Origin of the sequence: Qipengyuania sp. MTN3-11 (assembly GCF_042851825.1) — a bacterium.
Classification (GTDB): domain Bacteria; phylum Pseudomonadota; class Alphaproteobacteria; order Sphingomonadales; family Sphingomonadaceae; genus Qipengyuania.
In genome coordinates this window covers 506330-618430 of sequence record NZ_BTGM01000001.1, presented here as the reverse complement: position 1 = coordinate 618430, position 112101 = coordinate 506330, and the positions used below count along the sequence as shown (strand labels likewise).

The following is a 112101-nucleotide window of genomic DNA, read 5'->3' as shown; positions in this document are numbered from 1 at the left end:
TCGGGAGCAAGGATCCGGTCCATCCCAACGACCATGTCAACAAGAGCCAGTCGTCCAACGACACGATACCCACCGCGGTGCATGTCGCGGCAGTCGCGGCGCTGAAAACGTCGCTCGCGCCCTCCCTCGAGGCGATGCTTGCGGAACTGGAGGCGAAGGCGAGCGAATGGAGCGATATCGTCAAGATCGGGCGGACGCATACGCAGGACGCGGTGCCGCTTACACTTGGGCAGGAATTTTCCGGTTACGCCCGCCAGTTGCGCTCCGGAATCGAGCGGATCGAGCAGGTGCTACCCGGTCTCCTCGAACTTGCCCAGGGCGGCACGGCGGTGGGTACCGGTCTTAACGCGCCGGCGGAATTCGGGCGCATGGTGGCCGAGGAACTGGCGGAGGCAACCGGCTGGCCCTTCAGCTGCGCGCCCAACAGGTTCGAGGCGCTGGCGGGTCAGGACGCGCTGGTCTTCGCGCATGGCGCGCTGAACACGCTCGCGGTAAGCCTCTACAAGATCGCCAACGATATCCGCCTGCTCGGTTCGGGGCCGCTCGCCGGGCTGGGAGAACTCTCGCTGCCCGCGAACGAACCCGGCAGTTCGATCATGCCGGGCAAGGTCAACCCTACCCAGGTCGAGGCCCTGACTCAGGTCTGCGCGCAGGTTTTCGGCAACCATGCGACTATCGCTTTCGCGGGTAGCCAAGGGCAGTTCGAGCTGAACGCCTACCGTCCCGTGGTCGCCTACAATTTCCTCCAATCGGTGCGTCTGCTGGCCGATGCCTGCCTCAGTTTCACCGACAATCTCCTCAAGGGACTGGAGCCGCGCCGCGGGAATATCGTCAAGGGTGTCGAGAACTCGCTGATGCTGGTAACCGCGCTCGCGCCCGAAATCGGCTACGACAAGGCAGCCGAGATAGCCAAACGCGCCCACAATGAGGGCACGACGCTACGCGAAGCGGCGCTGGCAAGCGGCTGGGTGAGCGACGCGGATTACGACCGCATGGTGCGGCAGAAGGACATGGTCGGACCCGATCACTGATCGCGATCGGACGCGACCGGCCGTTCCCCCGACACCGAGCGATAGGCCACGCGCCAGACCGTATTCGCGACATCGTCCGCGACATAGAGGACGCTACGTTCGCTGTCCCAGGTCACGCCGACCGGGCGCCCGCGCGCATGGCCGTCGGCGATAAATCCGCTTAGGACGTCCATCGGATCGCCTGCCGGACGACCATTGCGGAACGGCACGAACACGACCTTGTACCCGGCTAGGTCGGAGCGGTTCCAGCTGCCATGCTGGCCGACGAAGGCGCCTTCAGTGAACGGCCCGACTCCGCCCCCGGACGCGAAGTCGAGCCCGAGCGGGGCTGTGTGCGAGCCGAGCGCGTAATCGGGCACGATCGCGCTGCGCACCAGGTCGGGGCGCTGCGGGCGGATGCGCGGATCGACCGTCTGACCCCAATAGCTGTAGGGCCAGCCGTAGAAACCGCCTTCGCGCACGGAAGTAAGGTAGTCCGGCACCAGTTCGGGGCCGAGCTCGTCGCGCTCGTTCACGACTGCCCATAGCTGGTCGGTCCAGGGGTTGAAGGCGAGATCGGTCGGATTGCGGATGCCGGATGCGAAAATGCGGCTTGCGCCCGTTTCCGGATCGATTTCCCAAACCACCGCGCGGTCCTCTTCGACATCCATGCCGCGCTCGCCGACATTGCTGTTCGATCCGATGCCGACATAGAGCCGCGACCCGTCCGGGCTGGCGGTCATCGCCTTGGTCCAGTGGTGGTTGATCTTAGCAGGGAGCTTGGTGACTTCCTCCCCTGATCCGGCGATCGACGTAGCACCCTCCGCATAGGCAAAGCGCACGAGATTGCCCTGGTTGGCGACGTAGAGATCGTTGCCGATCAGCGCGAGGCCGTAAGGTGCATCGAGATTATCGATGAATACGGTCTGCAAATCCGTCCGCCCGTCGCCATCGCTGTCGCGCAGCAGGGTGATGCGATCGCCACCTTCGACCGGGCTCTTGCCGCGCGACTTGATCAGGCCAGCGATCACGTCCTTGGGGCGAAGCTTGGGCGCATTGCCGCCCGATCCTTCCGCCACCAGCAGGTCGCCATTCGGCAAAACAAGCATCTGCCGCGGGATTTTCAGGTTCTCGGCGATGGCGGTGACAGCGAATCCCTCGGGCACGGTGGGAAGGTCGCCTTTCCAGCCCGCCGGCGTGGCGATATTCATCGCCGGGAACATGGCGTCCGCCTGTTCGGGGAGAACGGGGTCCTTGCCATACTGGTCCAGTCCCTCGCTCGACGGACTGCAGGCGGCGACGGCCGCCAGCAAGGCAGGGGCATAATATCGAAGCGTGGTCATACGTTTTTCTCCCGCAGGAAGAAGCGGGAGTGGGCGAGCAGGGCGATGACCAGCGCCAGCACCGTGCATAGCGTCGACAGGACCAGTCCGGGCGTTCCGACCGAATGCCAGCCATCCTTGGCGTGCTGGAATGCATTGACAAGTCCGAGCACGAACATGGTCCCGACGAGGGCGAGGTATAGCAGTCCGCGCCCGCGATGCGCACCGACGCGTCCGAAGGAGAAGCTGAACACCGCCCAGGAGAGCAGGATGCCGGCGAAGAAATCCGCCCCGGCGATCAGCCAGGACGAGAAATTCGACCACTGGATTTCGGCGGTGTTGAAATAGGTAATGTCGCTGAGCAGAGCCGAGGAATAGAGTGCCACGGGGAAGGCGAGAATAACGGCGTGGAGAGGACTGAGAGACGATCCGGCTACCGCGTTTCGATCTCTCATCGTCTATATCTCCTGCCCGATATCGCCGATTTGAAACGCCGCCGGGTGCTCAACGCACATGAGAGGCAACGTTTCCGCCCACGGTCAAGAAACTTAGTGAAGCGATATATGTTGGTTGGTCGAGGCGACCGAGGGGAGCAGGCTTGCCCGGACCGAATACCGACAGGAAACCGCTGGTTCTGGTCACCGGGGCGACGGGCAATATCGGCGGTTCGCTATGCGATGCGCTTGAGCGGGATTACCGCGTAGTCGGGCTAGACAAGAACGAGGAAGAGGGTGAGCGGGACGTCGTTACCTTCGATATCACCGACGAGTTTTCGGCGCGTGACGCGATCGGGCGGATCGCGGAAGACCATGGCCGCGAAGTGGCGGCCGTCGTCCGTCGGGTGGCATTTTTCGACTTTAGTGGTCAGCCGAACGCGCTCTACGAAAAGGTCAATGAACAAGGCACCCGCCACCTGTTGAAGGCGCTCGGGCAGATGAAGGTGGAGCGCTTCGTCTATGCCAGCACCATGCTGGTGCATGAGCCGACCGAACCGGGCGGGCGGATCAACGAAGAAACCCCGTTCGATCCGCGTTGGGAATATCCGGAATCGAAGAAGAAGGTCGAGGACACTATCCGCGCAGAAGCGGCGCGCAGGTGGTGACCGTGCTGGCGATTGCCGCCGCCGAAGTGCCACGCGCGGCGCGATTCCTGATGGTCCCGCTGGGCCTCGCCATAGCGGCGGTGTCATTCCTGTTCGGAGGAGATTCGCTCCATATCGCCGTCAGTCTTGTCGGGGACATCACCATCGCAGTCTTGGCCTTTCCGCGTGGACGCGTCACGCAGAACTACGGCTCGCTCGATGGCGTAGTACGCTGACGGCATGGGAGGATCCAGCCTTCTCCCGGTTCTCGGCCTTGCGCTGCTTCCTTCGCTGGGCAATCTTCTCGGCGTAGCGCTGGCCGAGTGGCGCAAGCCGCCCGAATGGCTGGTCGGCGGCGCGCTCCATGCCGCAGCGGGCATTGCCACCGCGGTTGCCGCGATCGAGCTCATCCCGCGCTCTCAGGAGCGGATCGAGACCTGGCTGCTGGTGGCGGCGCTGTTCGTCGGCGCGATCTGTTCGGCCGGCATCGCCAAGGCCACGCGCGCGATCCGCGACCGGATAGGCAGTGCTACGGGGCGGGCGACGACCTGGGGCGCCTATGCCGCGATTGGAGTCGACCTGTTCACCGACGGGCTGATGACCGGCGGGGGCGGTGCGGTCGCGCGCGAACTGGGCCTGCTGCTGGCACTGTCGCAGGTGGCAGGCAATCTGCCGGGCGGTTTCGCCATCGCCGCCGATTTCTGCTCAGCGAAGATACCACGCGGCAAGCGGTTGCGCGCGCTGGCGATCTATCCCCTCCTCCCCGTGATCGGCGCGCTGGTCGGTTATGTCGTGCTGGCAGGCGCGGGGCCATTGCTGACCGGTTTCGTGCTCGCCCTGTTTGCCGGCCTGCTGCTAATCGCGACGATCGAGGATATCGTGCCCGAAGCCGATCAGCCCAAGGCCAAGCGCCGCATTTCGAGTCCGTCCTTCGCGCTGGGCTTCGGCGCGCTTTTGCTGACCTCGGCCTATCTTGGAGAATGACATGACCGACACGCCGCAAGACGAAGCAGTCCACTCAGTCTGCAACATTCTCGGAAAACTGCGCGAGCTGGCGGATGCGCAGAACAAGGTTTCCATCGGCGACGTGCTCGATGCGATCGGCGACCGGTCTTATGGCCCTGCGCTCATGCTGCCGGCGCTGATCGAGATCAGCCCGATCGGGGGGATACCCGGCTTGCCGACCTTCCTTGCCGCCATCGTCGCGCTGGTCGCGGCGCAATTGCTGTTCGGCAAGAAGCATCTCTGGCTGCCGCGGGTCATCCAGAAGCGCGCCCTCTCGGGGGAAAAGCTGCACAAGGCCGCCGATAAGCTCGATGGCATCGCGGCACGGCTCGACCAATGGTTCCACGGGCGCATGCCGCATTTCATCCAAGGCGTCTGGCCGCGAATTGCCGCGGGCATTGTCATCCTGCTGTGCCTTACCGTACCGCCGCTCGAATTCGTGCCTTTCGCCAGCACTGCCCCGATGGCCGCGATCATCGCCTTTGGTCTCGCCCTGCTGGTGCGCGACGGATTGCTGATGCTGATCGCCATCGGTGCCGGAGTCCTTTCGATAGCGGTCGGTGCGGGCCTGATCGGGTCGAGCGGGCTCATGTCAAGGCAATGACGCTGCCATGAACTTGGCCGGGCTTTCCCTGGTTGCGCTCTTCCCGCTGTTCGTAGCCGGAGCCGCGCTGGTCTGGTTCGCGGGTGCGCGGCTGGCCGGCTATGCCGACACGATATCGCGGCGGAGCGGCATCGGGCAGGCGACCATCGGCGTCATCCTGTTGGGGGCAGTCACATCCCTGCCCGAGATAACCACCACCAGCGTCGCGGTGGTGTCCGACAATCCGCGCATGGCGGTCAACAATCTTATCGGCGGCGTCGCCTTCCAGGTGGTCGTGATCGCGCTGGCGGACCTGTTCGTGGGCGAGGACGCGCTGACCAGCATGGTGCCGGGGCCGCGCGTCATGCTGAATGCTGCGGTTAGCATCGTTCTGCTGGTGCTCGTGGCGCTGGGCGTCATGGTGGGCGACTGGGAATTGTGGGGCAGCGGGGTCGGCTTCTTTCCGGTACTCATTGCCGCGACCTACCTTCTGTGCCTGTGGCGGCTGGGGAGGAGCGTTTCTTCGAGCGGCTGGACCCCCGAAGTCTTGCCGGACGTGGATCGGCAGGAAGAGACGCCGTCCGAGCTATCCAGTGCGCGCCTTGCCGGAGTCACGCTGAGCGCCGCCGTGCTGATCTGTGTCGGCGGCACACTCGTGACATTGGCGGTAGAGGGGATGGCAGAGCAGACGGGCACCGATACCGGCGTGATGGGCCTAACCCTGCTCGCCTTCGCCACGTCCCTGCCCGAACTCAGCACGGCGATCGCGGCTGTTCGCATGCGCCGCGTGGAACTGGCCATCGGCGATATCCTGGGCGGCAACATGTTCGACGTCACGTTGATCCTGCTGATCGATGTGATGGCGGCAGGCCCGCTAGTGCTCGACCAGGTCGATCGCAGCGCGATGGTGGCGGCGCTTCTCGGCATATTGTTGACCGTGCTCGTCCTGGTCGGACTGCTCGAACGGCGCGACAAGGCCAAGTTTCGCATGGGTTACGATTCCATCGCCGTGCTCGTGGCCTATGGCGCGGGAATGGCGGCAATCCTTGCCAGCGTCTTCGATTAGCCGATAATTGCGGGGAGCAAGCTGAACACGATGCCGGTGGCCGAGATGACGATGCCGAGCCCGGGTATCGAGACCGGCGAGGACACGCTCCCTCGCCGCCATAACCACGACATCGCACCCAGAGCGGGCAGGGTCAGGATTGCGGCGATCCAGCGCGCCGCGGGCCGGTCAGGGAAAGCACTGCTCGCCGCCCAAAGGAGCGAGAAATGCGCGGCCCATACGCACAGTGCCAGAGTCGGGGTCAGCCAGTCCATATCGTTGCGATAGTCGCGCATCGCCTCACCCTCCGGGGAACAGCCGAACCACGAGTGCGGCGGCGAGGCCCTGCAGCGCTGTATAGCCGATGAACCGCACCACCACGTCGAGCGTGACATTGCTCGGACCGACGAGCAGGCCCCGACCGCTGCGATAGCCGAGGTAGAGTGCCATGATGCCCGCGATAACGACGGTGCAAGCCTGGAAGGCGAGCAGTGCGAAGACCGTTGCTCCCTGTCCGCTGGCGGTCGGATCGAGCCCCGCGCTGCGCCAGCCTGTCCAGTCCCACCATATCGCCGCGCCCAGCAGGCAGGTGCCGATTGCGGCCATCAGCCAGGGTCCCTGACCCGGGAATGCCCCCTTGGGCTTGGAGGCGAGAATGCGGCGCGACACCCATGCCGATCCCAGCGCCAGCACCAGCAGCGCGGCGATCCCGGCGGTCTGGGCGAGAGCGGGCGGGGCGCTCCACACCTCCGGATTGACGCCGTAGAGGTAGAGATAGCTGAAGATCGCCATGAAGACGATCATCCCCATCACCACCATCAGCGTATTGAGCGCCCACCATCCGTGGCTGGAAGGTCCGGTGATCGCAATCGGCACCATGATGCCTGCGCCGATATCCGCCGTTTCCTGCTGGATCGGGCGGTCGGTTTCCCATAGCCAGCGCAGGACGCAGGCAAGCGCGACCACTCCGCTGAAGATCGAGAAGGCATAAGCCTGCACGGTCAGCGCGAGAAAGAAACCCGCGGTGAAGACTGCGGCGCTGACCGGCCATGGCGAGGGGCCGGGCATCAGTTGCAGGTACTGCGGCTCCGCATTGATGGGGCTGGTTATGATCGTCTCGCGGAGGCCGGTGACGGTGTTGGGGAGGAAATAGCGGCCCTCGGCCACGTCGTTGCAGATGACCGGATCGTCCCATAGCGGCTCTCGGCTCTTCACCAGCGGGATCGAGCGCGTCGAATACATACCCGTGGGCAGCCATTCCAGCGTGCCCCCGCCATACACATTGCCGGCATCCTCGTTAGTGGTGAAACGGAACCGGCGCGCAAGGTCGAAAAGGAACAGCAGTACGCCCGCTGTGATCACGAAGGCGCCTATCGTCGAAACGAGGTTGAGCAGGTCGAGCCCGCGATCGGGCAGATAGGTATAAACCCGTCGGGGCATGCCCATGAAGCCGGTCAGATGCATCGGCAGGAAAGTGATGTGCAGCCCAGTGAACATCAGCCAGAATACCCATTTGCCCAGCCGTTCGGACAGCGCATTCTTCGATGTCATGCCGTTCCAGTAATAGAAGGCGGCGAACATCGGGAACACCATCCCACCCAGCAGTACGTAATGCAGGTGCGCGACGATGAAATAGGTGTCGTGGACCTGCCAGTCGAACGGCACCATGCCGACCATTACCCCGGTCAGCCCGCCTATGACGAAGATGCCGATACTGCCCACGACGAACATGGCAGGCGTCGACCATTTGATCTTGCCCGCAGCCAGCGTGGCGATCCAGCAGAAAACCTGGATGCCCGCAGGCAGGCTCACCGCCATGCTCGCCGCACTGAAATATCCGGTGGAGACGCGCGGCATGCCGGTGGCGAACATGTGGTGCGCCCAGACGCCGAAGCTGATGAAGCCGGTCGCCACCAGTGCCAGCACGTTGAGGCGATAGCCAACCAGCTCGGTGCGCGCCACGGTCGCCACCATCATGCTCATCAGGCCGGCGGCGGGCAGGAAGATGATGTAGACCTCCGGATGGCCGAAGAACCAGAACAGGTGCTGCCACAGCAGCGGATCGCCCCCCCGCGTCGGATCGAAGAACGGCCAGTTGAGCGCGCGCTCCAGCTCCAGCAGCAGAGTGCCGAGGATCACGCTGGGGAAAGCGATCACGATCATCACCGCGAAGACCAGCATGGCCCAGGCGAACATCGGCATCCGATCGAGCGTCATGCCGGGTGCGCGCGTGCGGAGCACGCCGACGATGATTTCGATCGCCCCGGCAATCGCGCTGATCTCGATGAAGCCTATGCCGAGCAGCCAGAAATCGGTGTTGATCCCCGGTGAATGGGCCATCGAAGTGAGCGGGGGGTACATGAACCAACCTCCGTCGGGCGCGAGGCCCACGAAAATGCTGGCAAAGAAGCACAGTCCCCCAACGCAATAGGCCCAGAAGGCGTAGGCGGAAAGGCGCGGAAAGGGCAGGTCGCGCGCGGCCAGCATCTGCGGCAGCAGCATGATCCCGATCGCTTCCACCATCGGCACTGCGAACAGGAACATCATCACCGTGCCATGCATGGTGAAGAATTGGTTGTAGGTGTCCGGTGGCAGAAAATCCTGCAGCGGCGCGGCAAGCTGCACGCGCATCCCCAGCGCAAGAATGCCCGCCAGCAGAAAGAACAGGAACGCCGTCGCGACGTAGAAGAAGCCGATGTAATTGTTGTTGACGACCGTCAGCAGCCCCCAGCCTTTGGGTGCTGCCCAGATCTTCTCGAGCTCCTCGACCTCGCCTTCGGATCGGGGGCGGCGAGTGGGAAAAAGCCGGTAGAGTTCGTGATCGAACCCCGTTTCGGACGCGCGCCCTTCCATCGCCTCGTGCGTCCTGTCCAGCGGACCTGCGCTCATCGCTGGCGCTCGAGCCAGATCGCGATCGCTTCCAGTTCCTCGGCGGAGAGCATGTCGTAACTCGGCATACGGTTGCCCGGCTTGATCGACTGGCTGTCGCCGATCCACCCGATCATCGTGCCTCGATTGTTGGGCAGAATGCCCGCGCCCAGCGTCAATCGACTGCCGACATGGGTGAGATCGGGACCCACCAGGCCGTTCGCCTGGGTTCCGGCGACACGGTGGCAGGCGCCGCATCCGCTATCGATGAACAGCGCGCGACCATCGAGGCTGTTGGCCGCGGTCCGCGTGATAGAGGAGGAGATCGCCGGAACTTCGCCCGGCACGTCCTGATCGGCAATCTCGGGGCGCGCCGTTACCCGCCCTGCGACCCAGGCATCCCATTGCGCGCGACTATGCGCCACGGCGACGAAGCCCATCAGCGCATGAGGACCACCGCAATATTCGGCGCAGACCCCGCCGTAACGGCCCGGCCGATCCGCCTGGATCACCAGCTCATTCGTCCGACCCGGGATCATGTCCTCTTTGCCCGAGAGGTTGGGCACCCAGAAACTGTGGATCACATCCTCGCTGGCGAGTTCGACCACCACGGGCTCGCCGACCGGCAGGTGCAGTTCGTTGGCATCGCGCAGGATCACATTGCCGTCGCGATCGAGATATTCGACGTCGAACCACCACATATATCCGGTGACGTGGACCCGCATCGCGTCTTCGGGGACCGGTTCGGTCAGCGATGCGGTCAGGGTCAGCCCCCAGATCAGCAAGCCGGTCAGCACCACCCCGGGAAACGCGATCCCGCCGAACCACACGGCCTTTTCACCGCCGAGCCTGGCCTTCCATCTCTCCGGACCCTTGATCGCCACATAGAGTGCGGCGACCACGATTGCGGTCACGGCGACTGCCATCCCGATCAGTGCCCAGGCCAGCACCACCACGCTGTCCGCATAGGGACCGGCCGGATCGAGCACGGGGGGCGGCCAGCCCCACCAGGCATCGAAAATGTCGATGGGTGCGCTACTCATCGTCTAGACCATAGAGATACGCCGCGACATCGCGAGCCTCTTCTTCGCTGAGCGGCATGGCGGGCATCGCGGATCCGGGCCTGGCCACGGGTGCGTTGCGGACGAAGGCGGCGAGGTTTTTGGGCGTGTTCGGCAAGGCACCGGCGATCGGGCCGATATCGTCGAAGCCCACCAGCGAAGGTCCGGTGCGGCCTTTCGGCCAAGCGATGCCCGGGATTTCGTGACAGGCCGCACAGCCCACGCGCTCGATCGCCTCGCGTCCGTTCCGGGCTGTTTCGGGATCGGCCACATAGCGCGATTGGGGAGGCTGCTTGCAAGCAGCCAGGCTCCCGCACAACGCGACGGACAGACCGATCGTCAGAGATTTGCCCAAGATGCTCCCCCCGTCCCACGGGGAACCGGCCCATCGTGCCGGAGGTTCCCCACGCGATGCGCAAATTGCCCCCGGTCTTCCTGAATCTTCTTTTGCCGGCGGTATTGGCTGCATGCAGCGAGGCCAAGCCGACCACCGGTCGATACGAGATTTCCGGAGAAGTCATCGCGCTGAGCGGCGGGGATGCTGGGGCCCGCGGGGCCTGCGTTACCTGCCATGGGCTGGAAGGACAGGGGGACGGCAATCTCGTCCCACGTCTCTCCGGGCTGGACCCGGGATACCAGCTCCGCCAGCTCGAATATTTCGCCGAAGGCCAGCGGCGGCATCCGCAGATGGTCTGGATCGCGGATCACCTCGATTGGCCGGCGCGAGAGAAGGTCTCGAATTATTATGCCCGCCTCCCCGTACCGGCGACAGCATACAGCGCGCCCGATGCTGGCGATTGCGCAGCGGCGGAAGTCTATCTGCGCGGCGATCCCGCCCGCGGCCTTGCCTCCTGCGCGAGTTGCCACGGCACGGACGGCGCGGGCGTCGGTGCAGGCAATCCGCCGCTCGCCGCGCAGCCCGCGCCCTATCTCGAGGCGCAGCTGAAAGCCTGGGCAAACGGCGAGCGCTATGGCGGCGACAACACCATGACCCGCATCAGCCAGCTTCTGACGGAGAGGGAGATGGCTCGTCTGGCCGACTATAGTTCGGCCCTCCCGGGTGCCGGTGGGTATCCGGGACCTCCGGAAACATGCCCTCGAACACGTCGTCCCGATCCCAATAATGGTGCTTGATCGCCGCAATGGCATGGGCCGGGATCAGCACGGCAAGCACCACGACGCAAATGACATGGACGTCTTCGGCGGCATCGAGGATCCAGAACTGCCATTCGGGCGACATATCCTGGAACGGCATGGCCGGAACCGGGACGAGACCCGCTAGGCGAAGCTCGCGCGCCGGCTGGATTGCCGACCACATCGCCCAGCCAGATAGCGGCAACAGCGTGAACAGTGCGTAAAATACGGCGTGTATCGTGTGGGCAACGGTCGTCCGCCAGCCCTGCCTATCAGCATCATTAATGGGTCCAGGTACGATCAGCCGCCAGAGCAGCCGCAGCGCGCCGAGTACCAGCAGCGTCAGCCCCACCTCCGAATGCACGGCATAGGCTTCCAGCTTGTCCGGCCCGACGAGATAGCGCTGCATCAGCCACCCGGTGACGAGTTGCCACATCACCACGGCCGCCATGATCCAGTGAAACGCGACGCCGACCGGCGTGTATTTCCCCCGGTCGCGATAGCCGACCGACCATTCGCGCCATTGCTGTACCCATGGCTTCATCGCGCGTAGGCCGGTTGCATCGATCGATAGAGAATGGCGAGCGCGATGAGCAGATAGACCGCCGATGCGGGCGCCCACATGATCAGCCCGGCGACTTGCTGGTCCTCCATCGGGGTCCAGCCCCAGGCCTGCGTGGTGGCGAAATGCGGGGCGTAGACGGGGCGCCCGGAAAAGGTGAGGAGCGCGCCGAGCGCCCCCATTTGCACCATGGTCGCAAGGGTCGCCGCCACTGCAGCCGGTGCCTGCGCTTTGCGCATCGACGCCCACCAGAGTGAAGCGGTCCCAGTTAGGCTCAACTGCATGATCCAGAAAACGGCACTGCTAGACAGCGCAACGGAATAAACTGCCGGCGCATGCCAGAACCAGAAAACGATTGCCTGGACGCCGGTCAGCAATCCCAGGGAAGACGGTCCGATGCGCTTCCCAAGATCGAGCGAACTAGCCAGAAGCGGAGCAAGGGCCAGCGTCAGCGCCACATGATGGATTGCGCGTATCGTAAAGAGGGCCGAACCCAGCGCACAAAGCGGGGTTATGAACAGGATGAGGGTGACTGCGGTTGCGGCGAGATGACTGCGCGTCGCTTGCGGTGCATATTTCAAACCGAATCCGAGACCTGCGGCAATAACCACGAGCAGAATCGGATCCCCATTCCAGCTGGCGAGCCAGTTCGAAGGGTTGGGAGCAACACCGCAATAAGGCGTCCAGGAATGGGAAGCTCCATGCATGATCGAATCTCTACCTCATTTGCGTTCTTCCTGTCACGAAGCGGAAGGTCGCACTTCTTGCTCTGTATTCATCACAGTTTTCGATAGACCGAATGAAAGAAGGACTCATCCCTCTTTCGACGGAATTGCGGTTTACCAATTCCAGCCTAATATGAGGGATTCAGCCCGGATGAGTACGATCAGTAGCATCGGCACTGCCGATCAAATGGCAGCTTCCCAATTGCTACGCGCCAAACCGGACAGTCGGCTACCGGCCCAATAGCGGCTAGACAGCATCGCGCCTTCACATCGGTCATCGAACATCGGTTAAGTTAGTCCCGAAAGCTGCCGTTCGGTCAGGATCAGTTGATGAGAGCATTGCGTCCTAAAAAGGATCATTCCGACGTCGATCAGTAATTCCACGATGACAAACGGATCACGGGCGGATGATTATACCATATCGTTCACGCTCGCTCACGAGCATGGTTCGCATGCAGGTCCAGAGGTGTCCGGACTTGTCAAACCAATTAAAGTGCGTCGCGCGATGATGACGGTGATGAGCTTTGAACCAGTTTGAGCAGTTCTGCGGCGTTCGTGCGTTTCGCAATGTGATAACCTTGCGCAAAATCACTGCGGATCCAGCGCAGGAATGTCAGGAAGTGCGCATCTTCGATTCCCTCCGCAACGATTGGAATTGAAAGTCCCGATCGGCATGTCGCACACGATGCCGGTCGGATCGGGTTGCACGGAGGCCGATCCTAGCAACACGTGTTCGCGCAGCTGCGAGATCGGAAGCGCGTCGAGCTGGCGCTGGTCCGCGGCGCTGGCCTGCTGGCCGAACGCCGGAAGCACGATATTTGCCGAAGCTTTCTCCAGCGACCGGCGAAGCGCGCGTCGTCCGTGGGGCTCGAGCGCGCGGAGAAATCGACATCGAATGCGATAGTGCGGGCGCCGGCGCGATCGAGACGATCCACCACCCTGGTATAATGGGTCCGATCCCTAGGCCACTGGCGGATCGGCCAAGCTCGCGGCATTCATTTAGACCACCGCAACCTGTCTAATCGCTTGGGTGGAGCGCATAGCGAAACTCAGGTCGTACAACTCGTGCTTGATCGGGCGCAGCGCTCCGACCGCGGCCGGAAAGCTGGCAGCGATGACGATTGCGGCGGCAACCATCACACGCAGGACCGAAGGCGCCGGATTGGTCGCGAAATCGAACCGGAAAGGTAAACGCGCGCTCACGATTTCACGCCTGCGCGACGCCGGCCTCAATCGTCATCGTCGTCATCTTCGTCATCGTCATCGTCATCGTCATCGTCATCGTCATCGTCGTCATCATCATCGTCGTCGTCGTCATCATCGTCGTCGTCGTCATCGTCATCGTCATCATCCCAATCGTCATCGGGATCAGGCTCAGGCTCTGGTTCTGGCTCCGGCTCAGGCTCTGGCTCTGGCTCCGGCTCCGGCTCTGGTTCGGGCTCCGGTTCGGGCTCGGGTTCGGGCTCGGGTTCGGGCTCGGGTTCGGGCTCGGGCTCCGGCTCGGACTCGGGCTCTGGCTCTGGCTCTGGCTCCGGTTCGGGCTCGGGCTCGGGCTCGGGCTCGGGCTCGGGCTCGGACTCTGGCTCGGACTCTGGCTCGGACTCTGGCTCGGGCTCGGGCTCGGGCTCGGGTTCAGGCTGTGGTTCTGGCTCGGGAGTCGGTTCGGGCTCCGGTTGGGGCTCGGGCTCTGGTTCCGGCTCCGGCTCGGGATCAGGCATCGGAACAGGATCCTCAGGTTCTCCAGGCTGCTCCGGCTCGTCCACGGGATCAGGGATGGTCTCGACAGGCTCCTGACCGCCGCGCCCGGCCAGCGCGGCAGCGTCGGCAACAATCTGCGCTGCGAAATCGAATGTTTCACCTTCGATCAAACCGTCGGACAGATCGGACAAATCCGCCGCGCCGCTTCCGAATGCTGCATCGATGAATTGTGCGGGCTGGGGCTCTGCACTGAGCGAACTCGAAACTGCCGCAGCCTGCGGCACTGATACCGGGGCGCCGGTTGGAGCAGGCGCCGCCGTCGGCGCCGAACCCTCTGCCGGACGGGCCGGAGAATCGAGCACCCGGCGCTCCGCACCTTCCACGACAAGCCGATAGCGATCGTCCGCCGCCACCATGGCCACCGCGCCCGGCATCACCAGGTCGCGCGCGCCGCCATCGTCGGTGGAAACCTCGACCGCGCCTTCCAGCACCTGCATCGAGGCACCCTCGGGCGCCACGGTCACGGTGAACACCGTCCCCTTCACCACGGCGGCGAGGTATTCGGTCTTCACGCCGAAATGCGGATCGGGCTGCTTGCCGATGTTGAACAGCGCGCTGCCGAAGTCCTGGACGATCTGTATGACTGAACGCTCGCGGGTGGGGGCGGGGATGCGAATCTCCGAATTGCGCCGGACGGTCACGAACTCGCGCCCGCGGACCAGCACTGCATTGCCGTCGTTGCCGGTCCGGACCACGGCACCGCTTGGAACGCGCGCACCCGGCCGCGCTGCCACGGTTCCCGCCTCGCCGCGGATGGTGACCTGCCCCTGCATCTCGCTGACCTGCCACGGTCCGGTCTGCGCCAGCGCGCTGGTGCTTCCCAGCAGCGCTGCGAGGGTCGAAAGCTTGACGATTGTGCGGTGCACGGCACTCTCCTTCGAGCGTGCCATAGGGGAAAATACCCACCCAAGTGGTTGAAGCGCAGGGTAAACACTTCCTGAAATTGACGGAAAATAAAGGACTTGCCGCCGATAAGGCCCGCGAACAGCGGGAAATTGTCTGTGCGGTCGATTTTGTTGAATGGAGTTGTGCTGGGGGCACTCGTCACCTCCGCGCCGGTTCTGGCGCAGGATACGCTCGACCGCACCGACCCGACCCAGGCCGAGGTTCCGGAGGACCTGCCGCGCGACATCGACGAAGAGGTGCGGGTCGAGACGGTTCGCATCGATGTCGACCCGACCATCTTCGATGATACTCGATACGATGTCGGCGCGATCGTCGTCGACAACCTCGTCGCACTCGATCCCGGCGATTTCACCGACATCGTCCAGGAATATTCGGCCCGCTCGCTCTCCGCGGGCGAACTCGGCGCGCTCAGCGGACGGATCGCGCAGCGCGCGCGCGATCGGGGCTATATCTTCGCCAGCGCCGCGATAGCACCGCAATCGCTGGCCTCCGGGGTCCTGAGGGTTCGCCTCGAGGAAGGCGTGATCGACGAGATCCGGGTGACCGGGGATGGCGACAGCGCCATCCGTTCGCAACTCGCGCCCCTCGTCGACGGTCGGCCGGTCACGCTGGCGAGGCTCGAGCGACATCTGCTCCTCGCCGACGACATCGCCGGCGTTCGCCTGCGCTCGCCGCGCTACGAACGCGAAGGCAATCGCGGCATCTTGATCGTCGACGCTTCGCGCAGCCGGTTCAGCGGCCGGGTCGGGCTCGAGAACGACGGGTCCAGGCCGATCGGTCCCTTGCGCGCGCGGATCGATTTCGATGCCAACGGTCTTATCTCGCCGTTCGACGAGGTCGACTTCACCTATTCGACCGTGCCAGACAGCCCCAGCGAATTGCAATACGTGCGCGGGCGTTATGGCGTGGTGTTCTCTCAGCAAGGATCGCAGTTCGCGGTCTCGGCCTCGTATTCCGCGACAAATCCGGGGGCCTATCTCGAAGATCGGGACATCTTCGGGGAGTCGATGAGCCTGGCCGCCCATCTTCGACACCCATTGCAGCGGTCACGGGCCTTCTCGCTATGGCTCGACGGCGAATTCGAGTTCCGCGATCTGCGCCAGGAACGCTTCGGAATTCTGGCGCGGCACGATCGCATCCCGGTGGTGCGTGTCGGGCTCTACGCGCGCTCGCTGATGTTCGACGGTTCCTTCCGCGGCCGCCTGACCCTGTCGCAAGGGCTCGATTTGCTGGATGCGACGCAGACCGGCGATCCGCTTGCCTCGCGCGACGATGCCTCGCCCGATTTCACGACCCTTTCCGCCTGGTTCGCCTGGGACCGCGCCCTTTCGCACTCCTTCAGCATGGCGCTTGCGGGGCGAGGTCAGGTGTCGACGACCCCATTGCTGATCACCGAGGATATCGGCCTCGGGGGCAACAGCTTCCTGCGCGGCTACAATTTCAGCGAGCGCTCCGGCGACAACGGCGTGGCCGGCTCGGCCGAGCTGCGATACGACTGGCCGAGCCCCTTCGGGCTGGTGCGCCGAATGCAGATCTACGCGTTCGCCGATGGCGGCGTGGTGGGCAATCTCGATGACGGTCGCGGCAGCGGTTCGCTCGCCTCTGGCGGCGGCGGGCTGCGTACCAACATCACTCGCGATCTCGATCTCGGGCTCGAACTCGCCCTGCCGCTCACCGGCCCGCGCTACGATACCGACGACAAGTCCCCGCGCTTCAATATGTCGATCAGCCAGTCGTTCTGATCTGACTTCGGAGGATCGAACCGTTAGCCGGCTGTAAAGCTATAGGCGAGTGGGTCGCCCAGTTTGCGCAATCTCCTCAGCCAGCGCCGCCAATCGTTCAGGCGATTGACGACTTAGCCTCACCTGATTTCGAGCTCGTCGATCGCTTGTTTGCTTTGCATCGGAAATGAGCGTGCAGATATGGTCAAAAACTGGTCCATAAATCGGCGCATGAAATTCCAGTCCTGTGTGATATTGATCGACCCAGCAAACCGTTGATTCGATCGGGCCAATCTCTCCTATCCTCACACTTACAATTGCGGCTCTTTTAAGCCAAGGCGAGCGTATCGTGCAGGCGCATCCGGTTTCCGATAGGTCCGTCACCTCTGCAAGGAGCGGTTTTCCAGATCCGGTTCGTATTTCCCCCATCACTGCTAGTTCGTAGCGAGGCTTTCGTCGCCGCCCAATCCTGTCTTCCACGACTCTCTCCAAACCGGCCCCCTCCCGGGATGCCCTAGGGCAAGGAAGTTAACATATTGGAGTGGCGGAGAAGAGGCGTAAACTAAACGCTGCCGGTACGCTCTAGAACAGCTAGTGAACGTCGATATCACAAGGTAATCGTGCGCCCCGACAGCAGCTGGGATGTAGCCAGATAATCGAGGAGCGCCGAGTTCGGGTCGGTACCGCTTTTATCGCTCCTTGACACTTGAACGTAACCCAGTTGCCGGGTGTGTCCGGTTTGGGCGGCAAAGCTTTCAGAAGCAGTCGTTCCGTCAACGGCCCCTTTTTTGTCGGTCTGAAACGCGCCCCACATGTCGTCGTTCACGGGTTGTGCGCTATTGCCCGAAAGCGGTCGCGCGCCAATCGGACTAGAACCAGGCACGCAGTCCAATAACGGCCTTTAGCCCATCGGGGTCTTCTCCATTCGCGCGGACAATATCGGCGGTCTCGCCGACCTTGGCCTCGTATTCGATGCCTATGTAAGGTGCGAACTCCGGCACGATCTCATAACGCAGGCGGAGACCTGGCTCGACCTTGCTGACACCTGCGCCGATTTCTCGCTCTGTAATGTCTTGGGCGGAGAATTCGGCCTCGATGCGGGGCTGGAGGATCAGGCGTTGGGTGATCTTCTGATCGTATTCGGCCTCGACTCGTGCCGTCAGGTCGCCCCGGTCGGACAGGAACAGCGCGCCGTCCACATGGAACATATACGGCGCGAGCCCTTGGACCCCGACGACGAGATGCGTTCGGCTATCGGGCTCGGGATCGAAACGCACCCCGGCCTGCAAATCGAAGAACGGTCCGATGGCGCGGCTGTAGAGTGCCTGTATTTCGGCGTCTTCTAGCGCACCGCCGAATGCGCCCTCGCCCTCGGTCTTGAGGACGAACCGGTTGATATCCCCGCCATACCAACCTTGTGCGTCCCACAGGTAGCCATCTTCGCCACCAACGGTTGCAATGCGCGCTTCGAGGCGCTCCACAAGGATCATGCCGGTGGTCATGCCGCCGTTCTCGCGGGCGAGCTGCTGGCGCGACGGCTCAATCGCACCACTCCCCCAGATGGCATCCGCGGCGTGGCGAGGCCCGTCAAACGCTCGCGCAGGGATGGCCTCTTCAGGTGCTGCACCGGGCACGGACTTGTCGGCCATCCCTCCGTACGAGCCATGATCCATGCCCGCCATGCCGCCGGCCGTGGGTTTGTCTTCCTCTTGGCGATCCTTCGGGCATTGCTCCGGCGGAAGGTGGCCCATCGCACAATGGTCCATTTCCGGTTCAGGCGCGGGTTGCGGCTCGTCCTTCGGCGGACATTTCTCGGGCGGCATATGGCCCATGGCGCAATGATCCATCTCCGGCTGCGCGGCAGACTTTTCGCCATGTGCCGAATGATCCTGCGCGGCGAGTGGACTGGCAGCCAGCATCGATCCGGCAAGCAAGGCGACGCGGATCATGCTGCGCCTCCCTCGGGGAAGGGGCGCACCGTCACCACCTGCATCATGCCTGCGTGCATGTGGTAAAGCAGGTGACAGTGGAAGGCCCAGTCGCCGGGCTCGTTCGCGTTGAGATCGAAGGTCGCAGTCCCGCCCGGCTGCACGATCACCGTATGTTTTAGCGGCTGGTGCATATGGTCCGCGCCATTGACCAGCTCGAAGAAATGGCCGTGCAAGTGGATCGGGTGCGCCATCATGGTCTGGTTGACCAGCTTGACGCGCACCCGCTCGTCATAACCGAAGCGGATTGGATCGTCGGTGACGGCATTGAATTTCTTGCCGTCGAAGCTCCACATATACCGTTCCATGTTGCCGGTGAGGTGGATTTCCATCTCGCGGTCGACCATCCGATGCGGGTTCACCCGCTTGGCCTTGAGGTCGGTGTAACGCAGCACGCGGTGGCCGACCTTGTCGAGGCCGAGACCCGGGAAGTCCATGCGGTCCATCGGCATCGGCGCGATCATGTCCACGCCGGGGCCGACCTCGACATCATCCGGCACGAGCGACTTGTCCCGCATCGAGTGGCCCATACCACCCATGCCTTCCATCCCCTCCATGCCCGAATGGTCCATCATGCCCATATCGACCATGCTCAGCGTCGGGAATTCGCGCAGCGGCGGAGGAGTGGCGATATGGCTTTGGTGGCTTGTCAGGCTCGCAACACCCATGCCGCTACGATCCATCGCTTCGGCCACGATGGCGTGGCTGCCATCGGGTGGGGTGACGATCACGTCGTAGGTCTCTGCGACGCCGATCTGGAATTCGTCGACCTGCACTTCCTCAACGTCCTGCCCGTCGGCCTGGATGACCGTCATCGGAACGCCGGGAATGCGCACGTTGAAGAAGGTCATCGCCGAACCGTTGATGACACGAAGACGCACACGCTCGCCCGCCGCAAATGCCAGTTGCAGGTCGTCCTGCGGTCCATGGCCATTGATGAGGAAAGTGTAGGTGCTGCCCGTCACATCGGAGATGTCGCGCGGGTTCATCCGCACCTTGCCCCACATGCGCCGCATCTCGCCCGACATTTCGCCCTCGGTCGCGGTCAGCATCTGGCGCTGGAAATAGTGCTCGCCGACTTTCAATTTCCGCATGATGTCGTGCGGATGCATCGGCGTGAACTCGCTCAGCAGCACCACGTAGTCGCGGTCGTAGCGCGGGTCCGGCTCGTCGCTCTCGATGATGATGGGGCCATAGTGCCCCGCCTGCTCCTGCAAGCCGGAGTGCGAATGCCACCAGTAGGTGCCGCTCTGGCGGATCGGGAACTCGTAGGTAAACCGCTCGCGCGGGCGGATGCCGGGGAAGCTGACGCCCGGCACGCCGTCGAACTGGAAAGGCACCAGCAGGCCATGCCAGTGGATCGAGCTGTCCTCGTCGAGATTGTTCGTGACGTGCAGGCGCGCGGTGTGGCCCTGGCGCAAGCGGACGAGCGGACCCGGCACGGTGCCGTTGACCGCCACCGCGTGCCCCGAGCGACCGCCGGTGGTGAAATGATGGTTGCCGATCGCAAGCTCGATGTCCTCCCCCGACACCTCGCCGAAGCCGTTCTTCGCATGCGTCAGCGACTGTCCCCTTGCCCATGCGGGCATCGGAAGTGCGCTGGCTGCTGCCAGTGCGGCAGTGCTGCGGATCAGGTTGCGACGAGAGATGGGGGCCATGGGGGCAAGCTTCCGATTGAACTTCTGCGCTAAGCCATATATACCCCTATAGGGTATTTCAATTCGGACTTTGGACCATGGCAGACGCGAAGACCGCGAAAATCAACCGGCTCAACCGGATCGAAGGGCAGGTGCGTGGTGTGGCGCAGATGATCGAGAATGATCGCTACTGCATCGACATCCTTCACCAGATCCAGGCGATCCGGTCGGCGCTCGGCAAGGTTGAGACGCAGGTATTGAAGGACCACGCAGCCTGTTGCGTCGCCGAAGCGATCGCCAGCGGCGATGAAGCCGAGCAGCGCGAAAAGTTCGAGGAGTTGGTCACGCTGTTCGAGAAGGCCAAGCGGTGATTGCTGCGATACGCGGCGCGGCGCTGCTCTTGTTGCTGGTGCTTGCCCAACCGGTCTGGGCTCACGGCGAAGAGCGGCATAGCGAGGCTCCCGCTGATACCACCCCGGTATCCGCTTCGAGCACCGAATCGACCGCCGTAGCGGAGGCGCGTGCGGCAGAAGAGGCACCTGTGCGGCTTGCCGCCGAACATGATGCCGGCCCCGGTTCGATCTGGACCAGCCTTCATCCAGCCACGGTGCATTTCCCGATTGCGCTTCTGCTTGCCGCTGCCCTGGTGGAGTTCGTTTCCATCTTCCGCCCATCGACGAGACTGACGAATGCGGTCTCCGTCATGGCTTCGGGTGGTGCCGCCGGCGCAGTCGTCGCGGCGCTGTTCGGGTGGATACATACCGGATTGTGGTTTGCAGGTGACACGACCATGCAATGGCATCGCTGGACGGGTACTAGCCTCGCCGTGGTCGCTCCGGTCGTGGCCATCCTTTCGATACGCGCTAATCGCTGGCCCTTCCGCATGCTCTTGCTCGCCACGACGCTTGCGCTGCTGGCTCAGGGTTACTGGGGCGGAGAACTCGCGCACGGACCCAATCATCTTGGTTTATGAAGGAGAATGCTCGTGATTTCCCATCTTCGCACGGCGATCGCTCGCCGCACTATGGCCGGAACGCTCGTTCTCGGCACGGCCCTGACGGCCTGCGCGGCGCAGGCCGCCAGCTTCACGATGTATCGCGATGCGAATTGCGGCTGCTGCCTGGCATGGGCACAGCATGTAGAAGGGAGCGACCAGCACGATGTGCAATCGGTCGATCATCCTGACATGGCGTCGGTGAAGGCTGAGAACGGTGTGCCCGGCGATCTGCAATCGTGCCACACCGCGATCGTCGAAGGCTACGTAATCGAAGGCCACGTGCCTGTCGCCGATGTCGAGCGCCTGCTCGCCGAGCGGCCTGCGGGCGTGAAGGGTCTCGCGGTTGCGGGGATGCCGATGGGCTCGCCGGGAATGGAGCACGGCAACCACCGGCAGGCGTTCCAGGTCATCGCCTTTGGGCCCGAAGGCCGCAGCGTCTGGGCCAGCTATCCCGCGAGCCACTGATGAGCACCAAGCAAGCTACCGTCTATCGGATGGTCATGCCCGACCATCTGTGTCCCTATGGTCTGAAGACTGTCGACCTGCTGAAGCGCGAAGGCTTCGCGATCGAGGATCATCATCTGACCACGCGCGAGGAGACCGACGCTTTCAAGGAAAAGCACGGCGTCGAAACCACGCCGCAGACCTTCATCGATGGCAAGCGCATCGGCGGCTACGACGATCTTCGCGAGCACTTCGGGAAATCGCGCAGCCAACCGAAGGAAGGCGAGACGAGCTACCAGCCGGTCATCGCCATTTTCGGAGTGGCCTTCCTGCTCGGTCTGGCGATCAGCTGGTATGTCTTCGATACGATCTTCACCGTTCAGGCTATCGAGTGGTTCGTCAGCCTCTCGATGGCCATGCTGGCGATCCAGAAATTGCAGGACGTGCGCAGTTTCTCGACTATGTTCCTGAACTACGACCTGCTGGCGCGTCGATGGGTCCCCTACGGTTTCGTCTATCCCTTCGGGGAGGCGCTCGCCGGGGTCCTGATGGTCGCGCACGCGCTGCCGATTATCTCGGTTCCTGTATCGCTGTTTATCGGCACCGTGGGCGCGGTCAGCGTGTTCAAGGCCGTCTACATCGACAAGCGCGAACTGAAATGCGCCTGCGTTGGCGGCAACAGCAACGTGCCGCTGGGTTTTGTCTCGCTGACCGAGAACCTGTTCATGATCGGCATGGGCCTGTGGATGGGAGCCAAGGCGCTCGGCTGGATCGCGATGTGATCAGCGCGAGGAGTCAAGCTCCTCACGCATCTCTGGCGTCACGACGCGGCCGATAGCGGCCTCTGCTTCGGCTTGGAGCCTGGGGTAAGAGCGGCCGTGCGTGGCGGCAGGGGCGTCCCGTCGCCCATCTCCCCGTTCGCTTCGATGTCTTCGAGCAACAGCTCCATTTGCGCGATTTCCTTTACCTGTGCCTCGATGATCGCATCGGCCAGCTCGCGCACACGCGGGTCGGTGATCTGCGCGCGTCGGCTAGTCAGCACCGCGATGGAGTGGTGCGGGATCATGGCCTTCATGTAGGCTTGGTCGTCCACCGTCGCCTGGCTGCGAGCGAGAAACAGGAACAACGCAAAGCCGATCACCGCGCCCACCATTACCACCACCTTGGTCATGAATGTGCGATACATGCCCCACATGAAGCCTAGCATGATGACGATCATCGCCATGCCCATCATCAGCGCCATCCACATGCGGGTCTGACTGAACCAGATGTGCCCGGTCTCGTAGACGTTCGAATATTTGAGCACGAACATCGTGACGATCGACGTCGCGATCATCGCCGCGAAGGTCGGCCATCTGCTTTGGTGAGCCTGTTCGGTTGAGGTCGAGTTTTGATTTGCCATTTGCGCCTCCTCTATTGGAACCTACACCCCCCGGGGGTATGCGGTTCCGATAAAGGCCGTCGCGCCACATCTAGGTCGTGTGCGCAATGTCCGGTTGTAAAGGATCCCCCGCACCAAACCGGACTGGCTGCTAACGGCCCCGTTTCCGCCCGGTAGGTAGGTGATAAATCGATTCCCCGCGCCGGCTGCGATTCGGCTGCTGCATATCGATGCTCCGGAAGCAGGACAGAGCTGCAGCCGGGGAGGCAAGCCGTGGGCATGCGGGACGGACGCGACCGCTGCACTCCCTCCGCTTCTGAATGGCCAGACTGCCACCCGGGTGTCGACCTCTGCCTCGCTATGATTGCGAAGAGCAACACCAACGGATTGATGGTTATCACAGTCCGGGTTTCCACACCCACCGGACGTATTGTCCTACAGATAATTCGAGTGCAAGCTTTCCCTACCGGGGGACGCTCCTCGTGATGCATTTGGGGTCGTCATGCTGGAACCCATGGAGAAGCCGAAGAGGCGCAACTGGCTCAAGGTGGGTGGTCTCGGCATCATCGCCATCGTTGCGTTGGCGAGCGGGGTGAACCTCTTATGGCAGACCGTTGACCGCGAGGGCTTCGAAGCCGCGCAGGACAAGATGGAAGCGAAACGGGAAGCCAAGCGCGTCGCCGAGAGTGCGTCTAGACATGCGAATGCGAAAGCCGCTGCAGAGGACCGCAAGGCAGGCTTTCATTGCCTTTCCGGATGGGACGGCTCCAACCGCGACTTCGTTCGGCAGGTTATAATTTCAATCCGCAACCCCGACAGCTTCGAGCACGTCGAAACCAGCATATATCCAAATGACGATGGCGAGCACGGGGCCTGGATGACATTCCGGGCGGAGAACGGGTTCGGCGGCATGAACGTCGAAAGGCTGTATGCACGAATTGATCATCAAACCTGTGAGGCACGCGTCATTCCGGGAGGTCCCGGTTCTGATCAATAAGTGATGTCGCACCGTTGTCGGAGAGCTATGCGTCAGCAGATGGGATAGAGGGGCGAGCAAGGCGATACGGTCCTGCATTCGTCCGGCGCAAAAGGGGATGGCTCGTTGGAAAACTCAATCGAGGCAAGAGACGCTGCCCTATATGAGGGCCCAGCAACCGCTAGGCTCGAAAACTTCGGCGCGGTAAGTCCCGACGACAAGCGAAGTCTTGCAGAGCTGGCTGGTCCGCCGACAGAGTTCAAACGCGGTGATATTATCCGCTCCGACCGCGATGCATCGACCTGCCTGCACCTGCTCCTCGATGGATGGGCCGCCAGCGCGATTACGATGGAGGATGGCTCCCGCCAGCTGACCTCAGTTAGTCTACCCGGCGACATCCTCGGGATGCCGACCTTGGCCGTGTCATATCCCTTGGACACGATCGTAGCCCTCGATTCGGTCCGGGCATGCGTGATACCGGCGAAACCATTCATGGAGCTCCTGATGGACCGCCCTCGATTGGCCGCAGTCCTGTTCTTGATCTCCCAAGAGGAGCGAATGTTCGCGATGGAACGTCTGGCTCTAATGGGTCGCGCTCCCGCCAGAGATCGTCTCGCCGCCCTATTCGTTCGCCTGAGGGAAAGGTGCTCGCAATTGAGTAACGTTTCGGCTGATCGGTTTCCCATGCCCTTAAGGCAGTCGGATATCGGCGATCTGATCGGTACAAGCACCGTTCACACAAATAGGATCCTCAAGAACTTTAGAGAGCTAAATCTGGCAGTCATCAAAAAGCGGGAACTCGAAATTCTCGATAACGATCGACTCTTGGCGAGAGCGGGAGTGTCCGCGTGGCATCGAGCGGAACCAAGTTGGCTGTGACGAGGCGAAGGTTCCCGGCCTTATAATGCGGTTGGATCATAGGTCGACGCAGTTGACTAGAATGTGGCTCCCGTCGCTATGCTTATGGCTTCGGTGCCACGATATGAAGTCGCAAACCAATGTCAGACAACCGATGTTTATGCGGGAACCCGGCCGTAGAATAGCGCGCTTCAAGCAAATGCCTCATTACTATTTCAACATCCACAATGGCGAAGTGACAATGGACCACGAGGGTCTTGAGCTTCCTGACGATGCATCCGCGATTGCCCGTGCTACCGAGGAAGTAAGATCGCTTGCGGCCGGCAATGTTTTGGACGGCCACTTCGTTGGATGGCACAGGGTAGAAATTCGGGACGCTGATGGTCGTCGAACGGGTACGGTTCGGTTCGACGAGGCGGTAAAGGTTCAATTGGAGAACGCTTAGTTCGTTGGAAAACTCCGGCCACCTTCGGGCAGGTCTGCAGTACTACCTGACCGGCTACCCATTTCTTGTGCGAAAAGAAAGCCCCGCCCGAACGGGAGTAAGGGCGGGGCTAGGTCAGGCACGATCGGAAGTGCCTTGGTCGCGCAGCAGTGAGGGTTGTCGAAACTTGGACCCACCCCCGGTGGTTAATGGGGGCTCAAATCCGACGGGATGGAAACTGCGCTACTGTATGAAGGCTAGCGCGAGAATCCTAATTCAAGGTTAGCGTTTCGGAGAAACTCTCGAAGGAGCGCCATGAAGGCGTGCCCGGAGTCCCACCCTCATTGCCTTCCGGGTGCGCCTTCGCTCTTCGGCTACTCGCTGACTGCGCCTCTTTGACCCGCACGCGCCCGCGACCCGTTCAACCGCACCGCCAGAAACGCGAGCTCGCGCAACCAAGCCGGGGTCCGTTCCACCTGCATGGCGATGAAGAAAACGCGTGGCCTTCGAGCTTTGAGTCCCGTCGCTTCACATCGAGGCGGCGGGGTTTTGCTATCGACGCCGGAGGTCGTGGCTGGCTCGTATGTGGTCGAGGACCGAGGGGTATAGGGGATTGACGAACTGGACGCCGACATGCGGATGCTTCCGCCATCGGACATTCGCTTGGATCGGACCAATCGGCCCAATCTTCACCGCGATATGGTCACCGAGGGCGAGACGGTTGGCGTCGTCGCGGAAGCAGCACCCCTTCTCCGAAAGATCGAAGATCGTCACTTCGCGACTGCCGCCCACCCCATAAACCTTGCCGAGCGTGGTCAAGCTGTGGCGTTCCTCGGAGCGAGTGAGCTGATCTCGAGGTTCCGGTCCCGGGAGCGAGCTTGGCCGTTCGGCAGCCTTTGACGCCGGTGGCTCGTCCTGCGCTCTGGTCTCGTCAGTGAATTGGCGGATCGCGGAATGAAACCCGTCCTCGGTTCCGAGCTTCACGGCTGGCTTCCCATTCAGCCAGCAGGCCCACACCTCGCCTTTGCGGCATAGAAAGTAGAGGTCATCATCCTCCATGGCAACTCATCTGGCGAGATAACCAAAAAGGGAAAGACCCGAGGCGAACTGTCTTTATCTGCCCTAGTCCATTCTTTTTGTCGCACTTAACCTACGTTAGAGTTTGGCAGATAGTCTTTGTCCCAAGGCATGTGGCCGCATTTCAGGGAAACCTTGCCATCGTCGGAAATTGTTCAGTTGGCCTCGCAACAGAGGCTCCCCCAAGAGAGGGCCCGAAAGATGGACAATCGGAACAACCAGAACCCTAATAATCAAGACCGGCAGCGCCAGGATAATCAGGGCGGGAAGACCGGTCAGCAGGATCAGCAAGGCGGTGCGCAGCGTCAACAGAACGACACCGATCGGAAGAACGATCGCGACAACGACCGCAACTGACCCCCCCCGCCCATTATGGGCGTCACGCAGGTATGCCGTCCATCTCTACTTTGGGCGGCATACTTGCTTCTGACTCATGGCTTTTCACGAGCCATCAAGTTGTTCCGCATTTCATCATTTGCGCGAAGGAGAGCATTTCAATGGCTAGCACGACCATCAAGACACTTACCGACACGACCTTCGATTCTGTAGAGGGTTATCGCAAGGCGATCGACAAGGCCGATAGTCCGCAGCTCAAGCAGGCGTTGCAACATCGGTTGCAGGCGCGCGAGAAGACGCTCCAGGCGCTCAATGCGGAAATCCAGCACCAGGGCGGCGAACTGGTGACGAAAGGCACGACCGCGGGCCAGCTCCACCGCATCTGGACCGACATCACCGAATTGTTCGAAAACGGCGACGAGGCTGCTGCCGAGCGCGTCGAGGAAGGCGAGGACTATCTCAAGGAGAAGTTCGAAAGCGCGCTGGAAGAGAACGACATGGACCCGCAGCAGCGGACCATTATCCAGCAATGCTATGCTGAAATCAGCGAAGGCGAACGTTTCGGCGACATGATTTCAAAACAATACGATTGAGCGGAGACGCTCCGCAACGATAAGGGCGCGGGGGCAGTCCCCGCGCTCCTTTTCTTCAACTCAGACAAAAGCCAAGTGGCGCGCCAAGATACCCGACGCCGCCGCGTTGCTGGCACTGCAGCGCACGCCGGAGCTACTTCTCGCTCTTTTGATCTTTCAATCTTTGGATGAGCCGCAACGCATTATCGTCCGCAGGCGCTGCGAGATGCTGAAGGGGACGGGTCTGTCCGCTCGGAGCGCAGCCGTTGCCATTCAGGTCCGCACGATTGGCGATAGCGTTAATCTGGACACTGCCTGCAATCTGATCCGGGAACACGACGACGATCTAATTTCCTGATCGCACCAACCAAACCTTGACCCCGTCGCTTCACAAGCGGGGGGCTCTTTCTCGTAATCGATAGTGGAAAACGAGGCCTAAGCTTCTAGCGAATATCGTTTAGCCCCAGCGAGTGGAACCATTCGATTTTGCTCGAATTAACAGATTTCCCGTATGACAGTCGGAAACGGGTTCGATGCCTTCAAGTTGATGGAAAAGATCGGCGCGGCCTCCGATGAAAGAAACTTCGTGACCCAAACTGTCTCAAGCTACTGAAATGTCATTAGCTCTCATCATCGAAGACGAACCGTTGCTCGCTTTCGCGTTGGAAGACGACCTGCGTGAATTGGGCTACACGTCGTTCAGGACGGCGACGAGTGAGAAACAAGCTATCGAGGCTGCGCGCGATAAATGCCCGGACCTGATCTTGGCAGATCATCGGATCATCGGCGGCACTGGCACCCACGCCGTTCTGGCAATTTGCGCGGATCGTGCAATCTCTGTCGTATTCGTAAGCGCCAGCGGTTGTGAGATCAGAGAGCGTATCCCAGAGGCGTTGGTGGTAAACAAGCCGTTCACTTTCTCTGAACTGCAGACGGCGGTGCAGGCCGCACAAAATCAGCCATTCCGTTATCGAGATGGACAAATCTAAACTTCATTCAGTCGATCGATCAGGTCGGCGATCCGCTCCATCGCTTCTCGCGTTTGCTTATCGTATCTCAAGGCATCGGCTCGAACGAAATCCGCAATCGAGGGCTGGGTAAGATAGAACACCGCTGCACCCCGATAGGCGATCATCGCCTCGTTAAGCGCTCGCATTTCATCTCTGCCCTCCGACGAAGCCAGAGCATCCCTAGCACATTGCGCCACGCGATCCGCGCACGTCGCGAGTTTAGCGAGGTGCTGCTCCATTTCGCTCCCCAAGCATCCAACGCGCTTTTACATTTACCGAGGATTTGGGGGAGTCAACTTGCGGGGGGATGAAGGCGCGCCCGACGGTGGGTCAGTGGGGTTTCTCCGAACGCGCCTTCGGAATGCTCGTAACAGAAACACGGCATACGCGCTAACCTCGTACTAGAAATTTTGCTATAGAAGCAACTCAATAGCGAAGTCGTCACCTGGTTGGACTTGAACCCCGTGGATCGCCAAGGGAGGGTTCGGACGACCACCCTCGCTATCGCGTATCCGGGCACGTTCTTGGTGTTCATCCTGAGCCCCGCCCCTCCATGTGTTCGGGTGGGGCTTTCTTTTCCTGCAAGCGATGAATTGCCCACAAGTTCGCCTAGGATAGGCGTTGCTTGATGTAATGGCCGAAGGTCAGCTTCGGCAAAGTTTGATGCTAAAACCCGACAGTCCGCGAGCGGCCCATTTCCAGCCATTCCGGGACCTTTCCACAGCTGATACCTATCCGAGTGTAGGCATATCCAACCTGTTGATGATCGGACCTCCGGGAGCGGGCAAGAGCCTGCTGGCGAGTTGCCTGCCCGGCATCCTCCCCGACCTCACCGCCGCCGAAGCGCTGGAGGTGAGCATGGTGCAGTCGGTCGCCGGCCTTCTCGAAGGCGGTCGGATCAGCCGCACCCGGCCGTTCCGCGCGCCGCACCATTCGGCGAGCATGGCCGCGCTCACCGGCGGGGGGCTGAAGGTGAAACCGGGCGAAGTCAGCCTCGCGCATCTCGGCGTTCTGTTCCTCGACGAACTGCCGGAGTTCCACGGTATGGCGGAGTTATTGCACCAAATCTGATTTAAGAGCTTGATTCTAATCGGAAGCTCCCTTCCGAATCATTCCGATCTGGAGCGGTTGGCGCGGAGATTCAATTCCCATCTCGAGGCTTCCTGGCCAACGCCTGTGCACCATGCTTACCGATCGCGAACGCACCGGGACCATCCGGTGCGCCCGGCAACTGAATCCAGTCCACACCGATCGCCGTCATGCACTGTAGAAAGAATACGGCGCTGAACCTGCCGCGGCTCATCTTGCTCTTGATGGCACCCTCGGTGTCCTCGACGCCGATCCCGGCCAGAGCGTCCCTGAGCGCGGCATAGGACATCCCGCGCGTCATCAACTGGCCACGAACCAGATTACGCGCCAGCTGCTCCCATTTGTCATCACATGCCTGTGTCATGAACCGATTATAGAATCTGGACGCGAATTCGGCAACTCAGGTGTCGCATACAGCACTTTGCGATTGAATAACCGTGTTAGGTGTCGTATATGGCACCTCAATGGCCACTCGTGCAACCAAACCATTCAACCGAAAGAAGCAGGGCCTCCATTGGTTGAAAAATCCTGCGAGCCGCACGCTGAGCATCCACGACGTCTTCAAGATGGGCGAAGATGGTTGCCGGGAGTTCTTTCTTCGCGCGCGATGGCCTGATGGAAACCCAACCTGCCCAGAATGCGGTTCCCAGCGGATCTACAACATCAAGTCGCAGAAGCGATACAAATGCGCCAACCCGGAGTGTCACAAGTTCTTCTCGATCACGAGCGGGACGATGTTCGCCCACAAGCGCATCACCTACCTCGAGTTGATGCTCATCGTTCGTGCCATGGCAGTTCACGCCAAGGGCGCTGCGTCAATCTGGCTCTCCCACGACTACGATCACGACTATAAGACTGTCTGGGTGCTGACCGACAAGCTGCGCGAGGTGATGTTCCTCGATCAGGAGGACGTCCATCTGGTCGGAGATGTCGAGATCGACGGGGCCTATTTCGGCGGCTACCTCAAGCAGGCCAACAAGAAGGACGAGCGGATCGACCGTCGCCGCATTCCGGTCAACGGGCGCAAGCGCCAATGCGTGGTGCTACTGCGCGAACGCGGTGGTCAGGGGCGCTTGCTGACGCGTACGTTCAAGAGCGAGAGGCAAGCCGTGTCCTGGATCACCGAGAGCGTAGATCGTAGCGCTCTAATCTTCGCCGACGAGGGTTCGGGCTGGGAGCCGCTCTACGCCAGCCACAGCCTGCAGCGAGTCAACCACAGGGAAGAATACTGCACGGACGAGGGCGTCCACACCAACGGCGCCGAGAGCGCGTTCTCGCGGATGCGTAGGGCCGAGATCGGCGTCCATCATCACATCGCTGGAGACTACCTCGATTTCTACGCCGCTGATGGTGCCTGGCGGGAAGAAAATAGGCGGCTGGACGACCGCTCCAAGGTACAGAAGCTGATCCGCGCCGCGATGGGCCTGCCGCCCTCGCGAACCTTCGCAGGCTATTGGCAGGCATCGGGGCCACGTCGCGAGAACGATCGCAATCACGATGTGCTGAGAGCTCTCGGCATCAACGACAACGACGACTGAAAGCCCACAAGGGCCAAATTTCTGGATCCTCACGGTGGGCAACCACCGAAAGGAGAAAGAGATATGGAAAAGTTACTTGTCGCTCTGCTGCTTACATTGACGCCCGCTATCCCGGCAAACGCATCAATCGATCTGGACCCATTTTCCGGAAGATTGCCGAAAGCGCTCTCGGCGCTCGATGGCTTCGCCGGACCCGTCATTGTATCGCAGAACGACCTGCAGTTCCCCGTTCGTGGCGGCTATCGCCGAGTGAGTAATCTGGAATTCCTCACCAGCCTGCAGGACGCGGCGACGCAAGGGCAGTTCCGCATTCCCAACCTTGACGAAAGCTCCGGTTGCAACTCCCGTGCCGGCGTTGATCAGCTTCATCTTACCGACACCGGAAATACCACCAGGACGCACAGTAAGGAATGGAACCATTCCCTCCTTCATCAACTTAACGGCCTTGCTCGCATCTCGGGCGGCCAGAGCCGCGATAGCCACGGCCAGCACGGTAGCGATGAGCGCCAAGCCGCTGACGATCGCGGCGAAGGAGGATACACGGTAGTTCTCGGCTCCGATCCTATTTCCATATCGAGTGGCGGAGACACTAGCCCACTGCGCGCAGAGATCGGAATATTCCGCATCCAGTGGAGCGTCCTGACAAGTGCGGCCTTCATATTCGGACTGACGATAGGCCCATTCCTGTTCGGATGGGCTACTCTCGGTCGCGAGGCGCTCTTCACGCGACGGTGGCAGTACGACGCGATCCTGGGAGGCATCATAACGAACGTAGGCCTCGCGGCGTTCTTTGATCTGGCGTTCGGCGTCGTCAGCTTCCAGAACCCGTGACGGCTCATCCAAGGCGGTATGCCTGGAAGCCGCCATCCTATTGTATGCTTGATCGGTCGCAGAAGTCGCACCCCAGAAAAGCCATGCGGATAGGATGAGGAACAAGATGATGAGTCCCGTGACCAGGGGGTGATCACGCATCCATTTCATATCTTCGCTGAGCATCTTCGGCATTCGTCATGCCTTGAGCCAACATAGCTAACATCGTGTTAACCGCTCATGTCGAATACAAATGGTCAGACACGGCTCGGGCTCCAGATCGTCCACTGGGCTTCATCGGGTGAGAACGACGCACCTGCGATAACCTAAACCTGCACCCTTGGAAGCAGGCACGATCGGCTCTGACGATAGCAGCCGTCAACATGTTAATCATAATCGGAGAATCTAATGTCGGAGAAAGCCTCCGGACGCCGCCAGCGCGGCGCCGAAAGCCACGCTTGGCTGTCACGCACAACGCATCCTATAAGCTCCCCAAATCAGGGAAAGACTTCGATGCACAACAACAAGGTCCGCGAACTCGCGAACTTCATCTGGGGCACCGCGGACACGCTCAGGGGCAAGTTCAAAGCGCATGATTATGGCAAGGTCATCCTGCCGTTTCTGGTGCTCCGTCGGCTCGATTGCCTACTCGCCAAGACGCAGAGCGCGACGATCGCCATGGCGGAAACGCTGCCCGAGGGGATCGACGAAGACACGCGCGATTTACTCCTGTTCGACGTTGCCAAGGCTGGCAAGGTCTACAATCTGTCACCCCTCACCTTCACCTCGATCAAGGGGCAGAACCCCGCGCAGCTGCACGATAATCTCGTCGCATATATCACCGGGTTCTCGGTCAACATGCGCGACATCTTCATCGACAAGTTCAAGTTCCTCGAGCAGCTGAAGGAACTGAAGGACCACGATATCTTGTGGGATGTTTTCGAACAGTTCACCACTGTCGATCTGTCACCAGCCACGGTATCCAACCTTGAGATGGGTTACGCATTCGAGGAGTTGATCCGTCGCTTCTCAGAGCAATCGAACGAGACGGCAGGCGAACACTTCACTCCGCGCGAGGTCGTCCATCTCATCGTCGACCTGCTCATCGCCAACGACAAGGCCCTGACCGGAAGAGGGCTCATCCGCACCGTCTACGATCCCGCGTGCGGAACGGGCGGCATCCTCTCGATCGCGGAAGCCGAAATCAAGGCAATCAACGAGGGCGTGCGCGTCGAGCTCTACGGTCAGGAGCTGAACAAGGAATCCTACGCGATCTGTCGGTCCGACATGCTGATCACCGGCCATGACCCTGAGCAGATCGCCTTCGGAGATACGCTGGCAGCCGACCAGCACCGCGGCCAGCGCTTCCACTGGATGATGTCGAACCCGCCCTATGGGGTCGACTGGAAGGCGTCCGCCAATGCCGTGAAAGCCGAAGCGAAGGAGCTGGGCGAAGACGGTCGCTTCGGTGCCGGCTTGCCGCGCATCTCGGACGGGCAACTCCTGTTTCTCCAGCACATGGTCGCCAAGATGCGCGACGATGTGCAGGGTTCGCAAATCGGTATCGTCATGAACGGCTCACCCATGTTCACCGGCGCGGCCGGCTCGGGCGAAAGCGATATCCGGCGCTGGCTGCTCGAGAATGACCTCGTCACCGCAATCGTCGCGCTGCCGACCGACCTATTCTACAACACCGGTATCCAGACCTTCGTCTGGATCCTCACCAACCGGAAGGAGGAGAAGCGGCGCGGCCACGTTCAGTTGATCGATGGCTCATCCTTTTGGCGGAAGATGCGCAAGTCACTCGGCATGAAGCGGCGCGAAATGTCGGAGGCGGACCGCGAGACTCTCGTCGGCTTGTTCTACGACGGCCGCCCCATGGACGTCGTGAGGTTCTCGGACGAGAGGGGCGACGGCTTGGGATACGGTCTCTTCCCGCCCGAGGAGACCGATGTGCCGATGCCGGAAGGGGCAAAGGTTCGTCGCGCGCCAGTGTCGCTCGTCGTGCCGAACAAGGCGTTTGGCTATCGCACCATTACCGTCGAACGCCCGCAGCGCGACGAGGAAGGCAAGCCGATGCGTGTCGCGCGCGGCAAGAACAAGGGTGCGCTGCTGCCCGATCCGGCCCTCCGCGACACCGAGACCGTGCCGCTTCTCGAAGACGTGCAGGAATTTTTCGAGCGAAAGGTCCTACCGCACGCGCCCGATGCCTGGATCGACGAGAGCAAGACGCGGATCGGCTACGAGATCCCGTTCAACCGCTTCTTCTACGTGTTCGAGGAACCTCGGCCGCTCGAAGAGATCGACGCCGATCTCGCGGCGGTTACGGCTGAGATCCAGGCAATGCTTACGGAGATGGCGGCGTGAGCATCGTTTCGTATCCAGACTATCGTGAAAGCGCCCTCGAATTCCTTCCATCAATCCCATCCGGATGGACTGTCGGCCGCTTGAAGGACTGGTTCGAACTACGTTCCAGCAACGTGGACAAGCATTCGATCGAGGACGAGCAAGAAGTCCGCCTCTGCAACTACACCGACGTCTACTACAACGACGTCATCATGTCTTCGGCCGATATGATGATCGCGACCGCGCGAGCGGACCAGATCGACCGGTTCCAACTACGCGCCGGGGACGTGCTGATCACAAAGGATTCGGAAACCGCCGACGACATCGCCGTCCCCGCCTTAGTTACGGTCAACCTTCCCGGAGTCTTGTGTGGCTATCACCTCGCCATCCTCCGGTCACGCGGTCCCGCCAGCGGGCCGTTCCTTCGGTATTGGTTTCTCTCCGACTATGCGAAGAGCCTATTCGAAGTCCGTGCTAACGGCCTTACGCGGGTTGGACTTCCCCAATCCGCCATCAACGATGCGCCCATAGCCATACCAAGCGTCGGTGAGCAGCGCGCTATCGCAGTCTTCCTCGACCGCGAAACCAAAAAGATCGACGCGACCATTACAACGCAAGAGCGCCTGATCGAATTTCTTACCGAGAAGCAGGCCACCGCAATTTGCAGTGCGATTACCGGTCGTTCGGTCGTGACGAAGCCTACGAAACACAGCGGCGTGCAATGGCTTGGAGCAATACCAACTCATTGGCAGGTCCATCGATTAGCGAACCTTTTTCAAGAAGTGAACCTGCCGTCCGACGAGACACGCCCAATCCTCAGCATCTCGATTCATCACGGTGCTTCCAACGATGAGCTGTCCGAGGGTGAAAGCGGCCGAAAGGTCACTCGTAGCGAGGACCGGTCAACCTATAAGGCCGTCGAACCCGGTGACCTCGTCTACAACATGATGCGTGCCTGGCAGGGCGGGTTTGGCGCGGTGAAGGTCATGGGCGCCGTCTCGCCGGCCTACGTCGTAGCCCGGCCATCCTCGCCCCACTTATCCGAATACGTCGAACTCGTTCTCAGGACGCCAAACGCGATTGCCGAGATGAAGCGATACTCACGCGGAATCACCGATTTCCGCATGCGGCTCTACTGGGATCGCTTCAAGGATATCGAGATAGCGCTCCCGCCGGAAGACGAGATGATCGAAATCCTGGAGCACGTAAGACAGCTGAAGGCCGAGACGTCTCGCGTCGTCGACGCCGCCAACCGCATGAACGCCATGCTGCGCGAACGCCGTGCTGCCCTGATAACCGCCGCCGTCACAGGGAAGATTGACGTGCGCGATCAAAACCACGTGAGTAAGGAAGAGGCCGCATGAGCAAGCCACGCAAGGCCTCCAGCATCCACCTGGAGGAAGTGATCGAACAGCACATGGTCGACGAGCTCGTCGAGCACCAGGGCTACCGCCTGCGCAGCGATTCAGACTACGATCGCGATCTGGCGCTGGATACGCGCCTGACCATCGAATTCGTGAAGACAACGCAGCCCGAAGAATGGGAAAAGCTGGAAAGCCATTACGGCAGTTCGGCCGAGAAGGAATTCCTGAACCAGGTCGCCGCCAATCTCAAGCGTTCTGGCACCCTGCCGGTACTGCGGCAGGGCATTAAGATCGTGCCGGGAATCAAGTTCGTCCTGTGCGCCTTCCAGCCGGCCTCGAACGTCAATCCGGCTCTCCGGGCTCGCTACGAGGCCAACGTCCTCTCCGTCATCCGTCAGGTCCATTACAGTCGGCGCAACGAGAACGCGATCGACGTCGTGATCTTCGTCAACGGCATCCCGGTCGCGACCTTCGAGCTCAAGAACGAGCTGACCGGTTCGACTTTCCGGCACGCCGAGAAGCAGTATCGCAAGGACCGCTCGCCTGCCAACGAACCGTTACTGACCTTCAAGCGCGGTTCGCTCGTCCACTTCGCCATGGACACATCCAACGTCTCGATGACGACAAGGCTCATGAACGGGAAGACTCGCTTCCTCCCGTTCAACCGCGGCCGCCACAAGGGCGCCGGCAACCCCGACATCACGGGGGAACACCGAACCGCATACATGTGGGCCGACCAGCCCGAAGGGCGTGCCGTCCTCTCGCGCGAGGTCCTCCTCGACGTCATCGGCAATCTTCTGCATCTCGAGACCGAGGAGGTGTTTCTGCCGGACGGATCGCTGGACAAACGCGAGACTATGATCTTCCCGCGCTTCCAGCAGCTCGATGCCGTCCGGCGCATGATCGCCGACGCCCGTCAGCACGGCACGGGCCGCAACTATCTAGTTCAGCACTCAGCTGGCTCGGGCAAGACGAACACGATCGCCTGGACGGCACATCGCGTCATCACACTTCACGACGAGAACGACGCGCCCTTGTTCGACACGGCCATCATCGTGAGCGACCGTCTCGTCCTCGATCGCCAACTCCAGAACACCGTCCAGAAGCTCGCCCAGACACCGGGTGTGGTGAAGATCATCGACGGCACCTCCAAGCAGCTCAAGGCCGCTCTCGACAGTGGCGCGCGCATCATTGTAACGACCATTCAGAAGTTCTCGACCGAGCACCTCAGCACCATCTCGGGCCAAGCCGGTCGCAAATTCGCCGTCATCATCGACGAGGCGCACGGCAGCCAGTCGGGCAAGAGCGCCCAGGCGATGTCGGAGGCGCTATCGCGAGACCACGAGGGCACCGCGGAGACGTTCGAGGACGTCGTCGCGGCCTATCAGGAAGCGCGCGGCCCCCAGCCCAACATCAGCTACTTCGCCTTCACCGCGACTCCACGCACGGCCACGCTAGAGCGCTTCGGCCGCAAGGGCGAGAACGGCACGCCCGAACCCTTCCACCTCTACTCCATGCGGCAGGCGATCGAGGAGGGCTTCATCCTCGACGTGCTGCAGAATTACATGACTTACAAGGCCTACTACCAGCTCGAGAAGGCGATCGAGGATGACCCTGACCTCGACACCAAGCGCAGTCGTCGGCGCATCGCCAGGTTCGCATCGTTGCACCCCGCGGCCATCGACCAGAAGGTCGAGGTCATCGTCGAGCATTTCCGTCGTCACGTCGCCCATGAATTGGACGGCCAGGGAAAGGCCATGATCGTCACGCAGAGTCGCGAACACGCCTTCAACTACTATCGGCGCCTGCAAGGGTACATCGAAGCCAACGGTTACGACGGCCTCAAAGCTCTCGTCGCCTTCTCGGGGCCTTTGCGCGTCGATGGCGAGACCTACACCGAGGCGGAACTTAATGGATTCGCCGAGACAGAGCTGCCCAAACGCTTCGACGGTGATCAGTATCAAGTACTCATCGTCGCCGAGAAATATCAGACCGGATTCGACCAGCCCAAGCTCGTGGCGATGTATGTCGACCGCAAGCTCGCCGGACTACAGGCGGTGCAGACCCTCTCGCGCCTCAATCGCATCTATCCGGACAAGCGGCACACTTACGTGCTCGACTTCCAGAACACGATCGAGGACATCCAGGCCGCGTTCGAACCCTTCTATGGCGAAACCAGCCTGGAGGCGAACTCCGATCCCAACCAGATCTACACGCTCGAGCGCAGATTGCACGAGTTCGGCATCATTCATGGTGCAGAAGTCGAACGCTTCGCCGAGACCTACTACAGGTCCGAACTCGGTGGCCACGACCGGGCGAAACTCGAAGGCATCGTTCGCGAGGCCGTCATGCGGTTCGAAAACGAGGATGAGGAGGAACAGGAGGAGTTCCGGCAGGTGGTGAAGAGCTACCTGCGCTTCTACAGCTTTCTCAGCCAAATCATGGCCCTCGGCGACACCGATCTGGAGAAGCTCTACTCTTACGGCACATGGCTGAATCGGTTGCTGCCGGATCGAGAAATCCCAGGGGACATCGAGATCACCGACGACATGGTGCGACTACAGGCCGTGACCCTGAAGGAGAAGGAAAAGGGCTCCGCTTCGCTCGCTCCAGACGCAGGGACGAAACTCAGCCCGATCAGCGAGTTCGGGGCCAAGCCCTACACCGAGGAGGAGCAGCGCTCTCTGTCAGAGATCGTATCCTCATTCAACGATCGGCATGGGACCGAGTTCACCGACGCCGACTTCGTGCGATACGAGGCTGTCAATGAGGAGATAATGACCGACGAGCTCGTCGAGATGCTCCGCAACAATCCCGATGATGTCGTCTATAAGGCCTTCGCCGAGATGTTTTTCCGCGGCTCCGTCCGCTCGTTCCAGCGAGACAACGAGATGAAAAGCGCGATGCTTACCGATCCCAAGGTGCGCGAGCAGATCACCCGTCATTTCTTCCGCCGTGCGCGTCGGCTGGCGAACGAGGAAAGGGACGCCGCCTAGACTTCCACAGCAGAACATTAATGGAACGATTGCTTGAGCGAGAGCTGGCGGGTAAGATCAGAGCATGAACGATAAGCCCAGCAATCGCGATTATTTCGACATCGGCCTTGTGGTGCCACTCGAGGACGAGTTGCTCCAACTGATCAATCGCTTCCCGCCCACCGAGAACAGGGGAACCGATACCGTCTGGTGCCATGTCGTCGACAGTGGCCATGCGGACGTGCGCATGATCGTTATTCAGCAGTCTTCGATGGGCAACCGTCATGCCACGAACGCCACGCAATATCTGCACGAGCACTTCGATATCGGACTTACGGTATGCCTCGGGATCGCTGGCGGGATCAGCAATGATCTCGATCTCGCCGACGTTTGCTACAGCGGACACATTGCCGACGTACTCGACAACAACAAGGTGGTGGACATCGACGACGGCAAAGCTCTCGATATCGAATTCTCGCCCACCCACTATTCGACGCCGACGCGCTTCACGCGGGCGTTTAATTTCATGCGAACGCAACCGCAGCTCATTCCCGTGTATGACGCATGGCAGCAGGAGCGCGAGGCGATCGCAACGAAGGACATACCCGATGAGGTGCCTAGCCGCGGCGAGACCCTTGAACGAATTGGGAGGACGACCACCAAGGACGGCACGATCGTTTGTGGAATGGTCGACAAGAGCGCGCTCTACAACAAGAAGCTGAAGGGTGTCGAACGTGCGCTTCTTGCGATCGAGACCGAGTCAGGCGGTGTGTTCTCACAAGCGAAATTCCGTGACGACAAACCCGCGATGACGATCCGTGGTATCTCCGACTACGCGGACGGCAATAAGACCAAGCTGGAAGATGCAACCAAGGGCACAGTAAGGAAATTGGCGGCAGCCAATGCAGCGAGCTTCCTGCACCTCAACATCACGGCCAACCCTTACTTCCAACGCGCCCTTCTCGAGCTGCGCGGATCCGGAGACGACCTTCTCGATCTGGGGGTCGAGGATGAAACGGACGTTCCTCTGAAGCAGGTCATGCAGACGATCGAGGCGGAGATCGATGAGACTCTCAGACGTCTGTCTCCCGAATACAAGCTGCAGGAGAAGGGGTATCGCCTACCTGTCCCGCGTATTCGGAAGACGCCTCAATCGGGCGATCCAGTCGACGCCCAGCAGGAGGCGATCGATGTGCGCGAGGTGCTCAAGACGCGCGAACGCACACTGATCAACATTCCACGTTCCTATCCCGACCAGAGCCTGCCCTGGGTGATCGCGGCCGACCTCCTCACCTGCGAGATCGACGGTCTCCAGGCCGTCCCGATCGTCATCGATGGCGATGCCATTCGCGGCAAACAGGATACATTCGTGAGCGCGGCGGCGGTCGACCTCGACAAGCTGAAGCAGACGGATGGCGTCAAGATGGTTTTCGTCGTCGAGAACATGCCCTTTTCGTCAAAGCACAGGATCGACACAATTCTCGAGCAGTGCGACGCGTATCCCGATGCCCGGTTCCTATTTGTAAGCCGCGGCGATGACGCTCTGATCGGTGAGACGTCGTTCATGAACCGATCCGCTGCGGCCCCATACGACGCCGGGAAGGTCTCTTTCCTGGAGATAGCGTTCTTCCTCGAGAAGAACTTCCAGATGGGTTGCCAGGAATCCGAAGTGATCGCGAACAGGCTCTACAAGACCTTCGACAACTTCCGTCTGGACGCCCATCCCACCTACTTCGCCGGGATACCGAAGGAGACCCTAACGGCATTGCTCAACGCCAATCGTCGGTCCGAACTGATCCAGCTGGCCGTGGTGGGTTTCCTGACCTTCCTCGTCGCTGGTGATCAAGCTGACATAAATCTCGGCCGCACCACGCGCGAGAGGTTTCTGCGCAAGCTCGTCGTGGAAATGCGCTTGGAGAAGCGTAATTTCGATGAAGCCGAACTGGTCGCGTTCGCCAAGGAATTTGCCGACAGGCACGACTTTCAGATCAAGCCATTGCAGTTCGTCAACGATTTCGTCGACAATGGTATCATGCACTTCGAACAGGGGCGCGCGCAGATATCGCTGCCTTTCATCGAATCATACCTTCTCGCTCAAGAACTGCATGATCATCCCAGATTGGCATCGCGCTACTTCCAGATGGTCGAACCATTCGACTATCCGGCCTTCGAACTCTACGCGGAGATCGGAGCATCCGACGAGATAGTGCAGGCCGTCATCGAAACGCTGAAGGCCGCCACGGACGACCTGAAGAAGCTAAATCCCGGCGACAACATCATGCTGTCCGAAGAGATCTCGCCCATCGCGATCCGGCGCACCGAGGCCACCGACAGGATGCGGGAACGGCTCAAGAACGCCGCGAAGGCGGTACGCGAAGGGTCGCGCAACGCCGAACAGAAACAGCAAATGCTGGACGTTTCCGAACAGGTCCGCGAAGAGGCCGGCAAACAGTTCGCCGACGATGACGACGAGGCCGTCAGTAAGCGCTTCGAGCATCTGGACCGACTCGGTGCTGCGTGGACCAGAGCTGTTGTCCTTCTGGGGCAGGGAGCCGAGCATCTCGAGGCGAAGGAGAAGCGCGACCTCAGCGCCAAGGTGGTCGATGGCGCGGCGGTTGCGCTGGACGAGTGGAGCCGCATCAACCTCGAAATCGATTTCGGCAAGATGAAAGAGGATCTGACCACCGACGAGGCCTTGAACGCTACGGACTTCCCGGATGAAATCGAAGATCGGCGTAGATTCGTCGGAAGCATCATCGACGTGATGGAATACGCGATCCTGGCGCAGCCAATTCGGCAGATATTCGGATATCTTGCGGAACAGGCCCGGCACCCGGCCCTCTACATGAGCGTCGACAAGTCGGAGGTCGAAGGCAAGCTGGAGACGCTGATAAAGGCATCTTGGATGGTCGACCTGATGCCCAAGAGCGGCAGGAAGTACCTCAAGGAAAGCATGAAGGCTCTACCGCGCGCGAGCTTCCTGCGCTACACGATCGCAAGTCACTATCTCTCGCGACTGTTCTGGGCACACTGGGACAAGGAAAACCGCACCGTCATGCTCGAGGCGGCACAGGATGTGGTAAAGCCACTCGGCGTGAACATCGACAAGCCGAAGCTGGAAAAGCTGATCAAGACAAAGGATTGATCGTTCAGGATCGGGTCGTGGAGAAGAGCCTCCCCCGTAGAAGCGCTATACTGGACCCAGACATTCTACGAGCTCCAGCGCCTTGGTGCGAACAATGCTCCTCATCTTCATAAGTCTGACCGCCGCAGAGTGTTCGTTGCGATCCGCCAGTGCGAGGACGGCCTCAGTCACCGCGTCCGAGTGACGCATGAGGACGACGAGCGCCGTGCCACTGGGGCCATTGCGAGCCAACAGCCAGTTATGGACCGTCCGTTCATTGGTTCCTGTCAGACGCGCCAGATGCTTCACATGAGACGGTATGGTGCCGAAGTCCGCCTTCAGGGCCTCTGCCACCACCTCCGCCAGCAATGCGCCCGTTTCCGCAGCGGGATCGATCGGAAACCGATTTCCGTTTCCACCGCGAAGTTTTCGGTCATCCGTAGAAAAAGACATTCCACCATACTCCCCTTATGCCGAACGGGTTCATCGGGAGAGATGCCCGACTCGCTAGACCCGGTGCCAGGCATGATGGAAGCGGAAGGGAAAAATACGAAGACAAAGGCGGCGCAATACGTACGCATGTCTACCGATCATCAGCGCTATTCGACCGAGAACCAAGCCGAGATCATCGAAGCCTACGCCGCACGACGGAACTTCGAGATCGTCAGGACCTATGCCGACGAAGGGCGCAGCGGCCTCAGCATCGCAGGACGGGATTCGCTTAAGCGCCTCATCGATGATGTCCAACAAGGGCATGCCGACTACGAGGCTATCCTCGTCTACGACATCAGCCGGTGGGGCCGTTTCCAGGATGCCGACGAGAGCGCCTACTACGAATTCATCTGCCGCGAGCGCGGGATAAACATCCATTACTGCGCAGAGCAGTTCGACAACGACGGCAGCCTGCCGTCAACCGTCATGAAGAACATAAAGCGGGCGATGGCCGGGGAATACAGCCGCGAACTCTCGGCCAAGGTTTTCACGGGACAATGCCGCTTGATCCGACTCGGTTATCGTCAGGGAGGCCCTGCAGGTTATGGGCTGCGTCGCCACCTCGTGAACGAGCGGGACGAACCGAAAGCGCCTCTGGCGCGCGGCGAGCACAAGAGTCTTCAAACGGACCGGGTAATCCTCGTGCCGGGACCAGAGGAAGAGGTGCGGACGGTCGAAAGGATCTACCGCCTGTTCGTCCTGCAACGCCGCTCCGAACGCGAAATCGCCGAGATACTCAACTTGGACGGCATCACAACCGACCTCGAACGTCCATGGACCAGAGGAACTGTCAGGCAGATCCTCAACAACGAGAAATACATCGGCAACAATGTGTACAACCGCATCTCCAATAAGCTGAAGCGCAAACGCGTCGTCAACGAGCCGGAGATGTGGGTGCGAGGGGACGGTGCGTTCGCGGCAATCATCGATCGTGAACTGTTCAACGCGGCACAGGCGATCCTCGCTGCACGGACACGGCGCTTCAGCGACGACGAACTGCTCGGTATGCTGTCGAACCTCCTGTTATCGAGGGGTGCGCTATCGGGACTGCTGATCGACGAAGACGACGAGATGCCTTCGACTGCCGCGTATCGGCATAGGTTCGGCAGTCTCGTGCGCGCATACCAGCTGATCGGCTATACCCCCGATCGCGATTATCGCTATCTCGAGACCAACCGCGTGCTGCGGCTTCTCCAGCGTGACGCGTTCGAGCATACGGTCGAGCGCATCCGCGAAATGGCCTTAGGCATTGAGGTCGATCCCCAGACCGATATCATCGTGGCCAACGGTGAGGTATCGATCTCGCTCGCCATGATCCGGTGCACCGAAACCGGTGCCGGCTCGCTTCGATGGAAGCTGCGCTTCGATAGCAGGCACCGTCCCGACATCACCCTCGCGGTCAGGATGAACCCGGACAACCAAAGCGTCCGCGACTATTACCTACTGCCATGGCTTGACCTTGGGCGACTGGTAACGATGCAAATGGGCGAGGAGAACGGTATCGCCCTGGACGCCTATCGCACCGACGATCTCGAACCTTTGTATCACATGCTCAGGCGCTATCCGATCGGAAGGGCGGCATGAACGGCGAGATCATCAGCATTCCTATCGAAGCGATCGAAGTCCTCAATCCCAGGGCACGCAACAAGCGCATCTTCGAAGAGCTCGTCGAAAGCATAGCGAAGGTCGGACTTAAACGTCCGATCACGGTTCGCAGAGCGGAAGCCGGCGACGGCTACGAGCTCGTCTGTGGGCAGGGGCGGAAAGAAGCCTTCCAGAAGCTCGGTCAATCCACGATCCCGGCAATGGTCGTCGATGCGACTCGCGAAGAATGCTTCGTCATGAGCCTGGTCGAGAACCTCGCCCGCCGCAATCTTTCACCGCTCGAACTCATCCGGGAAGTCGGGCGTCTGCGAGAGCAGGGCTACACGCATTCCGCGATCGGAGAGAAGATCGGGTTCAGCGCAGAATATGTGTATTCGATTGCTGGTCTGCTCGAACGGGGTGAGGAGCGCCTGCTCGATGCTGTCGAGCGCGGCATCATTCCGCATACGATCGCCGCCGAGATATCCAAGGCCAACGACGAGGACGTGCAGCGAGCGCTGACCGAGGCCTACGAGAACGGAAGCCTTCCGGGTGATCAGATCCTGGCCATCCGCCGTATCGTCGATGATCGCAACCTGATTGGGAAGGGCATCAAGAGCATCCGGACCGGCAAGCCACGGACGGCCGCCCCTACCTCTGCGGCGCTGGTGCGCGCCTATCAGAAGGAAGTCGATCGGCAGCGCCAGTTGCTCAAGAAAGCAGGACTGGCACAAGGGCGCCTTGCGTTCATCACTTCGGCGATGGGACGCCTGTTGGCCGAGGACCATTTCGTCGCGCTCCTGCGGGCCGAAGGAATGACCACTCTGCCCCAGCCGATCGCTGAACGGCTTGGCCTCGCGGAAGCGTGATATGAGCGAAGCAATACGAATATCGTTCGAACAGAAGGTGCTCGATCTTCCTCTGGACAGGCTGCTGCCGTTGCGGCCCATGACGGCGCGTATCACCGGCTCGAGGAAATATGCGAGAATCGCGACCTCCATAAAAGAGATCGGCGTGATCGAGCCTCTCGCTGTGACAAAAGCGGATTCCTCGGGTCGCCATATGCTGCTGGACGGTCACCTCCGGCTCCATGCCATCAGGGAAGAGGGAAAAGCGAACGCTCCCTGCATCGTCGCCGATGACGACGAGGCTTTCACCTATAACAAGCGGGTAAACCGACTCGCTACCGTCCAAGAACACTACATGATCCAGCGGGCGCTCGATCGCGGCGTTCCGGCCAGCATGATCGCCGCCGCGCTCGGGATCGATGCTAAGCTGGTCCAACGCCGGAGCAAGCTGCTGGACGGCATCGCTCCGGAAGCGGTCGATATCCTGAAGGATCGTCCAGTCAATCCGCAGGTCTTCGATACCTTGCGCAGGATGAAGCCGGAGCGGCAGTTCGCCACCGCTGAGCTGATGGCATCTATGAACAATTTCACCGCCACCTATGCGAAGGCCATCCTCGCAGCGACCAGGCAGGAAGAGCTCGCCAGGCCTGAACGGCCGAAGAAGGTAAAGGGCGTGACGCCCGAACAAATGGCGCGGATGGAACGGGAGCTCGAATCCCTAAACAAGGATTTCCGGGCAGTCGAAGCCACGTTCGGCGACGATGTCCTCCATCTCGTCCTGGCATCGCGCTATATTGAACGCCTTATCGCGAACGATGCAATTTTCGCCTATGTCGAGGACAAGCATCCTGAGATCCTTGCCGAGTTCCATAACATCATCGCCGCCGGCACGCTGGACGCTGTAACGTAGATCAATCAGCATTCGTTGCTTTCAAAGACCACAGCAGCAGACCCTTCTCGCCTTGACGTGAAACCAGCAGTTCTCGATCACGCAAATTCCTCAGGGCCGCGCCTACCCTCTTCTGTATCGTCTTCAGCAATCTGGCATCGGCCGCATTGAGCTCGCGCTCGGCCATCAGGCGAAGTGTTATGGCCTTGCTATCCAGCGCGTCGCCCGTTGTCCGAAGCATATGCAGGATGGAGCGCGTAACCTGCCCCTTGAAAGCAACATGGCGCGGAGGCAATGGCTTGGCCTTCACTTCCGTAAGATCAGCCTCGGGATCGAAAAGCAAGATCGTCTGGTCGATGTGATCGAGGTTGATCAGCGCTTCTCGCAACCGGTCCTGCAGACCCTCGACGAGGCCTGCTATCTCGCTTCGCTTCGTCAGCAGGCCTGATAGGACATTCGGGCGGTCAGTAGAAGGAAGTTCCGGTATCTGATCAGCGGTCGTCATGGACTCGATTGTTAACGGAAAATATGTTATTCTTCAGCAGGATATTTTGGTGCAATAACTCCACCATACCGGAGTTCCAGCGCGCGGTGCTCGATTCGCTGCGCCAGCCGCTCGAGACCGGCAAGGTCGACGTCGCCCGCGCCAACGCGCATGTCACCTTCCCGGCTCAGGTCCAGCTGATCGCGGCGATGAACCCGTGCCGTTGCGGCCATCTCGGCGATCCCGCGCTCGCCTGCAGCCGCGCGCCGCGCTGCGCGGCCGATTACCAGAGCAAGGTTTCGGGCCCGCTGCTCGACCGCATCGATCTCCACGTCGAGGTCGATCCGGTCAGCGCCGCCGATCTCGCGCTGCCGCCGCCGGCGGAAGGCAGCGCGGAGGTCGCGGCACGGGTCGCGACGGCAAGGCAGGTTCAGACCGCCCGGCGCGAGGAGACCGGAGTGCGGACCAATGCCCAACTCGACGGCGATGCGCTCGAACGATACGCGACGCCCGACGAGGCGGGTCGCAAGCTCCTGTTGCAGGCGGCCGAAGCGATGCGTCTCACCGCAAGGGGATACACGCGGATCCTGCGCGTTGCCCGCACGATCGCAGACCTCGCGGGGGCCGTACAGACCGGCCGCATTCATGTTGCCGAGGCGTTGAGCTACCGGCGGCAGCCGCCCCGAGCCTGAGACGCAGCGTCAGGCGGTCGGACCGGCCAGTTCGACCCGGTTGCGGCCCTCTCCCTTGGCCCGGTACAGCGCCTCGTCCGCGGCGCGCAGCGCGGCGCGCTGGTCCGGATAGGCGAAGACATCGGCGAGACCGCCCGAAAAGGTGATCGCCCCGATGGGCTTGTCGGTGGCGCGATTGACGAAGGACCGGTCCGCCAGCCGTTCGCGCACCCGTTCGAGCTTGGCATGCGCTTCGGCGAGGGTCAGTCCGCGGAACAAGAGGACGAATTCGTCGCCCCCCTGCCGCGCCACGTGGCAATTGTCGTTGGAAGCCTGGGCCAGCGTCTGGGCGATCATCTGGATGACCCGGTCGCCGGTCTCGTGACCGTGGGTGTCGTTGACCGGCTTGAAATGGTCGATGTCGCAAAAGGCGACGCAGAGCGGTTCGACCTGGCTGCGGGCCTCGCGGTAGTGGTGTTCGAGCAGCCCTTCGAAAGCGCGCCGGTTCGGCAGGCCGGTCAGGTGGTCGAGATCGGCGGCGCGCTGTGCTTTCTCGAGATTGGCGCGAAGGGTCGCGGCCTCGCGCTCGCTGCGCTTCATCTCGCTTTCCGCCTGCCGTGTCCGTTCGAGCAGCGCCTTTGTCAGATCGGCGAGGCTGGCGAGCAATTGCCCCGTGGTATCGGTCGAATCGATGGTGCGGGCATGTTCGCTGAGCGCGATCTTGTAATCGGTTGCGGCGCTGCGCGCGGTGCGGGCGGTGCGCGAAAAGGATTCGATCGAGTGGTCGAGGTTCGAGCGCAGGAGATCGAACTCCGAAGTGTCGGCCGGCGCTTCCTCGTCACGGCCGACGAGCGAATCGAGCCACAACTGGGTGATCCCCAGCCCTTCCCGCTCCCGTTCGTCGATCTTGCGGGCGAGATGGAGGTCTTCGCCCGACAGCGCGGCGTGGGCGCGGACGAGATTGGCGCGGGTCGTCTCCAGTTCGTGAAACCGCAGGAAGCCGGCGATGCGATCGAGCAGATCGCCCTGTTCGGTGCCCTCGTCGCGGACATTCCTGCTGCCTACCAGGTTGAGGAGGCGCTTCACCGTCCCCGACAAATTTTGGCTGGCAATGCCTGCCTCGTTCATTGCAATAGCCCCATTCTGCAAATGCGGCATCGCGACCTGATGCGGCTGATCGGACAACCGATAGCGCAAGGTGGTTAACGCTCGCCTTACTTGGCCGCTCGCAGCCCTACCAGCTCGCGCAGGGCGGATTTGACGAGCGTCTCAGACCGTTTCGCTGCGCGGATCGAGGTCGAGGTTGATCTCGGTCGGCCGATGATCTTCATTGCCTTCGAACTTGCGGAGGAAATCCTCGATGGGGACCGCCTGGCTGCGGTTAACCAGCGGATTGGCCGTGTCGCTGTCGAGCGCGCGCATCTCGTCCGGCGTCAGGCGGACATGAAGATAGGGGACCCAGACGTCCCCGTATTCCGCCTTCTGGTACCACACGTCGATGACGTCGTAGCTGGCCCAGTCGCCATCGGGCTCCATCAGGCGGATGCCCTCGCCGATGCGGGGAACGCAGACCAGCTTGAGGGTGAAGGTGGTCTGGTGCGTTTCGTTCTGGACTTCGGCTTCGATCACGCGCGGCCACTTCTGCTGACGATCCGGGACGGTGGCCGTCCTGCCGACAAAGCGTTGAGATGGCTTTAACGATGACGTCATGCCCGCGGTGACGTCAGTCGGGCTCCGCGTCCTCGGCATAGGGCGTGTTGTCGATCATATGCCGGTTGTAGTCCGGGGCCCCGTCGGTCCACCATACGGGCCCGCGTTCGCCCAGAGCCAGCTTGGCGGCATGGACGCGGGCGCGGGCAGCCTTTTCCGCCTTCCGGTCCTTCGCTTTCAATGCAGACCCGACGTCGCGACGGGCATCCATCAGCCGGTCGATCAACGCCCGACGCTCGGCATCGGGAAGATCGGGATTTGCGGTGCGCCAGAGCCTTCCCCTGACGATGATGTAGCGCCCGTCGGGCGTGGTATCGGGCCCCTCGCTCAGGCCGATGCCTGCAGTTTGGCCCCGTCGCGATCGCCGCGTGTCTCACCGGCGACCGCCTGGCTGCCATCGGCGCGGCGGCCGAGCCCCGCGCGATCGACGAAGCGCAGATCCTGGTGCTGGAGGATCCGCCCGTCATGGCTGAGGATCGAGACCGGCCCGATCGGAAGCCGGTCGATCGCATCGACCAGAATCGGGTTCTCGACCACCTCGGCTCCGTATTTCTGCCCCCACTGGCGCAGTGCGATCATCGCCGGGAGCAGGTCGAAGCCCTTCTCGGTCAGGCGGTATTCGATTTTCCGGCGATCCTCGGCCATGGGCTGGCGCGCGAGGATGCCGTGTTCGACCAGCTTGGCAAGGCGGTTGGAAAGGATGTTGCGGGCGATGCCAAGCTCGCTCAGGAACTCCTCGAAATGGTGGAGCCCGTTGAAGCAGGCGCGCAGGATCATGAAGCTCCAGCGCTCTCCCATAACCTCCAGCGCCTGCGGCAAGCCGCATTCGGTCAGTTCGCGCAGCGGCTCTCTGATATCACCCATGGCATTCCTTTCCCGCCGTGCTTCTAGACCCAAAACCCGGCCCTGCACAAATCGTTCGATTTTTGAGTTGCAATCTGCAACCTAATCACTTAGGTAGCGATTCGCAACCAGTTGCAAATCGAAACTTGGTTGCATCGACGGCAAGCGGTGTTGCGTTTGCCGCACATTCGAAAAGGACGATACCGATGACCCTCTCCCTTCCCCGCAAAGCCAATATCGGTGCGATCAGCCTGGCCCTCTCCTGGACAGCGCTGAGCTTCGGTGCCGCGATCACTCCGGCGCCCGCGCAAGCCGCCGATGGCCCTCACTATCTGGTCGAACTGACCGCACCCGCCAAGGATACCCGCGCCATCGCCGGCGGTGTCGCCTGGAAATGCGAAGGCAGGACATGTGTCGCCGGCAAGAGCACCAGCCGCCCGCTGCGGGTTTGCCGCGAATTGCAGCGCGAGGTCGGCACCATCGCCACCTTCACTGCCAAGGGCGAAGCGCTGGCGGCAGAAGACCTTGCGCGCTGCAACGGCTGACCGAACGGCCATCTTCCCCCTCCGCCCGTCTTCTCTCCATCCGGGCGGAAGTCCCTGAAGCCCCGGCGCAACCCGCCGGGGCTTTCTTTGTAGCTTGCTTGCTGCTGCGATGAACCACCAACGCAAACGGCCCGGCTCCCCATGAGGGGCCGGGCCGTCTCGCTGGCGAGGCGAAGCCCTTGGGCCCCGCTCTCGAACGTCGATGGATCAGCCCTGGCGGGCCTTGAACCGGCGATTGGTCTTGTTGATCACATAGGTGCGCCCACGACGGCGAATGACGCGGCAGTCGCGGTGGCGGTTCTTCAGCGACTTGAGGCTGTTGCGGACTTTCATTGCGATCTCGTCTGTCTGGGCCGTTTGTTATTGGGCCTGAAAACCAAGGGGCGTGGAAAACAAATGCGCGCCGGAGATGGTCCTCCGACGCGACGAATTCAAGGCGCGCCGTTAGCCGCGCCCGGTCCGCCGGTCAAGCGTTTCGACGTATCCCCGCAAGCTTCTCCTCCCACGCGAGGGCATGGGCCACGATGGTATCGAGATCGTCGTAGCGCGGAGTCCACGGCAGGGTCGCCCGTATGCGCGACGGGTCGGACACCAGGGACGGGGGGTCGCCGGGGCGGCGCGGCTCGTAACGGCGTTCGATTGTGGCTTGCGCCACCCGGTCGACCGCATCGAGCACTTCCTTGACCGAGAAACCCCGTCCGTAACCGCAATTCATCGTCAGAGAACGGGTCGGTTCGTCGATCAGCGCGTCGAGCGCCAGAACGTGGGCCGCGGCAAGATCGCTGACGTGGATGTAGTCGCGCACGCCGGTGCCGTCGGGAGTCGGGTAATCCGTGCCGAACACGCCGACGTGGCCTCGCTCGCCCGTCGCCGCCTCGCAGGCGACCTTGATCAGATGGGTTGCCCCGGCGGTCGACTGCCCGCTGCGCCCGTGCGGGTCGGCACCGGCGACGTTGAAATATCGAAGCGCGCAGAAATTGAAGCCATGTGCCGTGGCGGCATCCGCCAGCATCCGCTCGGTCATCAGCTTAGACCAGCCATAGGGGTTGATCGGCGCCTTGGGATCGTCCTCGCGCACCGGCGAGTTTTCGGGGATGCCATAGGTCGCCGCTGTCGAGCTGAAGATGATATGCGGCACGCCGGCGCGCACGGCCGCTCCGATCAGCGCGCGACTGCGGCCGGTGTTGTTGTCGTAGTATTTGAGCGGGTTCTCGACCGATTCGGGGACCACCACCGATCCCGCGAAATGCATGATCGCGCCGCGGCCATTCCCCATCCCCTGTTCGGCGAACACCTTTTCGGCCAGAGCCGCATCGGCGATGTCGCCGCGGTAGAGCGGCACGCCGTCGGGCACCGCGAAGGCGAAGCCGGTCGACAGATCGTCCAGAACCGCCACCGGTCGGCCCGCATCGCGCAAGGCGAGAACTGCATGGCTGCCGATGTAGCCGGCCCCGCCGGTCACCAGCACCGGCATCGTTTGCGAAGTGTCCATGGCGCGCGCCGCTAGCATGTACGGGCCGGCACGGTCACCGGTTTTCCGTTCTTTCGGCACCGGGCGGGCCTCTCGTTCGTTGCCCTGTCGCAAGCCAGCTTCATGGAGCCGACAATGAACCTCCGCATCGCCACCGCCGTTCTCTGCGCCCTGCCCCTCGCCGCGTGTGCCACCACCGCGCCGCCCAGCCCGGTCGAAGTCACGCGATTCGTCGCCCCCGAAAGTGCCGCACGGCTGGCGACGGGGGCCGTCTTCGTTAGCGCCGAGGGCGGGCTGGAAAGCGCGCCATACGCCGCCGCCGTTGCGCGCGAACTCGAACGGCTGGGCTATCGCGAGGCGGCGCGGGCCGATGCCCACCAGGTCGCCGACGTCCGGGTCGAGCGTTTCGTCATCGGCTCCGGGGGACGGCGCTCGCCGGTGAGCGTCGGCGTGGGCGGTTCGACCGGGAGTTACGGCAGCGGAGCGGGTGTCGGCATCGGCATCAATCTGGGCGGCGGATCGCGCGAACGGATCGGCACCGAACTCGCCGTGACGATCCGTGACAAGGCCAGTGGACAGGCGGTGTGGGAAGGCCGCGCCGAGTTCGACGTCGATCGGGAATCCCCCCTTGCGGATCGCGATGCGAACGCCCAGAGGCTGGCCGCCGCGCTGTTCGACGGGTTCCCCGGAAACAACGGCGAGACCGTGGAAGTGAGGATTACCGAGTGAACGACATCCGCATCGATTCAGCCTTCGACAGCGGCAATATCGAGGTCCTTTCCGCCGACGGTGCCAGCGCCCGGCTGGCGATCCCCAGGGACCACATGAGCGAATTCAAGCAGTGGTTCCATTTTCGCGTATCCGGCGCGGCGGGGCGCGAACTCGAACTCGCCATCACCGGCCTCAACGACAGCGCCTATCCCGGCGGATGGCCCGGATACGACGCCTGCGTGTCCGAAGACCGCGAATATTGGGGCCGCGCCCGCAGCAGTTTCGACAAGGATGCCGACGGCGGGACGCTGACCATCCGCTACACCCCGGCGAGCGATATCGCCTGGTTCGCCTATTTCGCGCCCTATTCGATGGAGCGCCACCACGATCTCGTCGCCGAGGCGGCGGCTGCCGAAGGCGTCGACTACCTCCGCCTGGGCGAAACGCTCGACGGCCAACCAATCGACTGCCTCGAATTGGGCCAGGGCGAGAAGCAGGTGTGGCTCTATGCCCGCCAGCATCCGGGCGAAACGATGGCCGAATGGTGGATGGAAGGCGCACTGGAAGTGCTGACCGATCCCGCCGACCCGGTCGCCATGGTGCTGCGCCACAAGTGCCGGTTCCACATCGTTCCCAATTGCAACCCCGACGGTTCGCGTCGGGGGCATTTGCGGACCAATGCGGTCGGGACCAATCTCAACCGCGAATGGGCCGAACCCAGCGCCGAGAAATCGCCCGAGGTGCTCGCCATCCGCAACCGGATGGATGAGACCGGAATCGACTTCGCGATGGACGTCCACGGAGACGAGGCGATTCCCGCGGTGTTCCTCGCCGGGTTCGAAGGCATTCCGTCCTGGACCGACGAGCAGGGCGAAGGCTTTTACCGCTTTCAGCGCATCCTCGACCGCCGGACGCCCGATTTCCAGACGAAGCTGGGCTATCCGAAATCGCGGCCGGGCGAGGCGAATTTGAAGATCTCGACCAACCAGGTCGCCGAACGCTTCGGCTGCACCGCGATGACGCTGGAGATGCCGTACAAGGACCTCGCGGACCTGCCCGACCCGGCGCAGGGCTGGAGCCCGGAACGCTGCAAGCTGCTGGCGCGCGACTGCCTTGCCGCGCTGGTCGAATGGCTGGAGCCCGACGCGGGCTGAATCAGCCCTCGAGGATTTTCTGCGCGACTTCCTCGATCGTGCCGGTGACGAGCAGCGGCTGTCCGCCGACCATTCCGACGCTGGTCTGGCCGTTCTCGGCATTGCGCAGCCACGCGATGTTGGAGGCGACCACGAGATAATTGCCCCCGCGCGAATCGAGTTTGACGAATTTCACCGCTTGTTGCTCCGCTTTCGTGATTGCCCGGCGCGACGACTAGCGAGGAATGGTTAAGGCCGCCTCTTCAATCGAGGCTGGCGGGGCCGAAGGCATCGGGCAGCAAGGTGCTCAGCCGCGTGCGGCGCACCTCGCCGGGGCCGACGCAGAGGATCTCGGGATCGGTCCCGCCCAATTGGGCAAGTTCGTTGAGTACCTGGCGGCAGCGACCGCAGGGCGTGATCGGCTGGTCCCCTCCCTTGCCTCGGGGTCCCGTCACCGCCACCGCCTCCAGACCGCCGCGCCGCCCCTCTGCCATCGCCTTGGCCACGGCCACCGTCTCGGCGCACAGCGCCAGGCCGTAACTGGCATTCTCGATATTGGTGCCGGTCACCACCGTTCCGTCGGCAAAACGCAAGGCCGCGCCGACGGGAAACCGCGAATAGGGTGAATAGGACTGGCTGGCGGCCTGGCGCGCGGCGGCGATCAGGTCTTCGTCATTTGTCGCGTCGGTCATGGCGCTCGCCTAGGGCCTCACCACGACCCAGCGCAACGGTTCGGGTGCGGCTTCGGTGCCGAGCGCGGTGTTGGCGGTCCACATGATCCACGGCCGGCCGCCATAGACCGGCTCCACGCGGTTGCGCGTCAGCCACAGGTTGCGGTCGATCCGCGCGGCGACGCCATAGGCTTCCTCGAATTCCTCCGACGGGGCGAGGATCGCGGGCTTGCCGGCATGCGCCTCGATCTGGTTGACCAGCGTCAGCAACTCGCTCTGAATCGCCGCGCGGGTGACGCGCTCGGGGCATTCCTCCGCCGTGCGGTCGAGCATGATGGCAGGGGGCAGCAGGTCGGTATCGCGCGGAACCACGGTAACGAAATTGGCCGATTGCCCGTCCGCCGGCACGCAGGGGTCGAAGGCATGGACCATGCCAACCTGCAGCCCCGCCTCGCGCGCCGCGGCGAGATTGTCGGCCAGCGCCGTGTCCTGCGCCCGCGCGCCCTTGCTCGCTTCGAGATAGACGAATTTCGCGCCGAGCCCCGCGAGCGTGTCGAAGCGAACCGGCCCGTCCTCGGCCCCGACCAGCGCCCCCTGGTCGGGCCAGACCGTCTCGTCGGGCCGGAAGCTGCGCTGCTGCCACCACAGCCAGGCACCGCCGAGGATGGCGGCGAGGAGGATGGCACCGAGCAGGCGCGCGACCCAGCCGCCTCGCGTGCTCCTGCTGCCCTTCCGCCGGCTTGTGCTGCGTGCCATCGCCTGCGTCAGACCTTGATGTGGAGCACGCAGATCAGAGTGAACAGCCGCCGGGCGGTGGCGAAATCGGTTTCCACCTTGCCTTCCAGGCGTTCGAGCAGCAGCTCGGTCGCGCGGTTGTGAATGCCCCGGCGGGCCATGTCGATGGTCTCGATCTCGGAGGGGGTCGCCTTGCGGATGGCCTGATAATAGCTGTCGCAGATGGCGAAATATTCGCGGATCGGGCGGCGGAAGCGCGCCAGACCCAGGATAAGTTCCTCCAGCATCGCCTCGTCCGTGTCGGCGATCGACATCTTGAGCCGCCCGTCGATCACCGCCAGCGTCAGCCGGTAGGGCCCCTTCGCGCCCTTCTCCGCCGCGCGCAGCGGCTTGAAGCTGTTCTCCTCGATCAGGTCGAAGATCGCCACCCGCCGTTCCTGCTCGACATCGGCGCTGCGCCACAGGATGGTCGCCTCGTCGAGCTCGATATGGGCGATGCGGTGATCGCCCGCGGAAGATGCGGATTCGCTCATCGGGGTCCCCGCCTTCGCAGATGCGGCAGGGGGGCGGCAAGTGCGCGATGCGGTTTCCCGATAAGATCGCGCCATCCACAGACCTGTCCGCGAAGCTGATCGCGCAGGCGGGTGACAGCCAACCCGGCTTGCCGCATGGTGGGGGAATGGCCGCCACCGAACTGCTCGACCGCCCCGACACCGCCGCCGCACAGGACACCGACAGGACGCGCGCCCTGCCCGCCAATGTCGAGGCCGAGGCGGCTTTCCTCGGCGCGGTGCTGATCGACAACAAGGTGATCGAGGAGCTTTCGACCCAGCTGCGTCCCGAGCATTTCCACGAGCCCGTGCACCAGCGCATCTACGAGCGGATCGGCAAGCTCCTCGAACGCAACGCCGTCGCCTCCCCGGTGACGCTCAAGCCCTATTTCGAGGGCGACGAGGCGCTGAGGCAGCTCGGCGGGACGACCTATCTCGCGCAATTGACGCAGGACGGGCAGGGCCTCCTGGCGACCCGCGAGCTGGCCGAGCAGATCTACGATCTGGCGCTGCTGCGCGAACTCGTGAGCGTCGGGCGCAACCTCGTCGAGGGCGCGCTCGATACCTCCGAGGACGTCGCGCCGATGCAGCAGATCGCTCAGGCTGAGGCGAACCTGTTCCGCGTTGCCGAGGGGGCGACCGCAACCTCGCAGGCGAGCGATTTCCGTTCCGCCGCGCTCGCTGCGCTGAAGATGGCCGAGGCGGCGATGAATTCGGGGGGCGGGCTGTCGGGCAAGACCACCGGGCTCGAGGTCATCGACGAGAAGACTGCGGGCCTCCACAATTCCGATCTCATCATCCTCGCCGGCCGGCCGGGCATGGGCAAGAGCTCGCTGGCGATGAACATCGCCTACAATTGCGCCGAGGAGCATCTGAACTACCAGCGCGACGGTGGGCAATTCAATTACGGCGCCCCCGCCGCCTTCTTCAGTCTTGAAATGAGCGCCGACCAGCTCGCCACCCGTATCCTTGCCGAACAGGCGGAAATCTCCAGCGAAAACCTGCGCTCGGGCAAGATCACCCGCGACGAGTTCCAGAAGCTGTCCTTCGCCAGCCAGCGGCTCGCCGACCTGCCGCTCTACATCGACGACACCCCCGCGCTGACCATTTCCGCGCTGCGCACCCGCGCCCGGCGGCTGAAACGGCGGCACGACATCGGGCTGATCGTGGTCGACTATCTCCAGTTGCTGCAGGGATCGGGACGCGCCAACGACAACCGGGTCAACGAGATCTCCGAGATCAGCCGGGGTCTGAAGACGCTGGCCAAGGAGCTCGACGTGCCGGTGATCGCGCTGTCGCAGCTCTCCCGCGCGGTCGAACAGCGCGAAGACAAGCGCCCGATGCTTTCGGACCTGCGCGAATCGGGCTCGATCGAGCAGGACGCGGACATGGTCTGGTTCATTTACCGAGCCGACTATTACCACGAAGCGGTACGGCCCGATTTTCCGACCGCGGAAAGTTCGCCCGAGGTGCAGGAGAAATATCGGATCTGGGAAGAGCGCTATCTCGAGCTCAAGAACAAGGCGACGCTGATGGTCGCCAAGCAGCGCCACGGTTCGACCGGCAACGTGCCGCTGCACTTCCAGCCCGAAATCACCAAGTTCACCAGTCCCAACAAGCGCGATTATTCGAGCTGGGGCGAGGGGTGAGCTAGAGCCCGAGGTTCAGCTTGCGGCTGATCGTGTAGTCGATCACCGAGACCAGCATCCAGCCGAGGTTCCAGCGGATGCGGTTCCATAGCGTCGCGCGTCGGCGGTGCTTCTCGGGCGTGATGTGTTCGCTGGCGGCAATCTGGCGCGATATGAATTCCCGCATCCGGTCCGCCAAAGCGGCATCCTCGATGCGCAGCACGATCTCCAGGTTGAGATAAAGGCTGCGCATGTCGAAATTGGCGCTGCCCATGTAGACCGCATCGTCGAGCACGATCAGCTTGGTGTGCAGCTTGCACGGGCTGAATTCGTAGATCTCGGCCTTCTGCCCCAGCAGGTAGTGATAGAGAGAACGGGTCGCGCCGATCGTCGCCCCATTGTCGGACTTGGCGGCCATCAGCAGCCGCGTCCCGCCCTTGCTCGCGATCCTCCCGATCGCTCGCAACAGTTTCTTGGGTGGCGAGAAATAGGCCATGAACATGTCGAGCCGCCGGCCCTGCTCGAGATCCTTGCCGACGCAGCGTGCCCAGCTCGAAAGGCCCCTGGTCGGCCCTCCGACCAGCCAGCGGCACCCTTCGCCCTGTGACCATTCCCATTGGCGCACCGTGCGGCGGATGGCCTTGAAATGCGCGCGATCGTCGTCGGTCCAGTCCTTGAGCCGTGCGAACCAGTCGACCGGCCCCGCGACCGCCGGTCCCTCGATGACGATGCCGAGATCGTTCCAGCCGTTCCGTGCCGGCGGCGCGAAGTAATCGTCCTCGATGTTGAACCCGCCGAACATCGCCTTGGCATCGTCGGCGACGACCATCTTCTGATGGTTGCGGATCAGATAGCGCTGGGTCCAGCGGGGGCTGAAGCAACAGAAATCGATTCCGGCGTTCCGCATCGGCGCAATGAAATCGTCCGACAGATCCGCACCGAAACTGTCGACTATCAGATCGACATCGACCCCGCGCTGCGCCGCCGCCACCAGCGCATCGCGGAACTGGGTGCCGACATGGTCCTCGACGAAAATGTAGAAGCAAACCTTGAGTGAAATTCGGGCTTCCGCGACCAGAGCCATCAGCGCCTCGCGGCGGTCGGCGCCGGCGGGCAGGAAGGTCAGCTGCTGCCCCTGCGAGCAAATCCCAAAGGGCTCGGGATCGGTATAGGCGCTCCCGTCCGCGCAAAGGCCGTGCTGCTGGGTTTCCGCCATCGCAGGAAGCCTTAGGGGCCCGCGGTCCCCCGTGCAAATCCTTGACTCGCGCGCCCCGCGCTCCTAACTGGCGCGCTTCCCCGGATTGCCCGAATTCAAGCATCGGAGTGCCCCATGGCGCGCGTTACCGTCGAAGATTGCGTAGACAAGATCCCCAACCGTTTCGATCTCGTGCTGCTGGCCGCCCAGCGCGCGCGCGAGATTTCCGGCGGGGCGGAACTGACCGTCGACCGCGACCGCGACAAGAACCCGGTGGTGGCGCTGCGCGAAATCGCCGAGACGACGATCAAGCCCAAGGAACTGCAGGAAGCCGCCGTGCTCAACCTGCAGAAGATCCTGCCCGACGACGACGACGATATCGACGAGATCGCATCGCTCAGCCAGTCGGCCGAAGCGCTGCGGATCACCGCGGCGGCCCCTGCCCGTTCGACATCGATCGGCGCCGACTACGAGGGCTGACATACAGCCCGTCGAGAAGAAGAAGGCCGCCCCGACCGGGCGGCCTTTTTCGTTGGTGTTGCCGACGCTCTACTGCCCGCGTCCGGTCTCTTCCTGCAATTCGTCGATCATCCTGGACGCGTCGGCCTTGCTGAGGCCCGTATCGTAGCGTTCGGGGCATCCCGCTTCCTCGCACAGGGTTTTGAGATAGCTGGCCTGCGCGCCGGTCATGCGCTCGTCTCCGGTGGTCCAGTCGTCCGGGTCCTTTTCGGCATTGGAGACCGGTTCGGATTTGGGATGTTCGTGGGGCTGGGTAGCGGACATCGCATTTCTCCTTTTGCCTTACGAACCTACCTTCGCGGAATTCGTTCCGCAAATGTTCCGGTCGACGGATGGTTCTGCCAGGGCCTATGACGGAATTGAAGCGGAGGGCGCATGAGCGATTTCGGCGAAGGGCTTGGCACCGCGGTGGAGGGCGGATTGTTCGCGCGAGCGATCGACCGGCATGGCGGCGATCGAAACCAACCGAGCGCCGCCCCGCTGTCCGAGGGTCACTTCGCCGAAGACATCTGTCTCAACTGCCAGACGGCGCTGATCGGCTCACATTGCCATCAATGCGGGCAGAAGGCGCATTTCCATCGCACAATGGGTGCTTTCCTTCACGACCTGCTTCATGGCGCACTGCATTTCGAGGGCAAGACGTGGAAGACACTGCCTCTGCTGGCCACCAAACCCGGCGCCCTGACGCGCCGTTACATTGAGGGCGAACGCGCCAGGTTCGTCTCGCCGATGGCGATGTTCCTGTTCTCCATCTTCCTGATGTTCGCGATCTTCCAGGCGGTCGGGCTGACCATGCCGACGGATATCGATGTGCCGGGCAACACGCGCGAGGGTCTGGCGATCGCAGAACGCGGCGCTGTGGCCGAGCTTGCCGCAACCGAGAGGGCGCTCGAGGCAGCGCCCGCGGACGATCCGTCCCGCGGCGAGTTGGAGGGACGGGTCACCGAAGCCGAGGCGGACCTGCGCGAATTGCGAAGGGGCGAACAGTTCCTGTTGGAGGACGAGAACTCGCCGATGCAATTCGATGTCGGCACCACCGGAATCGGCTTTATCGATTCGGGGCTGAAGAAGTGGCAGACCAATCCCGGGCTGATGCTCTACAAGCTTCAGGCGAACGGCTACAAGTTCAGCTGGCTGCTGATCCCGATCTCGATCCCCTTCCTGTGGCTGCTGTTTGTCTGGAAACGGCGGTTCCGGGCCTACGATCATGCGATCTTCGTGACCTACTCGATCGCTTTCATGTCGCTATTTTTCATCGTCCTTTCGATCATGGTGAAGATCGGGGCGCCGGCCTGGCTGTGGGGACTGATGCTTGCCCTCGTTCCGCCGATCCACATCTACAAACAGCTGCGCGGTGCCTATGGCCTGTCGCGCTTCTCGGCCACATGGCGGCTCGCCGTGCTGCTGGTCTTCATCAATGTTGTGGTGCTGCTGTTCGTGCAGTTGCTCTTGCTGCTCGGGGCCTTCTAGACCGGGTTCTCAGTCCCGCGGCGGCTCCTCGCCGGTGACGGGGGCGGGGCCCGGCTCTTCCGTGTCGCCGCGCTCCAACTCTTCCTGCAAGCGGGCGGCACCCTCGCTGACTTCACCCGCAGCCTCGATCGCGCCTTCCTCGATCACCTCTCCGGCAACCTCGAGATTGGCTGCAGCGTCGTCCTCCGCCAGATCGATCGTGCGCGCGGCATCTTCCTGGGTCTGCTGCGAACAGGCCGCCAGGCAAAGCGACAGGGGAACGAACAGGCTGACGGCGTAACGCATGGCGGACCTTTCCGAATGGCGCGGCGCTTGCAAGGACCGCGCCAGTTCAACCCGCCAGGGGCGATGTGGTTTCCGCGGGCCTAAGCCCCCTGCGGCCGCGCATCGCCCGTGCCGCCGAAGCGCTTGCCGGCCTTGGGTATCGCCGACCCGCCGCCCTTCGCAATCTGAACCGGACCGCGCGGCTCGTCCGGCCGGTCGAGCTTGCCGTTCTTGAGCAGCTGGTCGATCTCCTCGCCGGTCAGCGTCTCGTATTCGAGCATGGCCTGCGCGAGCAGGTGAAGCTTGTCCTCCTGCGTGCTTAGCACCTCCTTGGCGCGCGTGAGCCCTTCCTCGACCAAGCGCTTGATCTCGGCGTCGATCAGCTTGTTGGTCTCCTCGCCCGACATCGTCCGCGCGGTCTGGCCCATGCCGAGATAGCCTTCCTGGCTCTGCTCGTACTGCAACGGGCCAAGCGCATCGGACATGCCCCATTTGGTGACCATGTTGCGGGCGAGATCGGTGGCGTACTGGATGTCGCCGCTGGCACCGGACGAGACCTTGTCGTGTCCGAAGATGATTTCCTCGGCCACGCGCCCGCCCATCGCGACCGCGAGGTTCGCGTGCATCTTGTCGCGGTGGTAGGAGTAATTGTCCCGTTCCGGCAGGCGCATGACCATGCCCAGTGCGCGGCCGCGGGGGATGATCGTCGCCTTGTGGATGGGATCGGAGGCCGGCTCGTTCAGCGAGACGAGCGCATGGCCCGCCTCGTGATAGGCGGTCATCTTTTTCTCGTCCTCGGTCATGACCATGGAGCGGCGTTCCGCGCCCATCATGACCTTGTCCTTGGCATCCTCGAATTCCTGCATCGCGACGAGGCGCTTGTTGCGGCGTGCCGCCAAGAGAGCAGCTTCGTTGACGAGGTTGGCGAGGTCCGCGCCGGAAAAGCCGGGCGTCCCGCGCGCGATGGTGCGCGGGTTCACGTCGGGAGCCAGCGGTACCTTCTTCATGTGGACGGCGAGGATCTTCTCGCGCCCGTCGATATCGGGGACGGGCACCACGACCTGACGGTCGAAGCGGCCCGGGCGCAGCAGCGCGGGATCGAGCACGTCGGGCCGGTTGGTGGCGGCGATGATGATGATGCCCTCGTTCGCCTCGAACCCGTCCATCTCGACGAGGAGCTGGTTGAGCGTCTGCTCGCGCTCGTCGTTCGAGTTGCCGAGGCCGTGGCCGCGGTGACGGCCGACCGCGTCGATCTCGTCGATGAAGACGATGCAGGGCGCGTTCTTCTTGGCCTGTTCGAACATGTCGCGCACGCGGCTGGCGCCGACGCCGACGAACATCTCGACGAAGTCCGAGCCCGAGATGGTGAAGAAGGGCACGCCCGCCTCGCCGGCGATGGCGCGGGCGAGCAGGGTCTTGCCGGTGCCGGGGCTGCCGACCAGCAGAGCGCCCTTGGGAATCTGACCGCCGAGCTTGGAGAAGCGCTGGGGATCGCGCAGGAACTCGACGATTTCCTCGAGCTCCTCGCGCGCCTCGTCGATGCCGGCGACATCCTCGAAAGTCACCTTGCCCTGGCGTTCGGTCAGCAGCTTGGCCTTGGACTTGCCGAAGCCCATCGCGCCGCCGGCACCGCCGCCCTTCTGTACCTGCCTGAGGGCGAAGAAGGCGATGCCGAGGATGAGGATGAAGGGCAGCGACTGGATCAGCACATAGGTGAGGACACCCATCTCCTCCTTCGCCGCGCCGGCGTAGGAGACGTCGTTCGCCTCGAGCAGTTCGGTCAGGCCGGTGTCGTTGGCGACCGGCGTGGTCTGGAACGCCTCGCCATTGGTCAGCGTGCCGGTGATCCGGTCTTCCGAAATCTGCACGTCGCGGACCGAACCTTCGGCGACGCGGTCGCGGAAATCGGAATAGCGGATCGATTCGCCGCTGGCCGAACCGTTGTTGCCGAAGACCGACACGACGATCAGCAGGGCGAGGAACACCCCACCCCAGATCATCAGGCTCTTGACCCACGGATTGGGGCCGCCGCCTTCGGGGCCCTGGGGGCCGCCTTGGGGGTCGTGCTGCTGGTTCCGGTCGCTCATGCGCGCAAATCCCTATCCATCTGGTCCGCCAATGTAAGCGCAACAGGGTGAATGACAAGTTGCCGAGAAAGCGGGAACGCGCTCAATTGCGATCAGGGTGGTCGACCCCATAGGCGCGGCAGAAGACCTCGACCGCGCCTTCGATGCGCTGGCGGTTGCGGGCGGGATCGTCGGGCGCGCCGAAGCGGCGTTCGAGATCGCCCATCCCCTTGCACATGCTGGCGAATTGTTCGGCCGCCAGCTCGGGGTCGGCGATCCGCACCTCGCCAGCGGCATTCATGGCGGTGAGGAAGGCGGTGAAGGCACCCTTCATCCGGTGCGGTCCGGCGGCGAGGAATGCCGCCCCGATCGCCGGCTCGTGCTCGGTCTCGGCCGCGATCCGCCGCTCGAACTGGACCATTTCGGGCCGCGAAAGGAAGGCAACCATCGCCTCGCCGATCACCGCCAGCCGCTCGCGGAGCGTCCCGGCGGGAACGGCCGGCACCGCGAAATTCGCGCGCATCCTTTCGCATTCGGACTCGATCGCCGCCGTAAAGAGACTCCGCTTGTCGCCGAAATGGCTGTAGACGGTGACCTTCGACACGCCGGCCTGCGCCGCCACCTGCTCGATCGATGTGGCGGCGAACCCCTGATCGAGAAAGCTCGCGATTGCCGCCTCGATGATGGCCGCCCGCTTGGTTTCGTCCGCGGGTCGCCCGGGGCGTCCATCGGCCGGCGTGTTAGGTTTCGATTTGCTACTTGACAAAATGAACGGCTCCGTTCACCTGAACGCTGTCGTTCAGCAATGGCCCTTCGGGGCGGGCTTGGCAAGGAGGCGGTGCGGCAGGGGGATGAACTGGATCGCCATCCGCATGCTGACCGGCGATGCCCAGAAATTCTACGGGCTGCTGTTCGGCATTGCCTTTTCCACCCTGCTGATCACCCAGCAGCTGACGATCTTCGTCAACCTGCTCGAGCGCGGGTCGAGCGGGGTCTACAACGTCTCCAGTGCCGATGTCTGGGTGATGGACCCGGTCAGCCGGACCACCGACGTCGCCTATCCCATGCCCTCGACCGCGCTCGACAAGGTCCGCGGCGTGCCCGGCGTCGCCTGGGCGGTGCCCCACATCCGCGCCAACGCCAACGTCCGCACCAGCGACGGCGATCTGGAAGGCGTCGCCGTGATCGGGGTCGACGATGCGACGCTGATCGGCCTGCCCCGGGGCATGGCCGAGGGGAGCGCCGAGGTCCTCTCGCAGCCCGATTCGGTGATCATCGACGATGTCGGCGTCACCCGCATGTTCCCGGATGGCGGCGCATTGGGCCAGCGGCTCGAATTGAACGATCAGCGCGCGGTGATCCGCGGCGTCGCCGATGCCATTCCCAGCTTCACCAGCACGGTGGTGCTCTACACGAAGTACAGCCAGGCGCTGAACTACGTGCCGGGCACCCGCAACCGCCTGTCGTTCGTGCTCGTCGGCAAGGCGGACGACATAACCGCGCAGCAGCTGGTCGACCGGATCGAGGCGCAGACCGGCCTCAAGGCCCGCACCCGCGACCAGTTCGCCAGCGACGGGGTGCAGTTCATCGTCGAGAACACCGGCATCCCGCTCAATTTCGGGATCACCGTGGCCTTGGGCTTCATCGTCGGCGTGGCCATCGTCGGGCTGACCTTCAGCCTGTTCATCCGCGACAACATCAAGCAGTTCGGCGCCCTGAAGGCGATCGGGGTGACCAACGGCAAGATCCGCCGGATGGTCGCGGTCCAGGCCGGGATGGTCGGCTTCATCGGTTACGGGCTCGGCGTGCTGGGCACGGTGCTGTTCATTCTCGCCTTCTCGGGCAATCCGACCTTCAAGGGCTTCTACATCCCCTGGCAGATCCCGCTGATCAGCCTCGTGGCGATCATCCTCATCATCGCGCTGACGGGTTGGCTGGCGCTGCGCAGCGTGATGAAGACCGAACCGGCGGCGGTGTTCCGCTGATGGCCGCGCCCGATCAGCAGGCGGCGATATCGGTGCGCGGCGTCAGCCGCGACTTCACCGCCGGCCAGCAGACCATCCGCGTGCTCCACGGAATCGATCTCGACGTCGCCCCGGGCGAGCTCACCTATCTCGTCGGCGAGAGCGGCTCGGGCAAGACGACGCTGATCTCGATCATGTGCGGCATCCTGTGGCCGACCGAGGGCAGCGTCGAGGTGTTCGGCACCGACATCTACGACCTCAAGGACGACGATCTCGTCCGCTTCCGCCTGCAGAACATCGGCTTCATCTTCCAGCAGTACAATCTGATCCCGGCGATCGATTCCGCGAGCAATGCCGCCGTCCCCCTGATCGCCGCTGGCATGGACCGCGAGGAAGCGCGGGGCCGCGCGGTGGCGATGATGCAGAAGCTCAATATCGGCGATCAGGTCGACAAGCTGCCCAACCAGCTTTCGGGCGGGCAGCAGCAGCGCGTCGCGATCGCCCGCGCGCTGGTCCACGAACCGCGCCTGGTGGTCTGCGACGAGCCGACCGCCGCGCTCGACGCCGGCTCGGGCCGCAGGGTGATGGACCTGCTGCGCGAAGTTGCGCTGGCGGAGGACCGCGCCTGCGTGATCGTCACCCACGACAACCGCGTCTTCGATCTCGCGGACCGCATCCTCGTGCTCGAAGACGGGCGCATCACCCATGACGGCGACAGCATGCCGCCGTCCGAACCTGGGGATCATTAGATGGCGATATTACCCCGCAACATCAGTTTTTCGCGGCAGGTGCTGCCGGTCGTCGTCGTGGTCGGCCTCGTCCTGGCGGTAATCTACATCGCCTTCGGCCTGCCCGATCGCGAACTCACCGAACCGACCGGAGACCCGCCGACCGCCCCCGCCACGCTGGCGAACGAGGCGCGCGTCGCGGGCGCGGGGGTCGTCGAGCCGTCCAGCGAAACGGTCCAGATCGGCACCGCGCTTCCCGGCCTCGTCACCGATCTGCGCGTCCAGCCGGGCGACTTCGTCGACAAGGGCCAGCCGCTCTTCTCGGTCGATACGCGGGCGATCGCGGCGCAGGCGCGCGAGGCCGAGGCCGCGGTCGCCGAAGCCCGCGCCGCCATCGCCGAAGCCAGCAGCGCCCGCGGCACCGCGGCGCGGCAATTGCAGCTCTACCGCAACGTCTCCGATCCCGCCGCGGTCAGCCGCGCCGAAGTCATTCGCGCCGAGGGCGAGGCTTCGGCCGCGCAGGAACGGCTCGATCTCGCCCGCGCCCGGCTCCAGGCGGCCGAGGCCCGCGCCGGGTCTGCGCGCACCGAACTCGGCCGCGCCACCGTCCGCGCGCCGATTTCCGGCGAGATCCTGGCGGTCAACATCCGCCCCGGCGAATACCTCTCGACCATGGGCGGCGGCGGCCAGCCCTTCATCGAGATGGGCGAGACCCGCCCGCTGCACGTGCGCATCGACATCGACGAAGAGCAGGCGGCGCGCGCCGAACTGGGCGCGCCGGCAACGATCAACCCGCGCGGCGCCTCCGGCACGCGGGTCCGCGCCAGCTTCGTGCGCGCCGAACCGCTGGTCGTCCCGAAGCGATCGCTGACAAACTCCGCCGCCGAGCGCGTCGACGTGCGGGTGCTGCAGGTGATCTACGCCCTCCCCGAAAGCGCGCGCGGCACCTTCCGCGTCGGCCAGCAGGTCGATGCGTGGATCCCGGCGAAGAGCGGATCGGGCCAATGAGACGGGCCGCACCGCTGCTGGCGGCGCTGTTGCTCGGTGCCTGCGTGGCAGGGCCGCCGCCCGAGATCGCCACCCCCGCGCCGGTGCTGCCGGAGAGCTATCTCTACGCGCCGCCGCCGTCCGAGGGCGCGTCGCTCGCAGCGCTCCTGCCGCGCGAGGACCCGGCCTTCGATGCGCTCTCGGCGCAGGCGCTCGCCGGCTCGCCCAGGCTCGGCGAGGCGCTGGCGCGGATCGATCAGGCCCGCGCCGGGGCCGACCGAGCAGGCGCCGAGCGCCTGCCGAACATCGGTGCGAACACCTCGATCACCGGACAGCGCACCAACCCGGCGCAGTTCGGCGGGAGCCTGGCGCCCGGCGTCCAGTTCGACACCGAACGGGTGAGCTATGCCGCCAATCTCACCGCGCGCTGGGATCCGGACATCTTCGGCGCCTTGCGCGCGCAGGAGCGGACGGCGCTGCTGCGGGTGGACGCGGCGGAGGCGGGTGCCGCTGCGGTGCGCTTGGCGTTGCTCTCGGAAATCGCCGCGAGCGTGATCGACTGGCGCACGCTCGCCGCCCGGCAGGCCGAGCTCGAAAGCGATCTCGCCGCGGCGCAGGATCTGGCGCGCCTGGCCGGGGTGCGCGAGGAGGCGGGGATCGCCCCCGGCTTCGACCGCGTGCGCGCCGAAACGCAGGCCGCCGCATCGCGCAGCCGGCTGGAGGCGCTGGCTTCGGAACGCGCGCGGCTGCTCGGGCGGCTGGCGACGCTGACCGCACAGGGCGGTGCCCAGGTGCGCGCGGCACTGGCGCGTCCCGGCGCGGCCGCCACGCTGGCGTCGCCGCCGGTGGCACTCCCCTCGGAACTGCTCGCCAATCGCCCCGACGTGCTGCGCGCCGCGGCCGAACTCGCGGCCACCGACGCCGATCTTTCCGCGACCGCGCGCCGCCGCTTTCCGCGCTTCGATCTCTCCGCCGCGATCGGCCTGCTCGCCTTCGGTATCGGCGATGTCTTCGACGAGGACAGCGTGGTCGGCTCGCTCGCCGCCTCTGTCGCCGCGCCTTTGCTCGACTTCGGACGGATCGCGGCCGAGATCGACGGTGCGGCGGCCGCGAAGCGCGCCGCCTTCGAGACCTATCGCGGGGCGGTCTTCACCGCGCTGGGCGATGCGGAAGCGGGATACGGGCTGGTCGCAGCCGCCGATGCCGAGGCAAGTGCCGCCATCGTAGAGCGCGAAAGCGCCCAGCGCGCGGCGCGGCTGGCCAACACCCGCTTCGAGGCGGGGCTGACCGATTTCCTCACGGTGATCGAGGCACGGCGGGCGGCGGATGCCAGCGGCGAACGCGCCGCCGCTGCGCTCGGCCGGGCGCGACGCGCGCGGGTACTGCTATGGCAGGCGCTCGGCGGCGATCCTCAGCCCACGATCCAGGGCGAGAGCACGCGCTCGACCAGCCAGTAGCTGCCGGTGATACCGATCCCGTAGGCGGCCACGCGGATCGCGCGCGGCTCGACTTGCGGAGCGCTGCGGGACAGCAGCCAGCGGATCGCCAGCACCGCGGCGATCACCACGAGTTGGCCCGCCTCGACGCCGAGATTGAAGCTGACCAGCGCCGCCGGCACCTCGCCTTCGGGAAGCCCGATCTCGCGCAGCGCTCCAGCGAAGCCGAAACCGTGCAGCAGGCCGAAGGAAAAGGCGACCAGCCACGGCAGCCGCCGGGTCAGCGTCTCGCGCCCGCCGCGGGCGAGTTCGACCGCGAGGAAGACGATGCTGAGCGCGATCAGCGCCTCCACCGGCCGCTGCGGCAGGCCGGCGAAGCCCAGCGTCACCGCCGCCAGCGTCAGCGAATGCGCGACGGTAAAAGCCGTCGCCGCGCCGACCACTGCCCAGCCGCGCGTCACCAGCAGCACCAGCGCGATCACGAACAGCAGATGGTCCCAGCCCATCAGGATATGCTCGACGCCGATCGCGAAATAGCTGCGCCAGACCTGCCAGGCATCGGGCTTGGCGGCGATCGTGGCGAAGGGTTCGGAGGCAGTCAGCCGGTAGGCCTGGACCGGACGGCCAAGCGGCGCGATCCGGACCAGCGCATCGCCGGTGACAACGAGATCCGGCGCACCGATCCGCTTGCCTGCGGGCGATCCGGCACAGCGCACCGCGGCAACCGCGACCATTGCCGCGACGGCGGCGCGCCCGCGCACCGGCTCCGCCCAGGTGCAACCATCGGGCAGCACCGGATAGGCGAGCGCCGCATCGCGGCTGGCGATCGGCTGCTTCCAGCCGAGCTGCCAGTCGTCTTCGCCAACCTGTTCGAAGGAAATGGAGGCGGGGCGCAGCTCGTCGGCAGCCGCCGGGGTCGCGCACAGCAGCAGGACCAGCGCAATCAGCCGCGCGATCATTCGGTGTCGACCCTATAGGCCTCGCGAAGAGTGGCATAGGCCTCGGCCCGGCGTGCGGCGATGGTGTCGCTGCGCCAGTCGGCCTCGACCCTCGCGCGAATTTCCTCGAACGGCGGCAGGGCGCCGACATCGACTGAACGCAACCGGACGAGGTGCCAGCCGAAGCCCGAGGGGACCGGACCGCGCCACTCGTCCCCGGCGTCCATCTCTTCCAGCGCGGCCGCGAAGGTGCGACCGTAGCGGCTTGCGACCTGTCCGGCGGGCTCGTCCTCGACGCTTGCCGGAAGCGAGATCGCGCCGCCGAGCGCCTGCCACTGCGCGCCCGCCTCGAGCCGCCGCAGCGCGTCCTGGGCCGCCCCCTCGCTCTCGAACCAGAGCTGGTCGAAACTGTAGGCGGGTTCGTCGACGAAGCGCTGGGGGTTCTCGCGCAGCCACGCGCGCAGCACCGCATCGCTCGGCTCTTCCACTTCTGCCTGAGCACCCGCGAGCGCGTCCATCTTGACCGCCAGCCGCCGCCGCACGACGGCATCGTCGCGATCGAGCCCGAGCCGCAGCGCCTCGCGATAGAGCACCTCGTCGCGCACCCAGCGCTCGACCAGCCCATCGAGCTCGGCATCGGTCGGCGGGCGCTGCATGGTGTTCGCGAAGTTGAGCGCGAGGCTCGCCTTGACCTCCTCGGTCACTTCGATCCGCCGGCTTTCGGGATCGACCTCACCATCGGCGGTGGCGAGGAGGGCGAACAGCGCCGCGCCGGCAAGGAGGAAATGAACGAGCGGTTCGCGCGCCCAGCCCGCGATCACGAGCGTGCCGCGATGCGGCGTCGCGCCTCGCGGTCGCGCGCGGGGCGCAGCCAGATCGGCGAGCTGTAGGCGCGCTCCTGCGCCACCCCCGCATCGATCACCGCCTGCGGCAGATCGAGCCCGAAGCGGACCATGTCGAACAGCACCCAGCGCGGCGTCGGGATTTCCAGGACACGGACGTAATAGAACGCGTTTTGGCCTGCCCGGTAATCGGGATCGGTCCAGGTCGTGCGCAGCTCGGCAGCGCCGATGGTGTTGGTGTAGGTCGCGCGCTTCCGGTCGACGGTGTCGCCGACGGCCGGAACCTTGGTGCCGCTCCGCGCACGCTCGTCCATGTCCGACCAGACGACGTCGTAAACCTGCTCCTCGGCCTCGCCATCCCCATTGGTCCAGCCCTTGACCACCTGCACCCGGTCGAGATTGGCTCCGTCGGGGTCCTTGAGCGCGGAAATGAGGAAGGTGGGCGCCCTGCCCCGGTCCGGCAGTTCCCCGCCCATCGGCACGCCGCGTGTATAGCCCGCGCGCACCCAGTCGCCCGCCCAGTCGTCATCGGTGAAGTCGAAGCCGCCGAAGAGGCGCACGGTCATGCGCGGGCCGGTGGTGGCATAGACCTCGCGCCGGGCGAAGGCGTCGAAGATTTCCGCGCGGGTGTTGCCGCGTGCCCAGGCAGCGGCATAACCGCCGGCGAGATAGTGCCAGCCGTACCGACCCTCGCTGGTCCCCAGGTTCTGCGGTTCCATCGCACGGTCGCGATCGGTGAATTCGTTGCCCGTGTGCTTGCCCCAGAAATTGTCCTCGTCGCCGCTCGCGAGCGCGGTGTGGCTGTCGGTCGAACCGATCAGGCCGAAGGCATAGGGATTGGCCCCGACCCGATCCTCGATCGTCAACCCGCGCTTCAGCGCCTCGCGGAAGTAATTGCCGGCCAGCATGTCGGGCGTCGTGCGGCGGGTGAGCGGCAGATTGCCGAGCTCCCAACCCGCCGTGCCGAAGCCTGCGAATTCGTCGTTGGGCGAGAGGAAGGAATGGGTTTCGCTGTCGCCCTTGATCTGCGTAGCCTCCACCACCGGCTCCCATTTCGCCCGCCGCCGCGCGTATTCCGCCGTCATCGGCCCGCCGCCCGGCATGGTCAGTTCGAACATCAGCCCGTTGGAGAGGTTGGAATTGTGCGGAATGGCGAGCGTGCGTCCGCCGGTCTCGCGCTCGTAGGCCTCCATATAGTCCCACAGGCCGGTGACTTCCCCGTCGAGCCCGGGATAGGGGACGACCCGCCCGGTGCGGTCGCTGCCGTCGCGAAACATCACCACGCGGTGGAGATTGTTGCCGTCGGGCATCAGCGTGTATTCGAAGCCGGCGAGCGCGGTGAACGTGCCGGGCCGGTTGTAGCGGTCGAGCATCTCCAGATGGTCCGACCAGATCGTCTCGGTCGCCTCGCGCTGGGTCTCGGGATCGCGCAGGCCCGCCGGCAATGCGTCGTTCGCTGCGGCGGTAATCAGTTCGGCCACCGCGCGCTGCGACTGCTCCGGGCTCTCGTGCATCATGTCGTGCCAGCGGCGCAGCGCCGGATCGCGGATCAGCAGGCGTGGCGCATCGTAGAGCCGCCGCGTCGCGCCGAGCCCGTCGGAATGATCGGCGATGACGAGGAAGTCGAGCGGGCGCTCGAGCTGCGCCTTGCCTCCCGTGGTCGCGGTCACCTCGTCTCCGCGGGCGAACTTCAGCGCCTCTTCCGGCCCCAGCCGGACGCCGAAGCCGAAGGCATCGATCGAATTGTCGGTGTGAAGATGCGTGTCGCCCCAATAGGGCCGATCGGGGAATTCGGCGAGTTCGATCGTCCCCTCGCCGGTGCCCCGCGCGGCTTCGTCCGGCTCGTCCGCCATGTTGCAGGCTGTGGTGTTGAAGGCTGCCACAGCCAGGACGGCAAGACCCGTAATCCCCTTGCGCATCGCCCCCTCCCAGATCGCGTTTCGCAGTGAAACCGAATTCCTGCGCCGCACCGCGAGGAAGGTCAAGTGCCGCGCGGATACGGCGGCATTCCGGGGTGGCTATCGGGCCTTCTTCAGCAGCGCCGATCTCTCGCAGCGGCAAACGACCTCGCCGCGCTGGTTGATCGCCTCGTGCCGGAAGGTCACGATCCCGGTGTCGGGGCGCGACTTGCTTTCCCTGAGGGAAACCACCTCGCTGGTGGCGTGGAGCGTATCGCCGATGAACACCGGCTTGGGCATCACCAGCTTGTCGTAACCGAGATTGGCCACGAGTGTGCCGAGCGTGGTGTCGCCGACGCTGAGGCCGACCATCAGCGCGAAGGTGAAGGTGCCGTTGACCAGGATCCGGCCAAACTCGCTTTCCTTCGCCGCCTCGACATCGAGATGCAGCGGCTGCGGGTTGTGGGTCATGGTGGTGAAGAGCAGATTGTCCGTCTCCGTCACCGTGCGGCGAATCTCGTGGGTCAGCCGGTCGCCGACCTGCCATTCGTCGAAATGCCGGCCCGCCATCAGCCGTGCCCCATCACCGCCTTGACCTCGAGGAAATCCTCGAAGCCGAAGCGGCCCCATTCGCGGCCGTTTCCGCTCTTCTTGTAGCCCCCGAAGGCGGCGTGCATGTCGTAGCCGCCGTTGATGGCCACCCGGCCGGCCCGAATGCGCTTCGCGAGACTGCGGGCGAGTTCGATATCCTCGCCGGTGATGGCGCTGGCGAGCCCGTATTCGGTGTCGTTGGCGATGCGGATGGCATCGTCGTAATCCTCGTAGCCGATGATGGTGAGGACCGGGCCGAAGATTTCCTCGCGGGCGATGGTCATGTCGTTGGTCACGTCGGCGAAGACGGTCGGCCTGACGTAGTGGCCGGTTTCCAGCCCCTCCGGCTTGCCGGGGCCGCCAGCGACCAGTGTCGCGCCTTCCTCCACGCCCTTCTCGATCAGCGCCTGGATCTTGTCCCACTGCGCCTTGCTGACGACCGGGCCGATGGTGGCATTGCCCTTGGGATCGCCGGGGATGACGCCCTCGGCCGCTTCCTTCGCGGCGGCCTTGGCCTCTTCCATGCGTCTGTGCGGCACCAGCATCCGGCTGGGCGCGGTGCAGGTCTGGCCCGAATTGCCCATCATGCCGGTGGTCCCCCGGGCGACGCTCTTGGCGAAGGCGCCGTCGTCGAGCACGATGTTCGGGCTCTTGCCGCCCAGCTCCTGCGCCACGCGCTTGACCGTGGGCGCGGCGTTCTGCGCGATGGCGATGCCCGCGCGGGTCGACCCGGTGAAGCTGACCATGTCGATGTCTGGATGCCCGCTGATCGCCTCGCCCACGCCCGGCCCGTCGCCGTTGACGAGATTGAAGACGCCGGGCGGGGTACCGGCCGCGTCCATGATCTCGGCGAAGATGCAGGCGTTGAACGGCGCGATCTCGCTCGGCTTGAGCACCATGGTGCAGCCGGTCGCAAGGGCGGGGAAGACCTTGCAGGCGATCTGGTTGAGCGGCCAGTTCCACGGCGTGATCATGCCGACCACGCCGATCGGCTCCCAGACATGGAGCGTCTGGCCATCGAGCCGCTCGAATGCGAAGTCCTCGAGGATCTCGATCGCGGTGGCGCAATGGCCTGCCAGCAGACCGACATGCGGGCCGTTGGCGAGGCTCATCGGCGCGCCCATCTCGTCGCTGACGGCCTGGGCGAGGTCCTCGCGGCGCTTCTCGATCTCCGCCTGGATGGCGCGCAGCAGCGTCAGCCGTTCCTCGCGGGTCGAGAATTGCCAGGTTTCGAACGCTTCGCGCGCGGCGGCCACCGCACGGTCGACATCTGCCCTGCCGCCAAAGCTGATGTGTCCGAGCGTCTCCTCGGTGGCGGGGTTTTCGACCGCCTGGCGGTTCGGATCGACCGGATCGACCCATTCGCCGCCGATGTAGAACTTGGTGCAATCGCGCATCTTCGTCTCCTTGCGCCAGCGGCCTAGCGAGCTTGCGTCCAGCGCGCCACCACCTCGGCACCGTCTTCCGCGCTGTCGCGAATGGTAGCCGGCGTCCGGTCGAAACGCGGAGCGGGCGCAGTGTGCCAGCGGCCGTCCTTTTCGACATAGGCCTGCCGTGCCTTCATGTGCGGATGCTCGCGCGCCTCGTCGAGCGGGATCACGGGGGCGAAGCAGGCGTCGGTGCCCTCGAGCAAGTCGCACCATTCGGCCTGCGTCTTGGTGGCGAACAGCGCCGCGAGCTTGCCCGCGTAATCGTCCCAATTCGCCGGATCGAGCTGACCGTCGCGCAATACCTCGGGCGCTTCGGCGCGAGTGAGCAGCTCGGCATAGAATTGCGGCTCGATCGCGCCGACGCTGATCTCCTTGCCGTCCTTGCAGGCATAGCAGCGGTAGAAATGCGCCGCCCCGCCAAGCAGCCCCTCGCCCCGCTTCGTGGTCCGCATCGCCGAGGGCGGCTGGCCGAAGAAGAAGCTCATCAAGCTGGTGACCCCGTCGACCATCGCGGCATCGACCACCTGCCCCCTGCCCGATCGGTCGCGCTCGTAGAGTGCGGCAAGGATCCCCATGGCGCAATACATCGACCCGCCCCCGAAATCGCCGACCAGGTTCTGCGGCGGGATCGGCAGTTCGCCCCTGTTGCCGATCGCATCGAGCGCGCCGGTGATGGCGATGTAGTTGAGATCGTGCCCGGCGGCCTCGGCCAGCGGCCCCTCTTGCCCCCAGCCGGTGATCCGGGCGTAGACCAAGCGGGGATTGGCGCGCAGCATCTCGTCTGGCCCGAGGCCCAGCCGCTCCATCACACCGGGGCGGAAGCCTTCCAGCAGAACGTCGGCATTGGCCAGCGCCTCCTTCACCGCGGCGATACCCTCCGCGCTCTTGAGATCGGCCGCCATCCGGTGCCGCGCGCGCTCCACCACCGGGTTCATCGGCCGGTGCCCCTCGCGCTCCACCCGCACAACCTCGGCGCCCATGTCGGCGAGCATCATGCCGACATGCGGGCCCGGCCCGATCCCCTGGAACTCCACCACTCGCAGCCCGGTCAGCGGGCCCTTGCTCTCGTCGGCCATAGGTTCTCCTCTTGCGCCCCCATGACCCGCCCGGACGGTGGCTGGCAAGAGGTGGACGCGAAAACCGCTTGCGCTATGCTCGCCCGGCCCCAACCGGAGATTACCTTCCATGAGCCAATTGGTCCGCCGCCCAAAAGCCGACAGCGAAACGCGCTGCACCGCGGAGCAGTACGAGGAGATGTATCGCCGTTCGGTCGAGGAACCGGACGCGTTCTGGCGCGAACAGGCGGAGCGGATCGACTGGACCATAGCGCCGCGGCAGGGTGGGCGCTGGTCCTTCGATCCGGTCGACATCGCCTGGTTCGGCGACGGCGAGCTCAACATCTGCCACAACGCCGTCGACCGCCATGTCGAGGCCGGGCGGGGCGAGGACATCGCGATCATTTTCGAGCCGGACGATCCGGAAGGCGAAGTGAGGCGGATCACCTACGCCGAGCTTCGGCGCGATGTCGCGCGAATGGCCAACGCGCTGAAGAAACTCGGCGTGACCAAGGGCGACCGCGTCACGATCTACATGCCGATGGTCCCCGAGGGCGCGATGGCGATGCTCGCCTGCGCGCGCATCGGTGCGGTGCATTCGGTGATCTTCGGCGGCTTCAGTCCGGAGGCGATCGCGGGGCGGATCGAGGATTGCGCCAGCGACTGGGTGATCACCGCGGACGAGGGGCTGCGCGGCGGCAAGCCGATCCCGCTCAAGGACAATGTCGATGCGGCGCTGAAAAAGGTGTCGGTGAAGGGCGTGCTCGTCTTCCGCCACACCGGCGGCGAGGTCGCGATGCGCGAGGGCCGCGATCACTGGTATCACGAATTCGCCGCCGACCTTTCCGGCGAGTGCCCCTGCGAGCCGATGAGCGCGGAAGACCCGCTGTTCATCCTCTACACCTCGGGTTCGACCGGAAAGCCCAAGGGCGTGCTCCACACCACCGGCGGCTATGCCGTGTGGACCGAGACGACCTTTCGCTACGTCTTCGACTACCGGCCGGGCGAGGTCTACTGGTGCACCGCCGATATCGGCTGGGTCACCGGGCACAGCTACATCGTCTACGGTCCGCTGCTGAACGGAGCGACCGCGCTGATGTTCGAGGGCGTACCCAACTGGCCCGACGTCTCTCGCTTCTGGCAGGTGTGCGAGAAGCACCGGGTCAACATCTTCTACACCGCCCCCACCGCGATCCGCGCGCTGATGCGCGAGGGCAAGGGGCCGGTCGACAAGCACGATCTGTCCTCGCTCCGCCTGCTCGGCAGCGTCGGCGAGCCGATCAATCCGGAGGCCTGGCGCTGGTATCACGAGACCGTGGGCGGCGGGCGTATCCCCATCGTCGACACCTGGTGGCAGACCGAGACCGGCGGGGTGATGATCACCACCCTGCCCCACGCGCACGACATGAAGCCGGGCAGCGCCGGCAAACCCTTCTTCGGCATCCGGCCGGAGCTGGTCGACAACGAAGGCGCGGTTCTGGAAGGCGCGGCGGAGGGAAACCTGTGCATCACCCACAGCTGGCCCGGCCAGGCGCGGACCGTCCACGGCGACCACGACCGTTTCGTGCAGACCTATTTCAGCACCTATCCCGGCAAATACTTCACCGGCGACGGCTGCCGCCGCGACGACGACGGATATTACTGGATCACCGGCCGTGTGGACGACGTCATAAACGTCTCCGGCCACCGCATGGGCACCGCCGAGGTCGAGAGCGCGCTGGTGCTCCACGGCAAGGTCTCGGAGGCCGCGGTGGTCGGCTACCCGCACGACATCAAGGGCCAGGGCATCTATTGCTACGTCACCCTCAATTCGGGCGAGGAGCCGTCGGAGGAACTGGAGGCTGAACTGCGCCAATGGGTGCGCAAGGAGATCGGCCCGATCGCCACGCCCGACCATCTGCATTTCACCCCCGCCCTGCCCAAGACGCGGTCGGGAAAGATCATGCGGCGTATCCTGCGCAAGATCGCGGAGAACGATTTCGGCGCGCTCGGCGATACCTCGACTCTTGCCGATCCCGGCGTGGTCGAGGCGCTGATCGAAGGGCGGCGCAACCGCTGAAACCGCAAATGCCGTTGGCCGACGCCCCCTGCACCGAAGCGTTCGCGACGAGTTCGGACCGGACATCGCCCGGAGCCGACCTGCTGCGCTTCATCACTTGCGGCAGCGTCGACGATGGCAAGTCGACGCTGATCGGCAGGCTGCTGTGGGAAGCCGGGTCGGTGCCGCAGGATCAGATGGCTGCGGTGATCAGGGATGGCGAACCGGATTATTCCCTGCTGTTCGACGGGCTCGCCGCCGAGCGCGAACAAGGCATAACCATCGACGTCGCCTATCGCTATTTCGCGACCGCGAAGCGCACCTTCATCGTCGCCGATTGCCCGGGGCACGAGCAATACACCCGCAACATGGTCACCGGCGCGTCCATTGCCGATTGCGCGCTGATCCTCGTCGATGTGCGCAAGGGCCTGTCCCCGCAGACCCACCGTCATGCGTTCATCTGCCACCTGCTGGGCATTCGCCGCATCGTGCTTGCGGTGACCAAAATGGACCTGGTCGGCTACGAGAAAGCGGCGTTCGACCGCATCGCGGCGGATTTCGCTGCCTTCGCGGAGACGATCGGGCTCGCCGGCATCGTCGCGGTTCCGGTCTCCGGCAAGAGGGGCGACAATGTCGTGCACCCTTCGGACCGGATGGGCTGGCACGCCGGGCCGAGCCTGCTCGCCTGTCTCGAGACCGTCGAAATCGCATCCGAGGTGACCATCGACCGGCCGTTTCGCATGCCGGTCCAATGGGTCGCGCGGCGCGGAGACGATTTCCGCGGCTACGGCGGGCTGATCGCGAGCGGGACGATCGCGCCGGGCGAGCGGGTCTGCATCCTTCCCTCCGGGCGCACCACCACCGTCGAGCGTATCGTCGCTCCGGAGGGAGATCGGGACAGCGCTGCCGCCGGCGAGTCGACGCTGCTGACCTTTGCGGAGGAGCTGGACTGCGCGCGCGGCGACGTCGTCGCCTGTGCCGCGGATGCACCGCAGATCGCGGATCAGTTCAAGGCGACGCTGGTCTGGCTAGCTGAGGAACCGCTGAAGGTGGGGCGCCAGTATGCGCTCAAGCTGGCGACCCAGACCGTGACGGCCCGGGTGCAGCATCCCGACCACGTCATCGACACGGAAACAGGCGATCGCCTCGCCGCCAAGACCCTCGACCTGAATGCGATCGGCGTGGCCGAAGTCCTCACGGACAAGCCGCTGGTCTTCGAGCCCTACGAGACCAATCGGACGCTCGGCGGCTTCGTCCTGATCGACCGGCTGACCCAGGCCACGGTCGCCGCCGGCATGATCCGCTTCAGTCTGCGGCGCAGCCAGAACCTGCGCTGGCAGCCCATCGACGTGACGCGCGAACACCACGCGGCGATCAAGCACCAGACCCCGCGAGTGCTGTGGTTCACGGGCCTCAGCGGATCGGGCAAGTCGACCATCGCCAATGCGGTCGAGAAGCGACTGGCGGCGATGGAGCGGCACACCTTCCTGCTCGACGGTGACAATGTGCGCCACGGCCTCAACCGCGATCTCGGCTTCACCGAGGCCGACCGGATCGAGAACATCCGCCGCATCGGCGAGGTCGCCAAGCTGATGACCGATGCCGGCCTGATCGTGCTGACCGCCTTCATCAGCCCCTTCGCAGCGGAACGGCGGATGGTCCGCGCCATGTTCTCGGCAGAGGAATTCGTCGAGATTTTCGTCGACACGCCGCTGGAGGTGGCCGAGGCGCGCGACGTCAAGGGGCTCTACCGCAAGGCGCGGGCCGGCGAGATCAGGAACTTCACCGGCATCGGCAGCCCTTACGAAAGGCCCGAGCGAGCCGATATCGTCGTCGATACGGTCGGCATGAGCGCCGAGGAAGCCGCCGATCACATCGTCGCGCGGATATTCCCCAGCCTATGACCGATGCCGAGCTCGCCGCCCATGTCGCCGCCGAAGCCGGACGGCTGGCGCTCGACCTGCGGGCCTCGGGCGGGCTCGAGGGCCGCGCGCTCGGCGACGAGGGCGACCGCGCCGCCAACGTCCTGATCGTCGAGGCGCTGCGCCGGGCGCGCCCCGACGACGGCCTGCTGTCGGAGGAGAGCCGCGACGACGGCACGCGGCTCGGCCACGACCGGGTGTGGATCGTCGATCCGATCGACGGGACGCGGGAGTTCGGCGAGGGGCGCAGCGACTGGGCGGTGCATGTCGGGCTGGCGATCGGCGGAGAGGCTCGCGTGGGCGCGGTCGCCCTGCCCGACCTCGACCAGGTCCTGCGCACCGACAACCCGCTGATTCTCGGCCCGCTGCCGGCCCACCCGCGCATCGTCGTCAGCCGTTCGCGGGCACCGCGGATCGCCCGCCCCCTTGCGGACGCCATGGGCGGCGCAGTCGTGCCGATGGGAAGCGCGGGAGCCAAGGCGATGGCCGTGGTGCGCGGCGAGGCGGAGATCTATCTCCACGACGGCGGCCAGCACGAATGGGATAGCTGCGCTCCGGTGGCGGTCGCCCTGGCGCATGGCCTGCACTGCTCGCGGCTCGACGGGTCGCCGCTGGTCTACAACCGCCGCGATCCTTATTTGCCCGACCTGCTCGTCTGCCGTGCCGAACTCGCGGACGAGGTCCTCGAACGGATCGCCGGACTCGGGCGATAGGACCCGGCCGCGCCCGCCTCGTGGCGAACGGGCTTGAAGACCGCCGCGATCGGTGACAGCGATCCCTCGATACAAATTGCGCACAGGCATAGGGACAGACGATGAGCGACTACGAGACCATACGGATCGACACCGACGGAGGCGTCGCCACCCTCACGCTGAACCGACCCGAGCGGCTCAACGCCTGTCCGCCGCAGATGGCCGAGGAAATTTTCGCCGCCGTGCGCGACCTGGGCGATGCACGGGCGCTGGTGCTCCGCGGCGAAGGTCGCGCCTTCTGTTCCGGCGCCGATCTCGCGGGGAACGCCGAGGCTTCGATCAGCGGCGGCGACCGCGCCTTTACCTCGCTCAGCCGCAGCTACAATCCGATGATCCAGGCTATCGCCACCCTGCCGATCCCGGTGGTGGCGATGGTCCAGGGCCCGGCGGCGGGCGTGGGCTGCTCGCTGGCGCTGGCGGCGGATTTCGTGGTCGCGGGCAAGAGTGGCTATTTCCTCCAGGCATTCGTCAACATCGGTCTGGTGCCCGATGGCGGCGCCAGCTGGATGCTCCCGCGCCTCGTCGGCACGGCGCAGGCGACGCGGATGATGATGCTGGGCGAGAAGATCCATGCCGAGGAAGCCGAGCGGATCGGCCTCATCTACAAATGCGTCGCGGACGAAGCGCTCGCGGACGAGGTGACCGCCCTCGCCCGCAGGCTGGCCGTTGGTCCGACGGTGGCGCTCGGCCTGATGAAGCGCAATCTGCGTCAGGGGCTCCAGGCGGATTTCGCCTCCACTCTGGGAGCCGAGGCGGAAGCGCAGCGCATGGCCGGCAACACCGCCGATGCGGCCGAAGGGGCGATGGCCTTCCTCCAGAAGCGCAAACCCGCTTTCGCCGGACGCTGAGGCGGTGGCGGCCGTAACGCCTGCCCAGGTCGAGGAATGGCAGGGGGCAATCGGGCGAAGTCGGGAGGAGCGGGAGGTTCTGTGCGACACCGCTTTGCGGCGCTACGCCAGCGCGGTCGGGGTGCCCGGTGCACCGCCCCTGCCGCACTGGGCCTTTTTCCTCCCGTGCCCCGCCGACGATGCGATCGGCCCGGATGGCCATCCGCGACGCGGCGATTTCCTCCCGGACGTGACTTTGCCGCGCCGCATGTTCGCCGCCGCGAGCATGGAGTTCTACGATCCCCTGGACACCGGATCGGAGGCCGTTCTGACCAGCCGGATCACCGATGTCAGCCACAAGGCGGGGCGTTCGGGCGATCTGGTCTTCGTCGAGGTGGAACGCGAGATTGCGCAGGAAGGCCGTATGCGCGTTCGCGAGCGGCAGACCTTTGTCTACCGCGAAGAAGGCAGCAGCGTATCGTTGCCCGAGCCTGCCGCGGAACCGCCCGAGGGCGAGCTCTGGCAGCCAGGTGAAGTCAATCTCTTCCGCTTCTCGGCCGCGACCTTCAACGGACACCGGATCCATTACGACTTGCCTTACGCCAGGGATGTCGAGGGCTATCCGGCGCTGGTGGTCCATGGGCCTTTCACCGCCGCCCGGCTCGCCGCGCTCGCCATGCGGGAAGGCGCGCTGACCGGTTTCAGCTTCCGCGCGCTCGCCCCGCTGTTCCTCGGCCAGCCGATCATCCTGAGACGGACGGCGGACAATCGATTCGCCGCCATCCGCTGCGACGGCACGGTCGCGATGGAGGCGCGAACGGAACCGGGTTGAGGGAAGTGATTGCCTGACGATTCACTGCGGCATGCCCCCCCCCCGAACAGGCGCCGTCCGAGCTGGCGCGGCGGTGCCCTCAATATCGGAACGCCAGGGACACGAGTGCCTGACGTCCGTTCGCCGGCACCGCGAAATGGGGGTTGCGCAGCTTGGTGATATAGCGTTCGTCGGTGACGTTCTTGACGTTGAGGCGCACGCCGATCTTGTCGGTGAAGGCGTAGGCAGCAAAGGCGTCCAGCCGCACATACCCATCCGAGGAGATCAGATTTGCGGGGTCGGCGAACCTCTCGGACTGGGCATAGGCCCCGCCGCCGAAGCTGAAGCGTTCGTTCACGTTTACCGTCGCGGTCAGCGAGAGATTGTGCTTCGGCGTGTTCGGCAGAGCGTTGCCGGCGTTCGCGGTTCCATCGCGCAATTCGCTGTCGATGTAGGTGTAGCCACCGAAGAGCGAAACCGGTCCGGCAGTTCCCGTGGCGCCCACCTCGAAGCCGCGGATCCGCGCGGAATCGATGATCTCCGCGACGGATGCCAGGGGGTCGGTGTCGATGATGTTTGCACGATCGACCTGAAAAGCCGCGGCGGACAGTTGCATCGCGCCGCCGAACAGTTCGGCCTTGGCGCCGACTTCGTAGTTTTCCGTCTCCTGCGGTGCGAATGTGTCGTTGTTGATCGCGATATTGCTCGATCCCGCGCCGACATCGGTGCCCGGCGGGTTTTTCGCATTCGCGTAGGAGGCATAGATGCTGACCGAGGGGACGGGCTTGAACACGATACCCCCCTGATAGGTGACGAAATCGGTCTGCAGTTCGCCCCTGAACGGGCCGCCGCGCCCTGAACCTGACCCGCTCGCCCGATAATCGGTGTAGCGGATCCCGCCGGTTAGGATCACCTGGGGGATGACCGTGATCGAATCGAACAGATAGACGCTCAGGTCTTCAGCCTGGGCCAAGCCGGGGGCTGCCGCGGGAGTGATCGCGCCGTTCCACGGATCGCGCGGATCGGGATTCTGCAGATCGGTGCAGTTGAAGGCCGCGGGCGCCGCGGGGGGGCAGGTGCGGTCGCCGGTATCCACGTTGTAGGTGAGATTGTACGTGTCGGCCCAGGTATATTCCACGCCGGCAGAGAGGCTGTGACGCAACGATCCGGTAGCGAACTGACCCGAGATGTTGGCGTTGGCGGCCATCGTCTCGGTGTTGGAATTGCGGCTTTTCGTCGCACGCCACACCAGGCCGTTCTGCACATTTCCGGCGCTGTCGTCGGGATTGGTCACGATGTAGTTCATGTCCGAATCCGAATAGCGCAGCAGCGCCGAGGCGCTCCATCCGCTTCCCATGTCGTGATCGAACTGGAAAGTCGTCGCGTCCACGCGCGTTTCCTGGAAGTCGCGCGACAGCAAACCGTAGAAATTGTCGTAATCGACGTCCGCCGGCTGGCGGAGGTCGCCGGGCAGCTGCCCGCGCGAAGTCAATGGAATGCCGTAGTCGGGCAATTGATCGCTCTCGAAGTGATAGTGCGTCAGGCTGGCGACGGTGGCGCCGCCGATCCCGAACGCGATCGAGGGCGAGATACCCCAGCGATCGTCGTAGACCGCGTCGCGGCCCGGGGTCTGGGAATCGTGAAACAGGCCGACCAGTCGCACCGCAAGCTTGTCGCCAACCTGCTGGTTCACATCCGCGGTCATTCGATAGAGGTCGGACGTGCCGATCGTGGCCGTTGCGGAGACGAAATTGCCTTCGCGCGCAGTCTTGCTCACGATGTTGAGCCCGCCCGCGGCGGCCCCGCGGCCGCCGAATGCTCCGCTCGGCCCCTTGAATATCTCGATCCGCTCCACCGCAAAGGTCTCGCGCGTCTGCACGGCGATGTCGCGCGCGCCGTCGACGAAGACATTGCCGGTCGCATCGACGCCGCGGATCAGCGGAATGTCCGATGCCGACGTCCCGCCCTCGCCCGCGCCGAGCGTGATGCCCGGAACGGTGCGCAGGGCTTCCTCGAAGGAATAGGAGGCGGTTTGTTCCAGCGTCTCCTCGGTCACCACATTGACGATGCGCGGCGTGTCGAGGACGGGCACCGTGCTCTCGTCCAGCTCCAGTTCGTCAGCGCGCTTGCCGGTGACGATGATATCGGTCGGCTGAGCCGCAGCGGCTTCCGCTGCGGCCTCTGCCGCGAGCGCGGGAGCGCTGGCGATGAACCCGACACATCCGAGGGCGAGGTAGGAGGCTGGGCCGCACGCGGCATTGGATCTCTTGGTCATCGGTATGGTTCTTCCCTGTCCACTGTTTTGTGAGGCCATGGGAGGGAAGGGAAGCTCTGTCAATGCAAATGCTAACTATTCTCATTTGCATGTATGATTGTGCTTGGGTGGGATTCGTGATGCTAGGAATCGGCCCAAGCGCGCATCAGATTGTGATAGAGATTGGTCAGTTCGAGAACCGCGTCATCCTGCGGTCCCCTGTCCGCCGACAGAACGCGCACGGTCCGGTCCAGGCGGTAGAGCTGTTCGCGCCGCAGCGGGTCGCGAACCATGCTTTGCAGCCAGAAGAAACTGGCGGTCCGCGCCCCGCTCGTCACGGGCATTACCCTGTGCACGCTCGATGCAGGATAAAGCACCAGATCGCCCGCAGGCAGTTTCACGCGGTGTTCTCCGAAGAGATCTTTCACCACCAGCTCCCCGCCCTTGTAACTGTCCGGCTCGGAAAGGAAGAGCGTGGCGGAAAGATCGCTGCGCATCCGGAAATCGGTCCCGTCCAGACGGCGAATCGAATTGTCGACGTGATCGCCGAACGCTTCGCCTCCTTCGTAGCGATTGAAGAGCGGTGGAAAGACCTTGAGCGGCAGGGCGCCGGCTACGAATTCGGGCGCGTGCCCCAGTGCCTCGAGCACGATGCGGCCTGCCTTTTGAGCAGTCTCGCTGCCCTGGCGCAGCTGGCGGTTTCGCTTCGCCGTGCGCGATTGATGGCCCGACGTTTCGTTACCATCGACCCATTCGGCATCGTCGATCAGCGTATGCAACTCCCGCACCTTCTCCGCCGAGAGCACCTTTTCGATCCGCAGCATCATCCCTCGCCTCCTAGGCCTTCCATGCATGCCACGCGGCGCTTTCGGCGACCCGCTCCGGCCCCACGATCCGCGCCGGAAACCTGTGGCGGTCCGCAAGCGCGATACCGTCATCCACGCCCAACACGATCAGCGCCGTCGCCAGCGCATCGGCCTGCATGCATCCGGGATGGAGCACCGTGCAAGACAGCGCATCATGGGTCGGCGCTCCGCTGACGGGATCGAGCGTATGCGACCACGAGCGATCCTGCGCGTAACGCCGGCGCTCCCAATGACCCGAGCTCGCGACGGCCCATCCGGTCAGGCCGATCCGGGTTGGGCGAGCGGCCGAACCTGGCGGCACGGCAAGATCGACCCACCACGGCAAGCCATCCGCGCGCAGCCCGATCGCCTTCAGCTCGCCGCCGATGTCGAGCAATGCATGTGCGATACCGAGCCGCATCAGCGCTGCCATCGCCATGTCGACCGCGAATCCCTTGGCGATGCCCGACAGGTCGATCACGATTCCGCCCGGTTGCACAATCGTGCCGGGATCGTCGGTCAGTATCGACCCGCTGGCGATGCAGGGCAATCGCTCGCCCGCATCAGGGGGACGATCTATGGCGGAGGGGCCGAAGCCCCAGGCGCTGATCGCCTTTCCAAGCAAGGGATCGAATGCGCCGCGGCTCGCGCGCCCAACGGTGAAAGCGCATTCGAGCACTTGCCGGAACTGTGGCCCGACCGCGTGACGACTTCCCGGATCACCACTGTTGAAGCGGCTTAACTGCGAGTCCGGACGCCACTGGCTCATCTGAGCTATCACGCACTCGGAACACCGTTCCAGCGTGGTCTCCACCCGAACGTCCTCGATGCCTTGTGGCACCAGCGCCTCGAGCGACCAGCCGGTGCCCATCGTTTCACCCGAAAGGGCGATCGCGCGCACGCCGGCCGGTGCGGGCGCGCAGACGGGGTCCCCGGGCGGCAGCAGCAGATCGAAGGTCTCGTCCGCCGCTATCCCTGCAGGCGCTGCGATCAAAGCGGCATGAATTCGAGGACGGCGGTGTAGGACAGGCGCCGTTCGGGCCCATCTTCGTATTCGCCCCGACCCGCCGAGGCCTCCAGATAATAGAGACCCGGCTCGTCAGCGCTCAGCGATACCATGCCGTTGGCATCGGTGGTCAGAGTGCGGATTCCCGGTTCGTCGCGATAGCGGGTTCCGCCGGCCACGAATTCAAGCTCCAGCCCGACGGCGGGTTCGCCGTCCACGAGCAAGCGCATCTGCGCCTCCTCACCTGCGACGAGGTCGTTCGGATGCGTCACGGGTATCATTTCCAGGCCGCTGTTGGTCGGCGCCAGTGCCGTATCGTTGGGTGCGCCAAGCGTGACGAAGGTCTCGGTTCGCGCGACGTTCTCGCTGACCCGAACGTCCGTCGCGCCTTCGGGGATCGCGCTTTCCATTTCCGCGCGGCTGCCGCGCCAGCGCCGGCGCTCTCCATTCAGTTCGTACGATCCCATCATGCCGTCGCTGGCGATGGCGATGCGGTAGGTTCCCTGCCGCGCGAGCTTAAGGTCGAAGACGCTTCGATAGGCGCCGCTGCCGATAACGACGGGCTCCACCCTTTGCCCGTCGGGCCCGGTGATCACCAGGTCGTCGAGGCCGAGCGGGCGGTGTTCGAAGACGAACAACCCGTTCGACGCGGCGGCATCGACGGTGATGGTGCCCTCTTCGCCCGCCATTACCGTGGTCGAAGGCAATAGCCAGCGGCGATGGGCTTCGGCGCTCGATGCAAAGGTGGAGAGGCCGAGCGCGAGGCTTGCGGCAATCAGCGTTGGTTTGGCGAGCATGGCTTTGGTCTATCCTGTTGCGAAAAGGTCAGGGCTGGATCGAAAAGCGGACGGTGCCGAGTTCCTTCGAACCCGATTTCGTCCCGGTCATCGGTTTGGCGGGTGGCCATTGGAAGGGAATGCTCACGAGCTCGCGGCCGCCGACTTCGCGGGCCGCCTCGACCCGGAGGACGTAGGACCCCGCCGCCAGTTTCGGAAGCGGGCCACTGCCCTCGTTAAAGCGCAGCGTGTAGCGTCCGGGCGGCTGGGTGGGTCCGCTGATCCCGTTGGCGGGCATGTCGGTGGTCCGGCCGGCGCGTCGCCACCAGGTGCGCATGTCCGGCAACCACTTGCGCGGATCGTCTCCGCGCAGATCGACATCGTACCACACGTCGAGATTGGCGACGGTCTTTCCGGCGGCATTCTCGAGCCAGACGGCGACATAGGGGTTATGATACTCGGCCACGCGCAGGCGCGGGATTTCGAGTTGGACCTGCATCTCACCCCCGGACGCGGAAGTCGCCAACGCTGCGGCGGTGAGGGGCAAGACCATACGGGCGGCATTGGGCATCAACGGTCCTTGTTCGAGAATCAGTGCACGAGGAAAATGACGAGAAACAGAGGGATGGCGAACCCCGCGCCGACGATGGGCCAGGTCGACGGGCGTTTGCGCGCGTGGAGCTGCAGCAGCAGCAATCCGGTGACGCAAAAGACGACGCAGGCGCCCGCGAAGATATCGATGAACCACGACCATGCGAGGCCGGTGTCGCGCCCCTTGTGGAGATCGTTGAGGGTCGCGATCATCCCCCGATCGGTGTCCTCGAACATGGCTTCTCCGGTCTCCAGATCGACCGCGATCCACCCGTCCCCCCCGGCCCGTGGCAGGGGCACGTAGAGCTCGGCTTCTGTCCATTCGGGGAGGCGCCCGTCGAGTTCGATGTCGAATTCGCCCTCCAGCCATTCCTTCACCGCATCTTGCGGATGATCGCGTGGATCCGCTCGCAATTCGGATAACAGCTCCGGTGGGAGCGTAGCCTCGCTGGTTCGGGTCCGTGGATCGGCTTCGATCGAACCGGCATGGTTGAGCGTGATGCCGGTAACCGCGAAAAGGATCATGCCGACAAGGCAGATCGCGCTGCTCATCCAATGCCAGGTATGGAACTGCCGCCGCCAGAATGGCGACACCAGCGCCCGGCGCTTTCCATTCGATTGTCCGGGGCGGGAGACCACCTGATGCATGAGAGCTGCCGATCAAAAAATGATGGCGGCGCGATGCGGTAATTGCGAATGCATGTCAATAACAGCTTTAGGGTCGATATGTCCGCGCCGAGAAACCTGGCTCGCACTCAAGCGCGTGGTTGCACTCCCCAGCTGCGAAGAACGCCATCGAGGCACTCCTCACCAACCGTCTCTGTCGGCCGACGCAAGCTCGACCGGCTGAACCTGGGCGCCGGTCGGGGTTGAAACGACATCTCGTCGGACATCAGAGACCCCCGCACCGCGCCACCCCGCGCTACTTCCATCATCGTGAGAACCGGCGTGACACAGGCGTCGATCTCGGAAAAATGCTCTATCCATTCAGTCATCGTGCGCGAGGCGACGATGGGCATGACCAGGTCGGCCCTTTCGGCCCATTTGGAAGGATCGAGGTAATCCTCGAAACCATCTGGATCGAGGCCGAGACCCGTCATGAAGGCGTCGTGAAACGGCTTTTCCAGCGCGCCCACGGCGATATGGCGCCCATCTGCGGTTTCGTAGCAGCGATAGAAATAGGCACTGCCATCCAGCAGATTGCTACCGCGACCCTCGCTCCACTGGCCCATCTGCATCCATCCCGCCAGCTGTGTCAGCAAAACACTGATCCCGTCGATCATCGCAACGTCGAGAACCTGCCCCCTGCCCGACCGTACGCGCTCTTGCAGCGCAGCGAGTACGCCAATGGCAAGAAAGGTGCCGCCGCCCCCGAAATTGCCGACAAGATTAAGTGGCGGGACCGGCACCCCGTCGAACGGGCCGATCGGATAAAGACCGCCGCTCAGTGCGAGGTAATTGATGTCGTGTCCCGCCTTCTGGCTCAAGGGCCCACCCTGGCCCCACCCACTCATCCGAGCATAGATGAGCCGCTCGTTCGCGGCGCAGAGCACCTCGGGTCCAAGGCCGAGCCGTTCCATCGTTCCGGGTCGGTAGCCTTCGATGACCACATCCGCCCGCACAGCAAGGTCGCGCGCGAACTCCACGTCTTGGTGCGATTTGAGGTCCAGCGTCATGGCCGGCCGGCCCCGGAAAATGAAATCGAACCGCGCATCCCCCCCGAGTGGGTTGACCGCCCCGGTGCGGGCGATCCGGATCGTCTCGGCACCAAGATCGGTGAGGAGCATGGATCCGAAAGGAGTGGGGCCGAGACCTGAAAATTCGAGTACCCTCACCCCCGCCAGCGGCATGGCCCCATTGGTGTCGCGGTCACGCGCGTTGTCGGTCATTCCCACCCCCTTATATTCTCTCTAGTTCAAATTTCTACTAGCCAGTAGGCGGTGCGCGTGTCACTAGTCAAAGAGCGACCTGCCGGAAAGACAGGCAACCTGGGAAGAGAGGAGTCGAGATGGAAAGCTTAAGGGCCAGCGAACTGCGTTTCACGCGTACCGAACGAGTAACCATGGGGGTTCCAGCAGCCGATGCTCTCGCCGACCAGGCGCAGGCGATGGGATGTTCGAAGGTCTTTCTGATCGCTTCCTCGACGCTGCGCGAAAAGACCGAAGAGGTCGCGAAGATCGAGAGGGCACTTGGATCTCGCCATGGGGGCACCTTTAGCGGGATCGCACCCCACGCTCCGCGTGCCGACGTTCTTGCCGCGACCAACGCCGCGCGCGACGGCAAAGCGGACCTTATCGTCTCCATCGGCGGTGGTTCGGCCACCGATGCAGCCAAGATCGTCAGCCTCCTAATCAAGCACGACGTTCAAACCGTCGAGGACTTCGAACCGCTGCGCACCTACGTCACCGATGACGGTGACGTGGTAAATCCGGTCAAAATAGGTCCCGATGTCCCGGTGATCTGCGTGCCCACGACGCTTTCGGGCGGGGAGTTCAATGCGCTGTCCGGATCGACGGACGAACTGACCCAGCACAAGCAGGGTTACGAGCATCGCAATATGGCTCCAGTGATGGTCGTGCTCGACCCAGCCATCACGGTCCATACCCCCGAATGGCTTTGGCTTTCGACAGGCGTTCGGTCGGTCGATCACGCGGTCGAGACGCTTTCGTCCGACAAGTCCAACGACTTTGCCGACGGCCTTGCCGAAAGCGCGTTGAAGCTCTTGGTCGAGGGGCTGCCGCGGGTAAAAGCCGATGCCGACGATCTGGAAGGCAGGCTGAAATGCCAGGTCGGCGCATGGCAGTCGATGATCAGCATAATCGGCGGCGTGCCAATGGGGGCCAGCCACGCCATCGGCCACATTCTCGGCGGAACCTGCGATGTGCCGCACGGCTACTGCTCTTGCGTCATGGCGCCCTACGTCCTCCAATGGAATGCGGAATATGACGACAGCCGGCAGCAGCGCACGCTGGCGGTGCTCGGCAACAGCCATCCGACCGCGGCGGAGGCTCTCGACGCCTTCATTCGCGGACTCGGCATGCCGCGGACCTTGGGTGAAGTGGGCGTCGATGAATCGCGTTTCCAGCAGGTGTCCGAATACACACTGCTCGACATCTGGGGCCGCACCAATCCACGCCCGGTTAAGACCGCCGACGATGTGATGCAGATCCTGCGTCTGGCAGCCTGAAGGGTCGCGAAGAATGGCAGACAATCGGGACTTCGTCGATCCTCGCGTGCCGAACCGCGATCAGTGCGTGCTGCGCTACCTCCTCGACCGTTGGGCGGTTGAGCGCGCTGACAAAACCCATGTGATCTTCGCCGATGGCGAGGAATGGACTTTCGCCCAAATGCGCAAGATGGTGCGTGCAAAGGCGGCCGGACTGCGAGACCTGGGCATCCGGCAGGGCGAACACGTTGCGGTGTGGCTGCCCAACGGGCGCGATGCGCTTATCGCGTTTTACGCCATCAATTACATCGGCGCGGTCTTCGTGCCCTTCAACACCGCCTATCGCGGCAATCTCCTCCAGCACGTGATCGTCAATTCCGGGGCCAGGTTCCTGCTCGTCCATCCGGACTTGCTTCCCCGGCTTGGCGAGATCGACCTGGCTCGACTGGAGCGACTGGTGGTGACCACCGACGTTCAGCCGGAAGATACGCCGCTACCGGCCACATCCTACGACGGTCTGGTCGGCGATCCCGACGACCCGCTGGAGCTCGAGCGGCCGATAGAACCCTGGGACATCCAGTCGATTATCTACACCTCAGGCACCACCGGTCCTTCGAAGGGCGTTCTGTCGTCCTACCTGCACATGTTCTCCAATGCCGGACCCGAATCGTGGCCCATGGTGGACGAGAACGACCGCTACATGTGCGTGGCGCCCATCTTCCATATCGGTGGAATGGGTCCCCCATTCGTGATGCTGGCAAGGGGTGCTTCGGTCGCGATGATCGACAATTTTTCCACCGACGAATTCTGGGCGATGGCGAAGAAGACAAAGTCGACCATGGTTTTCCTGCTGGGCGTGATGGCGACCTTCCTGCTCAAGGCAGCGCCCGGCCCGGGCGACCGTGATCACACCGTCAAAAAGGCCTTCATGGTCCCGCTCACCGGGGATGCGCCAGATTTCACCGAGCGCTTTGGTATCGACATCTTCACGATCTTCAACATGACCGAGATTTCTTCACCCATCGTGTCGGAAGCAAACCCCACAAAGATCGGCACATGCGGCAAGGTTCGCGACGGGGTCGAGGTGCGGCTGGTCGACAGCAACGACTGCGAGGTTCCACTCGGCGAGATCGGGGAAATGCTGGTGCGAACCGATCGACCGTGGGCGATGAACAGCGGATACAACGCCAATCCCGAAGCAACCGCGCAGGCCTGGCGTAACGGCTGGTTCCACACCGGAGATGCCTTTCGCCGAGACGCGGACGGGTATTATTTCTTCGTCGATCGGGTGAAGGATGCGATCCGGCGGCGGGGCGAGAATATCTCGTCCTTCGAAGTCGAGGCTGATGTCTGCCGTCATCCGGCCGTACGCGAAGCGGCCGCGATAGCGGTGCCCAGCGAATATTCGGAGGACGAAGTCATGGTGGTGGTCGCGCCGGTTCCGGGGCAGACCATCGCGCATCACGATCTCGCCGAGTTCCTGATCGAGACCATGCCCTATTTCATGGTGCCGCGATATATTCGCGTTCTCGACGAGCTTCCCAAGACGCCGTCCGCCAAGGTGATGAAGGCCGATCTGCGCGCCGAGGGCATTACCGAAGACACCTGGGACCGCGAGGCCGCCGGGCTCAGGGTGAAGCGCGAAAGGTTCTCCGCATGAAGATCGCGCCAGTTCGATTCTCGAGACACCGCCGGTCATCAAGCCGCTGCAGGATATTCGACTAGATGAAAAACCCTTTCTCCCACCGGCCCATTCCCGCAACACAAGTCGATCGCGACCTGTTGGAAAGCGGCATTGCCGATGCTAATATTCCAGCCCTGTTGATGATTCTCTACCAGATGACGGGCGAGAATCGCTGGCTGGGCGAGCCCTACGCGCCGAAGCGCTCTCCGGGTCTCGACGACAACGACAGCGGCCAGCTGCCCGAAGATGTCCAGGCTCAGGTCCGCGACGCGGCCCATGTCGCGATCCTGCGGTGGCTCGACGGCGAACCGCTGGCATTGGCCCGGCCAAGCAATGCACGCCTCGCCGAAATGCTTTCGGTCGCGATGGCCGAACCCGTGCCCGAAGAATATGGCGACATCGTCGCGGCGGGAATGAATTACGACAAGGAAGCGGGCCCCACGGCATCCGTACCGGAAGGCAAGACCGCGATCATTATCGGCGGCGGGGTGTCGGGCATCTGCGCGGGCATCGAGCTCAGCAGGCTGGGTGTCCCATACACGCTATTCGAGAAGAACGATGATTTCGGCGGCACCTGGTTCGAAAATCGCTATCCCGGCTGCGGGGTCGACACGCCCTCTTTGACATACACATTCTCGATCCGACCCAACGACTGGTCGATGTATTTCCCCCTCCGCGACGAAATCGAAGCCTATCTGCTCGACACCGCGAAGTCGTTCGGGCTTTACGAAAACTCCCGCTTCGGCACCCGCGTCGAGGAAGCCCGCTGGAACGAGGGATCGGCAAAATGGGATGTCGCGGTGACGACGCCCGAGGGGAGTCGCGAAACCCACAGCGCGGATTACCTGTTCAGCGCAGTCGGCATCCTCAACACGCCGCAATACCCGAACATATACGGTCTCGACGACTTCACCGGAAAGATTTATCATACCAGCCGCTGGCCCGATAACGCGGACCTTGCCGGCAAGCGGGTTGCGGTCATCGGCAATGGCGCATCCGGGATGCAGGTAGCCCCTGCCATCGCGGACGAGGTTGAAAGCCTCACGATCTTCGCGCGATCCAAGCAGTGGGCAGCGCCTTTCCCGCAGTTCCGCAAGACGATTCCCGATGGCGTTCGCTATCTGATGCAAGTCGTCCCGCTCTATCGCGCCTGGCTGGAACAGCGGCTTTCCTGGACCTTCAACGACCGGGTGCACGGCACTCTCTTCCGCGATCCCGAATGGGAGTTTCCCGAGCGGGCCGTGAACGAGATCAATGACGGCCATCGGCGCGCCTTCACGCGCTACGTAAACGAACAGCTGGAAGAGCGCCCCGACCTGATCGAACACGTGCTGCCCGATTACCCCCCCTTCGCCAAACGGATGCTGCTCGACAACGGTTGGTACCGGACGATCAAGAAGGACCATGTCACCCTGATCCCCGAACATCTGGCGAAAATCGAGGGCAATACCCTGTATTCCTCCTCGGGACGCACCGTGAAGGCCGACGTCATTATCCTTGCGACGGGCTTCCAGACCACCAACGTCCTCGGGTCCTACGATATCATCGGGCGAGGCGGCGAGGAGTTGCACGACAAGTGGGGCGAGAACGACGCCGCCGCTTATCTGGGGACGCTTGTTCCCGGTTTTCCGAACTTCTTCATCCTTCTCGGCCCGAATGTCGGATCGGGACACGGAGGCAGCATGATCCGAAACATCGAGAACCAGATGCATTTCGCCGGCGAGGTCGTGTTGTCCGCCGCTGAGCGCGGGGCGCAGACGGTCGAGGTGCGGGACGGGGTGTATGAAGACTACCTCCGCCGCATCGACGAAGCGCACGAGAAGCTGGTGTGGACGCATCCGGGTACCGAGAACTGGTATCGCAACGAAAAAGGCCGGGTGGTTGCGATCACCCCGTGGCGCAATGATGCCTTCTGGAGAATGACCCGCAAGCCCGACGAAAGCGATCTTGCCTTCGACCAAGCGGGCGGTGCGTCGCACTCGGCCGCAAGGACCGGCTGACGCCTTAGATGCTCGCATTCATTGCAGACGAGCTGGGAAGCCTCGAAAATTTCAAGCTTCGCGGCACCGAACCAGACAGCCCCGCGCCCGGAGAAGTCTTGCTTCAGGTGGAAGCTACCGGGCTGGGCTTCGTGGACCAGCTGGTCATGCGCGGCCTTTATCAGGTGAAGCCGCCGGTGCCCTTCGTGCCCGGAGGAGAAATCGTGGGGCGGGTCCTGGCTTGCGGAGAAGGGGTCGAAGGATTTCGGAAGAGCCAGCGCGTGGCTTGCTGGCAGTATGGCGGCGGACTCGCCGAGCAGACGATCATTGCCGCCAAATACGCGGTCGCGGTCCCGGATGCCTTGGAGGCGGGCAATGCGGCGGCTCTGCTGCTCGACATGCTTACCGCCTATTATGCGCTGTTTGATCGCGGAGGGCTGAAAACGGGCCAGAGCCTTCTCGTCACCGGTGCATCGGGCGGTGTCGGTTCTGCCGCAGTCCAGTTGGGTGCAGCGAATGGTGCGCGGGTCGTCGCGCTTGCGTCGGGTGACGAGAAACGGGCGCTGGTCGGGCAGCTGGGCGCGGACAGTGTTGTCGATTATCAAGACGAGAACTGGCGCGCTGCCGTGAAGCGCGATTTTCCGGCCGGTGTCGACATGGTGTTCGATCCCGTCGGCGGCTCACTGCTGGAGCCATGCTTTCGTTCTCTGGCCAAGAAGGGGCGCCATCTCGTAATCGGCTTCGCATCCGGCGACGGCATCGCCAGCCTGCCTGCCAACCTGCCACTGCTGAAATCGGGCGAATTGGTGGGAGTTGACGCTCGCTATCTTTGGGAGAGCGACCCCGCCAGGATACGAGAAATCCTGTCCGTCGTCCTTGAAATGGCCGCTTCGAGCCGTATCGAAGCTGTTGTCGCGCGCCGCTTTCCGCTCGAGATGGCGGCCGAGGCCATCGCCTTCGTGACCAGCAAAGACCGGATCGGCAAGACGATCGTCGTGCCCTGACGGGCGCGCTGCGCCTACCAGATCGCGGGAAGTGAACTCAGCCCGCGAAACAGAAAGCCCTCGCGCCACTGCGGGTTCTTCACCTTGGCCTTCAGCGTCGGCATGCGCGCGGCCAGCTGTTCGAATGCGATTCGCCCCTCGAGCCGCGCAAGCTCCGCGCCCGCGCAGAAATGGATGCCGCCGCCGAAGCTGAGGTGCTTCTTCGCATCCCGGCCTATATCGAAGTCGTCGGGCCGATCGAAAACTCGGGGATCACGATTGCCGGCACCGATCAGGGTCAGCACCTTAGTTCCGGGCTCGATGGTTTCGCCGCGCAGGTGCGTCTCTTTCAGGGCGGTGCGATAGGTAGCGATCAGCGAGCTTTCGTAGCGCAGCGTTTCGTCCACCGCCCCCGCGGCCATACCCTGCGGATCGTCAACCAGACGCTGCCACTGCGCCGGTTCGCGCGCGAAGCTCAGCATGGCGTTGCCGATCATATGGGCGGTCGTCTCGAAACCCGCGCCGAAAAGCCCGATCGCCACCGTGACGAGTTCGTCATGCGAGAGCGAATCCTCCTGTCCGCCCGACTGCACCAGCGCGGTCGCGAGATCGTCGCACGGTTTGGCCATGCGCTGTTCGAACAATTCCTCGAAGAAGCGCTGAAGGATACCGATCTGTTCGTTCGCGGTTGCCAGCTCCACCACGCTGAGAGCCCGCGCCTCGAACACGATGAAGCTTTGCGCGATGGCGCCGATCACTGCGGGCATCCGGGGATCTTCCGGCTCGATGCCGAGCATGTCGCACATGACGCGCACCGGCAGCTGATAGGCGAAATCGTGGATGATGTCGGCCGATCCGCGGGCAAGCATCGCATCGATAAGGTCGTTTGCGATCTCGCGAATGCGCGGCTCCATGGCTCGCACCCGTCGCGCGTTCAGAGCTCCGGTCACCATGCCCCTTACCCGGGTGTGATGCGGCGGGTCCTGCATCAGGAAAACTTCCGATAGCCATTTGTACGATGGCTGACCCATCACGTCGAAATCCGGGCCGTAGAAAAGTCGGACATTGCCAACGAAATCGCCCTGACCGAACGCGTCGCGATCCATCAATACCCCGCGCACGTCTTCGTGCCGGCTTACCACCCAATAGCCAAGGTCCGAGCGATGCAGCGGATCCTCTTCCCGCAGTCGTGCGAAGGCCGGATAGGGGTCGAGATGCATTCCCGGTGCGTCCGGGGCGAAGGAGGGTACGGTGTGGTGCGTCATGCGGCCCTCCCCCTGCCATTTGCGCGGTAAAATGGGACGAAACCCGCTCCGTCACGTTCCACGAAAACCGAGTGGGGCGCGCCGAAATGTGCGGGGACGATACGCGCGCCCTCGTCTGCAGCGCGCTCGAGTATCGCGCGCCGGGTGGCCGCCGCCTGGATGCGGTCTTCGCAATAAACGCTGTTCCAGCCGGGTCGCACGATCTGCATCGGATGGTGTAGAATATCGCCGGTGAACAGTGCGATGTCCGCGCCGCTTCTAACTTCGAGCACCATATGGCCGGGCGTGTGGCCGGGGGCATTGCGGGCGATCATGCCTTCCGCAATTTCCGCGCCATCCTCGACCAGCCGGGCTAGGCCCGCTTCGATTACCGGTGCAACGCTGTCTTCGAACACGTTCGCGTTGACCGCCGCGCCGGCAAGCTGGGCGTAGGTTCCCTTGGCGGGATTCCATGCGTCTTCGTCGACAGATGGCAGGAAGTAGGTCGCGTTGGGAAAGGTCGGTACCCACTCCCCCTCCACCATCTGCGTGTTCCAACCGACATGATCGATATGCAGATGAGTGCAGAAGACTACATCGACATCCTCGGGACCGTACCCGGTCTCGGCCAGCTTCCCGACGAAGTCGCTCTCCAGATCGCCAAAGATCGGAATTCCGGGACGGCTCTTGTTATTCCCGGCTCCGGTGTCGACCAGGACGCGGCTTGTTCCGGTGTCGATCAGCCAGCTTTGCAGATAGCCGTAGATCAATCCATCACGGAGGAAATCGGGTTCGAACCCCGGGGCCTGCTCGGCAAATGCATCGCCCTCGTATTCCGCGAAGAGGGCTTCGGGCGGGCTGAACCCGCCCCGCCACTCCTCGATGCGATAGACCGTATGACGTCCAATGCGGAAACTGTCGGTCATGTCACCCCCTTCCCCGCGATCAGAAATCGAAACCCAGCGTCACTCCGTAGGTCTGGGGAGGCCGCAGCGAGCCCACCGAAACGAACCCGTAAAGCGGCGCGGTGATGATCGTGTTGGCCAGTACGTAATTGTCGAAGATGTTCTTGCCCCAGAACGAGAGCGAGTATCGTTCGTCCGGAGAGCGGTAAGTGATGCTGGCGTTGGCGATCGCGAAAGCCTCCTGCCGCGCATCGCGGTTATTGAACTCGGTGAAGAACACCTCGTCCTGGAAGTTCACATCCGCCGACAAATCGATCGAGCCGCTCGATCCCAACTCGATCGTGTGGTCGGCGAACACCGCGACGGTGAAATCGGGCGCGTTGGCAAGCTGGTTGCCCGACAGGTCAGACAAGGCAGGGTTTGTCGGACAAGCCGGAAACTGCCGCCGCGTCGGATCGCCGGCCCCGTAATATCCGTTGCAGAAATCGGTGTACTTGGCGTTCAGGTAAGTGCCGAAGATCCGGAAGGTGGTGTTCGGCACGGGCCGGATGGTTGCTTCCACTTCGAGACCGTAGTTGCGCGCAGACGCTGCGTTGATCGTCTCCACGATGCTGTTTGCGTTTACGAAGCCGACCTGCAGGTTCGTGTAATCGTAATAGAATGCCGCCGCATTGTAACCGAACTGGCCGTTGTCGGTCTCGCCGCGTACACCCAGTTCGTAAGCCCAGACGTCCTCGGGATCGATGACCGAATTGATGCTGCCGATGTTGACGACGCCCGATTTGAAGCCTTTCGTGACCTTTCCGTAGAGCAACGTGCCCCCGGGGGTTTCGTATTCGAGGACGAATTTCGGGGTGATAGCGTCCCAGCTGCCGGTCTTGTCGGTGGGGATGTCCAGCCCCTGCGCCTCGAAGCTGAAGCGACCCGATCCCGAACGCTCTTCCCAGTTGTAACGCGCGCCTGCGGTCAGGGAGAGATCGGGCGTTATCTCGTAGGTCCCCTCCAGATATATCCCGACGGCCTTGGTATCGACCGTGCCGCGCTGCAGGTAGAACCCATTGTCGAAGGCGTTGGGCGGAAGGTTGGTGCCGAGCGCGATATTGAAATATTGGGCCAGGTTGACGGTAGGCACGCGCACCTCGCCGAACAGCGATTCCTCGAAATACATCGCACCGCCAAGCAGCGAGAGGCTCCCCAGGTCGGCGGTGAACGAAAATTCCTGGCTGAAGGACTCGCTGTCCTCGGTGTAGTCGTTCCGACCGAACGCGTTGACGTCCGACACATCGAGATCGTCGCGGTTGAACCGCTCGAACTTGCGGTAGGCGGTGATCGAAGTCAGCGTGAAGTTACCCTTGTCCAGAGTGGCAATCCCCTGGAGGCTGGTGCCTTCGCGATCGTTGATCGCATCTTCGTCGGAGTAGATGTTGCGGTTGTTGGTGGGCTCACCCTGGGCAGCGTAGAAATCATTGATGGTACGCCCCCCGAGCAGCGGCCCGGGCAGCAGAGACTCGGGCAGCACGGTCGGTCCAAAATAATGGAACGCGTAATTGTAATCGTCCTCCCGGAAATGATCGGCCACGATCAACAGCTCGAGGTCGGGCGTGACGTTCGCCATCAGCGACGCGCGGACGGCGTAAGCGTCGCGATCGTCGACCGGGTTGCCGGTGAACAGGTTCTTTCCGTAGCCGTCGCGATTCTCGTACTTGCCCGCGACGCGGAACATCAACGAGTCGCCGGCGATCGGTCCGCCGACCGCTCCTTCAAGCGTGACGGCATCGTAATTGCCGTAGGTGGCGCGAGCATATCCCTCGAAGAAGGGAGTAGGCCGTGCGGTAACAATATTGATGACTCCACCGGTCGCTCCGCGACCGTAGGTGGTGCCTTGCGGTCCGCGCAGGACTTCGATCTGTGCAAGGTCGAAAAACCCGCTCAGCTGCGCGGCAGGACGGCTGTTGATCGCCCCGTTTTGGAGAAAGGCCACCGCGCCGTCTGCACCCAGATCGATACTGGTGAGACCGATGCCGCGAATGAAGGTGCGGTTGACGCCGAACTGATCGCCCACCGACACATTCGGAACCGCCAGTGCCAAATCTCCAGCATTCTCGATCGCACCGGCGCCAAGCTGGTCGGCGCCGATCACCGAGATTGCGGCTGCCGTGTCTTCCAACGTCTGGCCCGATTTCGTTGCCGTTACCACGATCAGCGCTCCGGGCTCTTCATCCGAACCGGGCCCAGCCGCAGGATCGATCTCGTCCTGCGCAAACACAGCCTGCGCGGGAAAAAGCGAGACGATGGCCGTGGCCGACAGCAACGCGCGTTTGGTATTACTCAACATTTTGCCTCTCCCAAAATACCGGTTCTCTGTTTTTCTACTGGCCAGTATCACTAGTCAAAAATTGGACGGATTCCGTTTCTAGAATTGCGATCAGGTTACTGGTTTTTCGGCCCCGGCCAGACGAAGCGCAGCCGCCACCAGCTGGTCGATCACTTCATCGGCCGAGCGTTGGCCGCCGCGCGAATACCAAGTGGGAATCCAACTGATCAGACCGCCAATCCACACCGCGACGAAGGAATCGGTATCCTCGCGAAATTCCCCGGCTTCCACTCCTTCGCGGATCAGTTCGGCGATCTGGTGATCGAAGGAATGGCGCAACCGGAGTATGCGGTCGTATTCGATCGCGCTGAGGTGTTTCATCTCTCGCTGGTAGACCACGACATATTCCTGCCGATCGATCACGATACGGCCGACCTTGCGCACCACCTGTTCCAGAAGATCGCGATGGTTCTGGTGCTCGCCTGCCAACGTCTCCTCGAGAACCGACAGCGCTTCGCTGATCCCAACGGCGCAGATCGCCGCGAGGATGGCTTCCTTGTTCTTGAAGTAGGAATACAAAAACGGTTTGGTCACGCCGAGCCTGTCCGCGACATTGTCCAGCGTGCAGCTTCCGTAACCGCGCTGGTAGAAAAGATGGCTTGCCACCTCCACGATCCGGTTGGTCTTGAACGCTACGAACTCGTTCTTGAGTGAAGCGCCGGCTCCGGGCGCGGTGTCGCGCGCCTTTTTCGCTACGGTTTGCATGACCGTGCTTTCGCCGATTCCGGACGTACAAGCAATTCCATCTCCCTGTCGGCGGATGCTGCGCCACCGTTGAGGACGAGATGCCATAAAACTGATCTACTAGCCAGTAGTTTTCGTAAAACGTGGAGAAGGCCTTTATAAGCAGTTGATTTCCGGTCCGAAAAATCAATCGTCCAACGCGGCTCCGCCATCTCTTCGCCCGCCAGCTGTAACCGCGGTATCTGCATCCCGAACTGTCCATACCAGCCGGGCCCTGTCTTTCAGCGGGTTCGGAATCTGCTGGTAGGGTTCACACCCTCACCACCTCTGTCGATACTCACGAGCGAGGCGGGCCCAGCGACTGATCCGTCAATTCAAAAGGGAAGTATTTTCACCGAATTGGCTCCCTCGAACGACACGGCGCCAGGAAGTGCGATCGGGTGGTTCTCCATGTTCCCGGAGATTGCTTGCGGTTCAGCCCGCATAATGCCGGGCTGTTGGATCAGTCCGGTCAGTCCAGCCGCCGCGCACCCTCCTCCCTTACTGCGGCGAGCGAGGGATATCCGTCGACGGCCATGAGCAGATCTGCCTCCGCCAGGATCGACCGCAGCACGTGCGCCGCACCTTTGGCACCGCCGATGGCCAGGCCATAGGCATAGGGTCTGCCTATCCCCACCATCGTGGCGCCAAGCGCGATCGCCTTTATGACGTCGCTACCGGACCTTACGCCGCTGTCGAACATCACCGGCACGGAACCCGCACCCTTCACCACTCCGGGAAGAAGATCTATCGCGGCAATCCCGCCGTTCGCCTGGCGTCCCCCATGGTTGGAACAATAGATCCCGTCGACACCCATGTCCGCGGCACGGCGCGCATCGTCCTCGTGGCAGATGCCCTTGAGTACGATGGGCATGTCGGTGATCTCGCGGAACCAGCCGATATCGTCCCACGTGAGCACCTTCCCGAAGGTCGCACCCCATGCGCTCACCGCTGCAGCAAGGTCCTCTTCGGGCGGTCGCGCCAACATCGCCCGAAAGACCGGATCGCTGAAATAATTCTCGAGAACCTTCCCGCGCAGTTGCGGAAAATTCGAGGTGTTGAGATCCCGCGGGCGCCAGCCCGTGACCCAGGTATCGAGCGTGATGACCAGCGCCTTGAAGCCCGCATTGCCGGCCCGGTGGATGAGGCTGGCGGCGAGCTCTTCGTTACGAGGCGTGTAAAGCTGGAAGAAGGCGGGCGTCTCGGCCGTCGCCCGTGAAACATCCTCCATGGGTGTGTTCGAGAGCGTCGAGGCACAAAACGGCACGTTGACAGCCGCCGAGGCTTGTGCGGCTGCGATATCGCCACACCTATCCTGGGTCATTTCTCCGTTGACCCCTATCGGAGCCATGAACACGGGCGACTGCAATTTCAGATCGAAGATATCGACCGAGAGATCCCGGCTGGTGCAATCGACCAGCATGCGCGGGACCATGCCCCATCGGTTGAACGCTTCCACGTTCGCATTCTGGGTTCCTTCGTTGCCACATCCGCCCTGCACGTAGTTGAGAATCGAAGGCGAGAGTGCCGCTTCCGCTCTTTTTTCCAGGGTGCGGAAATCGACTGGAAAGGAGGGAATCGTGCCGCTCAGGCCCGCTCCGTATATTTCGTTCTGGAAATCACCGAAATGCGCCAATTGCTGGTCTCCTGCGTCTAACCACAGATTGCCACCTCATCTCTCCGGTTGCTAGACATTGATCGACAGGCCGTCATTGCGGAATTCCTGGCGCTTCGCGCTTGGCCCAATTTTCGATCAGCGGCCATCGCGGCACGGCCGCAGCGCACCAGCGACCTCATCGCCATCCGGTGGGAATGGATTGCCATTCGGAACGGGAACTTTGCGCCAGCCGACGAGGATGATCGAACCCCCTCCTGAATTGGGTCGCCGCGCCTTGACGATCGTCACTTCGGAATCGAGGCGAAAGGTGCATGATCCCGCCAAAAGGCGAACCATCCCCAATCAGGAAAGCAATTTGATCGAGAAAAGGCGCGAGCAGATCCTGCCGGTCTTCTCGTTCGAGGAACTCGAACGTTCCAAGGCCTTTGGTACCGTCGTCCAGCTCAAGAAGAACGACCGGCTCACCACCACCGAACGATCGAGGTCCATCGCAAGCGAGCCATTCGGCGCATGGGCGTACGCGCGATGGCGTAGGCGATAAGCCTGCTGACGCTTGCGTCGCCATCCAGACCCTTGATGGACATCCGGCTCAGCGCGCCCGATGGCGCTCGGAGCGTTGACGCTTAGGCAGAGGAACATTCGGAGAGTTGCTGTTGGGCCTTTAACCGAAGGTCTGGTCATGGGTGGCAGACAGCTACGAAGCGGATAGCCAGACGGCGCAGTATACGTGCGCACTTTACCGAACATGCTGAAACGAGAGACCAGTGCTGAGGGTGGGTGGCGGAGACGGAGGGATTCGAACCCTCGATACCCCGATAGAGGTATGGCTCCTTAGCAGGGAGCTGGTTTCAGCCACTCACCCACGTCTCCGCGACGCATTCGTTTCCGGCTGCGAGCGCAGCGCTATAGGGGTGGGTTCGCAGCGCTTCAAGTGCCTTGGCCATGGCCGCTACGCATCGCAACCGGGGTTCGGTTCGTCGCGTTTCGGATTCGGTTCACCGCCCGCTCATTGCCGCCTGTCGAGAATAGGATTCTTTTGAGGCCACATCGGTTTGCCCGAAGGGAGGGACGATGCACATGACCACGCAACCATTCACGCTTCGCCGCGCCGGCTGGACGCTCGCGGCCGCGTTCGGCCTTCTTGCCGCGCCGCTGGCGACCCCGCTGGCCGCGCAGGTCGAGACGGTGGATCCCGACGCCGCCTACGACGCGCCGATCGATGGCGATCTCGAGGAGGCGCCCGGCGAGCCCTACGTCTATGCGCAGGAGGCTGCCGAGGACCCTGCGGTGACCTACACGCGCGAACCGGCTGCCGACGCCCCCTCTGTGGCAGAATGGGAACAAGCCGCGCCCTCCGATTCGACCGCCGCCTCTCCCGCCGAGACCGCCGCGAGCAATGCCGCCGCCGATCCTTCCACCACCTATCGCGAGGACGATCTGATCGGTGCCGCCGAGGGGGTCTTCGGCAAGGGTGCCGAAGGGGTCGCCAAGATGATCCAGGATCTGCTCGCCGAGCAGGGCGAGCCCAACGGCTACATCGTCGGTCGCGAGGCCGGAGGCGCCTTCATCGTCGGCGCACGCTACGGTTCGGGCACACTGTACCACAAGGTCGAGGGCCAGCGTCCGGTCTACTGGACCGGCCCCTCGATCGGCTTCGATGCCGGCGCCAACGCCGGCAGCACTTTCGTGCTCGTCTACAACCTCTACGACAGCGAAGAGCTCTACGAGCGCTATCCGGCCGGCGAGGGTCAGGCCTATGTCGTGGGCGGAATGACCGCGAGCTATCTGCGCAAGGGCGATGTCGTGCTGATCCCAATCCGGGTCGGCGCGGGCCTGCGCCTCGGGATCAACGCAGGCTACATGAAGTTCTCCAAGGAGCAGCGCTGGCTTCCCTTCTGATCGGGAAAAGGAGCCCTTCGGGTCGACAAGCGATAACAAGCGAAGGCTCCCGGGGTCCCGGCAGGATTTCCTGTTGCGGCCCTTTTCCTATCCGCGCATGGGAGCGACCATGCTCGAGAACCTTCAGCCCAAACCCGCCGACGCGCTGCTCGCGCTCATCAAGATGCATGCCGACGATCCGCGGACCGACAAGATCGATCTTGGCGTCGGCGTCTATCGCACCGGCGATGGCGCAACCCCCGTGTTCAAGGCCATCAAATCCGCCGAAGCACGGCTGGTGGAGGAACAGGACAGCAAGAGCTATCTGGGGCCGGAAGGCGACACGGGGTTCGTCAACGCGCTGATGCCCTATGTCTTCGGCCGCGATGCGACGATGGGCGGCCGTCTCGTCGGGATGCAGACCCCGGGCGGCACCGGGGCCGTGCGGCTGGCGCTGGCGCTGGCGAAGCAGGCGGGCGTGACCAGGGTTCACCTGGGCCTGCCGAGCTGGCCCAACCATGCGCAGATCATTGCCGATCTCGAACTCGAGACGGTTCCCTTCGACCATGCCAGTGCCGACGGAACCGCCGATCTCGATGCAGTGCTCGCGGCGATCCGCGGGGCGGGATCCGGCGAGGCGGTGCTGCTTCACGGTTGCTGCCACAACCCTACCGGGATCGATTACGACGCTGCGCAGTGGGAAGCGATCGCCGGTGCCTTCGCCAAGAGCGCGGCAATGCCCGTGCTCGACATCGCCTACCAGGGCCTGGGTCAGGGGATGGAAGAGGACGTCGCCGGCGTGCGACAGGTCCTGGCGGCGATACCCCAGGCGCTCGTCGCCTACAGCTGCGACAAGAATTTCGGCCTCTATCGCGACCGGGTGGGCGCATTCTACATGCTCGCCGACAGCGCCGAAACGCTCGAAAACGCGGTGTCCAACGCCAATGCGCTGGCGCGGGCGAACTGGTCGATGCCGCCCGATCATGGCGCGGCGGCGGTACGGATCGTGCTGCGCGACGATAACCTCACGAGCGAGTGGCTCGACGAACTCGACTCCATGCGCACCCGCATGCGCAGGGTCCGCGAACGGCTGGCTGCTGCGGACAACGAAGTACCCGGGCTCGATCTGGCGAGCCTTGCGGATCAGAACGGTCTCTTTGCCGTGCTTCCCTTGTCGAAAGCGCAGATCGTCCGGCTGCGCGAGGATCACGGCATCTACATGGCCGGATCGGGCCGCATCAACGTCGCCGGGCTGCACGAAGGCAACAGCGCTCAGTTCATCGCCGCGCTCAGGGAAGTGACGGCGGGCGATACGGCGGGCTGACGTTTCGCCATGACGGCGGACCCCGACTGGCAACCGCGGCTCGAATCCGAGCGGCTTATCGTCCGTCCGCTGGAGGAAAGCGACCGCGACGCGCTCTACGCCGTCGCCGCCGATCCGATGGTCTGGGAACAGCACCCGATGCACGATCGGTGGCGGCGAGAGGTGTTCGACAAGCTCTTCGACGAATGTCTGGCGAGCGGCGGTTCGCTCGCCGTGATCCGCAAGAGCGACGACTCCATGGTCGGCCATTCACGATACGATCGTTACGACCCAGAGAACGGCGGTTCGGTCGAAATCGGCTGGACGTTCCTCGCCACCGCCTGCTGGGGCAAGGGGCTGAACCGGGAGCTCAAACGGGCAATGCTAGGCCACGCATTTCGATATGTGGCACGGGTCGATTTCCGCGTCGGCGAAACCAACTATCGCTCGCGTCAGGCTCTGGACAATATCGGCGCGGCGCGCGATCCCGAGCGTTACGATCTCGACCGCTATCAGGGGCGGCGCGTGGTGCATCTCTATTACACGATCGACCGAGCAGGGTTCGTGGAAGGGCCGCTTTCGACCGACTGACACGATCGGCACCGGTTAACTTGCCCGAACGGAAGTCGCACGGCCGGTCTCAGTCCGCCCCTGCGATCAATCCGACCCGACTGCAGCGTGGAATGCGACGTGGGAATTCGCCAGCGCGGCTTCGCTATCGATGAGGTCCTGGCGGCTGGAAATCAGCTGGCGCTGGGCATCGAGCACGTCGAAGAGCGACGCCAAGCCTTCGCGGTAGAGCGCGTTGGATTGCGATAGCGCGGCCTCGCTCTGCTCGATGGCTTCGACGAGATCGGCGTTGCGCTGCTGATAGGCATCGATCGCCACCAGCGCGTTCTCTACCTCGCCCAGCGCCACGAGGAAGAACGATCGATATTCCGCGACCCGCGCCCGCGCTTCCGCCTCGGCCGCCTCGACTTCGGCCCGGCGCCGCCCGCCGTCGAACAGCGGCAGGTCGATCGCCGCGCCCAGGGTAAGCAGGAAGTCGCTAAAGATGCCGCCGAGCGATCCGTCTCCGATGCCGAGCGTACCGGGTATGGTCAGCGAGGGGCGCAGATCCGCCTGCTCGATCCCGATATCGGCCGCCGCCCGTGCCAGCCGTGCCTCGGCAGCGAGAATGTCGGTGCGCCGCCGCAACAGGTCGGCCGGCACGCCGGCGGGCGGCCCGAGGCTGTAATTCGGTATCTCGCCGGCTCCGGCCTCGGGCACGGCGAAAACTCCGGCGGGCTCGGCCAGCAGGATCGCCAATGCGTTTGCAGACTGTGCCCGGGCAATCAGAATCAGCCCGCGCCGCGCCCGCGTCTGCGCCAAATCGGCGGCGGCGCGGCGGACGTCGAGATTGGCGGCGAGCCCGGCCTCGAATCGCAAGGTGACGATACGAAGCGTCTGTTCCTGCAGTTCGGTCGATTGTTCGAGGAGTTCCAGCTGTGCTCCGCTTCGCCGGAACTCGATATACTGGCTGGCGATCGCCGCGGCGACGATCCGGCGCTGATCGGCGAGCAGAAAATCCTGTTCGGCATAGTCCGCAGCGGCGGCGCGGATTTCCGCCGCCAGCCGGCCGTTTATATCGGGATCGAACAGACCAAAGAGCCCGGCACTCGCGGTTATCGCGCTGTCGTTTGCCAGTGCCGCGCCAGCCTCCGCCGCGCCGTCGATGGTCGGGAGGCGGTCGGCCCGCTCGGCCCTGAGCAAAGCGGCCGCCGCGTCAAGACGATCGCGGGCCGCATCGATATCGAGGTTTGCTGCAAGCCCCTGCTCGACCAGCCGGTCGAGGACCGGATCGTCGAAGCCCAGCCACCATTCCCGGTCCAGGCCGGAAGGCGGCAATTGCGTCGCATAGACCGGCGGAGCGGCGACCCGCGGCTCGATGTCCGCAGGCGCGACACCGGCACAGGCAGGCAGGAGCAGCGCCCCGCTCACGGCAACCATCCGTCCGATCATGCCGGGGCGACGGTCATGTCTTCGTCGACGTTCTCGATCTCGGTGCGCAGCCGTTCGAGATCGATCGTGCGCGGCTTGCCGAAACGCGCCACGGCGAGATAGATCACCGGAGTCAGGAACAGCGTGAATACCCCGGCGATGCCGAGGCCGCCGAAGATGACCCAGCCGATCGACTGCCGCGCCTCGGAACCGGCACCGCTCGCCAGGATCAGCGGGAGAGCACCGAGCACGGTCGAGATCAGGGTCATGGCGATGGGTCGCAACCGGATCGCCGCCGCTTCCTCGACGGCCTGCCGCACGTCGCGGCCCTGATGGCGCAACTGATCGGCGAACTCGACGATCAGAATGCCGTTCTTGGCCATCAGCCCGATCAGCATGACCAGCCCGATCTGCGAATAGATGTTGAGCGACACGCCCGAGAGAAACAGCGCGAAGATCGCCGCGGCCAGCGCGAAGGGCACCGTGAACAGGACAACCAGCGCGCTCGTCAGACTCTCGAACTGGGCGACGAGGACGAGGAAGACGATGATCAGCGCGAAGGCATAGGTCAGCAGCAGATCGTTCGAGGTTTCCTCGAGGCTTTCGGCTTCCCCCTGAAGCAACATGTCGATGCCCGGACCGAGCGATTCTTCAGCCAGCCGCTCGATCTCGTCGACAGCTTCGCGCAAGGGCGTGCCGGGCGCGATATTGGCGTTCACCTCGATTGCGCGGCGTTGTTCGGTGCGATTGAGTTCGGCGGCGATGCCCTGTTCCTCGATTCTGGTGACGCTGGACATGGGAACCAGCGTATCCTCGCCGTTCACCGTGCCGCGGACATAGAGATTGCGCAGGTCGGATGGGTTGGTGACGGTCACCGCCTGCGCCGTCAGGAAGATCGGCACGGCCTGATCGCCGACGTTGAGATCGACCAGATCGTCCCCGCCCACCATCGCCCGCAGGGTCTGGGCGAGATCGTCGAGATCGACGCCGAGATCGGCGGCGCGCTGGCGGTCGATACGTATCGAGAGCTGCGGCTGGGTGGGCTGGTAGGATATCTCGGCGTTCGAGAGGATGTCCGACTGCGTGTCGATGGCCGTGGCCAGCGCGTCGGCGGATTCGAAGATCGTCTCGTACTCGGCGCCGGTCAGCGCCACCTCGATACCCTCGCCCCCGCCGCCGAAACTGAGCGTGCCGCGACCCCGCGCATCGGTCCGGGAGCCGGGAATTTCCTGCAGCGGCTCGTTCAGTTCCTCGACGATCTCGGTCTGGCTGCGGTCGCGTTCGCTCCAGTCCGAAAGCTGGCCGATCACCCGCACCCGATTGGGATCGTAGCGACCGACGATGGAAAAGGTACTCGCGATCACTCCGTCGTCGAGATAGGGCTGGAGCACCCGCTCGATCTCGTCGAGCTCGCCGTCCATGAAATCGATGCCGACGCCGTCGGGACCCGTCGCGTCGACCTCGATCACGCCGCGATCCTCGTCGGGGACGAGCTCGTTGTCGAGCTGCGGATAGAGCAGGCCGGCCGCCAGCGCCGCCACCACCGACACGATCCCGACCAGCTTCGGACGGTCGAGACAGCGCCGCAAGGCGCTCTCGTACCAGCCGTTGGCGCGGTGGCCCCATTCCGACAGTTTGCCGGGGGCATCGTCGCCACTGGTGAGGTCGAAACGTGCCGCGAGCGCCGGCACCAGCGAGAGGGCGACGAAGCTCGAGATGATCACGGCCACCGCCAGCACGAAGCCGAATTCGCGGAACAGGCGCCCGGCCTCGGAGGGCAGGAAGCTGATGGGAACGAACACGGACACCAGCACCGCCGTGGTGGCGACGACGGCGAAGAACACCTGACGCGTGCCCAGAACCGCCGCCGCTCTCCTCCCCAGCCCCTTGTTCTGCAGGCGCTGCGCATTTTCGAGCACCACGATCGCATCGTCGACGATCAGGCCGGTGGCGAGCACGAGCGCGAGCAGGGTCAGCAGATTGATCGAGAAGCCCATCATCCAGATGCCGGCGATCACCCCGACCAGCGCGACCGGAATGGTGGCGCTGGGCACCACCGTGGGCCTCCAGGCCCGGAAGAACAGCAGCATGGTCCCGACCACCACGGCGATGGTGAAAGCGAGGGTGATCAGGACCTCGCGCACCGAGATGCGGATGAATTCGGCATCGTCGGAGACGACCTCGACCGAAATCCCGTCGAAGCGTTCGTTGAGCCGGTCGACACCCTCGCGGATCGAATCGGAGATCTGGATCGTGTTCGAACTGGCCTGCCGCACCACGCCGAGCCCGATGATCGGCTGCCCGTCGAGGCGAACGAAGTTCGTGGCGTTGGCGGGGGCGAAATCGGCCTCCGCAATGTCGCCGATCCTCGTGTTGCCGGAAATGACGACGTTCTCGATCCGCGCCGGATCGGTGGCGCTGGCCTCGGCACGCACCACCAGTTCCTGCGCGTCCGAACGGAACGATCCGACCGGGACATCGTAGGGAGCGCCCTGCAGCGCCTCGGCGACGTCGGTGATGGTGAGGCCGAACCGGTTGAGCCGCGCCGGATCGACCGAGACGCGCATCTGGCGCGCCCGCGTGCCGAATTCCTCGATGCTGGCGACACCCTCCGCCGCGAGCAGTTCGGGCACGATGTCGTTCTCGACGATGCGGGTCAATTCGGCCTGGTCGTAGCGCGTCGAGAGCACCGCCAGGGTCATGATCGGCTGTGCGTCCTGGTCCGCCTTCACCACGGTAACCTGCTCGACCCGGTCGGGAAGCTCGCGAGTGACGCGGCTCACCGCCTCGCGCACATCCGAGGCCGCCGTGTCGAGATCGATGCCGGGATTGAACTCGACCCGGATGCGCGAATTGTTCTCCTCGCTCGAGGCGTTGATCTGGCGCACACCGGAAACGCGGGCGACGGCATCCTCGAGCAGGCTGGTAACCTCGGAATCCATCGTTTCCGGCGCCGCACCGGGGAGCGAGGCGGTGACCGATACCACGGGTCGGTCGACATTGGGCAGTTCGCGGACCTCGACCCCCATCAGCGCGGCGATGCCGGCGATGACGATCAGGAGGTTGAGCACGCCGATCAGCAGCGGCCGCTTGACCGCCAGCATGGGAAGATCGGATTTATTCTGCATCGGCCGAGGGCGACGTTCTCGCCTGCGGTTCGCGAACCTGGACCCGCTGTTCGGTTCCCGAGCCGTTGCGCACGAGGCGGATGACCTGCCCGTCGCGGACCTTCTGCACGCCTTCGACGATGACCCGATCGGTGCGCCTCAGCGCGCCGTCGACGAAGACCAGACCTTCGCGCCTGGCGGTGATCGTCACCGGAACGCGCACCGCCTTGCCGTCCCGCACCGCGAACAGGTGCGAGCCCTCCCCACCCCAGACGATCGCCTGTTCGGGCACGGCCGGCCGGGACTCGCCGGCGCGCGTGAACACCACGCGAAAGCTCATCCCCGGGCGCAGCCGGTCGTCGGAATTGGGAACGGCCGTGCGGACGATGAAGTCGCGGCTGTCCTGCGAGATCCGATTGTCGGTGGTGACCACCCGCGCGTTGATCGTGCGCGAGGGTTCGGAAAAGGGCGTGACCTGCACGATCTGGCCAGGCCGCAGGGCGTTGAACACCGCCTCTGGCGCGGGGAAATCGACGTAGAGCGTGCCCCGCTGGTCGATCTGGGTGATCGGTGTCGTCCCGTTGACCCGGTCGCCGGGGTCGATCTCGGTCAGGCCGACATGGCCGGCGAAAGGCGCACGCACCGTCCGATCGGCGAGCGCGGTCTGCGCCTGCTCGAGCGCGACGCGGGCAGAGGCGAGCGCGGTCTCGCCGGCTTCGATCTGGCTTTCCGAAAGCGCCCCGGTGTCCTCGATCCGCCGGTATCGGGCAAGCAGCTGATCGGCCTCGCGCACCTGGACCCGCGCGGCTTCGACCGCCAGGCGCTCCTGCCGCGCATCAAGAACCAGCAAGGGCTCTCCGCGACCGACGAAATCGCCGGCGGTGAACAGCACATTGGTTACTCGCCCCTCGGTCTCGGGGTAGATTTCAGCGGAGGTGGAGGCGCGGGCCGAGCCGATCGCCTCGACTTCCAGTTGTTCGGGAAGGATTCGGATATCCTGCGCCACCACGGGCACAGGTGCGCGTTCGGGCTCGCTCTCCGCCTCGCCGCAGGCGGCGAGAAGAAGAAGACAGGCGACGACGACGAATGCACGGAGCGAAACGAACGACACGGGCTTCCGCGTATCGGATTACTGCGCAATGATAAAGCGGACCGATGGGCTGGACCCGAATAAATCGGACGAACCGATCAGATCACCCAGGTCGAGGCGATATCCGCTGCGGAATCGATCGTCTGCACAGGCGCATCGCGTGGCGCTTCGGCCGCGGTGGCGACGACCACCGTCACCCTGGCACGCGCCGCCAAGCGGGCGACCGCCAGCGCGCGGCGTCCCCATTCCGGTCCGGTTTCCGCCAGATCGCTGCACAGATCGGCCCGCAGCGTGGCATCGTCGATGACGAGGACCCGGCTGCCGCTGACCGAAAGCGCGTCGACCACCCGCGTCAGTTCATCCGCTTTTCCATCCTCGCCCGAGCGGAACCAGACGATGTTGGCAGTCGACGACGCGCTGCGCGAAGTGTCCTGCGCGCGAAGATCGCGGATCATTCCGGCCGCAACCGTAGCCTGGGACTCGCGATCGGTGACGATGAAGGCGCCGAGCCCCCGTTCCTCCGCATAGGGCGCGGCTATGATCGGCCGGGCGGCGACGACTTCGCCGAGGACGATATCGTTGAGCGCGGGAGGCCGGCGGCTTTCGGGAAAACTCAGCTCCGCGGCCAACGACCGACTGGCGAGTTTGAGCTGATAGTCGCGGCGAGGATCGAATGCCTTCTCGTTCAGCCAGACGAGATCGGCGGAGAACCGCTGGGCACTCGCTGCCGACGCTTCCTGCGAGGAGATGACGTCGCCGCGCGCGCAGTCCACCTGGTCGGAGAAGACCAGCACGACCGCCTGCCCTGCCCCCGCCTCGTCGAGATCGCCATCGTAACTGGCGATCCGCGCAACGGTCGTCGTCCTTCCGCTTGGCTGCACCACGATCCCGTCACCCACCGCGACACGTCCCGAAGCGATGGTTCCGGCAAAGCCGCGAAAGCCCGCGTCCGGTCGCAGCGCGAGCTGCACCGGCATGCGGAACGGCGCGGCCTCTGCGGCCTGATTAGCCTCCACCGGCACGGTCTCGAGAAATTCGAGCAGCGGCGGGCCCTCGTACCACGGCATCGCCGAGGAGAGGGTGGTGATATTCGCACCGGTGAGCGCAGCGACGGGAATCACCTCGAAGGCGTCGAGGTCGGCCTCCTCGGCGAAGGCGGTGAAGTTCGCCACGACCTCGTCGAAGACTTCGCGCAGGAACCGCACCCGGTCCATCTTGTTCACCGCCAGCAGCATTCGCCGCACGCCGAGCATTTTCAGCAGCCGCGCGTGGCGCCGGGTCTGTTCGGTCAGCCCCTGCCGCGCATCGACCAGCAGCACCCCGACATCGGCATGCGAGGCGCCGGTCGCCATGTTGCGCGTGTACTCCTCGTGCCCCGGCGCATCGATGACAATGAACTTGCGCCGAGCGGTCGAGAAATAGCGATAGGCGACGTCGATGGTGATGCCTTGCTCGCGCTCGGCGGAAAGGCCGTCGACGAGCAGCGAAAGGTCGAGCGAATTACCCTGCGTGCCGAAACGGCGGCTCTCGGCAGCGAGCGTCTCCAGCTGGTCTGCCGGCACGCTCCCGGTCTCGTAGAGCAGCCGCCCGATCAGCGTCGATTTGCCGTCGTCCACCGAACCGCAGACGATGAACCTGAGCATGTCCTTGTCGTCGAGCGCATGACCGTTTGCGAGGCTTCCGCTCGCCGTGGTGGCGGAGCCGTGCATCAGAAATAGCCTTCCTGCTTCTTGCGCTCCATCGCATCGAAGCTGTCGCGGTCGATGGCGCGACCCTGGCGCTCCGACACGGTGGCGCTGAGCGTCTCGGCGACGACCTCTTCGAGAGTGGCGGCGCGGCTCTCCACGGCACCGGTCAGCGGGTAGCAGCCGAGCGTGCGGAAGCGGACCCAGCGCTCCTCCGGCTCCTCGCCCTCGCGCAGGGGGAAGCGGTCGTCGTCGACCATCAGCAGCATGCCGTCGCGTTCGACCACGGGGCGCGGTGCGGCGAGATAGAGCGGCACGATGGGAATGTCCTCGGCAGCGATGTACTGCCACACGTCGCGCTCGGTCCAGTTTGACAGGGGGAAGGCGCGGATCGTCTCGCCGGGTGCCTTGCGGGCGTTGTAGAGGTTCCACAATTCCGGGCGCTGGCGGCGCGGATCCCAGCGATGGCCGGGGCTGCGCACCG

110 protein-coding genes, 1 tRNA gene and 3 pseudogenes (2 of these 114 only partly in view) are annotated in these 112101 nt (G+C 63.7%); 52 read left to right on the top strand and 62 right to left on the bottom strand.

Features of this window, described 5'->3' with window-relative positions; translation table 11 throughout:
- On the top strand, positions 1–1031 hold the 3' portion of the coding sequence (gene fumC, locus ACGHN1_RS02960; protein WP_390548181.1) for a class II fumarate hydratase. 364 nt of this gene lie to the left of the window's left edge; 1031 of the gene's 1395 nt are visible here — the last part of the coding sequence; its start codon lies beyond the left edge, outside the window; the stop codon is at positions 1029–1031.
- On the opposite strand, the gene ACGHN1_RS02955 is transcribed toward fumC, so the two are convergent.
- Together ACGHN1_RS02955 and ACGHN1_RS02950 are read right to left on the bottom strand one after the other, a co-directional pair.
- Positions 1025–2353, bottom strand: a complete 1329-nt coding sequence (locus ACGHN1_RS02955) for a PQQ-dependent sugar dehydrogenase (RefSeq protein ID WP_390548179.1) — start codon at positions 2351–2353, stop codon at positions 1025–1027. The genes fumC and ACGHN1_RS02955 overlap by 7 nt on opposite strands.
- Entirely contained in the window at positions 2350–2787 is a 438-nt protein-coding gene (locus ACGHN1_RS02950) for a DUF2231 domain-containing protein (protein ID WP_390548177.1), read from the bottom strand. The genes ACGHN1_RS02955 and ACGHN1_RS02950 overlap by 4 nt, the downstream gene beginning before the upstream one ends.
- Positions 2788–2930: 143 nt before the next feature.
- Here ACGHN1_RS02950 and ACGHN1_RS02945 point away from each other — a divergent pair, with 143 nt between their 5' ends.
- Genes ACGHN1_RS02945 through ACGHN1_RS02925 form a run of 5 tightly spaced genes read left to right on the top strand, consistent with a single transcriptional unit; the run spans position 2931 to position 6067 of the window.
- A complete protein-coding gene (locus ACGHN1_RS02945) occupies positions 2931–3434 on the top strand; it encodes an NAD-dependent epimerase/dehydratase family protein (RefSeq protein WP_390548175.1) in 504 nt (167 codons plus the stop codon).
- The gene (locus ACGHN1_RS02940; RefSeq protein ID WP_390548173.1) at positions 3431–3649 is read left to right on the top strand and encodes a hypothetical protein; all 219 of its coding nucleotides are present in this window, start codon (positions 3431–3433) and stop codon (positions 3647–3649) included. The genes ACGHN1_RS02945 and ACGHN1_RS02940 overlap by 4 nt, the downstream gene beginning before the upstream one ends.
- A gap of 4 nt (positions 3650–3653) precedes the next feature.
- Positions 3654–4397, top strand: coding sequence for a ZIP family metal transporter (locus ACGHN1_RS02935; RefSeq protein ID WP_390548171.1), 744 nt, complete (start codon positions 3654–3656; stop codon positions 4395–4397).
- A 1-nt stretch (position 4398) separates the two neighbouring features.
- Positions 4399–5022 (top strand): exopolysaccharide biosynthesis protein, encoded by a 624-nt coding sequence (locus tag ACGHN1_RS02930; protein ID WP_390548169.1) that lies wholly within the window; start codon positions 4399–4401, stop codon positions 5020–5022.
- Between the two features lie 7 nt (positions 5023–5029).
- Complete coding sequence (locus ACGHN1_RS02925) at positions 5030–6067, top strand: sodium:calcium antiporter (RefSeq protein ID WP_390548167.1); 1038 nt, start codon at positions 5030–5032, stop codon at positions 6065–6067.
- Here the strand turns inward: ACGHN1_RS02925 and ACGHN1_RS02920 are convergent.
- From ACGHN1_RS02920 to ACGHN1_RS02905, 4 genes are read right to left on the bottom strand one after another with little or no spacing between them, the layout of a single operon-like run.
- Entirely contained in the window at positions 6064–6342 is a 279-nt protein-coding gene (locus tag ACGHN1_RS02920; RefSeq protein ID WP_390548166.1) for a hypothetical protein, read from the bottom strand. The two genes, ACGHN1_RS02925 and ACGHN1_RS02920, sit on opposite strands and share 4 nt — an antisense overlap.
- A 4-nt stretch (positions 6343–6346) precedes the next feature.
- Positions 6347–8935, bottom strand: a complete 2589-nt coding sequence (locus ACGHN1_RS02915; RefSeq protein WP_390548164.1) for a cbb3-type cytochrome c oxidase subunit I — start codon at positions 8933–8935, stop codon at positions 6347–6349.
- Entirely contained in the window at positions 8932–9957 is a 1026-nt protein-coding gene (coxB, locus tag ACGHN1_RS02910; protein ID WP_390548162.1) for a cytochrome c oxidase subunit II, read from the bottom strand. Before coxB ends, ACGHN1_RS02915 begins: the two co-directional genes overlap by 4 nt.
- Complete coding sequence (locus tag ACGHN1_RS02905; RefSeq protein WP_390548160.1) at positions 9950–10246, bottom strand: c-type cytochrome; 297 nt, start codon at positions 10244–10246, stop codon at positions 9950–9952. Before ACGHN1_RS02905 ends, coxB begins: the two co-directional genes overlap by 8 nt.
- 140 nt (positions 10247–10386) lie before the next feature.
- On the opposite strand from ACGHN1_RS02905, the pseudogene ACGHN1_RS02900 reads away from it, so the two are divergent.
- Positions 10387–10959 (top strand): annotated as a pseudogene (locus ACGHN1_RS02900) (c-type cytochrome); the annotation flags it as partial.
- A 13-nt stretch (positions 10960–10972) separates the two neighbouring features.
- Here ACGHN1_RS02900 and ACGHN1_RS02895 read toward each other — a convergent pair.
- From ACGHN1_RS02895 to ACGHN1_RS02870, 6 genes are all read right to left on the bottom strand, one after another.
- Positions 10973–11653: a cytochrome b gene (locus ACGHN1_RS02895; RefSeq protein WP_390548158.1), complete on the bottom strand. Its 681-nt coding sequence runs from the start codon at positions 11651–11653 to the stop codon at positions 10973–10975.
- On the bottom strand, positions 11650–12378 hold the full coding sequence (locus ACGHN1_RS02890; RefSeq protein WP_390548157.1) for a cytochrome c oxidase assembly protein: 729 nt from the start codon (positions 12376–12378) through the stop codon (positions 11650–11652). Before ACGHN1_RS02890 ends, ACGHN1_RS02895 begins: the two co-directional genes overlap by 4 nt.
- A 606-nt stretch (positions 12379–12984) precedes the next feature.
- Complete coding sequence (locus ACGHN1_RS02885; protein WP_390549809.1) at positions 12985–13209, bottom strand: hypothetical protein; 225 nt, start codon at positions 13207–13209, stop codon at positions 12985–12987.
- Positions 13116–13391: a CHASE2 domain-containing protein gene (locus ACGHN1_RS02880; RefSeq protein ID WP_390548155.1), complete on the bottom strand. Its 276-nt coding sequence runs from the start codon at positions 13389–13391 to the stop codon at positions 13116–13118. Before ACGHN1_RS02880 ends, ACGHN1_RS02885 begins: the two co-directional genes overlap by 94 nt.
- A 4-nt stretch (positions 13392–13395) precedes the next feature.
- Complete coding sequence (locus ACGHN1_RS02875; protein ID WP_390548153.1) at positions 13396–13533, bottom strand: hypothetical protein; 138 nt, start codon at positions 13531–13533, stop codon at positions 13396–13398.
- Between the two features lie 92 nt (positions 13534–13625).
- Positions 13626–15020, bottom strand: coding sequence for a FecR domain-containing protein (locus ACGHN1_RS02870; protein WP_390548151.1), 1395 nt, complete (start codon positions 15018–15020; stop codon positions 13626–13628).
- Between the two features lie 162 nt (positions 15021–15182).
- On the opposite strand from ACGHN1_RS02870, the gene ACGHN1_RS02865 reads away from it, so the two are divergent.
- Positions 15183–16802 (top strand): ShlB/FhaC/HecB family hemolysin secretion/activation protein, encoded by a 1620-nt coding sequence (locus tag ACGHN1_RS02865; protein WP_390548149.1) that lies wholly within the window; start codon positions 15183–15185, stop codon positions 16800–16802.
- Between the two features lie 39 nt (positions 16803–16841).
- On the opposite strand, the gene ACGHN1_RS02860 is transcribed toward ACGHN1_RS02865, so the two are convergent.
- The 4 genes from ACGHN1_RS02860 to ACGHN1_RS02845 all read right to left on the bottom strand — a co-directional run bounded on the left by ACGHN1_RS02860 (position 16842) and on the right by ACGHN1_RS02845 (position 20427).
- Positions 16842–17261, bottom strand: coding sequence for a PilZ domain-containing protein (locus ACGHN1_RS02860; protein ID WP_390548147.1), 420 nt, complete (start codon positions 17259–17261; stop codon positions 16842–16844).
- 127 nt (positions 17262–17388) lie between these two features.
- Positions 17389–17607, bottom strand: coding sequence for a hypothetical protein (locus ACGHN1_RS02855; RefSeq protein ID WP_390548145.1), 219 nt, complete (start codon positions 17605–17607; stop codon positions 17389–17391).
- Positions 17608–17650: 43 nt separating this feature from the next.
- On the bottom strand, positions 17651–18730 hold the full coding sequence (locus tag ACGHN1_RS02850; RefSeq protein WP_390548143.1) for a copper resistance protein B: 1080 nt from the start codon (positions 18728–18730) through the stop codon (positions 17651–17653).
- A complete protein-coding gene (locus tag ACGHN1_RS02845) occupies positions 18727–20427 on the bottom strand; it encodes a copper resistance system multicopper oxidase (protein WP_390548141.1) in 1701 nt (566 codons plus the stop codon). Before ACGHN1_RS02845 ends, ACGHN1_RS02850 begins: the two co-directional genes overlap by 4 nt.
- A gap of 77 nt (positions 20428–20504) precedes the next feature.
- On the opposite strand from ACGHN1_RS02845, the gene ACGHN1_RS02840 reads away from it, so the two are divergent.
- The 4 genes from ACGHN1_RS02840 to ACGHN1_RS02825 are packed head-to-tail and all read left to right on the top strand — an operon-like array spanning position 20505 to position 22629.
- Complete coding sequence (locus ACGHN1_RS02840) at positions 20505–20777, top strand: metal-sensitive transcriptional regulator (RefSeq protein WP_067468863.1); 273 nt, start codon at positions 20505–20507, stop codon at positions 20775–20777.
- Complete coding sequence (locus ACGHN1_RS02835) at positions 20774–21379, top strand: DUF2231 domain-containing protein (RefSeq protein WP_390548138.1); 606 nt, start codon at positions 20774–20776, stop codon at positions 21377–21379. Before ACGHN1_RS02840 ends, ACGHN1_RS02835 begins: the two co-directional genes overlap by 4 nt.
- 51 nt (positions 21380–21430) lie before the next feature.
- On the top strand, positions 21431–21868 hold the full coding sequence (locus tag ACGHN1_RS02830) for a DUF411 domain-containing protein (protein WP_390549747.1): 438 nt from the start codon (positions 21431–21433) through the stop codon (positions 21866–21868).
- Positions 21868–22629 carry a glutaredoxin family protein gene (locus ACGHN1_RS02825; RefSeq protein WP_390548137.1) on the top strand — a complete coding sequence of 254 codons (762 nt, stop codon included), beginning with the start codon at positions 21868–21870 and terminating at the stop codon, positions 22627–22629. The genes ACGHN1_RS02830 and ACGHN1_RS02825 overlap by 1 nt, the downstream gene beginning before the upstream one ends.
- A 38-nt stretch (positions 22630–22667) precedes the next feature.
- Here the strand turns inward: ACGHN1_RS02825 and ACGHN1_RS02820 are convergent, their stop codons facing one another.
- Positions 22668–23249 carry a DUF305 domain-containing protein gene (locus tag ACGHN1_RS02820; RefSeq protein WP_390548135.1) on the bottom strand — a complete coding sequence of 194 codons (582 nt, stop codon included), beginning with the start codon at positions 23247–23249 and terminating at the stop codon, positions 22668–22670.
- A gap of 481 nt (positions 23250–23730) precedes the next feature.
- Here ACGHN1_RS02820 and ACGHN1_RS02815 point away from each other — a divergent pair, with 481 nt between their 5' ends.
- The 3 genes from ACGHN1_RS02815 (at position 23731) to ACGHN1_RS02805 (ending at position 25507) form a co-directional block, all read left to right on the top strand.
- Complete coding sequence (locus ACGHN1_RS02815) at positions 23731–24225, top strand: hypothetical protein (protein ID WP_390548134.1); 495 nt, start codon at positions 23731–23733, stop codon at positions 24223–24225.
- 105 nt (positions 24226–24330) lie between these two features.
- Positions 24331–25083: a Crp/Fnr family transcriptional regulator gene (locus ACGHN1_RS02810; protein WP_390548132.1), complete on the top strand. Its 753-nt coding sequence runs from the start codon at positions 24331–24333 to the stop codon at positions 25081–25083.
- A 103-nt stretch (positions 25084–25186) separates the two neighbouring features.
- Positions 25187–25507 carry a DUF6894 family protein gene (locus ACGHN1_RS02805; RefSeq protein ID WP_390548130.1) on the top strand — a complete coding sequence of 107 codons (321 nt, stop codon included), beginning with the start codon at positions 25187–25189 and terminating at the stop codon, positions 25505–25507.
- A gap of 531 nt (positions 25508–26038) precedes the next feature.
- Here the strand turns inward: ACGHN1_RS02805 and ACGHN1_RS02800 are convergent.
- Positions 26039–26470 carry a PilZ domain-containing protein gene (locus tag ACGHN1_RS02800; RefSeq protein WP_390548128.1) on the bottom strand — a complete coding sequence of 144 codons (432 nt, stop codon included), beginning with the start codon at positions 26468–26470 and terminating at the stop codon, positions 26039–26041.
- A gap of 294 nt (positions 26471–26764) precedes the next feature.
- Here ACGHN1_RS02800 and ACGHN1_RS02795 point away from each other — a divergent pair, with 294 nt between their 5' ends.
- The 4 genes from ACGHN1_RS02795 to ACGHN1_RS02780 all read left to right on the top strand — a co-directional run bounded on the left by ACGHN1_RS02795 (position 26765) and on the right by ACGHN1_RS02780 (position 28460).
- Positions 26765–26920 (top strand): hypothetical protein, encoded by a 156-nt coding sequence (locus tag ACGHN1_RS02795; protein ID WP_390548126.1) that lies wholly within the window; start codon positions 26765–26767, stop codon positions 26918–26920.
- A gap of 140 nt (positions 26921–27060) precedes the next feature.
- Entirely contained in the window at positions 27061–27492 is a 432-nt protein-coding gene (locus ACGHN1_RS02790) for a PA2169 family four-helix-bundle protein (protein WP_390548124.1), read from the top strand.
- 106 nt (positions 27493–27598) lie between these two features.
- Positions 27599–27829, top strand: coding sequence for a hypothetical protein (locus ACGHN1_RS02785; RefSeq protein ID WP_390548122.1), 231 nt, complete (start codon positions 27599–27601; stop codon positions 27827–27829).
- Positions 27830–28085: 256 nt separating this feature from the next.
- Entirely contained in the window at positions 28086–28460 is a 375-nt protein-coding gene (locus ACGHN1_RS02780; protein ID WP_390548120.1) for a response regulator, read from the top strand.
- Here ACGHN1_RS02780 and ACGHN1_RS02775 read toward each other — a convergent pair.
- Positions 28457–28720, bottom strand: a complete 264-nt coding sequence (locus tag ACGHN1_RS02775; RefSeq protein WP_390548118.1) for a hypothetical protein — start codon at positions 28718–28720, stop codon at positions 28457–28459. The genes ACGHN1_RS02780 and ACGHN1_RS02775 overlap by 4 nt on opposite strands.
- A gap of 499 nt (positions 28721–29219) precedes the next feature.
- Here ACGHN1_RS02775 and ACGHN1_RS02770 point away from each other — a divergent pair.
- Positions 29220–29519 (top strand): annotated as a pseudogene (locus ACGHN1_RS02770) (ATP-binding protein); the annotation flags it as partial.
- Between the two features lie 103 nt (positions 29520–29622).
- Here ACGHN1_RS02770 and ACGHN1_RS02765 read toward each other — a convergent pair.
- Complete coding sequence (locus ACGHN1_RS02765; protein ID WP_390548117.1) at positions 29623–29934, bottom strand: DUF6471 domain-containing protein; 312 nt, start codon at positions 29932–29934, stop codon at positions 29623–29625.
- A 100-nt stretch (positions 29935–30034) separates the two neighbouring features.
- Here ACGHN1_RS02765 and ACGHN1_RS02760 point away from each other — a divergent pair, with 100 nt between their 5' ends.
- Positions 30035–31108, top strand: a complete 1074-nt coding sequence (locus tag ACGHN1_RS02760; protein WP_390548115.1) for an IS1595 family transposase — start codon at positions 30035–30037, stop codon at positions 31106–31108.
- Between the two features lie 123 nt (positions 31109–31231).
- Here ACGHN1_RS02760 and ACGHN1_RS02755 read toward each other — a convergent pair whose 3' ends face one another.
- The gene (locus tag ACGHN1_RS02755; RefSeq protein ID WP_390548113.1) at positions 31232–32113 is read right to left on the bottom strand and encodes a hypothetical protein; all 882 of its coding nucleotides are present in this window, start codon (positions 32111–32113) and stop codon (positions 31232–31234) included.
- A 318-nt stretch (positions 32114–32431) separates the two neighbouring features.
- Here ACGHN1_RS02755 and ACGHN1_RS02750 point away from each other — a divergent pair, with 318 nt between their 5' ends.
- The 4 genes from ACGHN1_RS02750 (at position 32432) to ACGHN1_RS02735 (ending at position 41748) form a co-directional block, all read left to right on the top strand.
- Positions 32432–34285, top strand: a complete 1854-nt coding sequence (locus ACGHN1_RS02750; RefSeq protein ID WP_390548111.1) for an N-6 DNA methylase — start codon at positions 32432–32434, stop codon at positions 34283–34285.
- A complete protein-coding gene (locus ACGHN1_RS02745; protein ID WP_390548109.1) occupies positions 34282–35628 on the top strand; it encodes a restriction endonuclease subunit S in 1347 nt (448 codons plus the stop codon). The genes ACGHN1_RS02750 and ACGHN1_RS02745 overlap by 4 nt, the downstream gene beginning before the upstream one ends.
- Positions 35625–38624 carry a type I restriction endonuclease subunit R gene (locus ACGHN1_RS02740; protein WP_390548107.1) on the top strand — a complete coding sequence of 1000 codons (3000 nt, stop codon included), beginning with the start codon at positions 35625–35627 and terminating at the stop codon, positions 38622–38624. Before ACGHN1_RS02745 ends, ACGHN1_RS02740 begins: the two co-directional genes overlap by 4 nt.
- Before the next feature lie 64 nt (positions 38625–38688).
- The gene (locus ACGHN1_RS02735; protein WP_390548105.1) at positions 38689–41748 is read left to right on the top strand and encodes a hypothetical protein; all 3060 of its coding nucleotides are present in this window, start codon (positions 38689–38691) and stop codon (positions 41746–41748) included.
- Positions 41749–41793: 45 nt separating this feature from the next.
- Here ACGHN1_RS02735 and ACGHN1_RS02730 read toward each other — a convergent pair whose 3' ends face one another.
- Positions 41794–42180 (bottom strand): hypothetical protein, encoded by a 387-nt coding sequence (locus ACGHN1_RS02730; RefSeq protein ID WP_390548104.1) that lies wholly within the window; start codon positions 42178–42180, stop codon positions 41794–41796.
- Positions 42181–42252: 72 nt separating this feature from the next.
- Between ACGHN1_RS02730 and ACGHN1_RS02725 the strand changes: the two genes are divergently transcribed.
- The 3 genes from ACGHN1_RS02725 to ACGHN1_RS02715 are packed head-to-tail and all read left to right on the top strand — an operon-like array spanning position 42253 to position 45561.
- Entirely contained in the window at positions 42253–43803 is a 1551-nt protein-coding gene (locus ACGHN1_RS02725) for a recombinase family protein (RefSeq protein ID WP_390548102.1), read from the top strand.
- Positions 43800–44672: a plasmid partitioning protein RepB C-terminal domain-containing protein gene (locus tag ACGHN1_RS02720; RefSeq protein ID WP_390548100.1), complete on the top strand. Its 873-nt coding sequence runs from the start codon at positions 43800–43802 to the stop codon at positions 44670–44672. Before ACGHN1_RS02725 ends, ACGHN1_RS02720 begins: the two co-directional genes overlap by 4 nt.
- Before the next feature lies 1 nt (position 44673).
- Positions 44674–45561, top strand: coding sequence for a plasmid partitioning protein RepB C-terminal domain-containing protein (locus ACGHN1_RS02715; RefSeq protein ID WP_390548099.1), 888 nt, complete (start codon positions 44674–44676; stop codon positions 45559–45561).
- Between the two features lies 1 nt (position 45562).
- On the opposite strand, the gene ACGHN1_RS02710 is transcribed toward ACGHN1_RS02715, so the two are convergent.
- On the bottom strand, positions 45563–46045 hold the full coding sequence (locus tag ACGHN1_RS02710; protein ID WP_390548097.1) for a hypothetical protein: 483 nt from the start codon (positions 46043–46045) through the stop codon (positions 45563–45565).
- 65 nt (positions 46046–46110) lie between these two features.
- Here ACGHN1_RS02710 and ACGHN1_RS02705 point away from each other — a divergent pair.
- Positions 46111–46716: pseudogene (locus ACGHN1_RS02705) on the top strand (ATP-binding protein); the annotation flags it as partial.
- A gap of 9 nt (positions 46717–46725) precedes the next feature.
- Here the strand turns inward: ACGHN1_RS02705 and ACGHN1_RS02700 are convergent.
- The 4 genes from ACGHN1_RS02700 to ACGHN1_RS02685 form a co-directional block, all read right to left on the bottom strand.
- Positions 46726–47781: a diguanylate cyclase domain-containing protein gene (locus tag ACGHN1_RS02700; protein WP_390548095.1), complete on the bottom strand. Its 1056-nt coding sequence runs from the start codon at positions 47779–47781 to the stop codon at positions 46726–46728.
- A gap of 183 nt (positions 47782–47964) precedes the next feature.
- Complete coding sequence (locus tag ACGHN1_RS02695) at positions 47965–48324, bottom strand: hypothetical protein (protein ID WP_390548093.1); 360 nt, start codon at positions 48322–48324, stop codon at positions 47965–47967.
- Positions 48325–48418: 94 nt separating this feature from the next.
- The gene (locus ACGHN1_RS02690) at positions 48419–48616 is read right to left on the bottom strand and encodes a hypothetical protein (protein ID WP_390548091.1); all 198 of its coding nucleotides are present in this window, start codon (positions 48614–48616) and stop codon (positions 48419–48421) included.
- Between the two features lie 116 nt (positions 48617–48732).
- Entirely contained in the window at positions 48733–49269 is a 537-nt protein-coding gene (locus ACGHN1_RS02685; protein ID WP_390548089.1) for a winged helix-turn-helix transcriptional regulator, read from the bottom strand.
- Positions 49270–49454: 185 nt separating this feature from the next.
- On the opposite strand from ACGHN1_RS02685, the gene ACGHN1_RS02680 reads away from it, so the two are divergent.
- Positions 49455–49793, top strand: a complete 339-nt coding sequence (locus ACGHN1_RS02680) for a hypothetical protein (protein WP_390548087.1) — start codon at positions 49455–49457, stop codon at positions 49791–49793.
- A gap of 207 nt (positions 49794–50000) precedes the next feature.
- Here ACGHN1_RS02680 and ykgO read toward each other — a convergent pair whose 3' ends face one another.
- Both ykgO and galE read right to left on the bottom strand, forming a co-directional pair.
- Positions 50001–50126 (bottom strand): type B 50S ribosomal protein L36, encoded by a 126-nt coding sequence (gene ykgO / locus ACGHN1_RS02675; RefSeq protein ID WP_011415100.1) that lies wholly within the window; start codon positions 50124–50126, stop codon positions 50001–50003.
- A gap of 133 nt (positions 50127–50259) precedes the next feature.
- The gene (gene galE / locus ACGHN1_RS02670; protein WP_390548085.1) at positions 50260–51285 is read right to left on the bottom strand and encodes a UDP-glucose 4-epimerase GalE; all 1026 of its coding nucleotides are present in this window, start codon (positions 51283–51285) and stop codon (positions 50260–50262) included.
- Positions 51286–51399: 114 nt separating this feature from the next.
- Between galE and ACGHN1_RS02665 the strand changes: the two genes are divergently transcribed.
- Positions 51400–51993, top strand: a complete 594-nt coding sequence (locus ACGHN1_RS02665; protein ID WP_390548083.1) for a DUF4136 domain-containing protein — start codon at positions 51400–51402, stop codon at positions 51991–51993.
- On the top strand, positions 51990–53129 hold the full coding sequence (locus ACGHN1_RS02660) for a M14-type cytosolic carboxypeptidase (protein ID WP_390548081.1): 1140 nt from the start codon (positions 51990–51992) through the stop codon (positions 53127–53129). Before ACGHN1_RS02665 ends, ACGHN1_RS02660 begins: the two co-directional genes overlap by 4 nt.
- 1 nt (position 53130) lies before the next feature.
- Here the strand turns inward: ACGHN1_RS02660 and ACGHN1_RS02655 are convergent, their stop codons facing one another.
- The 4 genes from ACGHN1_RS02655 to ACGHN1_RS02640 form a co-directional block, all read right to left on the bottom strand.
- Positions 53131–53304: a hypothetical protein gene (locus ACGHN1_RS02655; protein WP_390548079.1), complete on the bottom strand. Its 174-nt coding sequence runs from the start codon at positions 53302–53304 to the stop codon at positions 53131–53133.
- A 67-nt stretch (positions 53305–53371) separates the two neighbouring features.
- On the bottom strand, positions 53372–53800 hold the full coding sequence (locus tag ACGHN1_RS02650) for a cytidine deaminase (protein ID WP_390548078.1): 429 nt from the start codon (positions 53798–53800) through the stop codon (positions 53372–53374).
- Positions 53801–53809: 9 nt separating this feature from the next.
- Positions 53810–54535 carry a glycoside hydrolase family 25 protein gene (locus tag ACGHN1_RS02645; protein WP_390548076.1) on the bottom strand — a complete coding sequence of 242 codons (726 nt, stop codon included), beginning with the start codon at positions 54533–54535 and terminating at the stop codon, positions 53810–53812.
- An 8-nt stretch (positions 54536–54543) separates the two neighbouring features.
- The gene (locus tag ACGHN1_RS02640; RefSeq protein ID WP_390548075.1) at positions 54544–55047 is read right to left on the bottom strand and encodes a UPF0262 family protein; all 504 of its coding nucleotides are present in this window, start codon (positions 55045–55047) and stop codon (positions 54544–54546) included.
- 146 nt (positions 55048–55193) lie between these two features.
- Here ACGHN1_RS02640 and ACGHN1_RS02635 point away from each other — a divergent pair, with 146 nt between their 5' ends.
- Positions 55194–56714 carry a replicative DNA helicase gene (locus ACGHN1_RS02635; protein ID WP_390549745.1) on the top strand — a complete coding sequence of 507 codons (1521 nt, stop codon included), beginning with the start codon at positions 55194–55196 and terminating at the stop codon, positions 56712–56714.
- 1 nt (position 56715) lies between these two features.
- Here ACGHN1_RS02635 and ACGHN1_RS02630 read toward each other — a convergent pair whose 3' ends face one another.
- Positions 56716–57909, bottom strand: coding sequence for a phosphatidylserine/phosphatidylglycerophosphate/cardiolipin synthase family protein (locus ACGHN1_RS02630; protein WP_390548073.1), 1194 nt, complete (start codon positions 57907–57909; stop codon positions 56716–56718).
- A gap of 114 nt (positions 57910–58023) precedes the next feature.
- Here ACGHN1_RS02630 and rpoZ point away from each other — a divergent pair, with 114 nt between their 5' ends.
- Positions 58024–58368, top strand: coding sequence for a DNA-directed RNA polymerase subunit omega (rpoZ, locus tag ACGHN1_RS02625; protein ID WP_390548072.1), 345 nt, complete (start codon positions 58024–58026; stop codon positions 58366–58368).
- A 69-nt stretch (positions 58369–58437) separates the two neighbouring features.
- Here the strand turns inward: rpoZ and ACGHN1_RS02620 are convergent, their stop codons facing one another.
- Entirely contained in the window at positions 58438–58671 is a 234-nt protein-coding gene (locus ACGHN1_RS02620) for a DUF3072 domain-containing protein (protein ID WP_390548070.1), read from the bottom strand.
- 111 nt (positions 58672–58782) lie between these two features.
- Here ACGHN1_RS02620 and ACGHN1_RS02615 point away from each other — a divergent pair, with 111 nt between their 5' ends.
- Positions 58783–59877: a DUF3667 domain-containing protein gene (locus tag ACGHN1_RS02615; RefSeq protein WP_390548068.1), complete on the top strand. Its 1095-nt coding sequence runs from the start codon at positions 58783–58785 to the stop codon at positions 59875–59877.
- A 9-nt stretch (positions 59878–59886) separates the two neighbouring features.
- On the opposite strand, the gene ACGHN1_RS02610 is transcribed toward ACGHN1_RS02615, so the two are convergent.
- From ACGHN1_RS02610 to ACGHN1_RS02600, 3 genes are all read right to left on the bottom strand, one after another.
- On the bottom strand, positions 59887–60162 hold the full coding sequence (locus tag ACGHN1_RS02610; protein ID WP_390548067.1) for a hypothetical protein: 276 nt from the start codon (positions 60160–60162) through the stop codon (positions 59887–59889).
- Positions 60163–60242: 80 nt separating this feature from the next.
- Complete coding sequence (ftsH, locus tag ACGHN1_RS02605) at positions 60243–62228, bottom strand: ATP-dependent zinc metalloprotease FtsH (protein ID WP_390548065.1); 1986 nt, start codon at positions 62226–62228, stop codon at positions 60243–60245.
- Between the two features lie 82 nt (positions 62229–62310).
- Positions 62311–62973 carry a TetR/AcrR family transcriptional regulator gene (locus ACGHN1_RS02600; RefSeq protein ID WP_390548063.1) on the bottom strand — a complete coding sequence of 221 codons (663 nt, stop codon included), beginning with the start codon at positions 62971–62973 and terminating at the stop codon, positions 62311–62313.
- Positions 62974–63058: 85 nt separating this feature from the next.
- Here ACGHN1_RS02600 and ACGHN1_RS02595 point away from each other — a divergent pair, with 85 nt between their 5' ends.
- From ACGHN1_RS02595 to ACGHN1_RS02580, 4 genes are read left to right on the top strand one after another with little or no spacing between them, the layout of a single operon-like run.
- On the top strand, positions 63059–64192 hold the full coding sequence (locus ACGHN1_RS02595; RefSeq protein ID WP_390548061.1) for an ABC transporter permease: 1134 nt from the start codon (positions 63059–63061) through the stop codon (positions 64190–64192).
- Positions 64192–64920, top strand: coding sequence for an ABC transporter ATP-binding protein (locus tag ACGHN1_RS02590; RefSeq protein WP_390548059.1), 729 nt, complete (start codon positions 64192–64194; stop codon positions 64918–64920). Before ACGHN1_RS02595 ends, ACGHN1_RS02590 begins: the two co-directional genes overlap by 1 nt.
- Positions 64921–65907, top strand: a complete 987-nt coding sequence (locus tag ACGHN1_RS02585) for an efflux RND transporter periplasmic adaptor subunit (RefSeq protein ID WP_390548057.1) — start codon at positions 64921–64923, stop codon at positions 65905–65907.
- Positions 65904–67343 carry an efflux transporter outer membrane subunit gene (locus ACGHN1_RS02580; RefSeq protein WP_390548055.1) on the top strand — a complete coding sequence of 480 codons (1440 nt, stop codon included), beginning with the start codon at positions 65904–65906 and terminating at the stop codon, positions 67341–67343. Before ACGHN1_RS02585 ends, ACGHN1_RS02580 begins: the two co-directional genes overlap by 4 nt.
- On the opposite strand, the gene ACGHN1_RS02575 is transcribed toward ACGHN1_RS02580, so the two are convergent.
- The 6 genes from ACGHN1_RS02575 to ACGHN1_RS02550 are packed head-to-tail and all read right to left on the bottom strand — an operon-like array spanning position 67298 to position 74097.
- Complete coding sequence (locus tag ACGHN1_RS02575; protein ID WP_390548053.1) at positions 67298–68281, bottom strand: HupE/UreJ family protein; 984 nt, start codon at positions 68279–68281, stop codon at positions 67298–67300. The two genes, ACGHN1_RS02580 and ACGHN1_RS02575, sit on opposite strands and share 46 nt — an antisense overlap.
- Positions 68278–69081, bottom strand: a complete 804-nt coding sequence (locus tag ACGHN1_RS02570) for a peptidyl-prolyl cis-trans isomerase (protein WP_390548051.1) — start codon at positions 69079–69081, stop codon at positions 68278–68280. Before ACGHN1_RS02570 ends, ACGHN1_RS02575 begins: the two co-directional genes overlap by 4 nt.
- Positions 69078–71087: a DUF3604 domain-containing protein gene (locus tag ACGHN1_RS02565; RefSeq protein ID WP_390548050.1), complete on the bottom strand. Its 2010-nt coding sequence runs from the start codon at positions 71085–71087 to the stop codon at positions 69078–69080. The genes ACGHN1_RS02570 and ACGHN1_RS02565 overlap by 4 nt, the downstream gene beginning before the upstream one ends.
- 33 nt (positions 71088–71120) lie before the next feature.
- Positions 71121–71570 carry a MaoC family dehydratase gene (locus ACGHN1_RS02560; RefSeq protein ID WP_390548048.1) on the bottom strand — a complete coding sequence of 150 codons (450 nt, stop codon included), beginning with the start codon at positions 71568–71570 and terminating at the stop codon, positions 71121–71123.
- Complete coding sequence (locus tag ACGHN1_RS02555; RefSeq protein ID WP_390548046.1) at positions 71570–72988, bottom strand: aldehyde dehydrogenase family protein; 1419 nt, start codon at positions 72986–72988, stop codon at positions 71570–71572. The genes ACGHN1_RS02560 and ACGHN1_RS02555 overlap by 1 nt, the downstream gene beginning before the upstream one ends.
- Positions 72989–73011: 23 nt before the next feature.
- Positions 73012–74097 carry a CaiB/BaiF CoA transferase family protein gene (locus tag ACGHN1_RS02550; RefSeq protein WP_390548044.1) on the bottom strand — a complete coding sequence of 362 codons (1086 nt, stop codon included), beginning with the start codon at positions 74095–74097 and terminating at the stop codon, positions 73012–73014.
- A gap of 109 nt (positions 74098–74206) precedes the next feature.
- On the opposite strand from ACGHN1_RS02550, the gene acs reads away from it, so the two are divergent.
- The 5 genes from acs (at position 74207) to ACGHN1_RS02525 (ending at position 80447) form a co-directional block, all read left to right on the top strand.
- On the top strand, positions 74207–76135 hold the full coding sequence (gene acs / locus ACGHN1_RS02545) for an acetate--CoA ligase (RefSeq protein WP_390548042.1): 1929 nt from the start codon (positions 74207–74209) through the stop codon (positions 76133–76135).
- Positions 76136–76149: 14 nt separating this feature from the next.
- Positions 76150–78018, top strand: coding sequence for an adenylyl-sulfate kinase (gene cysC / locus ACGHN1_RS02540; RefSeq protein WP_390548040.1), 1869 nt, complete (start codon positions 76150–76152; stop codon positions 78016–78018).
- Positions 78015–78749, top strand: a complete 735-nt coding sequence (locus ACGHN1_RS02535; protein ID WP_390548038.1) for a 3'(2'),5'-bisphosphate nucleotidase CysQ — start codon at positions 78015–78017, stop codon at positions 78747–78749. The genes cysC and ACGHN1_RS02535 overlap by 4 nt, the downstream gene beginning before the upstream one ends.
- Before the next feature lie 101 nt (positions 78750–78850).
- Positions 78851–79636, top strand: a complete 786-nt coding sequence (locus ACGHN1_RS02530; protein WP_390548036.1) for an enoyl-CoA hydratase-related protein — start codon at positions 78851–78853, stop codon at positions 79634–79636.
- Between the two features lie 4 nt (positions 79637–79640).
- Positions 79641–80447: a MaoC family dehydratase N-terminal domain-containing protein gene (locus tag ACGHN1_RS02525; RefSeq protein ID WP_390548034.1), complete on the top strand. Its 807-nt coding sequence runs from the start codon at positions 79641–79643 to the stop codon at positions 80445–80447.
- 79 nt (positions 80448–80526) lie between these two features.
- Here ACGHN1_RS02525 and ACGHN1_RS02520 read toward each other — a convergent pair whose 3' ends face one another.
- The 7 genes from ACGHN1_RS02520 to ACGHN1_RS02490 form a co-directional block, all read right to left on the bottom strand.
- Positions 80527–82701 (bottom strand): TonB-dependent receptor, encoded by a 2175-nt coding sequence (locus ACGHN1_RS02520; protein ID WP_390548032.1) that lies wholly within the window; start codon positions 82699–82701, stop codon positions 80527–80529.
- 122 nt (positions 82702–82823) lie between these two features.
- Positions 82824–83507, bottom strand: coding sequence for a Fe2+-dependent dioxygenase (locus ACGHN1_RS02515; RefSeq protein WP_390548030.1), 684 nt, complete (start codon positions 83505–83507; stop codon positions 82824–82826).
- 10 nt (positions 83508–83517) lie between these two features.
- On the bottom strand, positions 83518–84519 hold the full coding sequence (locus ACGHN1_RS02510) for an FAD:protein FMN transferase (RefSeq protein ID WP_390548028.1): 1002 nt from the start codon (positions 84517–84519) through the stop codon (positions 83518–83520).
- The gene (locus tag ACGHN1_RS02505) at positions 84516–85328 is read right to left on the bottom strand and encodes a DUF4198 domain-containing protein (RefSeq protein ID WP_390548026.1); all 813 of its coding nucleotides are present in this window, start codon (positions 85326–85328) and stop codon (positions 84516–84518) included. Before ACGHN1_RS02505 ends, ACGHN1_RS02510 begins: the two co-directional genes overlap by 4 nt.
- A 28-nt stretch (positions 85329–85356) precedes the next feature.
- Positions 85357–85878 (bottom strand): DUF2271 domain-containing protein, encoded by a 522-nt coding sequence (locus ACGHN1_RS02500; protein WP_390548024.1) that lies wholly within the window; start codon positions 85876–85878, stop codon positions 85357–85359.
- Between the two features lie 20 nt (positions 85879–85898).
- Entirely contained in the window at positions 85899–86546 is a 648-nt protein-coding gene (locus ACGHN1_RS02495) for a PepSY-associated TM helix domain-containing protein (RefSeq protein ID WP_390548022.1), read from the bottom strand.
- A gap of 107 nt (positions 86547–86653) precedes the next feature.
- Positions 86654–87787, bottom strand: a complete 1134-nt coding sequence (locus tag ACGHN1_RS02490) for a CaiB/BaiF CoA transferase family protein (protein ID WP_390548020.1) — start codon at positions 87785–87787, stop codon at positions 86654–86656.
- A 119-nt stretch (positions 87788–87906) separates the two neighbouring features.
- On the opposite strand from ACGHN1_RS02490, the gene ACGHN1_RS02485 reads away from it, so the two are divergent.
- The 4 genes from ACGHN1_RS02485 (at position 87907) to ACGHN1_RS02470 (ending at position 93731) form a co-directional block, all read left to right on the top strand.
- Positions 87907–89085 (top strand): iron-containing alcohol dehydrogenase, encoded by a 1179-nt coding sequence (locus tag ACGHN1_RS02485; protein WP_390548018.1) that lies wholly within the window; start codon positions 87907–87909, stop codon positions 89083–89085.
- Between the two features lie 13 nt (positions 89086–89098).
- Complete coding sequence (locus ACGHN1_RS02480; protein WP_390548016.1) at positions 89099–90724, top strand: AMP-binding protein; 1626 nt, start codon at positions 89099–89101, stop codon at positions 90722–90724.
- A gap of 65 nt (positions 90725–90789) precedes the next feature.
- A complete protein-coding gene (locus ACGHN1_RS02475; RefSeq protein WP_390548015.1) occupies positions 90790–92748 on the top strand; it encodes a flavin-containing monooxygenase in 1959 nt (652 codons plus the stop codon).
- Positions 92749–92756: 8 nt separating this feature from the next.
- Positions 92757–93731 (top strand): NADPH:quinone oxidoreductase family protein, encoded by a 975-nt coding sequence (locus ACGHN1_RS02470; protein WP_390548013.1) that lies wholly within the window; start codon positions 92757–92759, stop codon positions 93729–93731.
- A 14-nt stretch (positions 93732–93745) separates the two neighbouring features.
- Here the strand turns inward: ACGHN1_RS02470 and ACGHN1_RS02465 are convergent, their stop codons facing one another.
- The 5 genes from ACGHN1_RS02465 to ACGHN1_RS02445 form a co-directional block, all read right to left on the bottom strand.
- Positions 93746–94975 carry a cytochrome P450 gene (locus ACGHN1_RS02465; protein ID WP_390548011.1) on the bottom strand — a complete coding sequence of 410 codons (1230 nt, stop codon included), beginning with the start codon at positions 94973–94975 and terminating at the stop codon, positions 93746–93748.
- A complete protein-coding gene (locus ACGHN1_RS02460; protein ID WP_390548009.1) occupies positions 94972–95880 on the bottom strand; it encodes an MBL fold metallo-hydrolase in 909 nt (302 codons plus the stop codon). The genes ACGHN1_RS02465 and ACGHN1_RS02460 overlap by 4 nt, the downstream gene beginning before the upstream one ends.
- 19 nt (positions 95881–95899) lie before the next feature.
- A complete protein-coding gene (locus tag ACGHN1_RS02455) occupies positions 95900–98194 on the bottom strand; it encodes a TonB-dependent receptor (RefSeq protein ID WP_390548007.1) in 2295 nt (764 codons plus the stop codon).
- A 90-nt stretch (positions 98195–98284) separates the two neighbouring features.
- The gene (locus ACGHN1_RS02450) at positions 98285–98938 is read right to left on the bottom strand and encodes a TetR/AcrR family transcriptional regulator (protein ID WP_390548005.1); all 654 of its coding nucleotides are present in this window, start codon (positions 98936–98938) and stop codon (positions 98285–98287) included.
- A gap of 490 nt (positions 98939–99428) precedes the next feature.
- Positions 99429–100592: an alpha-hydroxy-acid oxidizing protein gene (locus ACGHN1_RS02445; RefSeq protein ID WP_390548003.1), complete on the bottom strand. Its 1164-nt coding sequence runs from the start codon at positions 100590–100592 to the stop codon at positions 99429–99431.
- A gap of 220 nt (positions 100593–100812) precedes the next feature.
- Here ACGHN1_RS02445 and ACGHN1_RS02440 point away from each other — a divergent pair, with 220 nt between their 5' ends.
- On the top strand, positions 100813–101115 hold the full coding sequence (locus ACGHN1_RS02440) for a hypothetical protein (RefSeq protein WP_390548001.1): 303 nt from the start codon (positions 100813–100815) through the stop codon (positions 101113–101115).
- Positions 101116–101352: 237 nt separating this feature from the next.
- Here the strand turns inward: ACGHN1_RS02440 and ACGHN1_RS02435 are convergent.
- Positions 101353–101444, bottom strand: a tRNA-Ser gene (locus ACGHN1_RS02435).
- Positions 101445–101651: 207 nt separating this feature from the next.
- On the opposite strand from ACGHN1_RS02435, the gene ACGHN1_RS02430 reads away from it, so the two are divergent.
- The 3 genes from ACGHN1_RS02430 to ACGHN1_RS02420 all read left to right on the top strand — a co-directional run bounded on the left by ACGHN1_RS02430 (position 101652) and on the right by ACGHN1_RS02420 (position 104346).
- Positions 101652–102473, top strand: coding sequence for a DUF1134 domain-containing protein (locus ACGHN1_RS02430; RefSeq protein ID WP_390547999.1), 822 nt, complete (start codon positions 101652–101654; stop codon positions 102471–102473).
- A 109-nt stretch (positions 102474–102582) separates the two neighbouring features.
- Positions 102583–103776 carry an aromatic amino acid transaminase gene (locus ACGHN1_RS02425; protein ID WP_390549743.1) on the top strand — a complete coding sequence of 398 codons (1194 nt, stop codon included), beginning with the start codon at positions 102583–102585 and terminating at the stop codon, positions 103774–103776.
- A gap of 9 nt (positions 103777–103785) precedes the next feature.
- The gene (locus tag ACGHN1_RS02420) at positions 103786–104346 is read left to right on the top strand and encodes a GNAT family N-acetyltransferase (protein WP_390547997.1); all 561 of its coding nucleotides are present in this window, start codon (positions 103786–103788) and stop codon (positions 104344–104346) included.
- A gap of 66 nt (positions 104347–104412) precedes the next feature.
- On the opposite strand, the gene ACGHN1_RS02415 is transcribed toward ACGHN1_RS02420, so the two are convergent.
- From ACGHN1_RS02415 to cysD, 5 genes are all read right to left on the bottom strand, one after another.
- Positions 104413–105756, bottom strand: a complete 1344-nt coding sequence (locus tag ACGHN1_RS02415) for an efflux transporter outer membrane subunit (RefSeq protein WP_390547995.1) — start codon at positions 105754–105756, stop codon at positions 104413–104415.
- Positions 105753–108863, bottom strand: a complete 3111-nt coding sequence (locus tag ACGHN1_RS02410) for an efflux RND transporter permease subunit (RefSeq protein ID WP_390547993.1) — start codon at positions 108861–108863, stop codon at positions 105753–105755. The genes ACGHN1_RS02415 and ACGHN1_RS02410 overlap by 4 nt, the downstream gene beginning before the upstream one ends.
- Positions 108853–109953 (bottom strand): efflux RND transporter periplasmic adaptor subunit, encoded by a 1101-nt coding sequence (locus tag ACGHN1_RS02405; RefSeq protein ID WP_390547991.1) that lies wholly within the window; start codon positions 109951–109953, stop codon positions 108853–108855. Before ACGHN1_RS02405 ends, ACGHN1_RS02410 begins: the two co-directional genes overlap by 11 nt.
- Positions 109954–110030: 77 nt before the next feature.
- Positions 110031–111641, bottom strand: a complete 1611-nt coding sequence (locus tag ACGHN1_RS02400; protein WP_390547989.1) for a sulfate adenylyltransferase subunit 1 — start codon at positions 111639–111641, stop codon at positions 110031–110033.
- On the bottom strand, positions 111641–112101 hold the 3' portion of the coding sequence (gene cysD, locus ACGHN1_RS02395) for a sulfate adenylyltransferase subunit CysD (protein WP_390547987.1). Its footprint extends 442 nt past the window's final position; only the last 461 of its 903 coding nucleotides appear in the window; the start codon falls outside the window, past its right edge; the stop codon is at positions 111641–111643. The genes ACGHN1_RS02400 and cysD overlap by 1 nt, the downstream gene beginning before the upstream one ends.

Excerpts from the sequence above, each read along its gene's own strand:
- ACGHN1_RS02955 (WP_390548179.1), bottom strand. The coding sequence starts at position 2,353 with ATGACCACGCTTCGATATTATGCCCCTGCCTTGCTGGCGGCCGTCGCC.
- ACGHN1_RS02950 (WP_390548177.1), bottom strand. The coding sequence starts at position 2,787 with ATGAGAGATCGAAACGCGGTAGCCGGATCGTCTCTCAGTCCTCTCCAC.
- ACGHN1_RS02935 (WP_390548171.1), top strand. The coding sequence starts at position 3,654 with ATGGGAGGATCCAGCCTTCTCCCGGTTCTCGGCCTTGCGCTGCTTCCT.
- ACGHN1_RS02930 (WP_390548169.1), top strand. The coding sequence starts at position 4,399 with ATGACCGACACGCCGCAAGACGAAGCAGTCCACTCAGTCTGCAACATT.
- ACGHN1_RS02925 (WP_390548167.1), top strand. The coding sequence starts at position 5,030 with ATGAACTTGGCCGGGCTTTCCCTGGTTGCGCTCTTCCCGCTGTTCGTA.
- ACGHN1_RS02920 (WP_390548166.1), bottom strand. The coding sequence starts at position 6,342 with ATGCGCGACTATCGCAACGATATGGACTGGCTGACCCCGACTCTGGCA.
- ACGHN1_RS02915 (WP_390548164.1), bottom strand. The coding sequence starts at position 8,935 with ATGAGCGCAGGTCCGCTGGACAGGACGCACGAGGCGATGGAAGGGCGC.
- coxB (WP_390548162.1), bottom strand. The coding sequence starts at position 9,957 with ATGAGTAGCGCACCCATCGACATTTTCGATGCCTGGTGGGGCTGGCCG.
- ACGHN1_RS02895 (WP_390548158.1), bottom strand. The coding sequence starts at position 11,653 with ATGAAGCCATGGGTACAGCAATGGCGCGAATGGTCGGTCGGCTATCGC.
- ACGHN1_RS02890 (WP_390548157.1), bottom strand. The coding sequence starts at position 12,378 with ATGCATGGAGCTTCCCATTCCTGGACGCCTTATTGCGGTGTTGCTCCC.
- ACGHN1_RS02880 (WP_390548155.1), bottom strand. The coding sequence starts at position 13,391 with ATGCCGCGAGCTTGGCCGATCCGCCAGTGGCCTAGGGATCGGACCCAT.
- ACGHN1_RS02875 (WP_390548153.1), bottom strand. The coding sequence starts at position 13,533 with ATGGTTGCCGCCGCAATCGTCATCGCTGCCAGCTTTCCGGCCGCGGTC.
- ACGHN1_RS02850 (WP_390548143.1), bottom strand. The coding sequence starts at position 18,730 with ATGATCCGCGTCGCCTTGCTTGCCGGATCGATGCTGGCTGCCAGTCCA.
- ACGHN1_RS02845 (WP_390548141.1), bottom strand. The coding sequence starts at position 20,427 with ATGGCCCCCATCTCTCGTCGCAACCTGATCCGCAGCACTGCCGCACTG.
- ACGHN1_RS02840 (WP_067468863.1), top strand. The coding sequence starts at position 20,505 with ATGGCAGACGCGAAGACCGCGAAAATCAACCGGCTCAACCGGATCGAA.
- ACGHN1_RS02830 (WP_390549747.1), top strand. The coding sequence starts at position 21,431 with ATGGCCGGAACGCTCGTTCTCGGCACGGCCCTGACGGCCTGCGCGGCG.
- ACGHN1_RS02825 (WP_390548137.1), top strand. The coding sequence starts at position 21,868 with ATGAGCACCAAGCAAGCTACCGTCTATCGGATGGTCATGCCCGACCAT.
- ACGHN1_RS02820 (WP_390548135.1), bottom strand. The coding sequence starts at position 23,249 with ATGGCAAATCAAAACTCGACCTCAACCGAACAGGCTCACCAAAGCAGA.
- ACGHN1_RS02815 (WP_390548134.1), top strand. The coding sequence starts at position 23,731 with ATGCTGGAACCCATGGAGAAGCCGAAGAGGCGCAACTGGCTCAAGGTG.
- ACGHN1_RS02805 (WP_390548130.1), top strand. The coding sequence starts at position 25,187 with ATGAAGTCGCAAACCAATGTCAGACAACCGATGTTTATGCGGGAACCC.
- ACGHN1_RS02795 (WP_390548126.1), top strand. The coding sequence starts at position 26,765 with ATGGACAATCGGAACAACCAGAACCCTAATAATCAAGACCGGCAGCGC.
- ACGHN1_RS02790 (WP_390548124.1), top strand. The coding sequence starts at position 27,061 with ATGGCTAGCACGACCATCAAGACACTTACCGACACGACCTTCGATTCT.
- ACGHN1_RS02780 (WP_390548120.1), top strand. The coding sequence starts at position 28,086 with ATGTCATTAGCTCTCATCATCGAAGACGAACCGTTGCTCGCTTTCGCG.
- ACGHN1_RS02775 (WP_390548118.1), bottom strand. The coding sequence starts at position 28,720 with ATGGAGCAGCACCTCGCTAAACTCGCGACGTGCGCGGATCGCGTGGCG.
- ACGHN1_RS02765 (WP_390548117.1), bottom strand. The coding sequence starts at position 29,934 with ATGACACAGGCATGTGATGACAAATGGGAGCAGCTGGCGCGTAATCTG.
- ACGHN1_RS02760 (WP_390548115.1), top strand. The coding sequence starts at position 30,035 with ATGGCCACTCGTGCAACCAAACCATTCAACCGAAAGAAGCAGGGCCTC.
- ACGHN1_RS02755 (WP_390548113.1), bottom strand. The coding sequence starts at position 32,113 with ATGCCGAAGATGCTCAGCGAAGATATGAAATGGATGCGTGATCACCCC.
- ACGHN1_RS02750 (WP_390548111.1), top strand. The coding sequence starts at position 32,432 with ATGCACAACAACAAGGTCCGCGAACTCGCGAACTTCATCTGGGGCACC.
- ACGHN1_RS02740 (WP_390548107.1), top strand. The coding sequence starts at position 35,625 with ATGAGCAAGCCACGCAAGGCCTCCAGCATCCACCTGGAGGAAGTGATC.
- ACGHN1_RS02735 (WP_390548105.1), top strand. The coding sequence starts at position 38,689 with ATGAACGATAAGCCCAGCAATCGCGATTATTTCGACATCGGCCTTGTG.
- ACGHN1_RS02730 (WP_390548104.1), bottom strand. The coding sequence starts at position 42,180 with ATGTCTTTTTCTACGGATGACCGAAAACTTCGCGGTGGAAACGGAAAT.
- ACGHN1_RS02725 (WP_390548102.1), top strand. The coding sequence starts at position 42,253 with ATGATGGAAGCGGAAGGGAAAAATACGAAGACAAAGGCGGCGCAATAC.
- ACGHN1_RS02720 (WP_390548100.1), top strand. The coding sequence starts at position 43,800 with ATGAACGGCGAGATCATCAGCATTCCTATCGAAGCGATCGAAGTCCTC.
- ACGHN1_RS02715 (WP_390548099.1), top strand. The coding sequence starts at position 44,674 with ATGAGCGAAGCAATACGAATATCGTTCGAACAGAAGGTGCTCGATCTT.
- ACGHN1_RS02710 (WP_390548097.1), bottom strand. The coding sequence starts at position 46,045 with ATGACGACCGCTGATCAGATACCGGAACTTCCTTCTACTGACCGCCCG.
- ACGHN1_RS02690 (WP_390548091.1), bottom strand. The coding sequence starts at position 48,616 with ATGGATGCCCGTCGCGACGTCGGGTCTGCATTGAAAGCGAAGGACCGG.
- ACGHN1_RS02685 (WP_390548089.1), bottom strand. The coding sequence starts at position 49,269 with ATGGGTGATATCAGAGAGCCGCTGCGCGAACTGACCGAATGCGGCTTG.
- ACGHN1_RS02680 (WP_390548087.1), top strand. The coding sequence starts at position 49,455 with ATGACCCTCTCCCTTCCCCGCAAAGCCAATATCGGTGCGATCAGCCTG.
- ykgO (WP_011415100.1), bottom strand. The coding sequence starts at position 50,126 with ATGAAAGTCCGCAACAGCCTCAAGTCGCTGAAGAACCGCCACCGCGAC.
- galE (WP_390548085.1), bottom strand. The coding sequence starts at position 51,285 with ATGGACACTTCGCAAACGATGCCGGTGCTGGTGACCGGCGGGGCCGGC.
- ACGHN1_RS02665 (WP_390548083.1), top strand. The coding sequence starts at position 51,400 with ATGAACCTCCGCATCGCCACCGCCGTTCTCTGCGCCCTGCCCCTCGCC.
- ACGHN1_RS02650 (WP_390548078.1), bottom strand. The coding sequence starts at position 53,800 with ATGACCGACGCGACAAATGACGAAGACCTGATCGCCGCCGCGCGCCAG.
- ACGHN1_RS02645 (WP_390548076.1), bottom strand. The coding sequence starts at position 54,535 with ATGGCACGCAGCACAAGCCGGCGGAAGGGCAGCAGGAGCACGCGAGGC.
- ACGHN1_RS02640 (WP_390548075.1), bottom strand. The coding sequence starts at position 55,047 with ATGAGCGAATCCGCATCTTCCGCGGGCGATCACCGCATCGCCCATATC.
- ACGHN1_RS02635 (WP_390549745.1), top strand. The coding sequence starts at position 55,194 with ATGGCCGCCACCGAACTGCTCGACCGCCCCGACACCGCCGCCGCACAG.
- ACGHN1_RS02630 (WP_390548073.1), bottom strand. The coding sequence starts at position 57,909 with ATGGCGGAAACCCAGCAGCACGGCCTTTGCGCGGACGGGAGCGCCTAT.
- rpoZ (WP_390548072.1), top strand. The coding sequence starts at position 58,024 with ATGGCGCGCGTTACCGTCGAAGATTGCGTAGACAAGATCCCCAACCGT.
- ACGHN1_RS02620 (WP_390548070.1), bottom strand. The coding sequence starts at position 58,671 with ATGTCCGCTACCCAGCCCCACGAACATCCCAAATCCGAACCGGTCTCC.
- ACGHN1_RS02615 (WP_390548068.1), top strand. The coding sequence starts at position 58,783 with ATGAGCGATTTCGGCGAAGGGCTTGGCACCGCGGTGGAGGGCGGATTG.
- ACGHN1_RS02610 (WP_390548067.1), bottom strand. The coding sequence starts at position 60,162 with ATGCGTTACGCCGTCAGCCTGTTCGTTCCCCTGTCGCTTTGCCTGGCG.
- ftsH (WP_390548065.1), bottom strand. The coding sequence starts at position 62,228 with ATGAGCGACCGGAACCAGCAGCACGACCCCCAAGGCGGCCCCCAGGGC.
- ACGHN1_RS02595 (WP_390548061.1), top strand. The coding sequence starts at position 63,059 with ATGAACTGGATCGCCATCCGCATGCTGACCGGCGATGCCCAGAAATTC.
- ACGHN1_RS02590 (WP_390548059.1), top strand. The coding sequence starts at position 64,192 with ATGGCCGCGCCCGATCAGCAGGCGGCGATATCGGTGCGCGGCGTCAGC.
- ACGHN1_RS02585 (WP_390548057.1), top strand. The coding sequence starts at position 64,921 with ATGGCGATATTACCCCGCAACATCAGTTTTTCGCGGCAGGTGCTGCCG.
- ACGHN1_RS02580 (WP_390548055.1), top strand. The coding sequence starts at position 65,904 with ATGAGACGGGCCGCACCGCTGCTGGCGGCGCTGTTGCTCGGTGCCTGC.
- ACGHN1_RS02575 (WP_390548053.1), bottom strand. The coding sequence starts at position 68,281 with ATGATCGCGCGGCTGATTGCGCTGGTCCTGCTGCTGTGCGCGACCCCG.
- ACGHN1_RS02560 (WP_390548048.1), bottom strand. The coding sequence starts at position 71,570 with ATGGCGGGCCGGCATTTCGACGAATGGCAGGTCGGCGACCGGCTGACC.
- ACGHN1_RS02555 (WP_390548046.1), bottom strand. The coding sequence starts at position 72,988 with ATGCGCGATTGCACCAAGTTCTACATCGGCGGCGAATGGGTCGATCCG.
- ACGHN1_RS02550 (WP_390548044.1), bottom strand. The coding sequence starts at position 74,097 with ATGGCCGACGAGAGCAAGGGCCCGCTGACCGGGCTGCGAGTGGTGGAG.
- acs (WP_390548042.1), top strand. The coding sequence starts at position 74,207 with ATGAGCCAATTGGTCCGCCGCCCAAAAGCCGACAGCGAAACGCGCTGC.
- ACGHN1_RS02535 (WP_390548038.1), top strand. The coding sequence starts at position 78,015 with ATGACCGATGCCGAGCTCGCCGCCCATGTCGCCGCCGAAGCCGGACGG.
- ACGHN1_RS02530 (WP_390548036.1), top strand. The coding sequence starts at position 78,851 with ATGAGCGACTACGAGACCATACGGATCGACACCGACGGAGGCGTCGCC.
- ACGHN1_RS02520 (WP_390548032.1), bottom strand. The coding sequence starts at position 82,701 with ATGACCAAGAGATCCAATGCCGCGTGCGGCCCAGCCTCCTACCTCGCC.
- ACGHN1_RS02515 (WP_390548030.1), bottom strand. The coding sequence starts at position 83,507 with ATGATGCTGCGGATCGAAAAGGTGCTCTCGGCGGAGAAGGTGCGGGAG.
- ACGHN1_RS02505 (WP_390548026.1), bottom strand. The coding sequence starts at position 85,328 with ATGCTCGCCAAACCAACGCTGATTGCCGCAAGCCTCGCGCTCGGCCTC.
- ACGHN1_RS02500 (WP_390548024.1), bottom strand. The coding sequence starts at position 85,878 with ATGCCCAATGCCGCCCGTATGGTCTTGCCCCTCACCGCCGCAGCGTTG.
- ACGHN1_RS02495 (WP_390548022.1), bottom strand. The coding sequence starts at position 86,546 with ATGCATCAGGTGGTCTCCCGCCCCGGACAATCGAATGGAAAGCGCCGG.
- ACGHN1_RS02490 (WP_390548020.1), bottom strand. The coding sequence starts at position 87,787 with ATGACCGACAACGCGCGTGACCGCGACACCAATGGGGCCATGCCGCTG.
- ACGHN1_RS02485 (WP_390548018.1), top strand. The coding sequence starts at position 87,907 with ATGGAAAGCTTAAGGGCCAGCGAACTGCGTTTCACGCGTACCGAACGA.
- ACGHN1_RS02480 (WP_390548016.1), top strand. The coding sequence starts at position 89,099 with ATGGCAGACAATCGGGACTTCGTCGATCCTCGCGTGCCGAACCGCGAT.
- ACGHN1_RS02475 (WP_390548015.1), top strand. The coding sequence starts at position 90,790 with ATGAAAAACCCTTTCTCCCACCGGCCCATTCCCGCAACACAAGTCGAT.
- ACGHN1_RS02470 (WP_390548013.1), top strand. The coding sequence starts at position 92,757 with ATGCTCGCATTCATTGCAGACGAGCTGGGAAGCCTCGAAAATTTCAAG.
- ACGHN1_RS02465 (WP_390548011.1), bottom strand. The coding sequence starts at position 94,975 with ATGACGCACCACACCGTACCCTCCTTCGCCCCGGACGCACCGGGAATG.
- ACGHN1_RS02460 (WP_390548009.1), bottom strand. The coding sequence starts at position 95,880 with ATGACCGACAGTTTCCGCATTGGACGTCATACGGTCTATCGCATCGAG.
- ACGHN1_RS02455 (WP_390548007.1), bottom strand. The coding sequence starts at position 98,194 with ATGTTGAGTAATACCAAACGCGCGTTGCTGTCGGCCACGGCCATCGTC.
- ACGHN1_RS02450 (WP_390548005.1), bottom strand. The coding sequence starts at position 98,938 with ATGCAAACCGTAGCGAAAAAGGCGCGCGACACCGCGCCCGGAGCCGGC.
- ACGHN1_RS02440 (WP_390548001.1), top strand. The coding sequence starts at position 100,813 with ATGATCGAACCCCCTCCTGAATTGGGTCGCCGCGCCTTGACGATCGTC.
- ACGHN1_RS02430 (WP_390547999.1), top strand. The coding sequence starts at position 101,652 with ATGACCACGCAACCATTCACGCTTCGCCGCGCCGGCTGGACGCTCGCG.
- ACGHN1_RS02425 (WP_390549743.1), top strand. The coding sequence starts at position 102,583 with ATGCTCGAGAACCTTCAGCCCAAACCCGCCGACGCGCTGCTCGCGCTC.
- ACGHN1_RS02420 (WP_390547997.1), top strand. The coding sequence starts at position 103,786 with ATGACGGCGGACCCCGACTGGCAACCGCGGCTCGAATCCGAGCGGCTT.
- ACGHN1_RS02415 (WP_390547995.1), bottom strand. The coding sequence starts at position 105,756 with ATGATCGGACGGATGGTTGCCGTGAGCGGGGCGCTGCTCCTGCCTGCC.
- ACGHN1_RS02410 (WP_390547993.1), bottom strand. The coding sequence starts at position 108,863 with ATGCAGAATAAATCCGATCTTCCCATGCTGGCGGTCAAGCGGCCGCTG.
- ACGHN1_RS02400 (WP_390547989.1), bottom strand. The coding sequence starts at position 111,641 with ATGCACGGCTCCGCCACCACGGCGAGCGGAAGCCTCGCAAACGGTCAT.